Origin of the sequence: Streptomyces sp. AM6-12, assembly GCF_044327085.1 — a bacterium.
GTDB lineage: Bacteria > Actinomycetota > Actinomycetes > Streptomycetales > Streptomycetaceae > Streptomyces.
Window position 1 is genome coordinate 2,775,001 of record NZ_JBIQWN010000001.1, and the last position, 109,811, is coordinate 2,884,811.

At 71.8% G+C, this 109,811-nt stretch carries 109 protein-coding genes and 2 pseudogenes (2 of these 111 only partly in view); 58 read left to right on the plus strand and 53 right to left on the minus strand.

The features are described 5' to 3' along the window. Together ACE4Q9_RS12330 and ACE4Q9_RS12335 are read right to left on the minus strand one after the other, a co-directional pair. Positions 1 to 576: the 5' portion of an IclR family transcriptional regulator gene (locus ACE4Q9_RS12330; protein WP_397984288.1), read on the minus strand. Its footprint begins 186 nt before the window's first position; 576 of the gene's 762 nt are visible here — the first part of the coding sequence; its start codon is at positions 574 to 576; the stop codon falls past the left edge of the window. Continuing rightward, the gene (locus ACE4Q9_RS12335; RefSeq protein WP_397987192.1) at positions 573 to 1,622 is read right to left on the minus strand and encodes a sugar kinase; all 1,050 of its coding nucleotides are present in this window, start codon (positions 1,620 to 1,622) and stop codon (positions 573 to 575) included. Before ACE4Q9_RS12335 ends, ACE4Q9_RS12330 begins: the two co-directional genes overlap by 4 nt. 164 nt (positions 1,623 to 1,786) lie before the next feature. Between ACE4Q9_RS12335 and ACE4Q9_RS12340 the strand changes: the two genes are divergently transcribed. Next, on the plus strand, positions 1,787 to 3,058 hold the full coding sequence (locus tag ACE4Q9_RS12340; RefSeq protein ID WP_397984289.1) for an amino acid deaminase: 1,272 nt from the start codon (positions 1,787 to 1,789) through the stop codon (positions 3,056 to 3,058). Between the two features lie 72 nt (positions 3,059 to 3,130). Further along, positions 3,131 to 4,768 (plus strand): amidohydrolase family protein, encoded by a 1,638-nt coding sequence (locus tag ACE4Q9_RS12345; RefSeq protein WP_397984290.1) that lies wholly within the window; start codon positions 3,131 to 3,133, stop codon positions 4,766 to 4,768. A gap of 18 nt (positions 4,769 to 4,786) precedes the next feature. Here ACE4Q9_RS12345 and ACE4Q9_RS12350 read toward each other — a convergent pair whose 3' ends face one another. Further along, positions 4,787 to 5,659: a trypsin-like serine peptidase gene (locus ACE4Q9_RS12350; RefSeq protein WP_397984291.1), complete on the minus strand. Its 873-nt coding sequence runs from the start codon at positions 5,657 to 5,659 to the stop codon at positions 4,787 to 4,789. Positions 5,660 to 5,980: 321 nt separating this feature from the next. Between ACE4Q9_RS12350 and ACE4Q9_RS12355 the strand changes: the two genes are divergently transcribed. The 3 genes from ACE4Q9_RS12355 (at position 5,981) to ACE4Q9_RS12365 (ending at position 9,361) form a co-directional block, all read left to right on the plus strand. Next, entirely contained in the window at positions 5,981 to 7,192 is a 1,212-nt protein-coding gene (locus tag ACE4Q9_RS12355) for a pyridoxal phosphate-dependent aminotransferase (RefSeq protein WP_397984292.1), read from the plus strand. Between the two features lie 153 nt (positions 7,193 to 7,345). After that, positions 7,346 to 7,771 (plus strand): hypothetical protein, encoded by a 426-nt coding sequence (locus tag ACE4Q9_RS12360; protein ID WP_397984293.1) that lies wholly within the window; start codon positions 7,346 to 7,348, stop codon positions 7,769 to 7,771. A 372-nt stretch (positions 7,772 to 8,143) separates the two neighbouring features. Beyond that, positions 8,144 to 9,361 carry an IS110 family transposase gene (locus ACE4Q9_RS12365; RefSeq protein ID WP_397984294.1) on the plus strand — a complete coding sequence of 406 codons (1,218 nt, stop codon included), beginning with the start codon at positions 8,144 to 8,146 and terminating at the stop codon, positions 9,359 to 9,361. A 353-nt stretch (positions 9,362 to 9,714) separates the two neighbouring features. Here ACE4Q9_RS12365 and ACE4Q9_RS12370 read toward each other — a convergent pair whose 3' ends face one another. Then, entirely contained in the window at positions 9,715 to 11,535 is a 1,821-nt protein-coding gene (locus tag ACE4Q9_RS12370) for a phosphoenolpyruvate carboxykinase (GTP) (protein WP_397984295.1), read from the minus strand. Between the two features lie 300 nt (positions 11,536 to 11,835). On the opposite strand from ACE4Q9_RS12370, the gene ACE4Q9_RS12375 reads away from it, so the two are divergent. The 5 genes from ACE4Q9_RS12375 (at position 11,836) to ACE4Q9_RS12395 (ending at position 14,671) form a co-directional block, all read left to right on the plus strand. Then, positions 11,836 to 12,549 (plus strand): hemolysin III family protein, encoded by a 714-nt coding sequence (locus ACE4Q9_RS12375; RefSeq protein WP_397984296.1) that lies wholly within the window; start codon positions 11,836 to 11,838, stop codon positions 12,547 to 12,549. 157 nt (positions 12,550 to 12,706) lie between these two features. Continuing rightward, the gene (locus ACE4Q9_RS12380) at positions 12,707 to 12,832 is read left to right on the plus strand and encodes a hypothetical protein (protein WP_397984297.1); all 126 of its coding nucleotides are present in this window, start codon (positions 12,707 to 12,709) and stop codon (positions 12,830 to 12,832) included. Positions 12,833 to 12,837: 5 nt separating this feature from the next. Continuing rightward, complete coding sequence (locus tag ACE4Q9_RS12385; protein WP_397984298.1) at positions 12,838 to 13,488, plus strand: TetR/AcrR family transcriptional regulator; 651 nt, start codon at positions 12,838 to 12,840, stop codon at positions 13,486 to 13,488. A gap of 33 nt (positions 13,489 to 13,521) precedes the next feature. Next, on the plus strand, positions 13,522 to 14,277 hold the full coding sequence (locus ACE4Q9_RS12390) for a Mut7-C RNAse domain-containing protein (protein ID WP_397984299.1): 756 nt from the start codon (positions 13,522 to 13,524) through the stop codon (positions 14,275 to 14,277). A 49-nt stretch (positions 14,278 to 14,326) separates the two neighbouring features. Continuing rightward, entirely contained in the window at positions 14,327 to 14,671 is a 345-nt protein-coding gene (locus tag ACE4Q9_RS12395) for a hypothetical protein (RefSeq protein WP_397984300.1), read from the plus strand. 16 nt (positions 14,672 to 14,687) lie between these two features. On the opposite strand, the gene ACE4Q9_RS12400 is transcribed toward ACE4Q9_RS12395, so the two are convergent. Further along, positions 14,688 to 16,721 carry a thioredoxin domain-containing protein gene (locus ACE4Q9_RS12400; RefSeq protein WP_397984301.1) on the minus strand — a complete coding sequence of 678 codons (2,034 nt, stop codon included), beginning with the start codon at positions 16,719 to 16,721 and terminating at the stop codon, positions 14,688 to 14,690. A 155-nt stretch (positions 16,722 to 16,876) separates the two neighbouring features. Between ACE4Q9_RS12400 and ACE4Q9_RS12405 the strand changes: the two genes are divergently transcribed. The 3 genes from ACE4Q9_RS12405 to ACE4Q9_RS12415 all read left to right on the plus strand — a co-directional run bounded on the left by ACE4Q9_RS12405 (position 16,877) and on the right by ACE4Q9_RS12415 (position 18,096). Further along, positions 16,877 to 17,059, plus strand: coding sequence for a hypothetical protein (locus ACE4Q9_RS12405; RefSeq protein ID WP_397984302.1), 183 nt, complete (start codon positions 16,877 to 16,879; stop codon positions 17,057 to 17,059). Between the two features lie 360 nt (positions 17,060 to 17,419). After that, a complete protein-coding gene (locus tag ACE4Q9_RS12410; protein WP_397984303.1) occupies positions 17,420 to 17,692 on the plus strand; it encodes a hypothetical protein in 273 nt (90 codons plus the stop codon). Then, positions 17,689 to 18,096 (plus strand): type II toxin-antitoxin system VapC family toxin, encoded by a 408-nt coding sequence (locus ACE4Q9_RS12415; RefSeq protein WP_397984304.1) that lies wholly within the window; start codon positions 17,689 to 17,691, stop codon positions 18,094 to 18,096. Before ACE4Q9_RS12410 ends, ACE4Q9_RS12415 begins: the two co-directional genes overlap by 4 nt. 32 nt (positions 18,097 to 18,128) lie before the next feature. Here ACE4Q9_RS12415 and ACE4Q9_RS12420 read toward each other — a convergent pair. After that, positions 18,129 to 18,284: pseudogene (locus ACE4Q9_RS12420) on the minus strand (DUF255 domain-containing protein); the annotation flags it as partial. An 88-nt stretch (positions 18,285 to 18,372) separates the two neighbouring features. Continuing rightward, entirely contained in the window at positions 18,373 to 18,963 is a 591-nt protein-coding gene (locus ACE4Q9_RS12425) for an ArsR/SmtB family transcription factor (RefSeq protein WP_397984305.1), read from the minus strand. 152 nt (positions 18,964 to 19,115) lie between these two features. Here ACE4Q9_RS12425 and ACE4Q9_RS12430 point away from each other — a divergent pair, with 152 nt between their 5' ends. After that, entirely contained in the window at positions 19,116 to 19,508 is a 393-nt protein-coding gene (locus tag ACE4Q9_RS12430; RefSeq protein WP_397984306.1) for a hypothetical protein, read from the plus strand. A gap of 569 nt (positions 19,509 to 20,077) precedes the next feature. Here ACE4Q9_RS12430 and ACE4Q9_RS12435 read toward each other — a convergent pair. Further along, positions 20,078 to 20,317: a hypothetical protein gene (locus tag ACE4Q9_RS12435; protein ID WP_397984307.1), complete on the minus strand. Its 240-nt coding sequence runs from the start codon at positions 20,315 to 20,317 to the stop codon at positions 20,078 to 20,080. After that, entirely contained in the window at positions 20,310 to 21,191 is an 882-nt protein-coding gene (gene mca, locus ACE4Q9_RS12440) for a mycothiol conjugate amidase Mca (protein ID WP_397984308.1), read from the minus strand. Before mca ends, ACE4Q9_RS12435 begins: the two co-directional genes overlap by 8 nt. A gap of 103 nt (positions 21,192 to 21,294) precedes the next feature. Between mca and ACE4Q9_RS12445 the strand changes: the two genes are divergently transcribed. Further along, the gene (locus ACE4Q9_RS12445) at positions 21,295 to 21,693 is read left to right on the plus strand and encodes a DUF4307 domain-containing protein (protein ID WP_397984309.1); all 399 of its coding nucleotides are present in this window, start codon (positions 21,295 to 21,297) and stop codon (positions 21,691 to 21,693) included. A gap of 245 nt (positions 21,694 to 21,938) precedes the next feature. Further along, positions 21,939 to 22,439, plus strand: coding sequence for a transcription elongation factor GreA (greA, locus tag ACE4Q9_RS12450; protein WP_397984310.1), 501 nt, complete (start codon positions 21,939 to 21,941; stop codon positions 22,437 to 22,439). Between the two features lie 151 nt (positions 22,440 to 22,590). On the opposite strand, the gene ilvA is transcribed toward greA, so the two are convergent. Then, the gene (ilvA, locus tag ACE4Q9_RS12455; protein ID WP_397984311.1) at positions 22,591 to 23,820 is read right to left on the minus strand and encodes a threonine ammonia-lyase; all 1,230 of its coding nucleotides are present in this window, start codon (positions 23,818 to 23,820) and stop codon (positions 22,591 to 22,593) included. Between the two features lie 144 nt (positions 23,821 to 23,964). On the opposite strand from ilvA, the gene ACE4Q9_RS12460 reads away from it, so the two are divergent. From ACE4Q9_RS12460 to ACE4Q9_RS12470, 3 genes are all read left to right on the plus strand, one after another. Next, positions 23,965 to 24,468, plus strand: coding sequence for a MarR family winged helix-turn-helix transcriptional regulator (locus tag ACE4Q9_RS12460; RefSeq protein ID WP_397984312.1), 504 nt, complete (start codon positions 23,965 to 23,967; stop codon positions 24,466 to 24,468). Between the two features lie 100 nt (positions 24,469 to 24,568). Continuing rightward, positions 24,569 to 25,048, plus strand: a complete 480-nt coding sequence (locus ACE4Q9_RS12465) for an RNA polymerase subunit sigma-70 (RefSeq protein WP_397984313.1) — start codon at positions 24,569 to 24,571, stop codon at positions 25,046 to 25,048. Beyond that, positions 25,045 to 25,293, plus strand: coding sequence for a hypothetical protein (locus tag ACE4Q9_RS12470; RefSeq protein WP_397984314.1), 249 nt, complete (start codon positions 25,045 to 25,047; stop codon positions 25,291 to 25,293). The genes ACE4Q9_RS12465 and ACE4Q9_RS12470 overlap by 4 nt, the downstream gene beginning before the upstream one ends. Positions 25,294 to 25,544: 251 nt before the next feature. Here the strand turns inward: ACE4Q9_RS12470 and ACE4Q9_RS12475 are convergent, their stop codons facing one another. Next, complete coding sequence (locus ACE4Q9_RS12475; protein WP_397984315.1) at positions 25,545 to 26,699, minus strand: cystathionine gamma-synthase; 1,155 nt, start codon at positions 26,697 to 26,699, stop codon at positions 25,545 to 25,547. A 149-nt stretch (positions 26,700 to 26,848) separates the two neighbouring features. On the opposite strand from ACE4Q9_RS12475, the gene ACE4Q9_RS12480 reads away from it, so the two are divergent. After that, complete coding sequence (locus ACE4Q9_RS12480; protein WP_397984316.1) at positions 26,849 to 27,967, plus strand: hypothetical protein; 1,119 nt, start codon at positions 26,849 to 26,851, stop codon at positions 27,965 to 27,967. Positions 27,968 to 28,154: 187 nt separating this feature from the next. Here the strand turns inward: ACE4Q9_RS12480 and ACE4Q9_RS12485 are convergent, their stop codons facing one another. Beyond that, the gene (locus ACE4Q9_RS12485) at positions 28,155 to 29,195 is read right to left on the minus strand and encodes an NAD(P)-dependent alcohol dehydrogenase (RefSeq protein WP_397984317.1); all 1,041 of its coding nucleotides are present in this window, start codon (positions 29,193 to 29,195) and stop codon (positions 28,155 to 28,157) included. Positions 29,196 to 29,378: 183 nt separating this feature from the next. Here ACE4Q9_RS12485 and ACE4Q9_RS12490 point away from each other — a divergent pair, with 183 nt between their 5' ends. Further along, the gene (locus ACE4Q9_RS12490; RefSeq protein ID WP_397984318.1) at positions 29,379 to 30,278 is read left to right on the plus strand and encodes a helix-turn-helix domain-containing protein; all 900 of its coding nucleotides are present in this window, start codon (positions 29,379 to 29,381) and stop codon (positions 30,276 to 30,278) included. An 18-nt stretch (positions 30,279 to 30,296) separates the two neighbouring features. Here ACE4Q9_RS12490 and ACE4Q9_RS12495 read toward each other — a convergent pair whose 3' ends face one another. From ACE4Q9_RS12495 to ACE4Q9_RS12510, 4 genes are all read right to left on the minus strand, one after another. Then, the gene (locus ACE4Q9_RS12495; protein WP_397984319.1) at positions 30,297 to 30,980 is read right to left on the minus strand and encodes an ABC transporter ATP-binding protein; all 684 of its coding nucleotides are present in this window, start codon (positions 30,978 to 30,980) and stop codon (positions 30,297 to 30,299) included. Between the two features lie 48 nt (positions 30,981 to 31,028). Further along, a complete protein-coding gene (locus tag ACE4Q9_RS12500; RefSeq protein WP_397984320.1) occupies positions 31,029 to 32,507 on the minus strand; it encodes an ABC transporter permease in 1,479 nt (492 codons plus the stop codon). 124 nt (positions 32,508 to 32,631) lie between these two features. Further along, positions 32,632 to 33,879 (minus strand): Ig-like domain-containing protein, encoded by a 1,248-nt coding sequence (locus ACE4Q9_RS12505; protein WP_397984321.1) that lies wholly within the window; start codon positions 33,877 to 33,879, stop codon positions 32,632 to 32,634. Between the two features lie 273 nt (positions 33,880 to 34,152). After that, the gene (locus ACE4Q9_RS12510) at positions 34,153 to 34,494 is read right to left on the minus strand and encodes a hypothetical protein (RefSeq protein WP_397984322.1); all 342 of its coding nucleotides are present in this window, start codon (positions 34,492 to 34,494) and stop codon (positions 34,153 to 34,155) included. A gap of 109 nt (positions 34,495 to 34,603) precedes the next feature. On the opposite strand from ACE4Q9_RS12510, the gene ACE4Q9_RS12515 reads away from it, so the two are divergent. Then, the gene (locus ACE4Q9_RS12515; protein ID WP_397984323.1) at positions 34,604 to 34,939 is read left to right on the plus strand and encodes an LAETG motif-containing sortase-dependent surface protein; all 336 of its coding nucleotides are present in this window, start codon (positions 34,604 to 34,606) and stop codon (positions 34,937 to 34,939) included. Positions 34,940 to 34,982: 43 nt separating this feature from the next. Then, positions 34,983 to 35,768, plus strand: a complete 786-nt coding sequence (locus ACE4Q9_RS12520; protein ID WP_397984324.1) for a hypothetical protein — start codon at positions 34,983 to 34,985, stop codon at positions 35,766 to 35,768. Between the two features lie 97 nt (positions 35,769 to 35,865). Here ACE4Q9_RS12520 and hutH read toward each other — a convergent pair whose 3' ends face one another. The 3 genes from hutH to ACE4Q9_RS12535 form a co-directional block, all read right to left on the minus strand. Then, positions 35,866 to 37,434, minus strand: a complete 1,569-nt coding sequence (hutH, locus tag ACE4Q9_RS12525) for a histidine ammonia-lyase (RefSeq protein ID WP_397987193.1) — start codon at positions 37,432 to 37,434, stop codon at positions 35,866 to 35,868. Between the two features lie 95 nt (positions 37,435 to 37,529). Continuing rightward, complete coding sequence (locus ACE4Q9_RS12530; RefSeq protein WP_397984325.1) at positions 37,530 to 38,669, minus strand: diguanylate cyclase domain-containing protein; 1,140 nt, start codon at positions 38,667 to 38,669, stop codon at positions 37,530 to 37,532. A gap of 252 nt (positions 38,670 to 38,921) precedes the next feature. Beyond that, entirely contained in the window at positions 38,922 to 39,716 is a 795-nt protein-coding gene (locus ACE4Q9_RS12535; RefSeq protein ID WP_397984326.1) for an enoyl-CoA hydratase/isomerase family protein, read from the minus strand. Positions 39,717 to 39,942: 226 nt separating this feature from the next. Between ACE4Q9_RS12535 and ACE4Q9_RS12540 the strand changes: the two genes are divergently transcribed. Next, positions 39,943 to 40,611 carry a hypothetical protein gene (locus tag ACE4Q9_RS12540; RefSeq protein ID WP_397984327.1) on the plus strand — a complete coding sequence of 223 codons (669 nt, stop codon included), beginning with the start codon at positions 39,943 to 39,945 and terminating at the stop codon, positions 40,609 to 40,611. Between the two features lie 16 nt (positions 40,612 to 40,627). Here ACE4Q9_RS12540 and ACE4Q9_RS12545 read toward each other — a convergent pair whose 3' ends face one another. Both ACE4Q9_RS12545 and ACE4Q9_RS12550 read right to left on the minus strand, forming a co-directional pair. Continuing rightward, positions 40,628 to 41,749, minus strand: coding sequence for an adenylate/guanylate cyclase domain-containing protein (locus ACE4Q9_RS12545; protein WP_397984328.1), 1,122 nt, complete (start codon positions 41,747 to 41,749; stop codon positions 40,628 to 40,630). Positions 41,750 to 41,993: 244 nt separating this feature from the next. Next, positions 41,994 to 42,860 carry a biotin--[acetyl-CoA-carboxylase] ligase gene (locus ACE4Q9_RS12550; protein ID WP_397984329.1) on the minus strand — a complete coding sequence of 289 codons (867 nt, stop codon included), beginning with the start codon at positions 42,858 to 42,860 and terminating at the stop codon, positions 41,994 to 41,996. Between the two features lie 110 nt (positions 42,861 to 42,970). Here ACE4Q9_RS12550 and ACE4Q9_RS12555 point away from each other — a divergent pair, with 110 nt between their 5' ends. The 4 genes from ACE4Q9_RS12555 to ACE4Q9_RS12570 all read left to right on the plus strand — a co-directional run bounded on the left by ACE4Q9_RS12555 (position 42,971) and on the right by ACE4Q9_RS12570 (position 45,739). After that, positions 42,971 to 44,584 carry an acyl-CoA carboxylase subunit beta gene (locus ACE4Q9_RS12555; RefSeq protein ID WP_397984330.1) on the plus strand — a complete coding sequence of 538 codons (1,614 nt, stop codon included), beginning with the start codon at positions 42,971 to 42,973 and terminating at the stop codon, positions 44,582 to 44,584. Between the two features lie 25 nt (positions 44,585 to 44,609). Further along, a complete protein-coding gene (locus ACE4Q9_RS12560; protein WP_397984331.1) occupies positions 44,610 to 44,819 on the plus strand; it encodes an acyl-CoA carboxylase epsilon subunit in 210 nt (69 codons plus the stop codon). A 111-nt stretch (positions 44,820 to 44,930) separates the two neighbouring features. Next, positions 44,931 to 45,068, plus strand: a complete 138-nt coding sequence (mmpB, locus tag ACE4Q9_RS12565; RefSeq protein WP_397984332.1) for a morphogenic membrane protein MmpB — start codon at positions 44,931 to 44,933, stop codon at positions 45,066 to 45,068. A gap of 53 nt (positions 45,069 to 45,121) precedes the next feature. After that, positions 45,122 to 45,739: a Maf family protein gene (locus ACE4Q9_RS12570; protein ID WP_397984333.1), complete on the plus strand. Its 618-nt coding sequence runs from the start codon at positions 45,122 to 45,124 to the stop codon at positions 45,737 to 45,739. Here ACE4Q9_RS12570 and ACE4Q9_RS12575 read toward each other — a convergent pair. Then, positions 45,711 to 46,286 carry a hypothetical protein gene (locus tag ACE4Q9_RS12575; protein ID WP_397987194.1) on the minus strand — a complete coding sequence of 192 codons (576 nt, stop codon included), beginning with the start codon at positions 46,284 to 46,286 and terminating at the stop codon, positions 45,711 to 45,713. The two genes, ACE4Q9_RS12570 and ACE4Q9_RS12575, sit on opposite strands and share 29 nt — an antisense overlap. A 366-nt stretch (positions 46,287 to 46,652) precedes the next feature. Here ACE4Q9_RS12575 and ACE4Q9_RS12580 point away from each other — a divergent pair, with 366 nt between their 5' ends. After that, on the plus strand, positions 46,653 to 48,425 hold the full coding sequence (locus ACE4Q9_RS12580; protein WP_397984334.1) for an acetyl/propionyl/methylcrotonyl-CoA carboxylase subunit alpha: 1,773 nt from the start codon (positions 46,653 to 46,655) through the stop codon (positions 48,423 to 48,425). 466 nt (positions 48,426 to 48,891) lie between these two features. Here the strand turns inward: ACE4Q9_RS12580 and ACE4Q9_RS12585 are convergent, their stop codons facing one another. Then, complete coding sequence (locus ACE4Q9_RS12585; protein ID WP_397984335.1) at positions 48,892 to 49,824, minus strand: DeoR/GlpR family DNA-binding transcription regulator; 933 nt, start codon at positions 49,822 to 49,824, stop codon at positions 48,892 to 48,894. 177 nt (positions 49,825 to 50,001) lie between these two features. Beyond that, positions 50,002 to 51,450, minus strand: a complete 1,449-nt coding sequence (locus tag ACE4Q9_RS12590) for an NAD(P)H-quinone dehydrogenase (protein ID WP_397984336.1) — start codon at positions 51,448 to 51,450, stop codon at positions 50,002 to 50,004. 215 nt (positions 51,451 to 51,665) lie between these two features. Between ACE4Q9_RS12590 and ACE4Q9_RS12595 the strand changes: the two genes are divergently transcribed. The 3 genes from ACE4Q9_RS12595 to ACE4Q9_RS12605 all read left to right on the plus strand — a co-directional run bounded on the left by ACE4Q9_RS12595 (position 51,666) and on the right by ACE4Q9_RS12605 (position 55,469). Continuing rightward, positions 51,666 to 52,103 (plus strand): gamma-glutamylcyclotransferase, encoded by a 438-nt coding sequence (locus tag ACE4Q9_RS12595; RefSeq protein ID WP_397984337.1) that lies wholly within the window; start codon positions 51,666 to 51,668, stop codon positions 52,101 to 52,103. Between the two features lie 139 nt (positions 52,104 to 52,242). Continuing rightward, the gene (locus tag ACE4Q9_RS12600; protein ID WP_397984338.1) at positions 52,243 to 53,067 is read left to right on the plus strand and encodes a purine-nucleoside phosphorylase; all 825 of its coding nucleotides are present in this window, start codon (positions 52,243 to 52,245) and stop codon (positions 53,065 to 53,067) included. Positions 53,068 to 53,825: 758 nt separating this feature from the next. Next, positions 53,826 to 55,469: a phospho-sugar mutase gene (locus ACE4Q9_RS12605; RefSeq protein WP_397984339.1), complete on the plus strand. Its 1,644-nt coding sequence runs from the start codon at positions 53,826 to 53,828 to the stop codon at positions 55,467 to 55,469. Positions 55,470 to 55,894: 425 nt separating this feature from the next. Here the strand turns inward: ACE4Q9_RS12605 and ACE4Q9_RS12610 are convergent, their stop codons facing one another. Continuing rightward, a complete protein-coding gene (locus tag ACE4Q9_RS12610; protein WP_397984340.1) occupies positions 55,895 to 56,587 on the minus strand; it encodes a PH domain-containing protein in 693 nt (230 codons plus the stop codon). Positions 56,588 to 56,743: 156 nt separating this feature from the next. Between ACE4Q9_RS12610 and deoC the strand changes: the two genes are divergently transcribed. Genes deoC through ACE4Q9_RS12625 form a run of 3 tightly spaced genes read left to right on the plus strand, consistent with a single transcriptional unit; the run spans position 56,744 to position 60,031 of the window. Further along, the gene (deoC, locus tag ACE4Q9_RS12615; RefSeq protein ID WP_397987195.1) at positions 56,744 to 57,703 is read left to right on the plus strand and encodes a deoxyribose-phosphate aldolase; all 960 of its coding nucleotides are present in this window, start codon (positions 56,744 to 56,746) and stop codon (positions 57,701 to 57,703) included. A 5-nt stretch (positions 57,704 to 57,708) separates the two neighbouring features. Continuing rightward, positions 57,709 to 59,151 carry an aldehyde dehydrogenase family protein gene (locus tag ACE4Q9_RS12620; protein ID WP_397984341.1) on the plus strand — a complete coding sequence of 481 codons (1,443 nt, stop codon included), beginning with the start codon at positions 57,709 to 57,711 and terminating at the stop codon, positions 59,149 to 59,151. Continuing rightward, positions 59,144 to 60,031 carry an aldehyde dehydrogenase family protein gene (locus ACE4Q9_RS12625; protein WP_397984342.1) on the plus strand — a complete coding sequence of 296 codons (888 nt, stop codon included), beginning with the start codon at positions 59,144 to 59,146 and terminating at the stop codon, positions 60,029 to 60,031. The genes ACE4Q9_RS12620 and ACE4Q9_RS12625 overlap by 8 nt, the downstream gene beginning before the upstream one ends. A gap of 135 nt (positions 60,032 to 60,166) precedes the next feature. Here ACE4Q9_RS12625 and ACE4Q9_RS12630 read toward each other — a convergent pair whose 3' ends face one another. After that, positions 60,167 to 60,805: a hypothetical protein gene (locus ACE4Q9_RS12630; protein ID WP_397984343.1), complete on the minus strand. Its 639-nt coding sequence runs from the start codon at positions 60,803 to 60,805 to the stop codon at positions 60,167 to 60,169. Between the two features lie 127 nt (positions 60,806 to 60,932). Then, on the minus strand, positions 60,933 to 61,337 hold the full coding sequence (locus tag ACE4Q9_RS12635) for a hypothetical protein (RefSeq protein ID WP_397984344.1): 405 nt from the start codon (positions 61,335 to 61,337) through the stop codon (positions 60,933 to 60,935). A 127-nt stretch (positions 61,338 to 61,464) separates the two neighbouring features. Between ACE4Q9_RS12635 and ACE4Q9_RS12640 the strand changes: the two genes are divergently transcribed. Beyond that, the gene (locus ACE4Q9_RS12640) at positions 61,465 to 62,091 is read left to right on the plus strand and encodes a uridine kinase (RefSeq protein WP_397984345.1); all 627 of its coding nucleotides are present in this window, start codon (positions 61,465 to 61,467) and stop codon (positions 62,089 to 62,091) included. Between the two features lie 226 nt (positions 62,092 to 62,317). On the opposite strand, the gene ACE4Q9_RS12645 is transcribed toward ACE4Q9_RS12640, so the two are convergent. Next, complete coding sequence (locus tag ACE4Q9_RS12645) at positions 62,318 to 63,115, minus strand: SigE family RNA polymerase sigma factor (protein ID WP_397984346.1); 798 nt, start codon at positions 63,113 to 63,115, stop codon at positions 62,318 to 62,320. 308 nt (positions 63,116 to 63,423) lie between these two features. On the opposite strand from ACE4Q9_RS12645, the gene afsQ1 reads away from it, so the two are divergent. The 5 genes from afsQ1 (at position 63,424) to ACE4Q9_RS12670 (ending at position 67,543) form a co-directional block, all read left to right on the plus strand. Continuing rightward, on the plus strand, positions 63,424 to 64,101 hold the full coding sequence (afsQ1, locus tag ACE4Q9_RS12650) for a two-component system response regulator AfsQ1 (protein ID WP_190012869.1): 678 nt from the start codon (positions 63,424 to 63,426) through the stop codon (positions 64,099 to 64,101). Next, positions 64,098 to 65,693: a sensor histidine kinase gene (locus ACE4Q9_RS12655; RefSeq protein ID WP_397984347.1), complete on the plus strand. Its 1,596-nt coding sequence runs from the start codon at positions 64,098 to 64,100 to the stop codon at positions 65,691 to 65,693. Before afsQ1 ends, ACE4Q9_RS12655 begins: the two co-directional genes overlap by 4 nt. Then, positions 65,690 to 66,316: a hypothetical protein gene (locus ACE4Q9_RS12660; protein WP_397984348.1), complete on the plus strand. Its 627-nt coding sequence runs from the start codon at positions 65,690 to 65,692 to the stop codon at positions 66,314 to 66,316. The genes ACE4Q9_RS12655 and ACE4Q9_RS12660 overlap by 4 nt, the downstream gene beginning before the upstream one ends. A 372-nt stretch (positions 66,317 to 66,688) precedes the next feature. Next, complete coding sequence (locus ACE4Q9_RS12665; protein WP_397984349.1) at positions 66,689 to 67,252, plus strand: VanZ family protein; 564 nt, start codon at positions 66,689 to 66,691, stop codon at positions 67,250 to 67,252. Between the two features lie 87 nt (positions 67,253 to 67,339). Beyond that, entirely contained in the window at positions 67,340 to 67,543 is a 204-nt protein-coding gene (locus ACE4Q9_RS12670) for a PspC domain-containing protein (RefSeq protein ID WP_397984350.1), read from the plus strand. A 103-nt stretch (positions 67,544 to 67,646) separates the two neighbouring features. On the opposite strand, the gene ACE4Q9_RS12675 is transcribed toward ACE4Q9_RS12670, so the two are convergent. Continuing rightward, the gene (locus ACE4Q9_RS12675) at positions 67,647 to 67,955 is read right to left on the minus strand and encodes an ATP-binding protein (protein WP_397984351.1); all 309 of its coding nucleotides are present in this window, start codon (positions 67,953 to 67,955) and stop codon (positions 67,647 to 67,649) included. A 143-nt stretch (positions 67,956 to 68,098) separates the two neighbouring features. Continuing rightward, on the minus strand, positions 68,099 to 69,286 hold the full coding sequence (locus ACE4Q9_RS12680; RefSeq protein ID WP_397984352.1) for an adenosine deaminase: 1,188 nt from the start codon (positions 69,284 to 69,286) through the stop codon (positions 68,099 to 68,101). 156 nt (positions 69,287 to 69,442) lie between these two features. Between ACE4Q9_RS12680 and ACE4Q9_RS12685 the strand changes: the two genes are divergently transcribed. Further along, a complete protein-coding gene (locus ACE4Q9_RS12685) occupies positions 69,443 to 70,207 on the plus strand; it encodes an alpha/beta hydrolase (protein ID WP_397984353.1) in 765 nt (254 codons plus the stop codon). 23 nt (positions 70,208 to 70,230) lie between these two features. Here ACE4Q9_RS12685 and ACE4Q9_RS12690 read toward each other — a convergent pair whose 3' ends face one another. After that, entirely contained in the window at positions 70,231 to 71,184 is a 954-nt protein-coding gene (locus ACE4Q9_RS12690; protein WP_397984354.1) for a LysR substrate-binding domain-containing protein, read from the minus strand. 62 nt (positions 71,185 to 71,246) lie between these two features. On the opposite strand from ACE4Q9_RS12690, the gene ACE4Q9_RS12695 reads away from it, so the two are divergent. The 3 genes from ACE4Q9_RS12695 (at position 71,247) to ACE4Q9_RS12705 (ending at position 73,821) form a co-directional block, all read left to right on the plus strand. Next, positions 71,247 to 72,512 carry an MFS transporter gene (locus tag ACE4Q9_RS12695; RefSeq protein WP_397984355.1) on the plus strand — a complete coding sequence of 422 codons (1,266 nt, stop codon included), beginning with the start codon at positions 71,247 to 71,249 and terminating at the stop codon, positions 72,510 to 72,512. 48 nt (positions 72,513 to 72,560) lie between these two features. Continuing rightward, entirely contained in the window at positions 72,561 to 72,695 is a 135-nt protein-coding gene (locus ACE4Q9_RS12700; protein ID WP_397984356.1) for a hypothetical protein, read from the plus strand. 106 nt (positions 72,696 to 72,801) lie between these two features. Next, a complete protein-coding gene (locus ACE4Q9_RS12705) occupies positions 72,802 to 73,821 on the plus strand; it encodes a sigma-70 family RNA polymerase sigma factor (protein ID WP_397984357.1) in 1,020 nt (339 codons plus the stop codon). Here the strand turns inward: ACE4Q9_RS12705 and ACE4Q9_RS12710 are convergent. Further along, on the minus strand, positions 73,705 to 74,091 hold the full coding sequence (locus ACE4Q9_RS12710; protein ID WP_397984358.1) for an STAS domain-containing protein: 387 nt from the start codon (positions 74,089 to 74,091) through the stop codon (positions 73,705 to 73,707). The two genes, ACE4Q9_RS12705 and ACE4Q9_RS12710, sit on opposite strands and share 117 nt — an antisense overlap. Before the next feature lie 74 nt (positions 74,092 to 74,165). Between ACE4Q9_RS12710 and ACE4Q9_RS12715 the strand changes: the two genes are divergently transcribed. Then, complete coding sequence (locus ACE4Q9_RS12715) at positions 74,166 to 75,086, plus strand: AEC family transporter (protein ID WP_397984359.1); 921 nt, start codon at positions 74,166 to 74,168, stop codon at positions 75,084 to 75,086. 171 nt (positions 75,087 to 75,257) lie between these two features. On the opposite strand, the gene ACE4Q9_RS12720 is transcribed toward ACE4Q9_RS12715, so the two are convergent. The 7 genes from ACE4Q9_RS12720 to ACE4Q9_RS12750 form a co-directional block, all read right to left on the minus strand. Next, entirely contained in the window at positions 75,258 to 76,541 is a 1,284-nt protein-coding gene (locus tag ACE4Q9_RS12720) for a thymidine phosphorylase (protein ID WP_397984360.1), read from the minus strand. 77 nt (positions 76,542 to 76,618) lie between these two features. Next, complete coding sequence (locus ACE4Q9_RS12725) at positions 76,619 to 77,023, minus strand: cytidine deaminase (protein ID WP_397984361.1); 405 nt, start codon at positions 77,021 to 77,023, stop codon at positions 76,619 to 76,621. Next, positions 77,020 to 78,312 (minus strand): ABC transporter permease, encoded by a 1,293-nt coding sequence (locus tag ACE4Q9_RS12730; protein ID WP_397984362.1) that lies wholly within the window; start codon positions 78,310 to 78,312, stop codon positions 77,020 to 77,022. Before ACE4Q9_RS12730 ends, ACE4Q9_RS12725 begins: the two co-directional genes overlap by 4 nt. Then, positions 78,312 to 79,442 (minus strand): ABC transporter permease, encoded by a 1,131-nt coding sequence (locus ACE4Q9_RS12735; RefSeq protein ID WP_397984363.1) that lies wholly within the window; start codon positions 79,440 to 79,442, stop codon positions 78,312 to 78,314. Before ACE4Q9_RS12735 ends, ACE4Q9_RS12730 begins: the two co-directional genes overlap by 1 nt. Next, on the minus strand, positions 79,439 to 80,998 hold the full coding sequence (locus ACE4Q9_RS12740) for an ABC transporter ATP-binding protein (protein WP_397987196.1): 1,560 nt from the start codon (positions 80,996 to 80,998) through the stop codon (positions 79,439 to 79,441). The genes ACE4Q9_RS12735 and ACE4Q9_RS12740 overlap by 4 nt, the downstream gene beginning before the upstream one ends. Positions 80,999 to 81,191: 193 nt before the next feature. Continuing rightward, positions 81,192 to 82,247: a BMP family protein gene (locus tag ACE4Q9_RS12745; protein WP_397984364.1), complete on the minus strand. Its 1,056-nt coding sequence runs from the start codon at positions 82,245 to 82,247 to the stop codon at positions 81,192 to 81,194. 397 nt (positions 82,248 to 82,644) lie between these two features. Beyond that, positions 82,645 to 83,874: an amidohydrolase gene (locus ACE4Q9_RS12750; protein WP_397984365.1), complete on the minus strand. Its 1,230-nt coding sequence runs from the start codon at positions 83,872 to 83,874 to the stop codon at positions 82,645 to 82,647. A gap of 376 nt (positions 83,875 to 84,250) precedes the next feature. On the opposite strand from ACE4Q9_RS12750, the gene ACE4Q9_RS12755 reads away from it, so the two are divergent. Next, positions 84,251 to 84,667 carry an SRPBCC family protein gene (locus tag ACE4Q9_RS12755; RefSeq protein ID WP_397984366.1) on the plus strand — a complete coding sequence of 139 codons (417 nt, stop codon included), beginning with the start codon at positions 84,251 to 84,253 and terminating at the stop codon, positions 84,665 to 84,667. After that, complete coding sequence (locus ACE4Q9_RS12760) at positions 84,667 to 85,095, plus strand: MarR family winged helix-turn-helix transcriptional regulator (protein WP_397984367.1); 429 nt, start codon at positions 84,667 to 84,669, stop codon at positions 85,093 to 85,095. The genes ACE4Q9_RS12755 and ACE4Q9_RS12760 overlap by 1 nt, the downstream gene beginning before the upstream one ends. A gap of 47 nt (positions 85,096 to 85,142) precedes the next feature. Here the strand turns inward: ACE4Q9_RS12760 and ACE4Q9_RS12765 are convergent, their stop codons facing one another. The 4 genes from ACE4Q9_RS12765 to ACE4Q9_RS12780 are packed head-to-tail and all read right to left on the minus strand — an operon-like array spanning position 85,143 to position 89,973. Continuing rightward, positions 85,143 to 86,414, minus strand: a complete 1,272-nt coding sequence (locus ACE4Q9_RS12765) for a hypothetical protein (protein WP_397984368.1) — start codon at positions 86,412 to 86,414, stop codon at positions 85,143 to 85,145. Positions 86,415 to 86,449: 35 nt separating this feature from the next. Next, a complete protein-coding gene (locus tag ACE4Q9_RS12770; protein ID WP_397984369.1) occupies positions 86,450 to 87,388 on the minus strand; it encodes an N-acetylneuraminate synthase family protein in 939 nt (312 codons plus the stop codon). A gap of 9 nt (positions 87,389 to 87,397) precedes the next feature. Beyond that, positions 87,398 to 88,645 (minus strand): cytidylyltransferase domain-containing protein, encoded by a 1,248-nt coding sequence (locus ACE4Q9_RS12775; protein WP_397984370.1) that lies wholly within the window; start codon positions 88,643 to 88,645, stop codon positions 87,398 to 87,400. A 17-nt stretch (positions 88,646 to 88,662) separates the two neighbouring features. Continuing rightward, positions 88,663 to 89,973 (minus strand): DUF6716 putative glycosyltransferase, encoded by a 1,311-nt coding sequence (locus tag ACE4Q9_RS12780; RefSeq protein ID WP_397984371.1) that lies wholly within the window; start codon positions 89,971 to 89,973, stop codon positions 88,663 to 88,665. 199 nt (positions 89,974 to 90,172) lie between these two features. Between ACE4Q9_RS12780 and ACE4Q9_RS12785 the strand changes: the two genes are divergently transcribed. From ACE4Q9_RS12785 to ACE4Q9_RS12795, 3 genes are read left to right on the plus strand one after another with little or no spacing between them, the layout of a single operon-like run. Then, complete coding sequence (locus ACE4Q9_RS12785; RefSeq protein WP_397987197.1) at positions 90,173 to 91,150, plus strand: glycosyltransferase family 2 protein; 978 nt, start codon at positions 90,173 to 90,175, stop codon at positions 91,148 to 91,150. Continuing rightward, positions 91,147 to 92,481, plus strand: a complete 1,335-nt coding sequence (locus tag ACE4Q9_RS12790; protein WP_397984372.1) for a polysialyltransferase family glycosyltransferase — start codon at positions 91,147 to 91,149, stop codon at positions 92,479 to 92,481. The genes ACE4Q9_RS12785 and ACE4Q9_RS12790 overlap by 4 nt, the downstream gene beginning before the upstream one ends. A 4-nt stretch (positions 92,482 to 92,485) precedes the next feature. After that, positions 92,486 to 93,628: an acyltransferase family protein gene (locus ACE4Q9_RS12795; protein ID WP_397984373.1), complete on the plus strand. Its 1,143-nt coding sequence runs from the start codon at positions 92,486 to 92,488 to the stop codon at positions 93,626 to 93,628. Positions 93,629 to 93,643: 15 nt separating this feature from the next. On the opposite strand, the gene ACE4Q9_RS12800 is transcribed toward ACE4Q9_RS12795, so the two are convergent. Then, positions 93,644 to 94,297: a TetR/AcrR family transcriptional regulator C-terminal domain-containing protein gene (locus tag ACE4Q9_RS12800; RefSeq protein ID WP_397984374.1), complete on the minus strand. Its 654-nt coding sequence runs from the start codon at positions 94,295 to 94,297 to the stop codon at positions 93,644 to 93,646. 72 nt (positions 94,298 to 94,369) lie between these two features. On the opposite strand from ACE4Q9_RS12800, the gene ACE4Q9_RS12805 reads away from it, so the two are divergent. Then, positions 94,370 to 95,755, plus strand: a complete 1,386-nt coding sequence (locus ACE4Q9_RS12805) for an FAD-dependent monooxygenase (RefSeq protein WP_397984375.1) — start codon at positions 94,370 to 94,372, stop codon at positions 95,753 to 95,755. Positions 95,756 to 95,794: 39 nt separating this feature from the next. Here ACE4Q9_RS12805 and ACE4Q9_RS12810 read toward each other — a convergent pair. Together ACE4Q9_RS12810 and ACE4Q9_RS12815 are read right to left on the minus strand one after the other, a co-directional pair. Then, positions 95,795 to 96,066 (minus strand): annotated as a pseudogene (locus tag ACE4Q9_RS12810) (leucine efflux protein LeuE); the annotation flags it as partial. Between the two features lie 24 nt (positions 96,067 to 96,090). Continuing rightward, complete coding sequence (locus ACE4Q9_RS12815; protein WP_397984376.1) at positions 96,091 to 97,671, minus strand: methylmalonyl-CoA mutase; 1,581 nt, start codon at positions 97,669 to 97,671, stop codon at positions 96,091 to 96,093. An 82-nt stretch (positions 97,672 to 97,753) separates the two neighbouring features. On the opposite strand from ACE4Q9_RS12815, the gene ACE4Q9_RS12820 reads away from it, so the two are divergent. After that, positions 97,754 to 98,530, plus strand: coding sequence for a L,D-transpeptidase family protein (locus ACE4Q9_RS12820; protein WP_397984377.1), 777 nt, complete (start codon positions 97,754 to 97,756; stop codon positions 98,528 to 98,530). Between the two features lie 260 nt (positions 98,531 to 98,790). Here ACE4Q9_RS12820 and ACE4Q9_RS12825 read toward each other — a convergent pair whose 3' ends face one another. Beyond that, positions 98,791 to 100,083: a hypothetical protein gene (locus ACE4Q9_RS12825; RefSeq protein ID WP_397984378.1), complete on the minus strand. Its 1,293-nt coding sequence runs from the start codon at positions 100,081 to 100,083 to the stop codon at positions 98,791 to 98,793. Beyond that, positions 100,083 to 100,805, minus strand: coding sequence for an RNA polymerase sigma factor (locus tag ACE4Q9_RS12830; RefSeq protein WP_397984379.1), 723 nt, complete (start codon positions 100,803 to 100,805; stop codon positions 100,083 to 100,085). The genes ACE4Q9_RS12825 and ACE4Q9_RS12830 overlap by 1 nt, the downstream gene beginning before the upstream one ends. A gap of 355 nt (positions 100,806 to 101,160) precedes the next feature. On the opposite strand from ACE4Q9_RS12830, the gene ACE4Q9_RS12835 reads away from it, so the two are divergent. Further along, on the plus strand, positions 101,161 to 101,814 hold the full coding sequence (locus ACE4Q9_RS12835; protein WP_397984380.1) for a hypothetical protein: 654 nt from the start codon (positions 101,161 to 101,163) through the stop codon (positions 101,812 to 101,814). A 49-nt stretch (positions 101,815 to 101,863) separates the two neighbouring features. On the opposite strand, the gene ACE4Q9_RS12840 is transcribed toward ACE4Q9_RS12835, so the two are convergent. The 5 genes from ACE4Q9_RS12840 to ACE4Q9_RS12860 form a co-directional block, all read right to left on the minus strand. Beyond that, a complete protein-coding gene (locus tag ACE4Q9_RS12840; protein ID WP_397984381.1) occupies positions 101,864 to 102,439 on the minus strand; it encodes an RNA polymerase sigma factor in 576 nt (191 codons plus the stop codon). A gap of 152 nt (positions 102,440 to 102,591) precedes the next feature. Then, the gene (locus ACE4Q9_RS12845) at positions 102,592 to 102,981 is read right to left on the minus strand and encodes a hypothetical protein (RefSeq protein ID WP_397987198.1); all 390 of its coding nucleotides are present in this window, start codon (positions 102,979 to 102,981) and stop codon (positions 102,592 to 102,594) included. Between the two features lie 231 nt (positions 102,982 to 103,212). After that, positions 103,213 to 103,788, minus strand: coding sequence for a hypothetical protein (locus ACE4Q9_RS12850; RefSeq protein ID WP_397984382.1), 576 nt, complete (start codon positions 103,786 to 103,788; stop codon positions 103,213 to 103,215). 92 nt (positions 103,789 to 103,880) lie between these two features. After that, positions 103,881 to 104,594 carry a DUF4328 domain-containing protein gene (locus ACE4Q9_RS12855; protein WP_397984383.1) on the minus strand — a complete coding sequence of 238 codons (714 nt, stop codon included), beginning with the start codon at positions 104,592 to 104,594 and terminating at the stop codon, positions 103,881 to 103,883. A gap of 144 nt (positions 104,595 to 104,738) precedes the next feature. Continuing rightward, the gene (locus ACE4Q9_RS12860) at positions 104,739 to 106,364 is read right to left on the minus strand and encodes a glycoside hydrolase family 20 protein (RefSeq protein ID WP_397984384.1); all 1,626 of its coding nucleotides are present in this window, start codon (positions 106,362 to 106,364) and stop codon (positions 104,739 to 104,741) included. A gap of 157 nt (positions 106,365 to 106,521) precedes the next feature. On the opposite strand from ACE4Q9_RS12860, the gene ACE4Q9_RS12865 reads away from it, so the two are divergent. From ACE4Q9_RS12865 to sdhA, 4 genes are all read left to right on the plus strand, one after another. After that, the gene (locus tag ACE4Q9_RS12865) at positions 106,522 to 107,070 is read left to right on the plus strand and encodes a 2-oxo-4-hydroxy-4-carboxy-5-ureidoimidazoline decarboxylase (RefSeq protein ID WP_397984385.1); all 549 of its coding nucleotides are present in this window, start codon (positions 106,522 to 106,524) and stop codon (positions 107,068 to 107,070) included. Positions 107,071 to 107,261: 191 nt separating this feature from the next. Beyond that, entirely contained in the window at positions 107,262 to 107,642 is a 381-nt protein-coding gene (gene sdhC / locus ACE4Q9_RS12870) for a succinate dehydrogenase, cytochrome b556 subunit (RefSeq protein WP_145483083.1), read from the plus strand. 5 nt (positions 107,643 to 107,647) lie between these two features. After that, positions 107,648 to 108,130 carry a succinate dehydrogenase hydrophobic membrane anchor subunit gene (locus tag ACE4Q9_RS12875; RefSeq protein ID WP_180329749.1) on the plus strand — a complete coding sequence of 161 codons (483 nt, stop codon included), beginning with the start codon at positions 107,648 to 107,650 and terminating at the stop codon, positions 108,128 to 108,130. A gap of 19 nt (positions 108,131 to 108,149) precedes the next feature. Next, positions 108,150 to 109,811 carry the 5' portion of a succinate dehydrogenase flavoprotein subunit gene (gene sdhA / locus ACE4Q9_RS12880; RefSeq protein WP_397984386.1) on the plus strand. It continues 93 nt past the right edge of the window, so only the first 1,662 of its 1,755 coding nucleotides appear in the window; its start codon is at positions 108,150 to 108,152; its stop codon lies beyond the right edge, outside the window.

Consider the following 109,811-nt stretch of genomic DNA (forward strand, 5'->3'; position numbering starts at 1 on the left):
GGACTCCTCGTGGCCGCCGAGGTCGCTGGCCCAGCCCTGTTCGCGGACCCTGGCCAGTTCCTGGAGGAAGGCGTCGGCGTTCGGGGTCGAACGGGGTGTGTACGCGGGGTAGTCGAGCTTCTCCGCGAGGGCGCGGCGTTCGGGCTCGGGGAGGTCGGCGAGGAGGAGTTTCGCCACGGCGGCCACGGTGAGGGCGACCGGCCGGCCGATCCGCGAGTACATGCGGACCGGGTAGCGGCTGTCGACCTTGTCGATGTAGAGGACCTCGTTGTCGTCGTGCACCGCGAGGTGGACGGTGTGGCCGCACTGTTCGTTCAGCCGTACGAGGTGGGGGTGGGCGATCTCGCGGACGTCCAGGTTCTCCATCGCCTCCTGGGCGAGGGCGAAGAGGCGGGCGCCGAGGCGGTAGCGGTGGTCGGACTGGCGGTAGACCAGGCCGTGTTCGTGCAGGGTGCGCAGGAGGCGCAGGGCGGTGGACTTGTGGACGCCGAGGCGGTCGGCGACCCGGCCGAGGTCGGCGGGGCCCTCGGCGAGCAGAGGCAGGATGCTCAGGGCGCGGTCGACGGTCTGGCTCATGGGGTGTTCGCCTCCTCGGGGGCCCGCGCGGCCTGCGTCCAGCCGGGGGCGAGTCGCAGTCTTCCCCATGCGGCGTCGTCCAGGGCGGCGAGGTGGTCTGCGTGGGCGCGGGTGGGGGGTGGGGCGAGGTCGGTGGGGGTGGTGAGGGTGGCGGCGGCGAGGAGGTGGCCGTGGCGGAGGCGTTGGCGCAGGGGGAGGCCGCGGAGGGTGGCGGAGAGGTAGCCGGCGGCGAAGGAGTCTCCGGCGCCGGTGGGTGATACGGCGGTGACGGTGGGGGCGGGCTCGAAAGTGCGGTGCGCTACGGCGTTCACGGGGGCGGTCGGCTCATGGACGCGATGCGCCGGTCCGACGGCGGGACCGCCCGTGGTCCGGTAAAGCGCTGTTGCGCCCGATGCCCCCTGTTTCACCACCAGCACTCCCGGCTCCGGCAGCACCCCCCTGATCGCCTCCGGTCCCCCCGTCACTCCCCACACTTCCTCCGCCTCGTCCTCCCCCACGAACACGATGTCCGCCCGGCGGGCCAGCTCCAGCAGGGGTCGGGCGGCGTCCGTTCCCCGCCACAGCGCCGGTCGGTAGTTGACGTCGAAGGAGATCAGGGGGCGCCCGGTGTCCGGGGCCGTCAGCCGCCACAGGAGTTCGCGGCACTCCTGCGAGAGCGCCGCCGTGATCCCCGACAGATGCAGCACCCGGCACTCCCGTACCGCCTTCATGTCCACGTTCGCCGCGGACATCGCCGACGCCGCCGACCCGGCCCGGTAGTACGCCACCTCGTGCGCCCCCGTCCCCCGGTCCGCCGCCGTGCGGAAGTAGACGCCGGTCGGGCGGGAGGGGTCGCGCTGGACCGTGGAGACGTCCACCCCGTAGCCGGCGATCCCCGCGAGCACGCACTCTCCGAAGCTGTCCGCCCCCACCCTGCTCACCCAGCGTGCCGAGTGGCCGAGCGCGGCCATCGCGCAGGCCACGTTGGACTCCGCGCCGCCGATCGCGCGGGAGAAGGAGGGGACGTCGGCCAGCGGGCCGGGGCGGGTGGGGATGAAGGTGACCATGGATTCGCCCAGCGCGACGATGTCCACTCCCGAACCTCCAAGCGCCGACGACACCGCTCCGTTGACCCGGTGTCGGCGAGATGCTAGACAGCAGTGAGCACCACCTGCAATGGGCGTTGCACAGAACGCAACAGCGACCGCGCGCCGGACGAAGAAGGGCTCCCATGGACACCGAAGCGCTCGACCGGCTGGCCCGGGAACGGGTCGACCACCGCTTCAAGGGCCTCCCGCCGGACGCCCACGGGCTCACCGTCGGGGAACTGGCCGCCCAGCGGCGCAACCTGTTCGACGCGGACGGCGGGTTCACCACACCGCTCCTCGTCCTGTCCGCCGAGCGCCTGGCGCACAACCTCGCGCTCATGGAGACGTACACCACCCGGCACGGCCTCGCGTTCGCCCCGCACGGCAAGACCTCCATGGCGCCGGAGCTGTTCCGGCGCCAGATCGAGCACGGCGCGTGGGGGATCACCCTGGCCATGCCCCATCAGGTGCGGGTCGCCAGGGAGTTCGGGGTCCAGCGGGTCTTCCTCGCCAACGAGCTGGTCGACGGCGCGGCCCTGCGCTGGCTCGCCGGTGAGCTGGCCGCCGACCCCGGTTTCCGCTTCGTCTGTTACGTCGACTCGGTGCGCGGTGTGGAGCTGATGGACGCGGCCCTCGCGGGGGCCGCCCGGCCGGTGGACGTGGTCGTGGAGCTGGGCGCGGGCGAGAAGGCCCGTACCGGTGTCCGTACGGCGGCGGACGCGCGGTCCGTCGCCGGGGCCGTCGGGCGGGCGCGGGCGCTGCGGCTCGTCGGCGTGGCGGGGTACGAGGCGCAGGTGCCGGGCGCCGATCCGGTGCGGGTGCGCGCATGGCTGGAACAACTCGTCGGTCTTGCGGCCGAGTTCGACCGGGACGGGCTGTTCGAGGGGGCCGAGGAGATCGTCGTCAGCGCCGGCGGCAGCGAGTGGTTCGATGTCGTCGCCGATGTCTTCGGCAAGGTTCCCGCGCTGTCCCGGCCCGTGCTCAAGCTGCTGCGCTCCGGCGCGTACGTCTCGCACGACGATGTGCACTACAGCGCGCTCACCCCGTTCAACCGGGTGCCCGAGGAGGGTGCGCTGGAGCCCGCGTTCCGGCTGTGGGCGCAGGTGGTCTCGCGGCCCTCGGCAACGGAGGCGTTCGTGAACGCGGGGAAGCGGGATGTCTCGTACGACCTCGATCTGCCGGTGGCGCGGGTGGTGCGCCGGGACGGCGGTGAGCGGCCGGCGGTGGGGATCGAGGTGACCGCGCTGTCCGACCAGCATCTGTGGCTGCGCACCGGCGCCGAGGCGGATCTCCAGGTGGGCGACTGGGTCGGCTTCGGGCTCTCCCATCCGTGCACGGTCTTCGAGAAGTGGCAGCTCATCCCGGTGGCGGAGGCCGACGGGACGGTGGTCGACTACATCCGCACCTACTTCTAGAGCGGGCGAGCGGCGCACTTCTGGAGCAGGTGAGCAGCGCAGGTGAGCTTTCGGAGCGGTCGGGAGGCCGGCATGGAGGACCTGGTCGTCCGGGACGCCGAGGTGGTCGACGGCAGCGGTGAGCCGTCGTACCGGGCCGATGTGGTGGTCGACGGCGGGCGGATCGTCTCCATCGTCAAGGAGGCCGCGGCGGCGGGGTGCCAACGGCCGCGAGCGATGCGGGAGCTGGACGCCGAAGGGCTCGTCCTCTCCCCCGGCTTCATCGACATGCACGCCCACTCCGATCTCGCGCTGCTCCGCGATCCCGACCACAGCGCGAAGGCCGCGCAGGGGGTCACCCTGGAGGTGATCGGTCAGGACGGGCTGTCGTACGCGCCGGTGGACGAGCCGACGCTGGAGGAGGTGCGCCGGGCGATCGCCGGGTGGAACGGGTACGGCGAGGACGTCGACTTCGGCTGGCACACGGTCGGGGAGTATCTCGACCGGCTGGACTTCGGGTTCGGGGGGCGCGGGATCGCGGTGAACGCCGCGTACCTGATCCCGCAGGGCACCGTGCGGGCGCTCGTCATGGGGTGGGAGGACCGGCCCGCGACCGCCGAAGAGACGTGCCGTATGCGGGAGTTGGTGGCGCGGGGGATGGAGCAGGGAGCCGTCGGGCTGTCCTCCGGTCTCACCTACACCCCCGGCATGTACGCCGACGACGCCGAACTGACGGAGCTGTGCCGGGTGGTGGCGTCGTACGGCGGCTACTACTGCCCGCACCACCGTTCCTACGGCGCCGGCGCGCTGGAGGCCTACGCGGAGATGATCGCGCTGACGCGGGAGGCGGGCTGTCCGCTGCATCTGGCGCACGCCACCCTGAACTTCGGCGTGAACGAGGGGCGCGCCGGTGAGCTGCTGGCCCTGCTCGACCGTGCCCTGGACGCGGGCGCGGACATCACCTTCGACACGTACCCCTACACCCCCGGCTGCACCACCCTGGCGGCGCTGCTGCCGAGTTGGGCGGGCGAGGGCGGTCCGGCGCGGGTGCCGGACCGGCTCGCGGACCCGGTGACGGCCGAGCGTATCCGGTACGAGCTGGAGGTGACCGGCTCGGACGGCTGCCACGGTGTGCCGGTGGACTGGGGCACGGTCGAGGTGTCCGGGGTGGCCGACCCGGCGCTCGGCGCGTATGTGGGGCGCACCATCGGCGAGTTGGCGGCTGAGCGGGCCCGCTCGCCGTGGGAGGTCGTCCGGCGGCTGCTGATCGAGGACCGGCTCGGTACGACCGTCCTCCAGCACGTCGGTCACGAGGACAACGTCCGCGCCCTGATGCGCCACCGCGCGCACACCGCTGGCTCCGACGGCATCCTGCGGGGCGCGAAGCCGCACCCGCGGGCGTACGGCACCTTCCCGCGCTATCTCGGCCACTACGTACGGGAGTCGGGCGTGCTGTCGCTGGAGGAGTGCGTCGCCCGGCTCACCGGGCGGCCCGCGGCCCGGCTGCGGTTGCCGGACCGGGGCCTGGTGCGCGAGGGGTACCGGGCGGACCTGGTGCTGTTCGACCCGGAGACGGTCGCGTCCGGCGCCACCTTCGAGGCGCCCCGGACGCCCCCGACGGGCATCCCGTACGTCCTCGTCGACGGCCGCTTCGTCATCGAGGACGGGCGGCGGACGGACGTGCTCGCGGGTCGGTCCGTCCGCCGGACGCCGGCGCCGGCGCCGGGGTGAGCGTCGTACCCCCGCGGCTTACGGCTTGGGCAGGGTGCAGCCGGACGCGCTCAGGTTCAGCTTGTTGCCGGTGGTGAAGCAGGCCGGGATCTGGTACGTCTCCTCGGCGTAGTTGGTGCCCTGGTGGACGGTGACGTTGCCGTTCGCGTCCACCTCGCACGGGTTGTCGACGGTGCAGCGCTCGCCGTCCTCGTTGCCCGTGTTGTTGACGGCGACGACCTTGCCGGTGCTGGTGTCGATGACCGGGGAGCCGGAGGTGCCGCCGATGGTGTCGCAGCTGGAGGTGTAGCGGACCGAGTCCTTCCAGGTCCAGTCGCCTTCCTTCAGCTGGTTCACGAAGCCGTCGATGTTGCAGCTGTAGGTCTTCTTCCAGTACCCGGAGACGACCTTGATGGCGCTGCCCGCGGTGGGGTGGGTGTCGTTGAGGGTGAGCGGGCTGATGCCGTAGGAGCTCTTGATCTGCGCGTAGGTGGTGGTGAGGCGGTAGATCGTGACGTCCGTGTCGGTCATCGTGGAGTAGACGACCTGGTTGGCGCGCAGGGTGGCTATCTTGCCGCCGCTGGCGTTCAGCAGGCCGAAGGTGCGGCTGGAGGACTGGCCGGTGATGACCTCGCCGGGGTCGGGGAAGCCGGTCTCCAGGCAGTGGCCGTTGGTCAGCACCAACGCCGGATCGGTGTCGGCGGAGTTGGGGAAGCGGATGACCGAGCCGGAGCAGTCGCTGAGCGAGACGGTCCCGGCGAAGCTGACGGTGACGGCGGGGGTCTTCGCCTTGGGTGCCGGGGCGGCGGAGTGCGGGGCGGGCGCCGCGGTGAGTGGGGCGGCGACCGCGGGGGCCGCGCCCAGCCCGGCCAGGGCCAGGGCACAGAGCGCGGCGAGGAGAGGCTTGTTCATGTGGGGGTCCCCTCTTACGACGGGGGCGACCGGAGGGATTTCCGGTCGCCCACAGTGTTGTCATGCGCATTCTCGATGCGGCGAGGGGCGGGAACAAGAAGGCGGATCGGGCCGTAGGGGTTTCCCTGTGCGGTGCCTGTGATCAACGGCGGGCAGGCCGCGCATCCCCGACTCGCACGCACGGTTGCTGCGACAGGGCGGCGGATTCCGGTGGGGCACGGAGGGCGCCGGGCCGTCGCGGGGGCGATACGGGGCGAAACGCCGTCTCGCGTGGTGGAAAACACCACCCATGAGCGGCCGCGGCGCCCTAAGCTCGCGCGTATGCAGGTGATCCAGTCGACCAAGCTCGCCAACGTCTGTTACGAGATCCGGGGCCCGGTTCTCGAGGAGGCCATGCGGCTGGAGGCGGCGGGTCACCGCATCCTCAAGCTCAATACCGGCAACCCCGCGGCATTCGGCTTCGAGTGCCCGCCGGAGATCCTGGAGGACATCCTCCGCAACGTCTCCACGGCCCACGGGTACGGCGACGCCAAGGGCCTGCTGGCCGCCCGGCGCGCGGTCGTCATGCACAACCAGACCCTCGGCATCGACACCGACGTCGAGCACGTCTTCATCGGCAACGGCGTCTCCGAGCTGATCGTGATGGCGATGCAGGGCCTGCTGGACGACGGCGACGAGGTCCTCGTACCGGCGCCGGACTACCCGCTGTGGACGGCCGCGGTCTCGCTGTCCGGGGGTACGGCGGTGCACTACCGCTGCGACGAGCAGTCCGACTGGATGCCCGACCTCGCCGACATCGAGCGCAAGGTCAGCGACCGCACCAAGGCGATCGTCATCATCAACCCGAACAACCCCACCGGCGCGGTCTACGACGAGGCCGTGCTCAAGGGGCTGACGGACATCGCGCGCCGGCACAACCTGCTGGTCTGCTCGGACGAGATCTACGACAAGATCCTCTACGACGGCGCCACGCACACGCCGACCGCGAAGGTCGCCCCCGATCTGCTGACGCTGACCTTCAACGGCATGTCGAAGGCGTACCGGGTGGCCGGCTACCGGGTGGGCTGGATGTCCATCTCCGGGCCGCGCGCCCACGCCGACTCCTACATCGAGGGCCTGACGATCCTGGCGAACATGCGGCTGTGCGCCAACATGCCGGGGCAGCACGGCGTGGTCGCCGCGCTGAGCGGGCGCCAGACGATCCAGGACCTGGTGCTGCCGGGCGGCCGGCTGAAGGAGCAGATGGACACGGCGTACGAGCTGCTGACGCAGATTCCGGGCGTGAGCTGTGTCCGCCCGAAGGGCGCGCTGTACCTCTTCCCGCGGCTCGACCCGCAGGTGTTCAAGATCCGGGACGACCGGCAGATGGTCCTCGATCTGCTGCGCCAGGAGAAGATCATGGTGGTTCAGGGCACGGGCTTCAACTGGCCCGAGCCGGACCACTTCCGCGTGGTCACCCTGCCGAGCGTCGGCGATCTGAAGGACGCGGTGACGCGGATCGGGACCTTCCTGGACGGTTACGGGCAGCCGTAGACCGGGAGCCGGCGCTGGTACGGCCGACCGCAGACCGGGGGGCCGCCATGGTACGGCGGTCCGTAGTCGACGGGCTTCAATCCGTGACCCGACTCAACTTTAGACGAAATCCAAGCTAGGGTGGTTTCCTGTCAGCGCACAGGAGGCCGTCCCATGTACGAACCGATCCGCACCAAGTCGGTCCACAGCACGATGGCCGGCACCACCTCCGACTTCCCCCACCGGTCGCGCGAGGAGGAGCTGGACATCCAGCTCGCCGGGCATCTGTCCGCGCTGCTCGCGGTCACCGACGAGCTGCGCGCGCAGGCACCCTCGGCCGACCTGGACGCGGCCGCGGAACGGCTGGTCGCGCAGGTGTGCCGGCTGCGCGGAGGCGAGCCGCTGCGGACGGCGCCGGGCGCCGCCGGAGATCCCGTGGCCCTGCACCGCCGCGCCCACGCGCTGGCCGGCCGGGCCCTGGTGGTCGCCGCCTCCCGCGCGGACACCGCGGTGGCGATCCTCGCCGCCGAGCGCATGGACGCCCACACCGCCGCCCTGGCTGACCTCGCCGATCCGAGGGAACTCACCGCCGCCGGCTGATCCTGCTGAGTCGATGTCCGACCCCCGGCCCGTCCCCCGGGTGGGCCCCCAATGGCCAACTCCGTTCCGCCCCCGGTGGGCCCATGGGCAGTCCCGTTCCGCCCCCCCCGTTATCTTTTTCGCGGTCCTGCAAGAGGGCCGCTGGCCTCCGGGCCCGGTATGACTGTGTCCCCCTGTCGAAGGCATGACCTGGGGGGTGGTGTCACCGGGCCCGGGAGGTGTCCGTCGGAGACGCTGATCAGAGGTCCGGCCACCGTCCGGTCCGGCGCAACGCCGGGCAGTTCGCGGGCGGCAGGTCTGCATAACGTGGATGCGCGAGCACGACACCCGAGCCGAGGCCGGCACCGTCAACACCCCTTGGGAAGGGGCACGATGTTCGAGATCGAAGACGTTGGCGTGTTCCTGGGCCTGGACGTCGGCAAGAGCGCCCATCACGGCCACGGACGCACCCCGGCCGGGAAGAAGGTCTTCGACAAACCGCTGCCCAACAGCGAACCCAGGCTGCGGGCCGTCTTCGACAAGCTGCGCGACAAGTTCGGCACCGTCCTGGTGGTCGTCGATCAGCCCGCCTCGATCGGCGCCCTTCCGCTGACCGTCGCCCGCGACGCGGGCTGCCAAGTGGCCTACCTGCCCGGACTGGCCATGCGCCGGATCGCCGATCTCTACCCGGGCGAGGCCAAGACCGATGCGAAGGACGCCGCGGTGATCGCGGACGCGGCCCGCACCATGCCGCACACCCTGCGCTCGCTGGAACTGACCGACGAGATCACCGCCGAACTCACGGTCCTGGTGGGCTTCGACCAAGACCTCGCCGCCGAGTCCACCCGCACGTCCAACCGGATACGCGGCCTGCTCACCCAGTTCCACCCCAGCCTGGAACGTGTCCTGGGACCGCGTCTGGACCACCAGGCCGTCACCTGGCTGCTGGAGCGTTACGGTTCTCCGGCCGCCCTGCGCAAGGCCGGCCGCCGCAGACTCGTCGAGCTGATCCGCCCGAAAGCTCCCCGCATGGCCCAGCGGCTGATCGACGATGTCTTCGACGCACTCGACGAGCAGACCGTCACCGTCCCCGGCACCGGCACCCTCGACATCGTCATCCCCTCCCTGGCCGCATCCCTGGCCGCCGTCCACACCCAGCGCCGGGCGATGGAAGCGCAGATCAACACGCTGCTGGAGGCCCACCCTCTTTCCCCGGTCCTGACGTCGATGCCCGGCGTCGGCGTCAGGACCGCCGCCGTCCTGCTGGTCACCGTCGGCGACGGCACCGGCTTCCCCACCACCGCCCACCTCGCCTCCTACGCCGGACTCGCCCCGACCACGAAGTCGTCCGGCACCTCGATCCACGGCGAACACGCACCCCGAGGCGGCAACCGGCAGCTCAAACGCGCGATGTTTCTGTCCGCCTTCGCCTGCATGAACGCCGATCCGGCCTCCCGCACCTACTACGACCGCCAGCGAGCCCGCGGCAAAACCCACACCCAGGCCCTCCTCCGACTCGCCCGCCAACGCATCAGCGTCCTGTTCGCCATGCTCCGCGACGGCACCTTCTACGAATCCCGGACGCGCACGGACATCGAGCTCGCCGCATAACCCAGCAACCCCGGACCACCCCAAACCCGACAAGGGTGCCTTGACGAAAGACATAGAGGCACCCCCCCCCGGTGGGCTTGTGACCGCCCCTGGTCCGACCATCGGTGGCCCTCATGACCGGCCCCGGTCCGCGCGCATCCGCAGCGACGCGCGGACCGGGTGCCTCACAGCCGGTTCCCGCCCGGACCGGGTCGATCAGGGTGCGGACATGCGCGCGCACCGGGTCGGGGCCGCCGCCGTACGCCGTTGTACGGTGCGGACCCCGACCCGGTGCGATGCGCTACCGCGGCCGGCCTTCGTGACGACTATTGCTGGTCAGGGCTAGTCGGACCGGCCGCGGAGTTCTCGGGGGCTCAGCCCAGGCGCTCGACCAGCGCGCGGTACTGCTCCCACAGCTCCTTCGGGGTGTGCTCGCCGAAGGTGTTGAGGTGCTCGGGCACCAGCGCGGCCTCCTCGCGCCAGACCTCCTTGTCGACCGTGAGCAGGAAGTCGAGGTCGGCGTCGGACAGTTCGAGGCCGTCGGTGTCCAGCGCGTCCTTGGTCGGCAGCACGCCGATCGGGGTCTCGACGCCCTCGGCCTTGCCGTCCAGGCGCTCCACGATCCACTTCAGGACGCGGGAGTTCTCGCCGAAGCCGGGCCAGACGAACTTGCCCTCGTCGTTCTTGCGGAACCAGTTGACGTAGTAGATCTTCGGCAGCTTGGACTGGTCCTTGTCCTTGGCCACGTTGATCCAGTGCGCCATGTAGTCGCCCATGTTGTAGCCGCAGAACGGCAGCATGGCGAAGGGGTCGCGGCGCAGCTCGCCGACCTTGCCCTCGGCCGCCGCGGTCTTCTCGGAGGCCACGTTGGCGCCGAGGAAGACGCCGTGGTCCCAGTCGAAGGACTCGGTCACCAGCGGCACCGCGCTGGCGCGCCGGCCACCGAAGAGGATCGCGGAGATCGGCACGCCCTTGGGGTCCTCCCACTCGGGCGCGATGATCGGGCACTGCGAAGCGGGCACGGTGAAGCGGGCGTTGGGGTGAGCGGCCGGGGTCCCGGACTCCGGCGTCCAGGCGTTGCCCTTCCAGTCGGTCAGGTGCGCCGGGGTCTCCTCGGTCATGCCCTCCCACCAGACGTCGCCGTCCTCGGTGAGCGCCACGTTGGTGAAGACCGCGTTGCCCCACAGGGTCTTCATCGCGTTGGCGTTGGTGTGCTCGCCGGTGCCGGGCGCGACGCCGAAGAAGCCGGCCTCGGGGTTGATCGCGTACAGGCGGCCGTCCTCGCCGAAGCGCATCCAGGCGATGTCGTCGCCGATGGTCTCCACGGTCCAGCCGGAGACGGTGGGCTCCAGCATGGCGAGGTTGGTCTTGCCGCAGGCGCTCGGGAACGCGGCGGCCACGTACTTGGACTCGCCCTGCGGCGGGGTGAGCTTGAGGATCAGCATGTGCTCGGCGAGCCAGCCCTCGTCGCGCGCCATGACGGAGGCGATGCGCAGCGCGTAGCACTTCTTGCCGAGCAGGGCGTTGCCGCCGTAGCCGGAGCCGTACGACCAGATCTCGCGCGCCTCGGGGAAGTGGGAGATGAACTTGGTCTGGCTGCACGGCCACGGCACGTCCGCCTGGCCTGGCTCCAGCGGGGCGCCCACGGAGTGGACGGCCTTGACGAAGAAGCCGTCCTCGCCCAGCTCGTCCAGGACGGCCTGGCCCATGCGCGTCATGGTGCGCATGGAGACGGCGACGTAGGCGGAGTCGGTGATCTCGACGCCGAGCGCGGAGAGCGGGGAGCCGAGCGGGCCCATGCAGAACGGGACGACGTACATGGTGCGGCCGCGCATGGAGCCGCGGAACAGGCCCTTGTCGCCGGTGAAGATCTCCCGCATCTCGGCGGGGGCCTTCCAGTTGTTGGTCGGGCCCGCGTCCTCCTCCTTCTCGGAGCAGATGAAGGTGCGGTCCTCGACGCGGGCAACGTCGGTCGGGTCGGAGGCGGCGAGGTAGGAGTGCGGGCGCTTGACCGGGTCGAGCTTCTTGAAGGTGCCCTTGGCCACGAGCTCCTCGCACAGGCGCTCGTACTCGGCCTCGGATCCGTCACACCAGACCACGCTGTCCGGCTGCGTCAGTTCGGCGATCTCGTTGACCCACGAGATCAGTTCCTGGTGGCGGGTGGGAACGCTGGTAGCCGAGTTGTCGCGCGCCACGGTTGCTCCTAAGTGAGGGATTTTGTCCTTGTTCGCCCCGTGGGGGCTGCGACCCGGACGCGTCGCTGTCGCTCATCCGGTGCCGACTGCACTCATTTGATCATCCGCCTGGTCCGCCCATCTGTCCAGGGGGTCTCACAGGTGAGCGAAGTGAGGTGAGCCACGCTTCCAGGGGCGTTTGCGTTTTCTTTGCGTGTGTCTGGATTTCAGCTGAACGTCTTTTTGCTGCCACCCGACCAAGGAGGCGCCGGGACACGCCCCTCACATGCGGTTTACGGGGGCGTCGGTACCATGCGGCACATGACTGCGTCCGTCCCCGACGCGCCCGACGACACGCCGGCCGGCGGCCGCGGTCCCGTGGCGCTCTCCCTGCCGCACCCGATCAAGCCGAGGCTGCGCGGCTGGCTGCACCTCGGCATGTTCCCGGCCGTACTCATCGCGGGACTTGTGCTCACCGCCCTCGCCGACTCGACCAGAGGGCGCATCGCCTGCGGGATCTATGTCCTCACGGCCTGCCTGTTGTTCGGCGTCAGCGCGCTGTACCACCGGGGCAACTGGGGCCCGCGGATGGGCGGTCTGCTGCGCCGCCTCGACCACGCCAACATCTTCCTGATCATCGCGGGCACTTACACCCCGCTGACCATGCTGCTGCTGCCCGGCGCGAAGGGGCAGTGGCTGCTGTGGGGCATCTGGGCCGCGGCGGCGGCCGGGATCGTCTTCCGGGTCTTCTGGGTCGGCGCCCCGCGCTGGCTCTACACGCCCTGCTACATCGCGATGGGCTGGGCGGCCGTCTTCTTCCTGCCCGACTTCCTGCGCACCGGCGGCATCGCCGTCCTGGTCCTGGTGGTCGCCGGCGGACTGCTCTACAGCGCGGGCGGCGTCGTCTACGGCTTCAAGCGACCGAACCCGTCCCCGCGCTGGTTCGGCTTCCACGAGGTGTTCCACTCCTTCACGCTGGCGGCGTTCGTCGTGCACTACGTGGGGATCTCACTGGTGGCGTACCAGCACGCGTAGCGCTTCTCCGCCCCTCGGGCCACGGCTCATCGGAGCCGTGGCCTTTTCCGTGCGTTGAGCGCGTGTGCCGATTGACAGTGTCTCCATTTCGAGAGTTGCTTTCGTCTCTGCTCTGCGGTCGGTTCCGGCGACCGGGACAGCGACCCTGCTCGAGTCGGTGGCCGCGCGGATCGCCTCCGTGGTGGCGGCCCTGCTGCTGCCGGGCGCCCCGGTCGTGCGGCGCGGCGGCGGGTCCGCGGAGGATTCGGCCATGGCCGCCCCGGCCACCGATGCCGGACAATGACGTGCATGACGGCCGCACGTCCCACCAGCACCTCTCCCACCCGCGCCCGCTCCGAGGGCCCGCGCCTCGGACTGCGGGAGCGCAAGAAGATCAAGACGCGGGAGGCGATCCGCGGGGCGACGTACGCCCTGATCGAGGAGCAGGGGTACGACGCGACGACGATCGACCAGATCGCCGACCGCGCGGAGGTGTCGCCGTCCACGGTCTTCCGGTACTTCCCGACCAAGGAGGACATCGTCCTCACCGACGAGTTCGACGCGGTGATGCTGGAGGAGATCAGGCGGCGGCCCGCCGAGGAGCCCTGGGCCGACACCATCCGGTACGTGCTGCGGCGCGCCGTCCAGGCCGGGATGGAGGACGAACCGGAGGTCTCCCGGCTGCGCACCCGGCTGATGGTCGAGGTGCCGGCGGTGCGCTCGCGGATGACGCAGAGCATGTCGGTGACCGGCCGCACGCTCTGCCAGGCCATCGCCGAGCGCACCGGCCGCGATCCCGGCGACCTGGAGGTGCGGGTCTACGCCATGTCGCTGATCGGCGGTCTGCTGGAGACCACCATGTACTGGGCCGAGCACGGCCACCGGGACGATCTGCCGGACCTGATCGGCCGCACCCTGGACGTCCTGGACGGTGGTCTGCCGGGCCCCGGAAACCGCTGAGCTGCCACCGCCCCGCCGTGCCATGCTGACGGGGTGAACGCAACGGAGATCCGCGTCGAAGTCGCCCCCGAGCTGCACCTGTTCGTCCCGTCGGCCCGCCGTGCGGGCGCCACCGCGCTCGGCACCGACGGCGTCTCGACGCTCGGCCATGTCATCGAGTCCCTCGGCGTGCCGCTGACCGAGGTCGGCGCGCTGGTCGTGGACGGCCGCGAGGTGCCGGTCTCGCACATCCCGCGCGCGGGCGAGAGCGTGCGGGTACGGGCGGTGACGCGCCCCCAGCGGGTCCCCGGCGCCCCGCTCCGCTTCCTCCTCGACGTCCATCTCGGCACCCTGGCCCGCCGGCTGCGGCTGCTCGGCGTCGACACGGCGTACGAGTCCACGGACATCGGCGACCCGGCACTGGCCGCGCGCTCGGCGGCCGAGCAGCGGGTCATGCTCAGCCGGGACCGGGGGCTGCTGCGCCGCCGCGAGCTGTGGGCCGGCGCGTACGTCTACAGCACCCAGCCCGAAGAGCAACTCCGGGACGTCCTGGGCCGGTTCGCCCCCGAGCTGAACCCCTGGACGCGGTGCACCGCCTGCAACGGGCTGCTGCGGACCGCCACCAAGGAGGAGGTCGCCGACCAGCTCAAGGGCGGCACCCAGCGGTCGTACGACGTCTTCGCGCAGTGCACGTCCTGCGGGCGCGCGTACTGGAAGGGCGCGCACCATGACCAGTTGGAGGCGGTCGTGGAGCGGGCGCTGAGCATGCGTACTCAGGGGAGTACGCAGGGCGGTACCCATGGCGGTTGAGTAGGCGGGCCGCTCCGGCGGGCCGGGGCCGCGCGGTGGGATGGGAGCCATGAACACCACCACCGAGCGGCCGGTGACCCCCGCCCCGCGGCAGCAGGACCGCCTCATCACCGGCTGGGCCGTCGCCGGACTGGTTCTGCTGCTGCCGACCGTCGTCCTGTCCTGGGCGGTCGTCCTCTCCGGCGAACGCGGCACCAGGTGCCTGATGTACGGCGAGGGCTGCTCGGACATCCCCGGTTGGGCGCTCTACGCCGCCTTCGCCCTGGCCCTCCTCGCGGGCATCGTGGCGCTGGCCTGGCCCAGGGGCCGGGGGACGTACTCCCGGTCCTGGACCGTGTTCGTGCAGTGGGGCGCGCAGCTCACGCTGGGGGCGATGATCCTCAGCGGCGCGTGACGCGTTCGGTTCCGCTTCAGGGGGCTTCGAGGGCCGTGCGGAGCCGGTCCGGGTCGGTTGTCGGGGCGTCGCAGGTGAAGTTGCGGCAGACGTAGGCGGCCGCCTGCCCGGAGACGAGCGGGCGGCCCGCGAGAAGCGGGAACTCCTCGCTGTCCGGGGTGCCGACGGCGACGACCGCGCCGGGGGCGGTGCCCAGGAGTGCCGTACGGTGCAGGGCGGTCGTGGCCGCGTCGGTGAGGGACGGGCCGACGACCGCGATCTCCCGTGGCCCGTCGAGCAGCGCCTCCGCGACGGCGAGCCCCCAGCCGATGAACCGGGGCACGCGCGGACCGAGGACCTGGACGACGCCCAACGCCCGTTCGGCGGCGGTCCGGTGGGCCTCGGAGCCGGTGTGCGCGGCGTACCCGAGGAGCGCGCCCGCGGCGGCCGACCAGCCGGAGGGGGTGGCGTTGTCGGTGGGGTCCTGGGGACGCCGGATGAGCTGTTCGGCGTCGGCGGCGGTGTCGTAGAGCGCGCCGGTTCCGGGGTCGGTGAAGCGGGCGATCACGTGGTCCACGAGCAGTCCGGCGAAGTCCAGCCAGACGCCCTCGCCGGTCACGGAGGCGAGCGCGAGGAAGCCCTCGGCGACGTCCGCGTAGTCCTCCAGTACACCGGAGTTGGCGCCGGCCCGGCCGTCCTTACTGGTGCGGGCGAGCCGGGCGTGCTCGTCGAGATGCACCCGGACCAGCAGGTCGGCGGCGCCGAGCGCGGCCTCGGTCAGGTCGGGGCGGTCGAAGTAGGCGCCGGTCTCGGCGAGCGCGGCGATGGCGAGCCCGTTCCAGGCGGCGACGACCTTGTCGTCCCGGCCGGGTGCGGGGCGTTGGGCGCGGGTGTCGAGAAGCCGCCGCTTGACGGAGGCGATCTTGTCGGCGTCGAACACCCCCTCGTCCTGCGGGAGTTGGAGGACGGACTGGCCGTGCTCGAAGGTGCCCTCCTCGGTGACGCCGAAGAACTGGGCGGCGATCCGGGCATCGGCCTCACCGAGTACGCCGGTCAGCTGCTCCGGCGTCCAGACGTAGTACGCCCCCTCGACATGCCGTCCGCTCCCGTCGTCACTGTCGGCATCGAGCGCCGACGCGAACCCGCCCTGCTCCGTCCGCAGTTCACGGACCATGAAGTCGGCGGTCTCCAGGGCGACCCGGCGGGCGAGGGCGGAGCCGGTGACCCGCCACAGATGCGCGTACACCCGGCACAAAAGGGCGTTGTCGTACAGCATCTTCTCGAAATGCGGCACTTGCCAGTCGCGGTCGACCGAGTAACGGGCGAATCCGCCGCCGAGTTGGTCGTAGATACCGCCGCGGGCCATGCGCTCGCAGGTGTCCTGGGCCATCTGGAGCGCGCCCTCGGCGCCGGTGCGCGCGTGGTGGCGCAGCAGGAACTCCAGCACCATGGACGGCGGGAACTTGGGCGCGCCGCCGAATCCGCCGCGCTGCGCGTCGTACTCGCGGGTCAGCCCGAGGAGCGCCTGGGCGAGTTCCTGCTCGCCGGGCGGCCGGGTCCCCTGGTGGCCGATCTCCCGCTGGGCCAGATCCCGCACGATCTTCCCGGCGACCTCCCCGACCTCGTCCCGCCGGGTCCGCCACGCCTGCTGGACCCCTTCCAGCACCTGCCGGAAGGACGGCATCCCGTGCCGGGGCGCGGGCGGGAAGTAGGTGCCGAAGTAGAAGGGCTCGGCGTCCGGAGTGAGGAACACGGTCATCGGCCAGCCACCCTGCCCGGTGGCCGCCTGCACGGCCTCCATGTACACGGCGTCCACGTCCGGCCGCTCCTCGCGGTCGACCTTGACGCTGACGAAGTGCTCGTTGAGGTAGTCGGCGGTCTCCTGGTCCTCGAAGGATTCGTGGGCCATGACGTGGCACCAGTGGCAACTGCTGTACCCCACGCTCAGCAGCACCGGCGCCCCCCGGCGCCGAGCCTCCTCAAACGCCTCCGGACACCACGGCCACCAGTCGACCGGGTTGTCCGCGTGCTGGAGGAGGTAGGGCGAGGTCACGCCAGCCAACCGGTTCATACGGACCAGCCTCTCACAACGCCCGATAACCCTCGCGGAGCCCACGAGCCCCCGCTCTCCTTGGCGGGATCTCACCCATGGGCCTGGACGTGGTGATGCCGGACCTATCATGATCGATTCCGCCTTGAGCTCCCCGTCTGTCAGCCGCTCCCTAGGTGTCAGTGCCGCTCCCTAGGATTCACATCGGCGCACTGCACGGCGGCACCGGCTCCTGGGAGATCGCCTACGGCCTGGAAGAGGAGCGCTTCTTCCAGCGCACCCTGGAGAGCCCGGCCGGACCGCACATCATTCCCATGTGGAAACTGGCAACAGCGGCACGCTGTGTAGCCAACCGATAGCAGGAGGGCTGCAGGGCGGGCAACGGCACGGCTGTCGAGACGACGGCCCGATGCGTCCGAGTGTCGGCGGTGCCGTCGGCAGGCTTTCCCCTGGGGTACCGCCAGCCAGGACACCGCCTACCGGCCGATTCCGGGCTTCACGGCATCCACGGCTCCCGCCGGCCGTGCGTTCGCAGTGTGCTCGAATGCCCGGAACCCGTTCCCGAGGTAACCGCCGATCACGAGCACGGAGGCCCAGACACTGCGCCCGCCCGCCCCGAACCGAAGAGGCTTCTCGGCAGAAGGCGCCTCCATGATGCGGACAGGCGTGGGGCACATAAAGCCTCCCTTCTGTATTAAAAAGTGTCATACACTGCGACCATGAAGCCGACCCGAGCCGGGAACACCGAGAACATCTCGGTGTCCATGCCCACCGAGCTGGTCAGCGAGCTCCGCTCTCGGACCGGCCGCCGCGGCCTGTCCAGCTACATCACCGAGGCTGTCAGGCACCAGCTCGCCATGGACGGGCTCGCCGAGATCGTCGCGGCCCACGAGGCAGAGCACGGCGCGCTCACGGAGCAGGAGATCGAAGCGGCTCGTCGCGAGTTGTTCGGAGACGTGAACGCCGAGGGTGTCGAGCGGGGCGCCGCGTGAAGGAGCAGTCAGCCCGCTCGCTGGTGCTCGACTCCGAGGCGCTCTCTCTGCTTCTGCGCAACGACCGCGGTATGGCGGCTCGCATCGAGGCATCCCGGCAGGCTGGGGTTCCCGTCCTCGTGTCCGCGCTGACCATTGTTGAAGCCGTGCACGGGAAGACCGATCCAGCGCGCTTGAAGTGGGTGCTCTCCCGACTGCGAGTGGAACCGGTCAGCCAGGAGGACTCCCTGACTGCCGTGGAGCTTCTTCAGGACGCAGGCGGGCTGCACGGGCACAAGTACGCGATCGACGCCCTCGTCGCCGCACTCGCGCTCCGCGTCCCGGCTCCCGTGATCGTTCTGACCTCCGACCGGGACGACTGGTCGAAGCTCTGCGGGAAGCGCGTGGTCATCAGGGACGTCTGACACCGCCGACTACTGGGTTCGCGAGTTCACTGGCACCAGTGGCAACTGCTGTACCCCACGCTCAGCAGCACCGGTCTGCCGCTCCTGCGCGCCTCCTCGAACGCCTCCGTCGACCAGGGCCACCAGTCGACGGGGTTGGCGGCGTGCTGGAGCAGGTACGGCGACGTCTCATGGGCCAGTCGGTTCACCGTTCCACTCTCCCATGGGGGAAGGGGTGGCGGGGTGACGGACGGGGGCCGGGCTGCCCTGGTCGCGGGGGCGGGGGGCGAACTGGGCTCAGGGGTTGGTCGGCTCGGGGTCGCGGGTCTCCGTGGGTTCCGGGATCGCGTAGTAGCGCATCTGTACGTGGCGCGCGCCCTCCGGGGCCTCCTCGCGGGGATGGCCGTAGCGGTCGAGCAGGGCGTGGTAGTCACGCATGAAGGCGAGCAGTTCGTCGCGGGTCATCCAGGTGCCGTGGCGCTGGACCTGGGCCCATCCCTCGGGGCCGCGGTACTCCTGGTGGGCGCGGTGGTAGAGCGCGGTGTCGATCTCGATCTTGAGGTGGGCGAGCCGGGAGGCGGCCGCGTACTCCTCGTCGGTCATCGTGGCCGGGTCCGGCGTGGTGTGCCGGAACGGCAGCGCCCGCCACCAGCGCTCACGGCCGCCGGACTTCTCCGGGACCTCCTCGATGAGCCGCTGCTCGGCGAGTTTGCGCAGGTGGTAGCTGGTGGTGCCGGAGCTTTCGCCGAGTTCTCGGGCCAGCACCGTGGAGTTCGCCTCGCCGTGCCGGCCGAGGTACTCGAGGATCCGCCGGCGCAGGGGGTTGCCCAGGGATTTATAGAGCGCGGTGCGCTCCAGGCTGGTCATCTCGGGCAGGCCGTCGGTCATGCGGAAACCGTAACCCTGAGGACCCTGAGACGTCCCTGAGGTTTGCCGAAGATTGCCGAATTTCCTTTGCAGAATTTTCTCTGCGGTCTACGGTGGAGGAGCCGGATCGAGGACGACTGCGTGCTCCGGGAGGGGCTGGGAGGGGGACGGACGTGTCGGCGAAGAAGAAGTGGACGCTGATCGGGCTGGGCGCGGCGGCGGTCCTGCTGGTGCCGTGGATGGCGGTGCTCGCGGTGACACTGCCCGGCCGCACCACGGTGGACCACTGGCCGGTGGCCTGGATCGGCCTGGACGTCCTGATGGCGGCGGGCTGCGCGGCCACGGCCCTGCTCGGCCTCCGCGCCGACCCCCGCGCTCGCCTCACCGCCTCCGCCACGGCGTCCACGGCGGTCCTCGACGCCTGGTTCGACATAACCACGGCGGGCACGGGCACACCGCTGCTCCAGGCGGTGGGCTGCGCGGTGGCGGAGGGCGCGCTGGCGGGGGCGTGCGTGTATCTGGCGCTGGGGAAGGGGCGGTGCGGGGCGCGGGTGCGGTCGTCGTAGGCGGGCCGGTTTCGGAGAGCGCGTTCATAGCGGGGGGCGCTCATAGCGGGCACATAGCGGGGGCGCGCTCAAAGGCCGGCCTGCGGCCCCGGCAACCGCGCATGGCTGCGGACCGCCGCGCCCGGTGGGGAGACGGGAACGACGGTTTTCGGCGGACGGCCGACTTCCGGGGCGCAGGGTCCCCGGCGGCCGCAGTCCCGGAGACCTGGGCCCACGGGCCGGACCCACGGGAGCCGGACCCACGGGCCGGGCCCACGGGCCGGGCCCACAGGGATCGGACTCGCGGGGGCTGCGGTCGCCAAGGACCGACTCTCGCCCGCAGGGCGGCTGCGGTCCGCGGAGACCGAGTCCGCCCCGCAGGCAGGCCCCGGCCCCTCAGAGGTCGAGTCTCGCCCGCAGGAAGGCAACGGCCCGCCGAGACCGATACCCACCCGCAGGAAGGCCGCGGGCGGCAAGGACCGAGGCCCTGCCCCCGAGGAGCAGGACCAGCGGGGCCGAGGTGTCCCGAGGCCGGGCTCGCCCGCCGCGACGCGGCCTGGGGCCAGGTTGCCGGGGCCGGCCCCCTGGGTTCAGCTCCGCTGGGCCGGGGTGTCGGCCGGGTGGGTGTCCGTGCCGGGGTCGGCGGGCTCCTTGAAGTCGACCTTCCGCATGTGCTTGTTCATCGACTTCATGAGGCCCCACACCGCCACCGCCATCACCGCGAACACGATGAAGCCGAGGACACCGGGGGTGACCTTGTTCTGGTCGAGATCGGCGAGGGAGACGAGGTCCGTCGCTGCCAGGCTCACGCTTGCGCTCATGTCAGGCATTGTCCCGGATGCCCGCGAAGAGGTCGTCCTCGGGGAGGGAGGTGTCCACGAGCGACTTCGCCAGCTCGTACTCCTCCGTCGGCCAGACCTCCTTCTGGAGCTCCATCGGCACGCGGAACCAGCCGCCGTCCGGATCGATCTGCGTGGCGTGCGCGATCAGCGCCTTGTCGCGGATCTCGAAGAAGTCCGCGCACGGAACATGCGTGGTCAGGGTGCGCTCGGCCCGCTCGATCTCGTTCCAGCGCTTGAGCCACTCCCCGTACGGCGACTCCAGGCCGCGGTCCAGCATCGCCTGGTGCAGGGCCTCGGTGCGGGGGCGGTTGAAGCCCTGGTTGTAGTAGAGCTTCAGCGGCTGGTAGGCCGGGCCGAACTCGTCCTCGGGGTACTTCTCGGTGTCCGCCGCGCCCTCGAAGGCCACCATGGAGATCTTGTGGGTCATGATGTGGTCGGGGTGGGGGTAGCCGCCGTTCTCGTCGTAGGTGGTGATCACCTGCGGGCGGAAGGAGCGGATCCGGCGCACCAGTTCGCCGGCCGCCTTGTCGACGTCCTCCAGGGCGAAGCAGCCCTCGGGCAGCGGCGGCAGCGGGTCGCCCTCGGGCAGCCCGGAGTCCACGAAGCCCAGCCAATCCTGCTTGACGCCCAGGATCTCCCGGGCCTCGTCCATCTCCTTGCGACGCACCTCGTGGATGTTCGCCTCGATGTAGGGGTCGCCCTGGAGCTTGGGGTTGAGGATGGAGCCGCGTTCACCGCCGGTGCAGGTCACCACCAGCACCTCCACCCCCTCGGACACGTACTTCGCCATGGTGGCCGCGCCCTTGCTCGACTCGTCGTCGGGGTGCGCGTGAACGGCCATCAGTCGCAGCTGGTCAGTCAAGACTCAATCCTCGGTAGGTCGGCGCCCCCAAGGCTCAGGGCGCAATCGAAGGCTTCTATAGTGACCGAATCGGGGGGCGAATAATTCCGCGGAGAGGACGATCATGAGTACGGCGAGCACGGGGCTGCCCGCGGGCCGCTACGGCCGCTCCTCCGACGAGCGCGCCGACCGCAAACTCAAGGTCGCCGCCATGGTCCTCGGCGCCGCTCTGCTGGCCCTGGTCGGCTACTTCGCGTACCACTATCTCGTGCAGACGAAGATCAGCGCCCAGGTGATCACCTTCGACGCCACGGACAACACGGTCAAGGCGCACCTGGAGGTCCACAAGGACGCCGGGAGCGACGGCTACTGCACCCTGCGTTCCCAGTCGGCGAACGGTACGGAGGTCGGCCGCGCCGACTTCCACTTCACCGGTCCGGCCACGCGCATCGACAAGGTCGTCACACTCCGTACGACGGCCCGTGGCACCACCGCCGAACTGCTGGGCTGCCACAACGGCTGATACGCCGGGCGCCCCCTCGTCCGGGCGCTGCCTTGGCCAGTGGTTCACCGTGCCGGACGGGCCGCCCCGCCGCTCGTTCACCCGGAATGCGGACGGTCCGACCTGCGTTGATGCGATTCTGATGGCTTATGTCCTCCCCCTTCCGCGGATGAATTGTTAGGCTCGTGGTTTCGCCCATCCAAGAGGGAACATTCTTCTGGGTAGGGCGATGCTTTGTATTTCCCAGTACCGACGAGGAGCACCCTGTGACCCAGACCAGCGAGAACGTCACCTGGCTGACCCAGGAGGCGTACAACAAGCTCAAGGACGAGCTTGAGTACCTTACTGGTCCTGCGCGCACGGAGATCGCCGCCAAGATCGCGGCCGCGCGCGAGGAGGGAGACCTGCGCGAGAACGGCGGGTACCACGCGGCCAAGGAGGAGCAGGGCAAGCAGGAGCTGCGCGTGCGGCAGCTGACCCAGCTTCTCGAGAGCGCCAAGGTGGGCGAGGCCCCGGCCTCCGCCGACGGTGCCGTCGCGCCGGGCATGGTCGTCACGATCGCCTTCGACGGTGACGAGGACGACACGATGACGTTCCTGCTCGCCTCCCGCGAGTACGCGAGCTCGGACGTGGAGACGTACTCACCGCAGTCGCCGCTGGGCTCCGGTGTCATCGGCCACAAGGTCGGCGAGGACGCGGAGTACGAGCTGCCGAACGGCAAGAAGGCCTCCGTCCGCATCCTCAAGGCCGAGCCCTACAACGGCTGAGCCCCCGAGCTGTCACTCCGAGACCCCCGGCATCCCGAGCGGACGCCGGGGGTCTCGTCGTACCCGCCTCGCCGTACGCTCGTACGGCGGTCTTCGCAGTCCTACGGCATTGTCGGTAAGCGGGCTCGGGCGGGGTCTTCGTCCGGCCGGCTCAGGAGATGACCGTGTAGCCAGCGTCCCGCAGGCACTGGCCGACCTCGGCGCAGTGAGCCGGGCCCTTGGTCTCCAGGTGGACTTCGACCTCCACCTCGCTGAGGCCGAGCCGGGGGTCGGTGCGGACGTGGCTGACGTCGAGGACGTTGGCGTCCGCCCCCGACAGCACCCCGAGCAGGGTGGCGAGGGCGCCGGGGCGGTCGGTGAGCCGCAGGCGTACGGCCAGATAGCGGCCCTGTGCGGACATGCCGTGCCGCAGCACCCGCTGGAGCAGCACCGGATCGACGTTGCCACCGGACAGCACGCAGACGACCGGGCCCTCGAAGGTGTCCGGGGACGCGAGCAGGGCCGCGACCGGGCTCGCCCCGGCCGGTTCCACGACCAGCTTGGCGCGCTCCAGGCACAGCAGCAGCGCGGCGGAGAGCTGGTCCTCGGTGACCGTGCGCATCTCGTCCACCAGCTCGCGGACGATCGTGAACGGCACCACGCCCGGCTTGCCCACCTTGATGCCGTCGGCCATCGTGACCGGGCTCGCCACTGCCACCGGGTGCCCGACGGCCAGCGAGGGCGGGTAGGCCGCGGCGCCCTCGGCCTGGACGCCGATGATCCGCACGTCCGGCCGGATCGCCTTCACCGCGACCGCGATCCCGGCCGCCAGTCCCCCGCCGCCGACCCCGACGAGGATGGTGCGCACCTCCGGGCACTGCTCCAGGATCTCCAGGCCGACCGTGCCCTGGCCGGCGATGATGTCCGGGTGGTCGAAGGGGTGGATGAACACGGCGCCGGTGCGGGCCGCGTAGTCCTGGGCGGCGGCCAGCGTCTCGTCCACCACCTGGCCGGTCAGGCGTACCTCGGCGCCGTACTCCCTGGTCGCGGCGACCTTGGGCAGCGGGGCGCCCTGCGGCATGAACACGGTGGCGTGCACGCCCAGCAGCGAGGAGGCCAGGGCGACGCCCTGCGCGTGGTTGCCGGCACTCGCGGCCACCACCCCGGCGGCCCGTTCCTCCGGCAGCAGCCCGGCGATGCGCACATAGGCACCGCGCAGCTTGAAGGAGCCGGTGCGCTGGAGGTTCTCGCACTTCAGCTGCACCGGCGCGCCGACCAGCTGGGACAGGTGCCGGCTGCCCTCCATCGCGGTCGCCCGTGCCACGCCCGAGAGCATCTTCTGGGCTCCGCGTACGTCGTCCAGGGTGACGGAACGCAAGGGGTGGGCGGTGCGGTAGTTCATGACTCCAGCATCGCAGCTCGCGGTGGGGCGCGACCGGGGTGACCAAGCTCCAAGACGGGTTTGCGCAGCGCCGGTACGGCCCGGCGCCGGGCCGCGTACCCTGTCCCCCAACCTTGCAGCCCTTCATGAAGCGAGCCTCCGGCCATGCCCACAACACCTGAAATGTCGATGGACATGACGACCGTCGGTGATCCCGGTCTTCTCGACTCCCTCCAGCACGAGGTGGCGGTGTTCGCCCGCCGCGCCGAACAGACGCGGCTCGGCGGTGTCGGGCAGGCGCGCAACTCCATGGACCGCGCCGCCTATCTGCTGCTCAACCGCCTCGACAAGGAGGGCCCGATGGGCGTCAAGGCGCTCGCCGCGGGCATGGGCATCGACTCCTCCACGGTCACCCGGCAGGTGGCGCCGCTGGTCGACACCGGCCTGGTCAAGCGCACCTCGCACCCGGAGGACGGCCGTGCGGTGGTGCTCCAGCTGTCCCCGCGCGGCGCGGCCCGGCTCGCGGAGGTGCGTTCCTCGCGGCGCCGGCTGATGGCGGAGCTGACCGAGGACTGGTCCCCGCAGGAGCGCGAGCAGTTCTGCGCCCTGCTGACCCGCTTCAACCACGGCCTGTCGGCCCGCACCCAGGGGAAGCACCCCGAGTCTTGACCCGCGACCCCGGCGGGCCTCATATGAGACCCCAGGGTCCTGCGCCGTACGCGACTCCCCTGTCCCGTACCGGACAGGACCCCGCGAGGGGGGAGGCGTCTTGCATGGTCGGCGGGTGACCCAAGAGGCGGGCCGGGCTGCGGAGTTCGAGGCGTTCGTCGCGGGCGCGGCCGGGCGGCTGCTGCACGCCGCCACGCTGCTCACCGCGGAGGCACCGGACGCCAACCCCCGTGCGCGGCGCCTGCTGACGCTGGCGCTCGGCCACACCTATGCCCGTTGGCACCGGCTGCGCGACGGGGATCCGTACGACTGCGCGCGCCGGTACCTCGCCGTCCGCTTCGCACACTCGCTCCGGCACCGCCTACCCGGCCGCGCGCGGCCGGGGCCGTGCGGCCCGCTGGCCGGGCTGGGCGCGCAGGAGCGGCTGATCCTGGTGCTGCGGTTGTACGAGGGGATCGCGGAGGAGCAGACTGCGGCGCTGCTCGGGCTGACCGTGGAACACGTGCACACCGTCTGCGAGGGGGCGGCGTCCCTGGTGCTGCACCCGGTCGGGGCGGCCGGCGCGGGGCGGCCGGGGTGATCCGGGCCGAGCGGGAGGCCGCCGTACGGCGGCTGATGGGCGAACGGCCGCTCCCGGTGCCGACGGAGCTGTACCAGGAGGCGGTGCGGCACGGCGAGCGGCTGCTGCGGCGCGGGCGGCTGGCGCGCCGGGTGATGTGGGTGCTGGTGTGCGTGGCGGCGGTGGTGTTCGGAGTGTGGGCGGCGTACGCCCACCCGTGGGCGGATCCGCCCTCGCGGACGACTCCGCCGACGGGCGGCTGGTGACCCGGGCCGCCGGTGGGACAGCGGGTGATCCGGGCCGCCGATGGACGGCCAGGGACCCGAACCGCCCGCGGACGGCCAGGAACCCGACCCACCGGTGGACGGCCGGGGACCCGAACCAGGCGGACGGCCGGGGACCCGACCCACCGGCGCACAGCCGGGGACCCGAACCGCCGGTGGACGGCCGGGGGTCCGGGCCGCCGGTGGACGGCCGGGGTCCGGGCCGTGAGCGGCCCGGATCAGCGCTGCGGCGGCTAGCCCAGGGCCTGGCGCAGGTCCTCCAGCAGGTCGTCGGCGTTCTCGATGCCGACGGAGAGGCGGACGAGGTCGGCGGGGACCTCCAGGGCCGAGCCGGCCGCGGAGGCGTGGGTCATCCGGCCGGGGTGCTCGATCAGGGACTCGACGCCGCCGAGCGACTCGCCGAGGGTGAACACCTTGGCGCGGTTGCACACCTCGACGGCCGCCTCCTCGCCGCCCTCGACGCGGAAGGAGATCATGCCGCCGAAGGCCCGCATCTGCTTGGCGGCGACCTCGTGACCGGGGTGCTCGGGCAGGCCCGGGTAGAGCACGCTGGTGACGCGGGCGTGCCGGCTGAGCATGTCGGCGACCTTGGTGGCGTTCTCGCTGTGCCGGTCCATGCGCACCGCGAGGGTCTTGGTGCCGCGCAGCACCAGCCAGGAGTCGAAGGGGCCGGCGACGGCGCCCATCGCGTTCTGGTGGTAGGCCAGTTCCTCGCCGAGCGCCTGGTCGGAGACGATCAGGGCGCCGCCGACCACGTCGGAGTGGCCGCCCATGTACTTGGTCAGGGAGTGCACGACGACGTCCGCACCGAGCGACAGCGGCTGCTGGAGGTACGGCGTGGCGAAGGTGTTGTCGACGACGAGGCGCGCGCCCGCGTCGTGGGCGACCTGGGCGACGGCGGCGATGTCGGTGATGCCGAGCAGCGGGTTGGAGGGGGTCTCCACCCAGACGGCCTTGGTCCGCGGGGTGATCGCGGCCCGTACGGCGGCCGGGTCGCTGGTGTCGGCGACGGACCACTCCACGCCCCAGCGGGTGGCCACCTTGGAGAAGAGGCGGAAGGTGCCGCCGTAGGCGTCGTTCGGGATCACCACGTGGTCACCGGGGGTGAGCAGCGTGCGCAGCAGGGTGTCCTCGGCCGCGAGGCCGGAGGCGAACGCGAGGCCGCGGCTGCCGCCCTCCAGCGCGGCGAGGTTCTCCTCGAGGGCGGTACGGGTCGGGTTGGCGCTGCGGCTGTACTCGTAGCCGCCGCGCAGCCCGCCGACGCCGTCCTGCTTGTAGGTCGAGACCTGGTAGATCGGCGGGACGACCGCGCCGGTGAGGGGATCCGCGGTGTTGCCCGCGTGGATCGCAAGGGTCTCGAAGTGCTGACTGATGTGCCTGTCGCTCATGGGCACCGAGCGTAGTGTGCCCGGCGGGATTCCGGCGCGTCCGGTGTCATGCCCCGGACGGAAGTTGTCCACAGGTTGGACGGCGAGGTTGTCCACAGGCCCGCGGCGGGGTTGGTCATTTGCCGGCGGGGTCTGGAACCCTTGGGGGCATGGTGATTCTCTGGCTGCTCCTGGCACTGCTCATGGTGAGCTTCGTGCTGCTCCCGCTCGTACGGCGCAGGCGCGGGCTGATCGAGCAGGTGCACCCGGACCACCCGGACGCCGCCGACCCCGCGGCCTACGGCTTCCTGCGCCAGGAGGAGCTGGACATACGGCTGCCCGGCCCGGACCAGGATCTGCTGGACGCGCTGGAGCTGGTGCAGCGCACCGGCGACTACACGGCGGCGGCCCAGTTGCTGGCCGGCACCGAGACGGCGGGCGAGCTGCGCTGGCAGCGGGTGCAGGCCCTCGGCGGCGCGGCCGCGCTGGAGCTGGAGCAGCGTCCCGGCGGGGTGCACGAGACGCCGGGCGGCCAGTGGCTGCGGGTGTGGCGGGCGGAGCGGCCCGAGGACGCGGGCGGTGCCGCCGTGCACGCGGAGTTCCTGGTGCAGCGGGCCTGGCGGGCGTCGGCGGCCGGCACGGAGGACTTCCGGCTGCTGCTGGAGGAGGCCCGCGAGGTGTGCGCGCAGGCGGCCGGGCTCGCCCCCGCCGACCCGGTGCCGCACATCATCGAGCTGGCCGTCGCCCGTGGACTGGGCGCCTCCCGCGAGGAGTTCGAGCGGCTGTGGCTGAAGGTCCTCGACCGCGCCCCGCACCACATGGGCGCGCATCTGGCCGCGCTCCCCTACTGGTGCGAGAAGTGGCACGGCTCGCGCGAGCAGGCGTACGCCTTCGCCGAGGCGGCCGCGGCCCGCGCCCCGCGCGGCTCGCTGCTGGCCGCGCTGCCGCTGTTCGCGGTGTTCGAACACCTCCCCGAGGTGAACCTGGTGCTGAGCCTGTACCGCAGCGAGATCGTCGCCAGGGCGATCCAGGGCGCACAGCACGCGGCGCACGAAGCCGAGGCCACCGACCCGACGCTGCCGCACGTCCGCCATCTGCTGGTCTTCTTCCTGGTGCGCGCCGAGCGCTGGGCGGAGGCGATGCACGAGCTGATACACGTCGACGGCCATGTCGGCGCCCTGCCCTGGACGCTGGCGGCCGACCCGGCGGCCGAGTTCGCCGTCTACCGCGCCCTGGCGGTAGGGGGGTTCGAGGCCAACGGGGGCAGCCCGGCGAGCCTGCCCGGCTGAGTCGGCCGCCCCCTCCCACAGGGCGGGCACCGAGGACTACCTGGCCGCCGTCTCCGACACCCGACCGACCCTGACCACCAAGGCGATCAAGGAGTTCGGCGAGGACATCGACACGTACAGCCGGCTGTGACCCGAGCGCACCGGCCACTCACCGCGCCTCCGGCGGCGAGTGGCCGGACGCCGGACGTCAGATGGTCGCGGTGTCGATCACGAAGCGGTACCGCACATCGCTGGCGAGCACCCGCTCGTACGCGTCGTTGATCTCCGACGCGGTGATCAGCTCGATCTCCGCGCCCAGGCCGTGCTCCGCGCAGAAGTCCAGCATCTCCTGGGTCTCCGGGATGCCGCCGATGCCGGAGCTGCTGAGGCTGCGGCGGTTGCCGAAGAGGGACTGGAGGACGATCTGCACCGGCTCCTCGGGCAGGCCCACGTTGACCATGGCGCCGTCCGTGCGCAGCAGGGAGAGGTAGGCGCCGAAGTCCAGCGGGGCGGAGACCGTGTTGAGGATGAGGTCGAAGGTGCCCTTGAGGTCCTCGAAGGTCTTCGGGTCGCTGGTGGCGTAGTAGTGGTCGGCGCCCAGCTTCAGGCCGTCGTCCTTCTTGCGCAGGGACTGGGAGAGGACGGTGACCTCCGCGCCCAGCGCGTGCGCGATCTTGACGCCCATGTGGCCGAGGCCGCCGAGGCCGACGACGGCGACCTTCTTTCCGGGGCCGGCGTTCCAGTGCTTCAGCGGGGAGTACGTGGTGATGCCGGCGCACAGCAGCGGCGCGGCCACGTCGAGGGAGAGGCCCTCGGGGATGCGGACGACGTAGTTCTCGTCCACGACGACCTTCTGGGAGTAGCCGCCGTACGTCGGCGTGCCGTCCCGGCCGGTGTCGTTGTACGTCCAGGTGGGGCCCTGCTCGCAGTACTGCTGGAGGCCGGCCTTGCAGTTGTCGCACTCCCGGCAGGAGTCGACCATGCAGCCGACGCCCACGCGGTCGCCGACGGCGTACTTCGTCACGCCGGAGCCGACCTCCGTGACGATGCCCGCGATCTCGTGGCCCGGCACCATCGGGAAGGACGCCTTGCCCCAGCCCTCGCGGACCTGGTGGATGTCGGAGTGGCAGATACCGGCGAACTTGATGTCGATCAGGACGTCGAACTCGCCCACCGCCCGTCGCTCGATCTCGGTCCGCTCCAGGGGGGCCTTGGCGGCGGGTGCGGCGTACGCGGCAACTGTGGTCATGGCGGGGTTCTCCCTCACAAGGTCTGACGTGTGCCCGGCTGCATGTCCACCGGGCACACCTCAAGGGTGCCCCCAGTCCCGCGAACCACCCAGGCCACGCCTTTGCGTACGACCGCTGTGCCTACCACTGGCGGGGTCAGGCTGGCAGGCCTACGACCAGGGGGGGCGGCGGATACTTGCGGTATGGAAGAACAGCAGGACACCGCGGTGACCGGCCCGCCCCTGGACCGGCGGGCCGAGCTGAGCGAGTTTCTGCGCAGCCGGCGGGCCCGGCTCAAGCCCGAGGACGTGGGGCTGCCCGACTTCGGCCGGCACCGCCGGGTGCCGGGGCTGCGCCGGGAGGAGCTGGCGCAGCTGGCCGGGGTGTCGGTGGCGTACTACACGCGCCTGGAGCAGGGCAACGGCCGCAATGTGTCGGCGGAGGTCCTGGACTCGATCGCCCGCGCCCTGCGCCTCACGGACGCCGAGCACGCGCATCTGACCCATCTGGCCAGGCCGAAGGCGCACAAGAAGAAGCCGGCCGCCCGGCAGCAGCAGGTGCGGCCGGCGCTGCGGCAGCTGCTGGACACGCTGGAGGGCGTGCCCGCGTACATCGTGGGCCGGCGCTCGGAGATCCTCGCCTGGAACCGGATGGCGGCGACGGTGTTCGGCGACTGGGCGGAGCTGCCGGCGGCCGAGCGGAACTGGGCGCGCCTGGTGTTCCTCAGGCCCGAGTACCGGGACCTGTTCGTCGACTGGGAACAGAAGGCGATCGACATCGTCTGCGCGCTGCGCATGGACGCGGGCTGCTATCCGGACGATCCCCGGCTGTCCGCGCTGGTGGGGGAACTCTCCGTCAAGAGCGAGGAGTTCCGTCGGCTGTGGGCCACGCACGACGTCAAGGAGAAGAGTTACGGCGTCAAGCGGCTGCACCATCCGCTGGTGGGCGACCTCGCCCTGAGCTACGAGTCGTTCCGCATGTCGGACGGCACCGACCAGTGCCTGCTCACCTACCACGCGGAACCCGGCTCGCCGTCCGCCGAGTCCCTGCGGCTGCTGGCCAGCTGGGGAACCGACGCGACCCGCGCGGGGACCTCCGCATAGCCCCCGCGCGGCCGGGCGTCAGGTGCCCGCGTTCTCCTTCACCGTGATCTTGCCCTTGCGGATGGTGACGAGCCGCGGTGCCTTCTTGGCGAGCGAGGAGTCGTGGGTGACCATGACGAAGGTCAGCCCGTGCTCCTTCCACAGCCGTTCGAGTACGTCCATGATCTCGTCGCGGGTGCTCTCGTCGAGGTTGCCGGTCGGCTCGTCGGCGAGCAGCACCTTGGGCTTCTTCACCAGCGCGCGGGCGATGGCGACGCGCTGCTGCTGGCCGCCGGACATCTCGCCGGGCAGGTGCCCCAGGCGTTCGCCGAGGCCGACGGACTCCAGCGCCTCGGCGGCGAGTTCGCGCCGCTGCTTCGTCTTGATGCCGAGCGGTACGAGGGCGGTCTCCACGTTCTCCTGGGCGGTGAGCGTGGGGATGAGGTTGAAGGACTGGAAGACGAAGCCGATGTTCTCGCTGCGCACCCGCGTCAGCCGGGCCTCGCTCAGCCTGGCCAGGTCGGTGCCGTCCAGGACCACCTCGCCGGAGGTGGGCCGGTCGAGGCCGCCGAGCATCTGGAGCAGGGTGGACTTGCCGCCGCCGGTGGGGCCCTGGATGACGAGGCGGTCGCCGTCGCCGATGGTCAGGTCGACGCCGTCGAGGGCGTGGATGCTGTCTTTGCCGCGGGTGTAGCGCTTGGTGACGTTCTTGAGTTCATACATGGTGGCTCCTGGGAGGGAATTCGGGGAGGGCGGTCGCGCGCGGCACGGCTACTCCACCCGTCGCAGCGCGTCCGCCGGGCGCAGCCGGGAGGCGCGCCAGCCGCCGAAGGCTCCCGCGATGAGGCCGCCCGCCACCGCGAGGCCGACCGCCAGCAGGATGGTCGTCAGGCTCACCGGGGCCGTCAGGGCCACCTCCAGGGACTTCGCGGCCTGCCGGCCGGCACCGCCGAACCCGGCGCCGCCACCGCCCCCGCCGAAGCCGCCACCACCGGGGCGCTCGCCGAAGCCGCTTCCGCCGGCACCCAGTTGAGCCTGGAGGGTCGGGCTGATCGCGGTGACGACATAGGCGCCCGCGAGGCCCAGGGCGATGCCGAGGACGCCGCCCACCAAGCCGTTGACGATGGCCTCGCCGACCACCTGCCGGGTGACCCGGCCCGACTTCCAGCCCAGCGCCTTCAGGGTGCCGAACTCGCGCACCCGGCGGGAGACCGCGGAGGAGGTGAGCAGGCCGGCGACCAGGAACGCGGCCACGAGCACCGCGATCGACAGCCACTTGCCGACGTTGGTGGCGAGCGAGGAGGCGGTGGACAGGGAGCCCGAGACCGTCTTGGCGAGGTCGGAGGAGGTGGTGACCGTCGTACCGGAGACGTTCTTCTGGATGGTGCTCTTGACGGCGTCGATCTTCTGGGAGTCGGTCGCCCGCACGTAGATCGTGGTGACCTTGTCCTTCTCGCCCGCGAGGGTCTGCGCCTGCTCCAGCGGGATGTACAGGTTGGCCGCCGAGTCGCCGCTGTCCGCGGTGGCGATGCCGATCACCTTGTACGTGGTGCCCTTGATGGTGACGGTGGAGCCGACCTTGTACTTCTTCTCCTTGGCGTACGCCGAGTCGGCCACGGCCACCTTGGCGTTCGTCTCGGTGGACTTGAAGCCGCGCCCACTGGTGATCTTGGAGGAGGTCAGCGGGCCCAGTCCGGTCTGGGTGACATCGGTGCCGTAGACCGTGTACTGGTTGATGTTGAAGTCGGCGCCGCCGCCCTTGACCTCGCCCTGCGGCTGGCCGCTGCTGCCGCGCCGGAAGCCGTAGCCGCCACCGCCGCCGCTCTGCTGGAACTGGCCGCGGGTGAAGGTGCCGCTGACCTTGACCACCGAGAGGTTGAGACCGCCGACGGCCGCCGCGACGCCCTGCTGGCCGGAGACCTTGGAGACGGTGGAGGAGGCGAGGGTGCTGAAGCCCTGTACCCGGACCCGGTCGCTGCTCTGCGTCGTCTTGTCGCCCTCGCCGTGCGCGCCGAACTGGAAGCGGGGCTGCTGGGAGCCCGCGGCGGTGGGCGTGGCCGCCTTGGTGACCGTCATGTCCGTACCGAGGCCGTAGAGCGACTGGAGGACCTTGTCCTGGGCCTTGCCCATGCCGCTGGCCACGGAGTTGACCACGATGACCAGCGCGATGCCCAGCGCGAGGCCGGAGGCGATGACGAGCGCCGCCTTCCGACGGCGGCGCAGCTCGCGCCTCAGGTAGGTGAAGAACATGCGCCGCACGTTAGGAACGCACCGTGACGGCATGCTGAGTCCACTGTGAGAGCTGGATAAGAAACCCCGGAAACAGCGGTGCCGCCCCCGGAGGGGCGGCACTCGAGGGGCTGTCGGGGGCGGCTCAGACGGCCGAACCGGCCTTCCACTGGGCCCAGTCCATGTTCCAGCCGTTGAGGCCGTTGTCCGGGGCGACGGTCTTGTCGCCGGTGTGCTGGATCACCACGACGTCACCGATCAGCGAGTGGTTGTAGAACCAGGCGGCCGGGGTGTTCGGGTCGCCCGCGCCCTTGACGTCCTGGAGGCCGACGCAGCCGTGGCTGGTGTTGACGCTGCCGAACACCGAGGGGGCGCCCCAGTAGTTGCCGTGGATGAAGGTGCCGGAGGTGGTCAGGCGCATGGCGTGCGGCACGTCCTTGATGTCGTACTCGCCCTTGCCGTCGTCGTCCGTGAAGCCGACGGTCGCGCCGTTCATGCGGGTCTGCTTGAACTTCTCGGAGATCACCATCTGGCCCTCGTACGTGGTGTGGTCGGGGGCGCCGGCGGAGATCGGGATGGTCTTGACGACCTTGCCGTCCTGCGTGACCTTCATCTGGTGGGTCTGCGCGTCGACGTAGGAGACCTGGTTGCGGCCGATGTGGAAGGTGACCGTCTTCTGCTGGACGCCGTAGACGCCGTTCGCGCCCTGGACGCCGTCGAGGGCGAGCTTCAGGGTGACGGTGGAGCCTTCCTTCCAGTAGTCCTGGGGGCGGCAGTCCATGCGGTTGGCGTTGAACCAGTGGCAGGCGACCTCCTGGCCGCTGCTGGAGCTGACCGTGATGCCCTTCTGCACGGCCGCCTTGTTGGTGATCGCCTTGTCGAAGTTGATCGAGACCGGCATGCCCACGCCGACGGTCGAGCCGTTGTCGGGGGTGTAGGTGCCGATGAAGCTGTTCGCCGGGGACACGGTGGTGAAGGACGCGTTCTCGTGGGCTATGCGGCCCTGGGAGTCCTTGGCCGTCGCGGCGATCTTGTAGGTGGTGGAGCGCTCCAGCTGGACGGCCGGCTTCCAGCTCAGCTTGTCCGCGGACAGCCGGCCGGCGACGGTCTTGCCGTCCTCGGTGGTCATGGTGACGCCGGTGAGCGTGCCCTTGCTGACGGCGACGGTGCCGGAGTTGTTGATCGACGCGTTGTCCGAGCCGTCCTTCGGGGTGACCGCGATCTGCGCCTCGGACGACTTCTTGGCGGCCGCCGCATCGGCCTGGGCCTGCGATGACTCACCGCTGCCGTGGGCCGCGGCCTTGTCTCCTCCGGAACAGGCCGAGAGCATCAGCACACCGCCGAGCAGCGCGGACGCGGCCACCAGGCCCTTGCGCCGCTTACCGTCCGTCATCACAAGCTTCTCCATCGTTGCCGAGTCGCAGATAACCCCGAGAGTCCCCCGCAAGAACCTTCAACGCTACGGCCGGTTCGTCCCGTTCCGGAACCACTGGATCTGTGGGGCACGCCACGTCCGCCGGCTTGTGCCACGGTGCGTCGCCGGGCGGATGGCCCTGCCGCGGTACGCCGCCGGGCGGGTGGTGGTGTGCGATCGGTCCGTGCGCCCCCCGCACGACAAAACCCCGGACGGCCCTCGGCGTCCGGGGTTTGACCCGCCCCTGAGCGCTCAGCCGACGGCGTCCTCTTCTTCGTCCTCCTCATCATCGCCGTCGAGGTCCCATTCGGGCGAGTCCGGGTCGTAGTCGATCCGCTCACTCGACCAGGAAGCCTGCTGGAGCTCCACGCCGGGCACCGCGCTGACCAGGTCGAACGGATCCACGAGATAGGCGAGGGCCTCCGCGGTGTCCTCCGTCACAGCGCCCTCGGCCTGGTCCCGCTCGGCCTCCGGCAGTTCCGGGTCGGCGGCGAGCCGGCGCAGCGCGGCCCTGGTCACCTCGTCGTCGTCCTGGACCTCGACCACCAGCTCCACCCGAAGCCGTACATACCGTGATGTCTCTTCATCGCTCATGGCGGGAGCGTACGACCGAAACCTCCCGTGACTTTCCCGTGACCCGCGACTTTCACTAACATCGGTTCACCCGGCCAATTCGCCAGCGTCACAAGGGGATCGATATTCCGTGTCATCCGCTCGCCGTCCGCTGCTGACCGCCACCGCCGCGGGCACTCTGCTGTGCGCCCTGTGGTTCGTCCCGTCCGCGCACGCGTCCCAGGAGGAACCGGCGCGCAACGTGGCGGCCGGCTCCGTCACGACCTTCTCCCAGCCCGCCACCGAGCAGGCGAGCGCGGTGACGACGGCGGCCACCAGAACCGATTCGGCGACGGCGGACGGCGCCCGGCTCGCCGACACCGGAAGCCCGGACACCACGCCGTACGTCGTCGGCGGGAGCCTCTTCCTCGCCCTGGGCGCCGGATTCGTGGTGTATTCGGTGCGCCGCGAACGCCTGGGTTTTTAATCTCCCTTGACTGATCTTTCACAGGGATTACATAGTTCGCCCTATGGAGAGATCATCGGGCGCCCGGCTGTGCGCCGCCGTCGCCGTGAGCGCGCTGTCGATCACCCTCGTCACGGGCTGTTCTGACGGGGGGTCGAAGAACGCCCCGGCTCCGGAGACGGCGCGGAAGGCGCTGAGCGCCGCCGAGTTGCGGAAGCTGATCGTCGCTCAGGACGCGCTGCCCGGCTACCAGGTCGGGGCGGTGCCCGAGAGCCGCGCCAAGCGGATCACCACCGACAAGACGGCCTGCGAGCCGCTGACACGGGTGATGAGCGGGCTCCCGCCCACCGCCGCGCCGGCGAGCACCGACCGCCTGGTCACCGAGAACGCGAAGAAGCGGCCCTCGGGCAAGCCGACGTCCCTGGACGACATGGACGAGGGCGAGTTCGAGGAGACGATGCAGAAGTCCCTCGACCGGGACGTCACCACGGTGACGCTCGCCTCGTACGACGGGGACGGCGCCGAGCGGGCCCTGACGTCGCTGTCCGCCGCCCTGAAGGCGTGCGCGGGCGGCTTCACCGGTCGGCAGGCCGGTACCTCGGTGAAGTTCACCAAGGTGGCCGGGGAGAAGCCCGCGGGCGGCGGGGACGCGTCGGTCGCGTTCGCCGCGACGATGGAAGAGGGCGGCGGCGGGGACGGCGAGGGTACGGCACCGGTGCACGCCGAGGTGGACCGGCACGGCTCCACCCTGTCCGTCTACTTCACGTCGAACCTGGGCGCGATGATGGCCAGGAAGGCGTACACGGTGACGCCGGCGGTCGTACGGGCGCAGGAGACCAGGCTGACGTGACGGCGCGGAGGCCCTGGGCATCACCAGGGCCCCCGCGCTTGCCGGTTGCCGAAGCCGACCGGCCACTGGCGCGGACCGGCTACTGAAGCGGACCGGCCTACTGGAGCGGACCGGTGACCTTCTCCACGGCCGCGACCAGGTGGCCGCCGCGCACGAAGGCGTCGGCCGCGGCCAGGTCGGGCGCCAGGAAACGGTCCGGTCCGGGGCCCTGGACACCGGCGGCGCGGACGGCCTCGATCACGGCACGGGAGGCGGGCGCCGGGCTCAGACCCTCGCGCAGTTCGAGGGCGCGGGTGGCCGCGTACAGCTCGACGGCGATGATCCGGGTGAGGTTGTCCACGGCGGTGCGCAGCTTGCGCGCGGCCGACCAGCCCATGGAGACGTGGTCCTCCTGCATGGCGGAGGACGGGATGGAGTCCGCGGAGGCCGGTACGGCGAGCCGCTTCATCTCGCTGACCAGGGCGGCCTGCGTGTACTGGGCGATCATCAGACCGGAGTCCACGCCGGCGTCGTCGGCGAGGAACGGCGGCAGGCCGTGGCTGCGGTTCTTGTCGAGCAGCCGGTCGGTGCGGCGCTCGGCGATGGAGCCGAGGTCGGCGGCGGCGACGGCGAGGAAGTCCAGCACGTAGGCCACGGGCGCGCCGTGGAAGTTGCCGTTGGACTCCACCCGCCCTCCCCCAGAGCCGAAAGCCTGGGAGGTGCCCCCAGGCAGCACCACCGGGTTGTCGACCGCCGAGGCCAGCTCGCGCTCGGCGACCAGGCGGGCGTGCGCCATGGTGTCCCGGCCGGCGCCCGCGACCTGCGGGGCGCAGCGCACCGAGTAGGCGTCCTGGACGCGCGGGGCGTCGTCCTGGTGGTGCCCGGTGAGCTGGGAACCCTCCAGCACCGCCAGCATGTTGGCGGCCGCGGCGCCCTGACCGGGGTGCGGGCGGATGGCGTGCAGCTCGGGCGCGAGCACCTTGTCGGTGCCGAGCAGCGCCTCCAGGCTGAGGGCGGCGGTGATGTCGGCGGACTTGTAGAGGGTGTCGAGGTCGGCGAGGGCCATGACCAGCATGCCGAGCATGCCGTCGGTGCCGTTGAGCAGGGCCAGGCCCTCCTTCTCGCGCAGCTCGACGGGTTGGATGCCGTGCTCGGCGAGGAGTTCGCCGGCGGGCCGTACGACGCCGTCGGGGCCCTCGGCGTCGCCCTCGCCCATCAGGGTCAGGGCGCAGTGGGACAGCGGGGCGAGGTCGCCGGAGCAGCCGAGGGAGCCGTACTCGTGCACGACCGGGGTGATCCCGGCGTTGAGCACGTCGGCCATGGTCTGCGCGACCTCGGGGCGTACGCCGGTGTGTCCGGAGCAGACGGTCTTCAGGCGCAGGAACATCAGGGCCCGTACGACTTCCCGCTCCACCCGCGGGCCCATGCCGGCGGCGTGCGAGCGGACGATGTTGCGCTGTAGCTGGGCGCGGAGTTCCGGGCTGATGTGCCGGGTCGCCAGGGCGCCGAAACCGGTGGAGACGCCGTAGACCGGATCCGGCTTGGCCGCCAGCGCGTCCACGATCTCGCGGGCCGCGGCCAGCGCGGCCAGGGCCTCCTCCGACAGCTCGATGCGGGCAGCGCCGCGCGCCACGGCGAGAACGTCGGACGCCGAGACACCGGACGTCCCCACCACCACAGTGTGCATATCCATATTCAGGAGCGTACGCATTGAATGCGGCGCTGTCACTAGTGGGGACGGGGTGCGCCCCTTACCCGGCGATGTGGGCTTCGTCGCAGCCCTCAGGGGTTGCGGCCGCGGAAGCGGCGGCGCTCGCGGGGCGGCGGCGGCGCGTCGGCGAGGCGGACGACGGGATCGTCGGGGCCCTCACGCCCGGCGACTACGGGGCGGTCGGCGCGCATCGCCTTGGCACGGTACTGCGCGGCGTCCGCGAGGCGGAACAGCCGCCGGCCGTCGGCCACCGGGCCGATCGGATCCTCGGTCGAGGCGACCCCGCAGGCCACCCCCTCCCCCAGCTCCAACTCGCCCGCGCGGCGGCACAGTTCGTCCGCCGCCTTCACCACCGCGTCGGCGGGCGGCCCGACCGCGAGGAGGCAGAACTCGTCCCCGCCGAGCCGAGCGACCAGCGCGCCCGGCACCATCGCGCCGCACAGCGACAGCACCGAGCCGAAGCGTTCGAGGAGCCGGTCGCCGACGGAGTGGCCCTGGGTGTCGTTGACCCGCTTGAGCCCGTTCAGGTCGCACACCACGAGGCTGACGACGACGCCGTCCGCGCGGTGCCGTTCGAGCGCCTCGTCGAGGTGCACATCGACGGCGCGGCGGTTGGCGAGGCCGGTCAGGGCGTCGGTGTAGGCGAGTCGGCGGGCCTCCTCCAGGCGCTCGGTCTGCGCGAGCCCCGCGGCGACGACGGCGGCGAGCACGGTCGCGAAGTCGGCGTCCGGACGGCCGAACACCGGGGCTCCGACGGCACGGGCGACGTAGACCTCGCCCCAGGCCCTGCCGTGCAGCACGACGGGGGCGACGACACAGCAGCCACGGCCGCGGCGGCGCAGGGCGGCGACGCGCTGGTGGAAGTAGCCGGGGACGCCGGCGGCGGTGCCCTCGGCGGTCTCCACCCAGGCGTTGGGACCGCCGCCGCCGGCCCAGCGTTCGTGCAGGAACTCGGTGATCTCCGGGAACTGGTGCACCGGGTACGACTCGGCCTCGGGGAACTCCTCCTCGTCCGGGCACCGGTCCCCCACGTTCACCAGGACCCGCAGCCGGCCCAGCTCGCGCTCCCACACCGACAGCGCGGCGAAGTTGCCTGCCAGCGCGTGACAGGCGCCGAGCGCGGCGGCGTGCCACGAGTCCTCAGGGGTGCGTGCCGCGGCCATTCCCTGCGCCAACGCCACCACTGCGGCAAGCCGCTCGTCGTCGCCCATTACTCCAGGCTAGGGAGGATTTTGTCATATAGGTACATGGATGCGGCGAACAGGGGGTTTGTTCGGGGCGCTCCGGCATCGACGGGCACAGCGGCCTTCGGAGTACAGGACCCACCCGACTCGCGCCGCGGTCTCGCCGCGGACGATGACGAAGGCAGCAAAGGCGGCCACACAGAAAAGCGCCGCCGAACCCCACACGTCATCGGAGACCATCTGCTCGGGAGTCTTCTTGAGGATCGTGCTCAGGGGCCCCTACTCCCCCGGCCACTGCGGCTTCCGCTTGTCGTTGAAGGCGGCGACGCCCTCCGCGCGGTCTCCGGAGAAGGCCACCGACCGCCATGCCGCGTCCTCGACCTCCAGACCGGCCCGCAGGTCGAGGCCCTGCCCCAGCCGCAGTGCCCGCTTCGCCGCGCGCAGGCCCACCGGGGAGTTCGCGGCGATGCGCGCCGCCAGCTCCAGCGCCTCCTCCCGGTCCCGGCCCTCCTCGACCACGTGGTCCACGAGCCCCATCTCGCCGGCCTCGGTCGCCTCCAGACGCCGTGCCGAGAAGATCAGCTCGGCCGCCCGCGCCGCGCCGACCCGCCGGGGCAGCAGCTGCGTGCCGCCGCCGCCCGGAATCACGCCCACGGACACCTCGGGCAGCCCCACCACGGCCGTACGGTCGGCCACGATCAGGTCGCAGGACAGCGCCAGCTCGAAGCCGCCGCCCAGCGCGAACCCGTGCACCGCCGCGATCGTCGGCATCGGCAGTTCCAGTACGCCGGTGTACGCCCCCCGCGCCACCGGCCGCTGCCGCACCAGGTCCGCGTCGCTGAAGGAGTTGCGCTCCTTGAGGTCCGCGCCGACGCAGAACGCCCGCTCGTGCGACGAGGTGAGGACGACCACCCGTGCGTCCCGGTCCGCCCCCAGCGCCGTACAGGCGGCCGCGATCGAGCGGGCCATCCCGGTGGAGACGGCGTTCATCGCCTTGGGCCGGTCCAGGACCAGCTCCGCGACGTACCCGTGCCGCCGTACCAGCACGAACTCCCCGAACCGCGCCTCGCTCATCGCTTCCTCCGGTACACGTGTTAACGCGGGTTAACCCCTGTCCGACCGATCATCGCAGCCGCACCCGATCACAGGGAACCCCGTACCGCTACGCCCGTTCGAGTGACATCCCGGCCGTCTCGCCCCACATCACCCACACGAGCGCATAGCGTGCGCTGCGCGGTGGGGGCGCGAGGGGCGCGGGGAGCCGCGGGCACTCGTGGGGAGCTGTGGGGGGAGAACGGGCATGGCGCAGACACGTACTCGGATAGACAGGGCAGGGGCGGTGGAGCCGGGCGGCCGGTTCCGCGGCCTTCGTCGCGGACGGCACCGTAAACCCCGCCCCCGCAGGGCCCTGCTCGCCGCGGGCGGACTCGTCCTCGCGGCCGGGGTGCTCAGCCTGGTCCGCATGGCCCCGCAGTCCGGCGTCGGCGCCCCCGGCACCGCGGCGGCCGAACCCCGGCTCGGCCCCGGTGGCGTCGCAAGCGGCGGCCCGAGGACCGGCACGTCCCCGAGCGGCGGCCCTACGACGACCACCACCGGCACCCTGGCCACCGGCCCGCACGCGCCGTCCCCGGCGGCCACCGGCCCGGACGGACGGGCCCCGGCGCCGGCACCCACCGGGACCGGCGCGAAGGGCTCGGCCGACCCGGACGGATCAGGAGGCTCAAGGAGTTCGGGCGGTTCGGGTCGCGGGATGCCACCAGCGCCCGGAACGAGCACCGCGCCGAGCGCCCCGCCCCGCCCCACGGCCACCGCACCGGCACCGCCCGCGCCGACCTCGCACCCGGCACCGCCGACGGCACCGGCGCCCACGCCGACCCACGTCACTCCCGCGCCCGCTCCGGGCGGCCTGTGCCTGCCGATCATCGCCCTCTGCGTGGACGTGGACGTGCTCGGCGGTCACGGAGGCTGACGGGCGGCCAGGCGGCCTACTGCTGCTGCCCGTCCCTGCGGGTGAGCAGCCACGGCTCGACCACGCCGAGGCCGCGCACCGGACGCTGCCACATCGGCTGGAGCGCGAAGCGGTACGACGGCGGCTCCTCGCCCTCCTTCTCGGCGGCCGCCGCGGCCTCGGCCGCCGCCGCCTCCGAGGCGGGCGCCTCGCCGGTGCGGATCAGTTCCTGGGCGAACGCGCTGTCCATCAGGACGGCGTCACGCGGGGCTATGGAGGTCAGCCGGGAGGCCAGGTTCACCGTGGTGCCGAACACATCGCCCATGCGGGTGGTCACGGTGCCGAACGCCATGCCGACGCGCAGTTCGGGCATCGTCTCGTCGTTCGCCAGCGTCTCCACCAGACGTAGCGCGATGTCCGCGGCCGTGCCCGCGTCGTCCGCGGCGAACAGGACCTCGTCGCCGAGGGTCTTGATGAGCCGGCCGCCGCGCGCGGCCACCAGGTCGGCGGCGGTGGTCTCGAAGGCCTCGACGAGTTCGCCGAGTTCCTCCTCCTCCATGCGGCGGGTCAGGCGGGTGAACCCGACGAGGTCGGCGAAGCCGACGGCGAGGCGCCGGTCCACCATCTCCTCGTCGTCCCCGGCCTGGACGACGCGCCCGGTCGCGGCGGCGAGCTGCCGCCGCCACACGTAGACCAGGAACTCCTCGAGCTCCGGCAGCAGCAGCTCGACCAGGGGGTACGTCACCTCGGTGCGGGTCATGCCGGGCTCGGGGGGCTCGGTCAGGCCCTCCAGGAAGGAATCGATCTGCCACTCGGCCAGCCGGGCGGTGGTCTGCCCGGTGGAGCGGGCCACCTGCACGGCCATGGCCTCGCTGAGCAGCCCCGCCTCCACGAGACCGGCGAGCCGGCGCAGCGCGAGGACGTCGGCCTCGGTGAGGGCCTTGGCCTGGCCTATGTCCGCGAAGCCCATCGCCCGCCAGAAGCGGGACGCCAGTTCCATGGAGACGCCGGCGCTGCGGGCGGCCTGGAAAGGGGTGTAGCGGCGCTCGGCGCCCAGGATGAGCTGTTCGAGACGGAGCGCGAGCGGGTCCTCGCCGGAGTCGGCGGCGCTGGGGTCCGTCCGGTCCTGCTCGCCGGGGCCCGTGTCGTCGACGGTCACGCCTGCTGCCCTTCCGATCTGCCGCGGTCAGGTACGACCGGCCTCAACTCTACGGCAGGTGTGCGCCAGCTCACTCCGTCGGGTTCGGCCGAGGTCTGCTTGTCCGGTGCCGGGTCGTGTGGCGGGGTTCGAGCCGACGCCTTCTCTGGTGGCCTGCGGCCTCCAGGTCCCCGCCCTCAGCATGGGGGGCCCGTGCGACGTGCGCATCCGCGGGGCCGTCGTGGTCGATCGCGCCCCCGCCCCCTCACGCCAGGCGCAGGTGCACGATGTCGCCCGCTCCCACCGGAGCCTGGACGCCCTCCGCAGTCGCGATGATCAGGCGGCCGTCGCCGTCCACGGCCACCGCCTCGCCGACCAGGTCGCGGTCGCCCGGCAGCTGCGCGCGTACCGTGCGCCCGAGCGTCGCGCAGCCGGCCGCGTAGGCCTCCTGGAGGCCGGAGACCGAGGGGTCGCCGCCCGCCGCGCGCCAGCGGCCGTACCAGTCCTCCAGGGAGCGCAGTACCGCCCGCAGCAGCGTGTCGCGGTCCGTGCTCACCGCGCCGGCCAGCAGCAGCGAACCCGCCCGCGCCACCGGCAGCTCCTCGGCGCGCAGCGAGACATTGAGACCGAAGCCGATGACGACACCGTCCTCGCCGGCCCGCTCCAGCAGGATGCCGCCCGCCTTGCGCTCCTCCCCGTCGACCGTCACCAGCAGGTCGTTCGGCCACTTCAGCGCCGTGTCCACGCCCGCCGCCCGCGCCAGCCCGGTCGCCACCGCGACGCCGGTGAGCAACGGCAGCCACCCCCAGCGGTCCACCGGCACTTCCGCGGGCCGCAGCAGCACCGAGACGAAGAGTCCGGAGCGCGGCGGCGCCGACCAGCGGCGGTCCAGGCGGCCCTTCCCGGCGATCTGCTCCTCCGCGACCAGCACCGTGCCCTCGGCCACCGGGCCGGCCGCGGCGCGGGCAGCGAGGTCGTCGTTGGTGGAGCCGGTGCGCTGCACCACCTCCAGCGCGGACCACAGCCCGCCCTCGCGCACCAGCGCGCGGCGCAGGGCGGTCTCGTTCAGCGGCGGGCGGTCCAGATCGGACCAGCGGCCGGGGTTGTCGTCTGCTGCATCTCGGGGCGTCATGCAAGCCACCCTAGGTGTGGCAAACGACGCAGTGCTGATCGGTAGCCCCAGCACTACTCTACGAACGAGTAACCGTCCCCCCTTTTGAGCAGGCAGGGAGCCGCATCCCGATGTCCGAGCCGGAAGAGCGTCAAGAGATCCAAGGGATCGACATTCACACGACCGCGGGCAAGCTCGCGGATCTCAAGCGGCGCATCCACGAGGCGACGCACGCCGGCTCGGAGCGCGCCGTCGAGAAGCAGCACGCCAAGGGCAAGCTGACCGCCCGTGAGCGGATCGAACTGCTCCTGGACGAGGGGTCGTTCGTCGAACTGGACGAGTTCGCCCAGCACCGCTCCACCAACTTCGGCCTGGAGCGGAACCGGCCCTACGGCGACGGTGTCGTCACCGGCTACGGAACGGTCGACGGCCGCCCGGTCGCCGTGTTCTCCCAGGACTTCACCGTCTTCGGCGGCGCCCTCGGCGAGGTGTACGGCCAGAAGATCGTCAAAGTCATGGACTTCGCCCTGAAGACCGGCTGCCCGGTCATCGGGATCAACGACTCGGGCGGTGCCCGCATCCAGGAGGGTGTCGCCTCGCTCGGCGCCTATGGCGAGATCTTCCGCCGAAACACCCACGCCTCCGGTGTCATCCCGCAGATCTCCCTGGTCGTCGGCCCCTGCGCGGGCGGCGCGGTGTACTCCCCGGCCATCACCGACTTCACGGTCATGGTCGACCAGACCTCGCACATGTTCATCACCGGACCCGACGTGATCAAGACCGTCACCGGTGAGGACGTGGGCTTCGAGGAGCTGGGCGGCGCCCGTACCCACAACGCCGTCTCCGGCGTGGCCCACCACATGGCCGGGGACGAGAAGGACGCCATCGAGTACATCAAGCAGCTGCTGTCGTACCTGCCGTCCAACAACCTCTCCGAGCCCCCGGTCTTCCCGGAGGAGGCGGACCTCGCCGTCAGCGACGAGGACCGCGAGCTGGACACCCTGGTCCCGGACAGCGCCAACCAGCCGTACGACATCCGCACGGTGGTCGAACACGTGGTGGACGACGGCGAGTTCTTCGAGACGCAGGCCCTGTTCGCGCCGAACATCGTCACCGGGTTCGGCCGGGTCGAGGGGCACCCGGTGGGCGTCGTCGCCAACCAGCCGATGCAGTTCGCCGGCTGCCTGGACATCGACGCCTCCGAGAAGGCCGCCCGCTTCGTGCGCACCTGCGACGCGTTCAACCTGCCGGTGCTCACCTTCGTGGACGTGCCCGGCTTCCTGCCGGGCGTCGGCCAGGAGCACGAGGGCATCATCCGGCGCGGCGCCAAGCTGATCTACGCCTACGCCGAGGCCACCGTCCCGCTGATCACCGTGATCACCCGCAAGGCCTTCGGCGGCGCCTACGACGTGATGGGCTCCAAGCACCTGGGCGCCGACCTCAACCTCGCCTGGCCGACCGCCCAGATCGCCGTCATGGGCGCCCAGGGCGCGGTCAACATCCTGCACCGGCGCACCCTCGCCGAGGCGGCCGCGAGCGGCGAGGACGTGGAGGCCGTACGGGCCCGGCTGATCCAGGAGTACGAGGACACCCTCCTCAACCCCTACGTGGCGGCCGAGCGGGGCTACGTCGACGCGGTGATCATGCCGTCCGACACCCGCGCCCACATCGTCCGGGGCCTGCGTCAGCTGCGCACCAAGCGGGAATCACTGCCTCCGAAGAAGCACGGCAACATCCCCCTCTAGGCCAGGCCGACCGACAGGAGCCGACATGACGATCAAGGTCGTACGAGGCAACCCGACCCCCGAGGAGCTGGCCGCCGCCCTGGCGGTGGTCCGCGCCCGCGCCGCGGCGGCGACGGCCGCGCCGTCCGGCGCGCGGGGCCCGAAGGACGCGTGGTCCGACCCGGCCCGCATCGCCGCCGCCCGCCTCCCCCGCGCGGGCGCGGCGGCCTGGACCCGCACGTACTGGCCGAGCTAGGGCGGACCCCCCGGGGGGCGCGGGAAACCGCGCACAGTGGCGGGAGTCCGGGCGCCTATTTGAGTACGGCTACTCAGGCGCCCGGCGGCCCGCCACCCGCACGCTGGACGAGTGCTGTGGTCAGACCCGGAAGACGAACCGCCGAAAGAGCTGCGCGACGCGCAGGACATGCTGCGGCGGCTCGGCGTCCTCATGGCCGTGGCGGTGACCGCGGCCATGGTCGTGGCCGCGCTGATGGGCCTGCGCTGAGCCGGCCGCCGGTGCTTCGCGCGGGCCCGCAACCGGGTGACTAACCTGACCGCATGACCGCAACACACCGCAGGCGACTCGTGCTCGCCTCCCAGTCCCCCGCCCGCCTCGGCCTGCTCCGGCAGGCGGGCCTCACGCCCGAGGTCATCGTGAGCGGGGTCGACGAGGACGCCGTCACGGCCCCCACCCCGGCCGAACTGGCGCTCGCCCTCGCCGAGGCCAAGGCGTCCGTCGTGGCGGCGCTGCCGGACGTGCAGGGCGCCCTCGTGATCGGCTGCGACTCCGTGCTGGAGCTGGACGGGCAGGCGCTCGGCAAACCTGCGGACGCCGAGGAGGCCACCGCCCGCTGGAAGTCGATGCGCGGCCGGGCCGGTGTCCTCCAGACGGGGCATTGTGTCTGGGACACGGCGGCCAAGCGCTATGTCTCGGCGACCGCCTCCACCGTCGTACGCTTCGGCGAGCCCAGCGACGAGGAGGTCGCCGCCTATGTGGCCTCCGGCGAGCCCCTCAATGTCGCCGGGGCGTTCACCCTGGACGGCCGTTCCGCGCCGTTCATCGAGGGCATCGACGGCGACCACGGCAATGTGATCGGCATCAGCCTGCCCCTGGTGCGCAAGCTGCTGGCCGAACTGGGCGTCGGCATCACGGAGTTGTGGGCACCGGCCGGCTGAGCCGCTCGGGGACGGCGTCCTGCGGCTCGTCGTCCCCGTCCCGCGGTCGCGCCGGGTGCCCGGCGGCCGGCCCGCCCGGCGCGGCGGCGGGCGCGTCCACCGGCTCGTCCACGGCCCTCGGGTCGCCGCCCGTCCCGCCGCCCCCGCCGGACGCGGCCCGGGCGGGACCGCCGTCGCGGTCGTACGACACCAGGAGCAGCACCAGGAGCGCCAGCACCACGACCATCACCAGGAAGGCCGTCGCGTTCACCAGGCCCCAGGCGAAGGCGCCCAGCAGACCGTGCACGACCGCCGCGCTGATCAGCACGACACGCCCGAAGCCGGCCGGAGCGCGGTCGCGGACCGCGACCAGCAGGGCGACCAGGGCGCACAGCAGGAAGTAGAGGCCGAAGACGACGCCGCCGATCTTCGAGGACGTGGACATCAGATGCGGGTCCAGGCCGGCCATCGACATCTTCTGCCGCTCCACGACGACGCCGAGGAACCAGTTCAGCGCCCCGATGCCGAGCGCCTCCACGAGGAGGACGACGGTCACCGCCCACGCCACGATTCTGCGCACCACCCGACCCACCGACCCCTCGGTTACCCGCAGTACGTCCGGACAGGGCGAACGCTACTAACGGGTAAACCAGGGGACAAGGGTTCGTGCGCCAGCAAAGAATCATTGGGCCATTCGTAGGGACTCGACAAAGAAACCGAGTGGGCCGCAGCACGCCCTTACAGAGACCTTGGCCACATGGCAGGGCTAGGGTTTTCCGGAGGAGTCCTGCGTAGCAAGGTGCCACGGGGACTTTCGCGGGTCGGGCGAGCCCCGCATCACGCTCCGTGTGGGCAAGCTCACCATTGGGGACGGGTCGAAGAGGCGTGTCGGCAGTCCCTAAACTCGGCTTGTTTCAAGGAGGGAGCCTCAATCGTGCGCAAGGTGCTCATCGCCAACCGTGGCGAAATCGCTGTCCGGGTGGCTCGGGCCTGCCGGGACGCGGGGATCGCGAGCGTTGCCGTCTACGCGGACCCGGACCGGGACGCTCTGCATGTCCGCGCTGCGGATGAGGCGTTCGCCCTGGGCGGTGACACACCGGCAACCAGCTACCTGGACATCGAGAAGGTCCTGAACGCGGCCCGTGAGTCCGGCGCGGACGCCATCCACCCGGGCTACGGCTTCCTCTCGGAGAACGCCGAGTTCGCGCAGGCCGTCATCGACGCCGGTCTGAACTGGATCGGCCCGCCGCCGCAGGCCATCCGCGACCTGGGCGACAAGGTGGCCGCCCGGCACATCGCCCAGCGCGCCGGCGCGCCCCTGGTGGCCGGCACGTCCGACCCGGTCTCGGGCGCCGACGAGGTCGTCGCCTTCGCCGAGGAGCATGGTCTGCCGATCGCCATCAAGGCGGCGTTCGGCGGCGGCGGCCGCGGCCTGAAGGTCGCCCGCACCCTCGAAGAGGTGCCGGAGCTGTACGACTCGGCGGTGCGCGAGGCGGTCGCCGCCTTCGGGCGCGGCGAGTGCTTCGTGGAGCGCTACCTGGACCGTCCGCGGCACGTGGAGACCCAGTGCCTGGCGGACAAGCACGGCAATGTGGTCGTCGTGTCCACCCGCGACTGCTCGCTCCAGCGCCGCCACCAGAAGCTCGTGGAGGAGGCCCCGGCGCCGTTCCTCTCCGAGGAGCAGGTCGCCGAGCTGTACCGCGCCTCCAAGGCCATCCTCAAGGAGGCCCGCTACGAGGGCGCGGGCACCTGTGAGTTCCTGGTCGGCCAGGACGGCACAATCTCCTTCCTGGAGGTCAACACCCGCCTCCAGGTCGAGCACCCGGTGACCGAGGAGGTCGCCGGCATCGACCTGGTCCGCGAGATGTTCCGCATCGCCGACGGCGAGGAGCTCGGGTACGGCGACCCGGAGCTGCGCGGTCACTCCTTCGAGTTCCGCATCAACGGCGAGGACCCGGGCCGCAACTTCCTGCCCGCGCCCGGTACGGTCACCACGTTCGACCCGCCGTCCGGTCCGGGTGTCCGGCTGGACGCCGGTGTGGAGTCGGGCTCGGTCATCGGCCCGGCGTGGGACTCTCTCCTCGCCAAGCTGGTCGTGACCGGCCGCACCCGCAAGGAGGCCCTGGAGCGGGCCGCGCGGGCGCTGGACGAGTTCCAGGTCGAGGGCATGGCGACGGCGATCCCCTTCCACCGCGTGGTGGTCCGGGACCCCGCCTTCGCCCCCGAACTCACCGGTTCCACGGACCCGTTCAAGGTGCACACCCGCTGGATCGAGACGGAGTTCGTCAACGAGATCAAGCCGTTCGCGGCGCCGGCCGACGCCGAGGCGGAGGAGGACGCGGGCCGCGAGACCGTGGTGGTCGAGGTCGGCGGCAAGCGCCTGGAGGTCTCCCTGCCGTCGTCGCTGGGCATGTCGCTGGCCCGTACCGGCCTCGCGGCGGGCGCCAAGCCCAAGCGCCGCGCCGCCAAGAAGTCCGGCCCCGTGGCCTCCGGCGACACCCTCGCCTCCCCGATGCAGGGCACCATCGTCAAGGTGGCCGTCGAGGAGGGCCAGGAGGTCAAGGAGGGCGACCTGGTCGTCGTCCTGGAGGCCATGAAGATGGAACAGCCCCTGAACGCCCACAAGGCCGGCACGATCAAGGGCCTGGTCGCGGAGATCGGCGCGTCCATCACTTCGGGCGCCGCGATCTGCGAGATCAAGGACTGACGCCCACCTGTACGACACCGAACCGGCTCCTGGCGCCTTGTGCACCGGGGGCCGGTTCGTTGTCGGGGGGTGTGGGAGCGCTGCGCGTTGCGGACGGCTCAGGGACGCGCGGCGCACTCCGGCGCGATTCGGGGGTGCGCGGGCGCGCTGACAGGGCGAGGGCCCGGGGCGTGGGCTCCGCGACGGCGGGAGGGCGGGGCTTCGACGCCGAGACGGCGGGGGCTCGGCGGCGGGACGGCGGGTGCCCGGCGGCGGGGCGGCACCCACGGCTGCGGTGACCGCAGGCTGACGCCGAGTACCGGCCCCCGACTCCCAGCCGACTTCGTGACCCAGCCCCGCCGGTCACGTCTGTACGGCTACCAGCGTCGTAAACCCACCGCCGGGTCACCCCGCACGGCGCGTTGCCTCTCGGACCAGCCCGACCGTACGACCCACCGCCCCCGCCCCGCCCACGAGCGGGCGCAGCTCACCTGCGGCGGAGGTCGGCGACGCGGGAGCGTTCCGGGGGCGGGGGCTGGTCGGAGAGGACCGAGGTGGAGCGGAGGGGGTTGCCCCGGCGTGGTCCCGGCAGCTGGGGGCGGCGGGCCGGCGGGACCTGGTCACCCCCCGAGCTGCCGTTCGCCCCGGTCACGGCGATCTGCACCCCCTGGTCGGCGAGGGCCTGCAACTCGGTGGCGGCCCGGTCGTCGTGCGCGGGCGGTTCGTCGGTGACGAGACGGGTGATGAGATCCGTCGGCACGGTCTGGAACATCGTGTCCGTGCCCAGCTTGGTGTGATCGGCGAGGATCACCACCTCGGAGGCGGCCTGCACGAGCGCCCGGTCCACCGATGCCGAGAGCATGTTGGAGGTGGACAGCCCGCGTTCTGCCGTGAGGCCGCTCCCGGACAGGAACGCCTTCGACACCCGCAGCCCTTGGAGGGACTGCTCGGCGCCGGAGCCGACGAGCGCGTAGTTGGAACCGCGCAGGGTGCCACCGGTCATCACGACCTCCACCCGGTTCGCATGGGCCAACGCCTGTGCGACCAGGAGGGAGTTGGTGACCACCGTGAGACCCGGCACGCGGGCGAGCCGGCGGGCCAGCTCCTGCGTGGTCGTACCCGCACCGACCACGATCGCCTCGCCCTCTTCGACGAGGCCGGCCGCGAGATCGGCGATCGCCGTCTTCTCGGCGGTCGCGAGATGCGACTTCTGCGGGAAGCCGGACTCGCGGGTGAACCCACCCGGCAGTACGGCACCGCCGTGCCGGCGGTCGAGGAGTCCTTCCGCCTCCAGTGCCCGCACGTCCCGCCGTACGGTCACTTCGGAGGTCTGGACGACGCGGGCGAGCTCACGGAGCGACACGGCACCGTTCGCTCGCACCATTTCGAGGATCAATTGGCGACGTTCAGCAGCGAACACGAAACTGACAGTAACCCCAGCGACCGTCTGGTTTCAGCAGTTTGCGCCGATTAACAGAAGTTGTTCGCATGGCAGAACCGGAAGTGGTATAGGACCTTCCCGCGACCTATCCATTCCGACTATGCCAGCCGCACGTACGGCAACTCGTCGCGACCAGCCGGGAGTCGCCGCAGGTCATCAGCCCTCGGCGCTCGCCTTGCGGGTGTGCAGCTGCCGCGCGACCTCCGCGATCGACCCCGAAAGAGACGGGTACACCGTGAAGGCGTTCGCGATCTGTTCGACTGTCAGATTGTTGTCGACGGCGATCGAGATGGGGTGGATGAGTTCCGAGGCGCGCGGCGCGACGACCACACCGCCGACGACGATCCCCGTGCCCGGCCGCGAGAAGATCTTCACGAAGCCGTCCCGGATGCCCTGCATCTTGGCGCGCGGGTTGCGCAGCAGCGGCAGCTTGACGACCTTCGCGTCGATCTTGCCCGCGTCCACGTCCGCCTGCGTGTAGCCGACGGTGGCGATCTCGGGGTCGGTGAAGACGTTGGAGGAGACCGTCTTCAGGTTCAGCGGGGCCACCGCGTCGCCCAGGAAGTGGTACATCGCGATGCGGCCCTGCATGGCGGCGACGGACGCGAGCGCGAAGACCCCGGTCACGTCACCGGCCGCGTAGACGCCGGGCGCGGTGGTGCGGGAGACCCTGTCGGTCCAGATGTGCCCGGAGTCGCGCAGCTTGACGCCGGCCTCCTCCAGGCCGAGGCCCGCGCTGTTCGGGATGGCGCCGACGGCCATGAGGCAGTGGGTGCCGGTGATGACGCGGCCGTCGGCGAGCGTGACCTCGACCCGGTCGCCGACGCGCTTGGCGGACTGCGCGCGGGAACGGGCCATCACGTTCATGCCGCGGCGGCGGAAGACGTCCTCCAGGACGGCGGCGGCGTCCGGGTCCTCGCCGGGCAGCACCCGGTCGCGGGAGGAGACGAGGGTGACCTTGGAACCGAGGGCCTGGTAGGCGCCGGCGAACTCGGCGCCGGTCACACCGGAGCCGACCACGATCAGTTCTTCGGGCAGCTCGTCGAGGTCGTAGACCTGGGTCCAGTTGAGGATGCGCTCGCCGTCGGGCTGGGCGTCGGCCAGCTCGCGCGGGTGACCGCCGGTCGCGATCAGGACGGCGTCGGCGGTGAGGGTCTCCTCGGTGCCGTCGGCGACGGTGACGACGACCTTCCTCGACCCGTCGAGGGCCTGCATGCCCTCCAGGCGTCCGCGCCCGCGCATGACCCGCGCGCCGGCGCGCGTCACGGAGGCGGTGATGTCGTGCGACTGCGCCAGCGCGAGCCGCTTGACCCGTCGGTTGACCTTGCCCAGGTCCACGCCGACGACGCGCGCGGCCCGCTCCAGCGGCGGGGTGTCGTCGGCGACGATGATGCCGAGCTCCTCGTACGACGAGTCGAAGGTCGTCATGACCTCGGCCGTCGCGATGAGGGTCTTGGACGGCACGCAGTCGGTGAGCACCGACGCGCCGCCCAGACCGTCGCAGTCGACGACGGTCACCTCCGCGCCGAGCTGCGCGGCCACCAGCGCCGCTTCATATCCGCCAGGTCCGCCACCGATGATCACGATCCGAGTCACGTACCCCATTGTCCCGCACGCTTCAAGATGCCACTGCCCAGGGGGGCGCCGGGCCCCTTCCGGCACCGCGTCGGCACCCGCCGGCACCCGCCGACGTGCGCCGACGCGCCTTCCCGGCGCGCGTTCCCGGGGTGCCGTACCCCAGGGATGCCCCCGGGGGCGCCCCTGGGGCTCGCTTCCGGGGCGCGCGAGCCGGTCGGGAGCGCTGCCGTACCCTCTCCCCCATGTCGCTCTATGCCGCCTACGCCGGCAACCTCGACGCCCGGCTGATGTCCCGCCGCGCCCCGCACTCCCCGTTGCGCGCCACGGGCTGGCTGAACGACTGGCGGCTGACCTTCGGCGGGGAGCAGCTCGGCTGGGAGGGCGCGCTGGCGACGATCGTCGAGGAACCGCTGGCCCAGGTGTTCGTCGGCCTGTACGACATCGCGCCCATGGACGAGGAGTCGCTGGACCGCTGGGAGGGCGTGGACCTCGGCACCTACCGCCGCATGCGCGTGCGCGTGCACACCCTGGACGGCGAGAAAGCGGCCTGGACGTACGTCCTCGACGACTACGAGGGTGGCCTCCCCTCGGCCCGCTACCTGGGCGAGGTCGCCGACGCCGCGGAGTCCGCCGGCGCGCCCCACGACTACGTGATGGAGCTGCGCAAGCGCCCCTGCTGAGCCGGGCGCGCGCGGCGGCCGCTGCGTACCCGCGGTAAGCCGTCGCCGAAGCCATCGTCGGAAACGACAAGACAACGATCGCAATCCCGTGAGGTCTGTCATCTACGCGCGTAGGCGAGAAGCGGCTACCCTCGTCCACGTGAACGCATCTCTTCTTCCGGACGACATCCAGGGCGACCCGTACGCCGCCGCCGACGCCGCCGCCGCGCGCCTGCGCGAACTGACCGGCGCCGAGACCCACGACGTTGCCCTCGTGATGGGCTCCGGCTGGGCTCCGGCCGTCGACGCCCTCGGTGCCCCCGACGCGGAGTTCCAGGTCACGGAGCTGCCCGGCTTCCCGCCGCCGGCTGTCGAGGGGCACGGCGGCAAGGTCCGCTCGTACTCCTTCGGCGACAAGCGCGCGCTCGTCTTCCTGGGCCGCACCCACTACTACGAGGGCCGTGGCGTCGCCGCCGTCTCGCACGGCGTCCGCACGGCCGTCGCCGCCGGCTGCAAGACCATCGTGCTCACCAACGGGTGCGGCGGTCTGCGCGAGGGCATGCGGCCGGGCCAGCCGGTGCTGATCAGCGACCACATCAACCTCACGGCCACCTCGCCGATCGTGGGCGCGAACTTCGTGGACCTGACCGACCTGTACTCGCCGCGGCTGCGCGCCCTGTGCAAGGAGGTCGACCCCACCCTCGAGGAGGGTGTCTACGCGCAGTTCCCCGGCCCGCACTACGAGACCCCGGCCGAGATCCGCATGGCCCGCGTCATCGGCGCGGACCTCGTCGGCATGTCCACGGTCCTGGAGGCCATCGCCGCGCGCGAGGCCGGTGCCGAGGTCCTGGGCATCTCGCTGGTCACCAACCTCGCCGCGGGCATGACCGGCGAGCCCCTCAACCACGAGGAAGTCCTCCAGGCCGGCCGCGACTCGGCCGCCCGCATGGGGACGCTGCTCGCGCAGGTGCTGCGGAAACTGTAGCCCTCGGCGGGGGCCGGGGCATCGGCATCGGCATCGGGTGACCTTGGACGCCGGGGGATCCGGCTGAAGCACCGGGGCGCGGGGGCCTCAAGGCTGCGGCGGAGGCGGGGCGTGGGTGTCCCTGACGGTGAGGCGTGCGGGTCCCCGGCGGTGCGGGATGCGCGTCCCTGGCGGTGCCGGGTCCCGCACGGGTCCTGACCGGCGCCGGGGCGCGTACGCCCGCTCCCGGTGGTGTGGGCGGTGTGCGTGATGCGGGCGGGCGCCAGGGTCCAGGGGGTGCGGGCCGTCCGACCGGGCGCTGGGCGGGACACGCGTGAGCGGTCCGGTTCGGTACCGGGTGGCGAAGACCGTCGGGCGGGCCGCGACTGCGACGACGACCGACCGGACACCACCGGAGCCTGGCGCTCGACCGGTGCGCGCCCCGGCGTACGACCGGGAGCACCCGGCGGCGCCGCGCTCCCCGAGCCGGTACGAGCAGGCCGAGCGAGCCGCCCGCCACGGCAAGGGGTACGCGGATACGCCGACCCGCTACCGCGTCCGCGGGGGGACGACGGGCGGCACCCACCCCGCCGCGGCCACGCCTGCACAGCGCCCGCCCCCACCGCCACGAGAAACAATTGCGGCCCAAGCCGCCGCCCCCAGCCGACCAGAGCCACCCCCACCCGCCCCGCCCCGCCCGTTCACCTCCCGGCCGACCGACCGAGCCGGGAGGCTGGGAGGGCAGGGCATCGGCAAACACAGGAGAGGTTGATCCCAAGGTGCACGATCTGATCGCGCGGGCCAGCGCCTGGCTCGCCGAGGACCCCGACCCGGACACCCGTGCCGAACTCGCCGAGCTGATCGAGGCCGGTGACGAGAAGGAGCTGGCGGCGCGTTTCGCCGGCACCCTCCAGTTCGGCACCGCCGGCCTGCGCGGCGAACTCGGTGCCGGCCCGATGCGCATGAACCGGAGCGTCGTCATCCGCGCCGCCGCCGGCCTCGCCGCGTACCTGAAGAAGAACGGCACCCCCCACGGGGGCCCCGGCGCCGGCCTCGTCGTCATCGGCTACGACGCCCGCCACAAGTCCGCCGACTTCGCCCGCGACACCGCCGCCGTGATGACCGGCGCCGGGCTGCGTGCCGCCGTGCTCCCCCGTCCGCTGCCCACCCCCGTGCTCGCCTTCGCGATCCGGCACCTGGGCGCGGTCGCGGGCGTGGAGGTCACCGCCAGCCACAACCCGCCGCGCGACAACGGCTACAAGGTGTACCTGGGCGACGGCTCCCAGATCGTGCCCCCGGCCGACGCGGGCATCGCCGCCGAGATCGACGCGATCGCCTCGCTGGCCGACGTGCCCCGCCCGGAGTCCGGCTGGGAGACCCTGGACGACGCGGTCCTGGACGCCTATCTGGCCCGTACCGACGCCGTGCTGGCCGCCGGCTCCCCGCGCACCGCCCGCACCGTCTACACCGCCATGCACGGCGTCGGCAAGGACGTCCTCCTCGCCGCCTTCGCCCGCGCCGGCTTCCCGGAGCCGGTGCTGGTCGCCGAACAGGCCGAGCCGGACCCGGACTTCCCCACCGTCGCCTTCCCCAACCCGGAGGAGCCGGGCGCGATGGACCTGGCGTTCGGCCGGGCCCGCGCGACCGACCCCGACCTGGTGATCGCCAACGACCCGGACGCCGACCGCTGCGCCGTGGCCGTCAAGGACGGCGCCGACTGGCGGATGCTGCGCGGTGACGAGGTCGGCGCGCTGCTCGCCGCCCACCTGGTGCGCCGGGGCGCGCGGGGCACCTTCGCGGAGTCGATCGTCTCCTCCTCCCTGCTCGGCCGGATCGCCGGCAAGGCGGGGCTGCCGTACGAGGAGACGCTCACCGGCTTCAAGTGGATCGCCCGCGTCGACGGCCTGCGCTACGGCTACGAGGAGGCCCTCGGCTACTGCGTGGACCCCGAGGGTGTGCGCGACAAGGACGGCATCACCGCGGCCCTCCTGATCACCGAGCTGGCGTCCGGGCTGAAGGAGGAGGGCCGTACCCTTCTCGACCTGCTGGACGACCTCGCCGTCGAGCACGGTCTGCACGCCACCGACCAGCTGTCCGTGCGCGTCCAGGACCTCTCCCTGATCGCCGACGCGATGCGCCGGCTGCGCGAGCAGCCCCCGGCGCGGCTCGCGGGCCTGGCCATCACCCGCGCGGAGGACCTGACCAAGGGTACGGAGACGCTGCCGCCGACGGACGGCCTGCGCTACACCCTCGACGGCGCCCGCGTCATCGTCCGGCCCAGCGGCACCGAGCCGAAGCTGAAGTGCTACCTGGAGGTCGTCGTGCCGGTTCCGGCACGCGACGGCCTTCCGGCCGCCCACGCCCGCGCGAAGGAGCTTTTGGCGGCCATCAAGCGCGACCTCTCCGCGGCCGCCGGCATCTGAAACCACCGGAGCCACCGGAACACACCGGAAAAAACCAGGGGCACCCCCCGGATCCCGACTCCAGGGGTGCCCCTGGTACGTCCCGGTGCGGTGCGGGCCGTACGGCTGCGGTAGGCGGCGCCGTGCACGACCGCGTACCGCGCCGCCGACCGCTGCGCGTCACCTCGCCCATGGCGGCGTGCCGCGCCGACCACCGCTGCGTACCGCGGCCCGCCTACCACTGCGAGTCGCCTCGCCCACGGCTGCGCGCCACGCCGAGCACGACCGCGTGCCGCGCCGTCCAAGACCGCGTGCCGCGCCTTCACGACTGCGTGTCGCGCCGTCCATGGCTGCGTGTCGCGCCGTCCATGGCTGCGTGCCGCGCCGACCACGGCCGTGTACCGCCGCCTACGGCTGCGTCCCGCCGCGCCCCGGCCCGTTCCGACTCAGCCGCCGGTCGCCAGCAGGACCGCCAGCAGGACGGCCCCCGCCAGCACCGGTGCCGCCACCTCGTAGGCCCAGCGGATCGTCGTAGCGCCCTGGGCGGACTCTTCCTTGCCGCACCGGTCGAGCAGGTCGCGCAGGTCGTCCATGGCCTTGTCGCCCTCCGCCCGCGTCGGCCCGGTGTCGGCGCCGCGCGCGGTGACCCCGCCGTAGCCGAGGCCCCTGGCACCGAGCCCGGAGCCGAGCCCGCCGCCCGCCGCCCGCCGCGCCGCGCTCGCCGTCCGCCGCTCGGCCTTCTTGCGGGCGCGCAGCGACACGGGCACCGCCCACAGCTGGTACGTGGCGCCCGACGTGGTGCGCACCTCGTTGGTGAGGCTGGAGCGCAGGGCCTCGATCTCGCCCCACGGCACGGTGATCACCCGGAACGGGTTGCGGATCCGCAGCCGTTCCTCGCTGGCGAACACCGCCGGACGCAGCGTGAAGGCGATCACCAGCGGAACGGCCAGGATCATCGTGGCCAGCGCGAGCCACGGGGTGCGGCCGTGGCCGCTGACCAGCGCGTCGAAGCCCAGCCAGGCGACGACCGCGAGCAGCAGCACGCCGCCCGCGAGCCCCATGGGCGAGCGGTAGATCCGGTCCTTCACGGCAGGCACCGGAGGCTGCGACGCGGGGGGCTTGTTGTCCGGGGTCGTCATGGCCCGATTGTGCACGACGCCGGATCGGGCGCCGCCATGTACCCCGAGACCCGTATGCATCCGTGATCCCCGGCGGCCCGCGCGCGGCGGAAGGACCCGGAATCCGAACCGGGGGTGTACAGCCGCTACGCGCGTAGATATGCTCGTGTGGTGACCATGCCCACCACTGCACCCCCAGCACACGCGCTCGCCGACGTCACCGCGTCCGACAGCACACTGCGCCGCTTCCTGCACGGGCTGCCCGGCGTCGACGCGGTCGGCCTGGAGGCGCGCGCCGCGTCGCTCGGCACCCGTTCCATCAAGACCACCGCGAAGGCGTACGCCATCGACCTCGCCATCTCGATGGTCGACCTGACGACGCTGGAAGGCGCGGACACCCCGGGCAAGGTCCGGGCGCTCGGCGCCAAGGCCGTCCACCCCGACCCGACCGACCGCACCGCACCGACCACGGCCGCGGTCTGCGTCTACCCGGACATGGTGGCCGTCGCCAAGGAGGCCGTCGCCGGTTCCGGTGTCAAGGTCGCCTCGGTCGCCACCGCCTTCCCGGCCGGCCGTGCCGCGCTCGACGTGAAGCTGGCCGACGTGCGCGACGCCGTCGCCGCGGGCGCCGACGAGATCGACATGGTCATCGACCGCGGCGCGTTCCTCGCGGGCAAGTACCTGAAGGTGTACGACGAGATCGTCGCCGTCAAGGAGGCCTGCGGGACGAGCGCCCGGCTGAAGGTCATCTTCGAGACCGGCGAGCTGTCGACGTACGACAACATCCGCCGCGCCTCCTGGCTCGGCATGCTCGCGGGTGCCGACTTCATCAAGACCTCGACGGGCAAGGTCGCCGTCAACGCGACGCCCGCCAACACCCTGCTGATGCTGGAGGCGGTGCGCGACTTCCGCGCCCAGACCGGCGTCCAGGTCGGCGTGAAGCCGGCCGGTGGCATCCGCACCAGCAAGGACGCCGTCAAGTTCCTCGTCCTGGTCAACGAGACGGCGGGCCAGGACTGGCTGGACAACCACTGGTTCCGCTTCGGCGCCTCCTCGCTCCTCAACGACCTGCTGATGCAGCGTCAGAAGCTGGCCACCGGCCGTTACTCCGGCCCCGACTACGTGACGGTGGACTGATCACCATGGCATCCGCATCCGCATTCGAGTACGCACCGGCGCCCGAGTCCCGCTCCGTCGTCGACATCGCGCCGTCCTACGGCCTGTTCATCGACGGTGAGTTCACCGAGGCGACCGGCGGCAAGGTCTTCAAGACCGTCTCGCCGTCCACCGAAGAGGTGCTGTCGGAGGTCGCCGAGGCCTCCGAGGAGGACGTCGACCGCGCGGTGAAGGCCGCCCGCAAGGCCTTCGAGAAGTGGTCCGCGCTGCCCGGCGCCGAGCGCGCCAAGTACCTGTTCCGCATCGCCCGGATCATCCAGGAGCGCAGCCGGGAACTGGCCGTCCTGGAGACGCTGGACAACGGCAAGCCGATCAAGGAGACCCGCGACGCGGACCTCCCCCTGGTCGCCGCCCACTTCTTCTACTACGCGGGCTGGGCCGACAAGCTCGACCACGCCGGCTTCGGCGCGAACCCGCGGCCGCTGGGCGTGGCCGGCCAGGTCATCCCGTGGAACTTCCCGCTGCTGATGCTGGCCTGGAAGATCGCCCCGGCGCTCGCGACCGGCAACACGGTCGTCCTGAAGCCGGCGGAGACCACCCCCCTCTCGGCCCTGTTCTTCGCGGACATCTGCCGCCAGGCGGGCCTGCCCAAGGGCGTCGTCAACATCGTGACCGGTGACGGCCGTACCGGGGCCGCGCTGGTCGCGCACCCGGACGTGAACAAGGTCGCGTTCACCGGCTCGACGGCGGTCGGCAAGGCGATCGCGCGGACCGTGGCCGGCACGCGCAAGAAGCTCACCCTCGAACTCGGCGGCAAGGGCGCGAACATCGTCTTCGACGACGCCCCGATCGACCAGGCCGTCGAGGGCATCGTGAACGGCATCTTCTTCAACCAGGGCCAGGTCTGCTGCGCCGGTTCGCGGCTGCTGGTCCAGGAGTCGATCCAGGACGAGCTGCTGGACGCGCTCAAGCGCCGTCTGTCCACCCTGCGCCTGGGCGACCCGCTGGACAAGAACACCGACATCGGTGCGATCAACTCCGCGGAGCAGCTGGCCCGGATCACCGCGCTGGCCGAGGCGGGCGAGGCGGAGGGCGCCGAGCGCTGGTCCCCCGCCTGTGAACTGCCGGGCGCCGGCTACTGGTTCGCGCCGACGCTGTTCACCAACGTCACCCAGGCCCACACCATCGCCCGCGAGGAGATCTTCGGCCCGGTGCTGTCGGTCCTCTCCTTCCGCACCCCGGACGAGGCGGTCGCCAAGGCGAACAACACGCAGTACGGCCTGTCGGCGGGCATCTGGTCCGAGAAGGGCTCCCGCATCCTGGCCGTCGCGGGCAAGCTGCGCGCCGGTGTCGTCTGGTCCAACACGTTCAACAAGTTCGACCCCACCTCGCCGTTCGGCGGGTACAAGGAGTCGGGCTTCGGCCGCGAGGGCGGCCGCCACGGCCTGGAGGCGTACCTCGATGTCTGACGCACGACTTTCCGTCTTCAAGACCTACAAGCTGTACGTGGGCGGCAAGTTCCCGCGTTCCGAGAGCGGCCGGGTGTACGAGGTGACGGACCCGAAGAACAACTGGCTGGCCAACGCTCCCCTGTCCTCCCGCAAGGACGCGCGGGACGCGGTGGTCGCGGCCCGCAAGGCGTTCGGCGGCTGGTCCGGCGCGACCGCCTACAACCGCGGTCAGGTCCTGTACCGGGTCGCGGAGATGCTGGAGGGCCGCCGCGAGCAGTTCGTGCGCGAGGTGGCCGAGGCGGAGGGCCTGTCCAAGTCCAAGGCCGCGGCCGTCGTGGACACGGCGATCGACCGCTGGGTCTGGTACGCCGGATGGACCGACAAGATCGCCCAGGTGGTCGGCGGCGCGAACCCGGTCGCGGGTCCGTTCTTCAACCTGTCCACGCCGGAGCCGACGGGCGTGGTCGCCGTACTGGCCCCCCAGGACTCCTCCTTCCTGGGCCTGGTCTCGGTGCTCGCCCCGGTGATCGCCACCGGCAACACGGCGGTCGTCATCGCCTCCGAGAAGGCCCCGCTCCCGGCGCTCTCCCTCGCCGAGGTGCTGGCCACGTCGGACGTGCCGGGCGGCGTGGTGAACATCCTCTCCGGCCGTGCGGCCGAGATCGCCCCGTCACTGGCCGCGCACCAGGACGTCAACGCGATCGATCTCGCGGGCGCGGACGCCGAGTTGGCGAAGGAGCTGGAGATCGCGGCGGCCGACAACCTGAAGCGTGTGCTGCGCCCCCGGGACACCGACTTCACGCAGACGCCCGGCACCGAGCGCCTGACGGCCTTCCTGGAAACCAAGACGGTCTGGCACACGACGGGCGCCCTGGGCGCCACGGGTTCCTCCTACTGACCCACCCGGCCCGGCCCGAGAGCCGCGCTTCCCCGCACCGGGGGAGGCGCGGCTCTCCGCGTTTGGGCAACTTGTCACTCGGAGTCTCGCGCACACGCACTGCCCAGGGGCTCCGCTACCAGTTCGCACTCTCCTTCACAGCAGATCAGTCAGGTTCGGACCACGTCCATCCGTAACCTCCGGCTCGCCGACTCCGTATCCTTCGGCCCTGCCGAAACATGTCGGCTGGCCGGGCTCAGCCGACACACCGAGCAGCCCGTCCAGGTCCTTGAGCGCGGCCGCGAGCCGCGGAGCATTCTGTTGACATACCTCTGGATGCGGTGTGCCGCGGAAGTCGAATGGGCCCCAGATATCGTGATGGACAGCGACATCGGCCGACAGCCCGAGAGGCTCTGCGGAGATCGTCAATTCCACCAGGCCGTATTCTTGGCGCTGCACACTGCCTTTATCGAGCCACACACCCGGCCCGGTGACGAGAAATCCGCTGACCTCGGCCTGCGGAAAAGCCACAGGACGCAACTCTTCAACCTTCACCGCCAGTTGCTCGTCATCAAGTGACCTCGGTAGCGGCAGACGGGTCTTCGCGATCGAACCTTTGCCAGGCACGACCCAGTGCCACTCGAGGGCACTCGGCCTCAGTAGGTCGTACTTCCGCAAGACAGCCGACATCCGAGCGGCGGCGTTCAGCGCCGACTGCAATCCAGGGGAAGCGTAATCTTCCAAGTCCCAGAACCAGGAAGCGCATGCGCGCGGCGCGCGCACGAGCATGGACATCGATTATTCCTCACGGATACGTAGGGCCATCGGCGACGCCTACCGGCGAGTTCGCGCCGGGGCGCCCGGCCGCCATGTCGAGGGTGCGGCAGGGATCGGAGGGCTGCGGGCGCTCCAATCGGCCGCGTCAGTGAGTCAACGCCGTCAGTACCTGGCCCACCACCGGTACCGAGCCCAGGGACTGTGCCTCCGCGATCGGGGTGGTCAGCATTTGGGAGCCCACCGGCTTGAAGTCGGCGACCTGGGTGCCCACTCCGTTGTCGAGGGGGTCGACGCCGGTGCCCGCCAAGGGGTTGGGCTTGAGGCCGGCGATCGGACCGGTGACGTAGCCGACCGTGCCGGTGAGGACCGTGAGCCCCGCCTGGGGGTCGATCTTGCCCAGGGACGTCGGCCGCCACGGCACGTCCACGAGCGGAGCGTCCGTGTCGGCATGGGCCGCCGCCGCCCCCGCGCCCAGCGCCGCACCGGCGGTCACGAGGGCGAACAGGGCACGGCGCGCGGTGAGGGGCTGGGGCTTGCTGTGTCGGGCCATCGCTGGTGCCACCTTCTGGTGCGCAGGGTAATGATGTCGGCACACAGGGTAGTTGAGAGGCGGTCCGCGCTTCAAAAGCGAACCGCGGGGTCGGCAGGCGCCACGCCATGCGTCAAACTGGTGTTCCGTGAGCATTCATCCCCCGTCCCCCGCCCGAGTCGTGCTGCTGTGCGGCCCCTCGGGTTCGGGCAAGTCCCTGGTCGCGGCCCGTTCCGGGCTGCCCGTCCTGCGCCTGGACGACTTCTACAAGGAGGCCGACGACCCGACTCTGCCCCTGGTGGAGGGGAGTTCGGACATCGACTGGGACCACCCCGGTTCCTGGGACGCCCAGGTCGCGCTCGACGCCATCACCCGGTTGTGTGCCACGGGTTCGACGCCGGTTCCGGTGTACGACATCGCGCTCAGCGCCCGTACCGGCGAGGAGACGCTGCGGCTGGACCGTACGCCCGTGTTCATCGCGGAGGGCATCTTCGCCGCGGAGATCGTCGAACGCTGCCGGGAACTCGGTGTCCTCGCCGACGCGCTCTGCCTGAACCGCGGGGCGGTCACCACCTTCCGGCGGCGCTTCGTGCGCGATCTGAAGGAGGGCCGTAAGTCCGTGCCGTTCCTGCTGCGCCGCGGCTGGCGGCTGATGCGCGCGGAGCGCACGATCGTCGCCCGCCAGGTGGCCCTGGGCGCGCACCCGTGCGACCGGGACGAGGCCCTGCGCCGGCTCGCGGTGGCGCAGCGGGCCGACACGTACACCACGGCGTAGGTGAGGGCGCCGGAGCGGGGGACAGGACAGCGGAGAAGGGCCGGCCGGACCCCCCGGTCCGACCAGCCCCTCTCCGGTACCTCCCCCGTGCCCCCGGTATCCCCCGTTGCTCCTCCCCCACGGGCCACCACCCCCACAGCGGTTACCCCGTGCCCCCGTTGGGCCCCCTCGTCCCCCGTGCTCACCGGACCGCCCCCCAGCGGTCCGGCCCCCGTCCCCCCGTACCTCAGGCGACCAGCTCGCCGAAGGCGCTCTCCTCGTCACGGCCGAAGCTGAGGACCTCGTCCTCGCGCAGCCGGCGCAGCGAGCGCCAGATGCTGGACTTCACCGTGCCGACACTGATGTTGAGTATGTCCGCGATCTCCGGGTCCGTACGGCCCTCGTAGTAGCGCAGGACCAGCATGGTGCGCTGCAGTTCGGGCAGCCGGGCCAGCGCCTGCCACAGGACCGCGCGCAGCTCGGTGCCGCGCATCGCGTCCGTCTCGCCGGGCGTCTCGGGCAGTTCCTCGGTCGGGTACTCGTTGAGCTTGCGGCGCCGCCAGGCGCTGATGTGCAGGTTCGTCATCGTGCGGCGGAGGTAGCCGCCGACGGCCGCCTTGTCGCTGATCCGGTCCCACGCCCGGTAGGTCGAGAACAGCGCGCTCTGGAGCAGGTCCTCGGCCTCGAAACGGTCGCCGGTCAGGTGGTAGGCGGTGGCGTACAGGGAGGCGCGGCGCTCCTGGACGTAGGCGGTGAACTCCGCCTCCGTCAGCGAGCGACGCTCCCCCGTGTCCTCCTTGTACGCGCTTCCCCCGTGCGTATCCCCCGTGTCCCCCGTACGCGCGTCAACGACCGACATGTAGGGCTGCTGCCCGTACCCGCCGTGCTGACGCCCGGCACCGCGAGCGCACCCCCGCCCGCCCCCGCGCTCGAACACGCTCGTGCGGGAGGCACCCCCGTCACCGCCGGACTTCTCCGAACCCCGGTGCACGTCGTGCAGACGCGTGACCACTGCGCTGGTGCTGATGCTGTGCAGCGTGTTCATCTCGCGCTCCCCGTCGTGGACTTCCGGTGCTTCTGTCCTGCTCCGGGCCTGGCCCGGTCGTACTCCGGGCCTTTCCGGCCAGTTCGGCCGGATCCGGCTGCTCGCCGTGCCCGTGACCAAAAGCCTGCCGGGATCACTTCATCGCCATGTCCGCCGACTGTCACAGACCTGTCACAGGGCCTCCGCCCGTCGGCGCCGTCACAGCCCGTACTCAGCCGGTGCCGCTAACGCGGAGCGGCTCGTGGGGATACTGCGAGGCTCTGCCCGACCGGTCGTACGACACCCCGTCCATGGGCCAGAATGAGCGGGTGCCTTCCCTGTTGCTGATCGAGGACGACGACGCCATCCGTACGGCCCTGGAGCTCTCACTGACGCGCCAGGGACACCGTGTGGCCACCGCTGCCAGCGGCGAGGACGGTCTGAAGCTGCTGCGCGAACAGCGGCCGGACCTGATCGTGCTGGACGTGATGCTGCCCGGTATCGACGGGTTCGAGGTGTGCCGGCGCATCCGGCGCACGGACCAGTTGCCGATCATCCTGCTGACCGCGCGCAGCGACGACATCGACGTGGTGGTCGGGCTGGAGTCCGGCGCCGACGACTATGTGGTCAAGCCGGTCCAGGGCCGGGTCCTGGACGCCCGTATCCGTGCCGTGCTGCGCCGCGGCGAGCGCGAGTCCAGCGACTCGGCGACCTTCGGCAGCCTGGTCATCGACCGCTCGGCGATGACCGTGACGAAGAACGGCGAGGACCTCCAGCTCACCCCGACCGAGCTGCGGCTGCTCCTGGAGCTGAGCCGGCGGCCCGGCCAGGCGCTGTCCCGCCAGCAGCTGCTGCGGCTGGTGTGGGAGCACGACTACCTGGGCGACTCCCGCCTGGTCGACGCGTGCGTGCAGCGGCTGCGCGCCAAGGTGGAGGACGTCCCCTCGTCCCCGACCCTGATCCGTACGGTCCGTGGTGTCGGCTACCGCCTGGACACTCCTCAGTGAGCGATACACGAGGGGGGCTGCGCGGCTGGTCCGCGGGCCGCAGGGGAGGTCTGTCCCGGCTCAGGCTCACCAGCCTCAGGCTGCGGCTCGTCGTCGTCTTCGGGCTGGTCGCCCTCACCGCCGCGGTGTCGGCATCGGGCATCGCCTACTGGCTCAACCGCGAGGCGGTGCTCACCCGCGCCCAGGACGCGGTGCTGCGCGACTTCCGCCAGGAGATGCAGAACCGCGCGGGCGCGCTGCCGGCCCATCCCACCCAGGACGAACTCCAGCGCACCGCCGGGCAGATGGCGGCCAGCAGCGAGAGCTTCAGCGTGCTCCTGGTCGGCCAGGACGCGCGGGGCAAGACGGTGTACGGCAACTCGGGCGGCATCAACGGGTTCTCCCTGGAGGACGTGCCCGCGTCGCTGCGGACGGCGGTGGGCCGGAAGCAGGAGATCAGCGACAGCAACAAGCAGCCGTACCACCTGTACTGGCAGCGGGTGGTGGACCACGGCACGCCGTATCTGGTCGCCGGTACGCGGGTGATCGGCGGTGGTCCGACCGGCTACATGGAGAAGTCCCTCGAGCCGGAGGCGAAGGATCTCGACTCGCTGGCCTGGTCGCTGGGCATCGCCACCGGTCTCGCGCTGATCGGCGCCGCGCTGCTGGCGCAGGCCGCCGCCACGACCGTGCTGAAGCCGGTGCACCGCCTCGGCGTCGCCGCCCGGCGGCTCGGCGAGGGCAGGCTGGACACCCGGCTGCGGGTGTCGGGGACGGACGAACTCGCCGATCTGTCCCGGACGTTCAACAACGCGGCGGAGGCGCTGGAGAAGCGTGTCGCGGAGATGGCCGCGCGGGACGACGCCTCCCGGCGCTTCGTTGCCGACATGAGCCACGAGCTGCGTACGCCGCTGACCGCCATCACCGCCGTCACGGAGGTGCTGGAGGAGGAACTGGACTCGGACGCGGGCAGCATGGACCCGATGATCGAGCCCGCGGTCCGGCTGGTCGTCAGCGAGACGCGCCGGCTGAACAACCTGGTCGAGAACCTCATGGAGGTCACCCGCTTCGACGCGGGCACCGCCCGGCTGGTCCTGGACGACGTCGACGTCGCCGACCAGATCACCGCCTGCATCGACGCCCGCGCCTGGCTGGACGCGGTGGAGCTGGACGCCGAGCGCGGCATCCACGCCCGCCTCGACCCGCGCCGCCTCGACGTGATCCTCGCCAACCTGATCGGCAACGCCCTCAAGCACGGCGGCTCGCCGGTACGGGTCTCGGTGCGCGAGGCGTCCGACTCGGTGGTCATCCAGGTCCGCGACCACGGCCCCGGCATCCCCGAGGACGTCCTCCCGCACGTCTTCGACCGCTTCTACAAGGCCAGCGCCTCCCGCCCCCGCTCGGAGGGCAGCGGCCTCGGCCTCTCCATCGCGATGGAGAACGCGCACATCCACGGCGGCGAGATCACGGCGGCCAACTCCCCCGAGGGGGGCGCGGTGTTCACCCTCCGATTGCCACGGGACGCGTCCGAACTGACGGAGGAACCGGACGAGAACGGCGGAAGCGCAGAGAACAAGACCGGCGGCACGGCGCAGGGGAAGGAGGGGCGATGACGACGACGGTACGACGACCACGGCACGGGCGCCGCTGGCTGGCCCTGCCCCTCCTGGGCGCCCTGCTCACCGGCTGCGGGATCCGCGCCACGCAGGTACCGACCGACTTCGGGCCGGCGCCTTCGCGGGTGCCCTGCTCGCTGACGGGCCCGGACCGGGCGGCGCAGCAGGGCGTGCCCGTGCAGGTCTTCCTGCTGTGCGGGGCGTCCCTGGTGACCGTGGACCGCGCGGTACGGGTCCCCGAGGGCACGCCCGACGCCCGCCGCCGGGTGATGGTGGCCCAGGGCCTGCTGGACCAGTTGGCCACGGCCCCCTCGTCGGCGGAGCGGTCCGCGGGCTACACCACGTACGTGCCGGGCGGCCTGAGCGTCTCCGGGCCCGCCCCGCACGATCCCGAGGACACGCTCCGGCTGAGCACCGCCCCCTCCCGCCTTCCCGCCGCCGGGCTGGCCCAGGTGGTCTGCACCCTCTCCGACTCCGCTGCGACGGAGGGCGACGGCTCGGTCATCCTGGGCGGCCCCTCCCCCTCGCCCCTGCGCCGCTACGCCTGCACGGACGACGTCCGCAACCACCCGGTCACGACGGCACCACCGGCGAGCGAGGTACCGGAGGAGACGGAGTAGCGGAGCGCCGGGGAGCCGTACCGCCCCCGAGGAGCCGTACGCCCCTGCCGTGGGCTCGGTGGTCGCGCCGGCGATGAGCGCCTGGGCGACCGCGGTGCCGGTGTCGAGCAGTGCGTGCGGGACCGGGGCCGGGCACCCGGCGCTCAGGCTCCTCCGGCCCCGACGACCCTGCGGTCTCCGCCCTGCGGCACCCGGGACGCGCCTGCCGGTCCGGGGCACGTCCGCCGGCCCGAGGGGGGCCGTGTCGAACCGGTCGTCCCACCCGGTGAACGGGGGCGCCGCCCGTTTCTTCGGGCCGGTCGTCCGGACGTTCGAGGGCCGCCTCGTGCCCGATGCGGAACCGATCGTGCGCGCCCGCGCGTCTTGGGGGGCGTGCAGGGTCAAGGGGACTTCGGCGGCATCGCCGCCATCCGCGTCCGGACGGCAGGAGGCATCCTCCTCCTCGCCCACCTCATCTTCGTCGCCTGGCTGATGCTGCGGCCGCTGGACGTCCCCTGGGTGACGCCACCGAACCTGCGCCCGCTGGCCGGTATCCGCGCCGACCTGGCGCTGGGGTGGCCGGGCGCGGTGAAGCCGCTCGGTGAGGGGCTCGCGCTGCTCGCGCCGCTCGGGGTGCTGCTGCCGATGGCCCACGGGCGGCTGACCGTCTCCCCGCTCGCCTCGCTGCTGCGCACCGCCGCCGCGGCCAGCCTGATCTCGCTCGGCATCGCCCTGCTCCAGACCGGGGTGCCCGGCCGGGTGGTGGACGTCGACTCGCTGCTGCTGAACACGGCCGGGGTGATCCTGGCCCATCTGCTGGTCGTGCCCGCGGCCCGTGCACGTCTGCGCAGGTGGGAACGGTTGCGTGAGCGGCTGGAGGCGGAGCCGGCCCCCTTCCAGGAGGGGCTTTCTCAGGGACGCACCCCGACGATTCCCAGGGTCGGAATCGCTCCTTAGAGTGACGCTTCGTCCCCTTCGTGTCCGTATCGTCGTAGACAGCTGATCGCGTCGACCGACGACCACGACGACCACGGAGGATGCGTCATGACCGCCCTTGCCCGACCCACCCACGGCCGCATGATCGGCGGAGTGTGCGCGGGGCTGGCCCGCCGCTTCGGCACCTCCGCGACCACGATGCGCGTGATCTTCGTGCTGTCCTGCCTGCTGCCGGGCCCCCAGTTCCTGCTCTACATAGCCCTGTGGATCCTGCTGCCGTCCGAGGACAAGGCCCGCGCCACCGGCTGGTGACCCCGGTGGCCCCGGCGACGCAGCACGCCGCCGGGGCGCCCCGGTCGGGCCCGGAACGCCCCGGCGGTCCGGGTCCGAGGACGGCGCCTGCCGGAGGGCCGCGTCAGCCGAGCGGGATCCCGTTGACGCCCATGCCGTGCGTGGGCAGGCCCGTGCTGCCGAGCGGCAGTCCGCCGAGCAGCCCGGTCGGCCCCTGCGCGAGCACCCGCTGTACGGCGGGCTTCGCGGCGCTCACTCCGGAGGCGACGGCGCCCTGCCCCTGGGTGAGCGCCCCGACGGCCCCCGGCAGTGCCTTGGTGACCTGCGTGGCGTCGGGCGCGGCGGGGGCCGCGTTGGCGGCGCCGGCGCCGACGGCGGCGAAGGCGGCACCGAGGGCGGCGACACCGAGGGTCTTGACGGCAGACTGCTTCATGGTGAATGCGTCCTTGAATGCGGAGACGGAAAACTTCAGGAGCGGTCCATGACCGTAAACGCGCCGCGCCCCGGCCCGCAAACTCCGAAATGCGGACACCTCGTGAAAGCGCGTCCGCATTCCGTATCGAGAGCGACGGCGACCTACCCCTCGGCTTCCGCAGAACCGCTGGTGGGAGCGGTGGACCTAAACAGCCATTCGGATTTCAGTTCGGCATATCCGGGCTTGATGACGTCATTGATCAACGCAAGTCGTTCATCGAAAGGAATGAACGCTGATTTCATCCCATTGACAGAGAACCATTGGAGGTCGTCGAGCGTGTACCCGAACGCGTCGACAAGATGCTCGAACTCCTGGCTCATGCTGGTGTGCGACATAAGCCGATTGTCGGTATTAACCGTGGCCCGGAACAGAAGCTTGCGCAGCAGGCCGATCGGATGCTCGGCGTAGGAGGTCGCGGCCCCCGTCTGGAGGTTGGAGCTGGGGCACAGCTCCAGCGGGATCCGCTTGTCCCGGACGTACGACGCGAGCCGCCCGAGCCGTACCGACCCATCGGGGCGTACCTCGATGTCGTCGATGATCCGCACCCCGTGCCCGAGCCGGTCGGCGCCGCACCACTGCAACGCCTGCCAGATGGAGGGCAGTCCGAAGGCTTCTCCGGCGTGGATGGTGAAGTGGTTGTTCTCGCGCTTGAGGTACTCGAAGGCGTCCAGGTGCCGGGTGGGCGGGTGCCCGGCCTCGGCGCCGGCGATGTCGAAGCCGACGACGCCGGAGTCCCGGTAGCGGTTGGCGAGTTCGGCGATCTCCAGGGAGCGGGCCGCGTGCCGCATCGCGGTGAGCAGGGCGCCGACCCGGATCCGGTGGCCGTTCTCCCGAGCGAGCCGCTCGCCCTGCCGGAAGCCCTCGTCGACGGCCTCGACGACCTCCTCCAGGGTCAGCCCCTGCTCCAGGTGCTGCTCGGGGGCGTACCGCACCTCGGCGTAGACCACCCCGTCCCCGGCGAGGTCCTCGGCGCACTCGCGGGCGACCCGGACCAGCGCCTCGCGGGTCTGCATCACGCCGACGGTGTGCCGGAAAGTCTCCAGATAGCGCTCCAGCGACCCGGAGTCGGCGGCTTCGCGGAACCAGATCCCGAGCTTGCCGGGGTCGGATTCGGGAAGCTCCGCATATCCGGACTCACGGGCGAGTTCGACGACGGTGCCGGGCCGGAGCCCGCCGTCGAGGTGATCGTGCAGCAGAACCTTGGGCGCCCGGCGGATCTGGTCCGGCGTCGGCACCTGCCCCGGCACGTTCGCCGGGACGGGCCCCTTCGGTGCAGTCTGGCTCGTCATTTCCGCACTGTAACGCCTACGCGCGTAGAGATCGCCGAGTCCGTACCCGGACATGGCGGGACGTTTTCCGTCCGCTTTCCGTCTCCTTTGCGCCGAGACCCAACGGTGACCGCCAGTACGGGTTTCGTACACCGCCGCTTCTGACACTGTTCTGTCATGGGACAGCAAGCGACGCCGGTCCGGACGGCCGGGCTGGGCAGGGTGGTCGGGCCGGGGCCGGAATCGGTGTGCGGGGCGGTGCTGTTGCTCCCCGGCGGGCAGGAGGTCTCCGCGCGCAGGCCGTCCCCGGTGGGGCCGGCGGTGTTCGTGCGCTCGCTGGGCCGGCGGCTCGTCCGTGCGGCGAAGGGCGAGGGGCTGGCCGTACACACCGTCCGCTACCGCTACCGCGGGTGGAACGGCAGCGAGGCGCATCTGGCCGCCGACGCCGAGTGGGCGGCCGACGAGATCGTGCGGCGGTACGGAGATGTGCCGGTGTGCCTGGTCGGCGTCGGGATGGGCGGCCGGGCGGCGCTGCGGGCGGGCGGGCACGAGGCCGTCAACTCGGTGGTGTCGCTGGCGCCTTGGCTGCCGGAGGAGGATGTGGCCGCGCCCGTCGAGCCGGTGAAGCAGTTGGTGGGGCGGCGGGTGCTGATCGTGCACGGCACGAACGACGAGCGCAGTGATCCGGAGCTGTCGTTCCGGCTCGCGGCGCGGGCGAAGAAGGTGAACCGGGAGGTGTGCCGGTTCGAGGTGCACTCGGACGGGCACCGGCTGGGCGGCCACCGGGACGAAGTGGAGTGCCTGGCCGCCGACTTCGTGCGGGGCGCGCTGTTCGGGCACCCGTTCTCCCGGCCGGTCGAGGACGCGCTGGCGGCGCCGCCCCCGATCGGGCTGCGGATGCCGCTGGCGGTGGGGTTCGGCAAGTCGCTGCGGCGGCGCTGAACCACCGGGCCCGGCAAGGGTGTTCAGGAAGGAAGCAGGTTTCCCCGCCTCGACAGCAGGAACTTCTTGAAGGCGGCGACCGGCGGGGTGTCCGGGCGGCCGGCCGGCCAGGCGACGCCGATCTCGCGGACGGCGCGCGGCGCGGTGACGGTCAGTTCCACCACCCCCGGCCTCGGCACCGTCGGCGGCGGCAGCAGCGCGACCCCGAGACCGGCCGCGACCAGGCCCCGCAGTGTCTCGGCCTCCTCCCCCTCGAAGGCGATCCGGGGCGCGAACCCGGCCTCGCGGCACAGGGCGTCGGTGATGCGCCGCAGGCCGTAACCGGGCTCCAGCGTCACGAAGTTCTCCTCGGCCGCCTCGGCCAGCCGGATCCGGCGGCGGGCCGCGAGCCGGTGGTCGGCGGGGACGACGAGACGGAGCTTCTGCTCGTCCAGGCGGCGGGCGACGAGGTCGGGGGCGTCCGGGACGGGCGAGGTCAGGCAGAGGTCGAGGCGGCCGGCGCGCATGCCCTCCAGCATGGCCTCGCCGTAGTTCTGGACCAGGCTGAAGCGGATGCGCGGGTGCTCGGCGCGGAAGGCCCCGAGCAGTCCGGGCACGGTCTCGGCGCCCATGGTGTGCAGGAAGCCGAAGGCGACCTTGCCCGTGGCGGGGTCGGCGTCGGCGCGGACCTCCTCGGCGGCGCGTTCCACCTCGCCGAGGGCGCGTTCGACGGAGGCGAGGAAGGTGCGGCCGGCGGTGGTGAGGACGAGGGTGCGGCCGCGGCGGGCGAACAGCTCGACACCGAGGTCATGCTCGAGGCGGGCCATCGCGCGGGAAAGGGTGGACTGCGGGACGTTCAGCTCCCCGGCGGCGCGGGTGACGTGCTCGTTGCGGGCCACCCCGGCGAAGTAGGCGAGGCGGGGCGCGAGCAACAGCGCCATGTCTTCTCTGTCACTGGATGGTGACAGCCGCTTCTGTGACCTCTGCTGATGCTCCATGGAAACGATTATGGCGATTCCATGCATTGGACGGATGAGAAGGGCGTCCTTAGGGTCGAAGCATGTCTCCCGCCAGTACCGGGGCGTCCACCACCCTGGACGCCGCGTCCCCCGTCATCACCTCCTCCGACTCCCGGCTGACCCCTGGCGGCCCCGGCTACCGCCGGATGAGCTTCGCCCTCTTCCTCGCCGGGGTCGCGACCTTCGCCCTGCTCTACTCCACCCAGGCCCTGCTGCCGCTGATCTCCGACGACTTCGGGGTCGCGGCGAGCGAGGCGAGCTGGACGGTGGCGGCCGCGACCGGCGGGCTCGCGCTGTTCGTGCTGCCGATGAGCGCCCTGTCGGAGCGCTTCGGGCGGCGTACGGTGATGACGGCCTCGCTCGCGGTCGCGGTGGCCGTCGGCCTGCTGGTGCCCTTCGCGCCGTCGATCGGCGCGCTGGTCGCGCTGCGCGCGGTGCAGGGCGCGGCCCTCGCCGGGCTGCCCGCCTCGGCGCAGGCGTACCTGGCCGAGGAGGTGCGCCCGCGGGCGCTGGTCACGGCGATCGGCCTGTTCGTCGCGGGCAACAGCGTCGGCGGGATGAGCGGCCGGGTGATCACCGGCTGGGTGGCGCAGATGTGGGGCTGGCGGGTGTCGGTCGGCGTGATCGGGGTGATCGCGGTCGGGTGCGCGGTGGCGTTCCGGCTGCTGCTCCCCGCGCCCCGGCACTTCACGGCGGGCTCGCTGCGCCCGCGCGTGCTGCTGGGCACGGTCCGCACCCACCTCTCCGACCCGCTGCTGCGCCGCCTGTACGCGATCGGCGCGCTCTTCATGACGGTGTTCGGCGGCGTGTACACGGTGATCGGCTACCGGCTGACCGGCGCGCCGTTCGGGCTGCCGCAGGGCATCGTGGGCTCGATCTTCCTGGTCTACCTGGTGGGCACGGTCTCGGCGTCCACGGCGGGCCGCCTGGTGGGCCGGCTCGGTCGCCGCGGCGCGCTGTACCTGGCGGGCGGCACGACGACGGCGGGCCTGCTCCTCTCCCTCGCCTCCTCCCTCCCCCTCGTCCTGCTCGGCCTGGTGCTGATCACCGCGGGCTTCTTCGCGGGCCACGCGGTCGCCTCCTCGGCGGTCAGCAAGACCGCCACCCACGGCCGCGCCCAGGCCTCCGCGCTCTACCAGTCCGCCTACTACATCGGCTCCAGCATCGGCTCCACGGTCGGCGCCCTCGCCTTCCACGCGAACGGCTGGCCGGGCACCGTGACCGTCGGCCTCCTCGCCGTCCTGGGCGTCGTCACCATCACACTCCTGGGCTCCCGCGCGGCCCGCCGGGAGCCGGTCACGGCCTAGCACCTCGCCGCGGATCAGCGCGTCCCCCCTGGCCGGGGCCGGTTGTCAGTGGACGCGGTGGCCTCCTTCGGCTGTTCCCGGCTGCGGTTCGAGATGATCGGCGCGGAGCAGCGGGTGCTGCTGAGTGGTGTCGGTGCGGCGGATCATCCGTGTCTGCTCATGTCCGTGAAGCAACTGGTCTGATCCGGTCGCTTTCTTGCTCCGGCGGTCGTTGTCAGTGGGCTGCGGTAGCTTGCGGAGTGCCGGGGCGCGAAGGCGCGCACAGGACGGCCACAGGGGTGGGTGGGCGATGGGTGACGCGAGGGCGGCGGCGGGGATCGACGCCGCGCTGGAGGAACACCGGACCGAGCTGACCGGGTACTGCTACCGGATGCTCGGCTCGTCCTTCGAGGCGGAGGACGCGGTGCAGGACACCCTGGTGCGGGCCTGGCGCGGGCACCAGCGGTTCGAGGGGCGCTCCTCGTTGCGCTCGTGGCTGTACCGGATCGCGACGAACGTGTGCCTGGACATGCTGGCCGCGGGCAGCAGACGGGCCCGGCCGATGGATCTGACCGACGCGACCCCGCTCGCGCGGGCGGCGCTGTCCCCGCGCCCGGATCACACCTGGCTGGAGCCGGTGCCGGACGCGCGGGTGCTGCCCGCGGTGGCGGATCCGGCGGAGGCGGCGGTGGCCAAGGAGTCGATCCGGCTGGCGTTCATGGCGGCGCTCCAGCGGCTGCCGCCCAAGCAGCGGGCGGTGCTGATCCTGCGCGAGGTGCTGGCCTGGAAGGCGAGCGAGGTCGCGGAGCTGCTGGACACCTCGGTCGCCTCGGTCAACAGCGCGTTGCAGCGGGCGCGGTCCACCCTCGCCGAGCGGGCGGCGGCGGACGCGGGGGCCGGGGGCGAGGTGTCCGATCCGCTGGACGCGGAGCAGCAAAAGCTCCTGGAGCGCTATGTGCGGGCGTTCGAGGGGTACGACATGGCGGCGCTGACGGCGTTGCTGCACGAGGACGCGGTCATGACGATGCCGCCGTTCGACCTGTGGCTTCGCGGCCCGGCCGACATCACCGGTTTCATGAGCACCATCGGTGCCTCCTGCGCCGGTTCCCGGCTGGTGCCGGTGCGGGCCAACGGGCTGCCCGCCTTCGCGCACTACAAGCCGGACCCGGAGAACGGCGGCTTCGGCCCGTGGGCGGTGCAGGTGCTGGAGCTGTCAGAGGGCCGGATCACCGGCTTCCACTGCTTCCTCGACACCCGGCGCTGGTTCCCCCTCTTCGGGCTGCCCCTCCACCGGGAAGCGGAGTCCGGCGAGGGTGAGGAGCGCGAGTAGCCCGGGGGCGGGGGCGCGCAGCCGGATCCGGCCGCCACCACGGCGGGCGGCCAGTTCGAGGCGGGCCAGCAGGTCCACGTGGACGAGCCCCGGCGGCCCGAACGCGCCCGTGTCACAGAGGACGACACGGGCGCCCGCGCCGGTGTGCGCCAGTGCGGACCGCACGGCGTCGCAGAGCGCCGGTATCCCGTCGCGCTCGACGGCTCCGGGCAGCACCAGCACAGGGGGTTCCTCGGCGTCCACGGAAAGGTAGACGGCCGCCGCGAGCACAACTCATCGCACCGCCACCGGTATCACACGCGTCACATTGACCAACTCCTCCCCCACCCTGGAGGGTTGAGGCCGTGACGGGGGTACTGAGCGGGTTCGCGGTGATCGCGATCGTCATCGGGGTGGGCTACGTACTGGGGCGGCGCGGAACGCTCGGGGCGCAGGGCATGGAGGTGCTGACCCGGCTGGCGTTCATGGTGGCCGGTCCCGCGCTGCTGTTCACCACCCTGGCCAGGGCCGACCTGTCGGTGCTGTTCTCCGCCCGCCTGCTGGTGACGGCGCTGAGCACGGCGGCGGTCTCGGCGGTCTTCGTGGCGGCGGGGGTGGTACGCCGGTGGGGTGTGGGCCGTACGACGATCGGCGCGCTGTGCTCCGGTTACGTCAACTCGGGCAACCTCGGCATCCCCATCGCGGCGTACGTGCTGGGCGACGCGTCCCTCGTGGCGCCGGTGCTCCTCTTCCAGGTCGTCCTGGTCACGCCGGTCGCGCTCACCGTCCTCGACCTGTCCGGCACGGACGAGAAGGGCACGCTCGGGCAGCGGCTGCTGACCCCACTGCGCAATCCGATCGCGGTGGGCTCGCTGTCCGGGGTGGTGGTCGCGGCGGCGGGCTGGAAGCTGCCCGGCCCGGTGCTGGACCCGCTCACCCTGATCGGCGACATGTCCGTCCCCGCGGCGCTGCTGGCCTTCGGCATGTCCCTGCACGGCAGCGCGGCGCCCTGGCGCGGCCAGGACCGTCAACTCGTGCTGCTCTCGGTGGCGTTGAAGTCCCTGGGCCAGCCGCTGATCGCCTGGGCCCTCGCCACCTGCGTCTTCGGCCTGCACGGCGCCCCCCTCCTCGACGTCGTCGTCACCTCCGCCCTCCCCGCCGCCCAGAACCTCTTCACCTACGCCAGCCGCTACCACGTCGCCCAGTCCCTGGCCCGCGAGTCGATCCTCCTGTCGACGGTGGTGTCGGTGCCGGTACTGGTGGGGGTGGCCGCGCTCCTGGGGTGATCCGCCCGGCCGGCGGACACGGCGGGCGGGAACGGGAAGCGGGCGGGCACCCCCGGACCCGTCCATGAGCCTGAGCCAGACCATGAAGCGGTGCATGAGCCCGTCGCACACGCCGAACGGGACCGGCTGTGTTCCGCCGGTCCCGTTCAATCCGTACGAGGAAACCGCAGGTCAGGCGATGCGCTCCAGCACGACCGGCGTCGCCGTGAAGGACGTGCCCTCGGGGGCGATGTCGTAGGAGCCGGACACCGCCTCCAGGGCGTAGTCGAAGCGCTCGGGGGTGTCCGTGTGGAGGGTCAGCAGGGGCTGGCCCGCGGTGACCGTGTCGCCCGGCTTGGCGTGCAGTTCGATGCCCGCGGCGGCCTGCACCGGGTCCTCCTTGCGGGCGCGGCCGGCGCCGAGGCGCCAGGCGCCGATGCCGATGTCGTAGGCGTCCAGACGGGTCAGGACACCCGAGGACGGGGCGGTGATCACGTGCTGCTCGCGGGAGGTGGGCAGCGGCGCGTCCGGGTCGCCGCCCTGGGCCGCGATCATCCGGCGCCAGGCGTCCATCGCCGAGCCGTCGGCCAGCGCCTTAGCCGGGTCCGCGTCCTTCAGGCCCGCCGCGTCCAGCATCTCCCGCGCCAGCGCGAGGGTCAGCTCGACCACGTCCGCCGGGCCGCCGCCCGCGAGGACCTCCACCGACTCGCGGACCTCCAGCGCGTTGCCCGCGGTGCGGCCGAGCGGGGTGGACATGTCGGTGAGCAGGGCGACCGTACGCACACCGTGGTCCGTGCCCAGGCCGACCATCGTGGAGGCCAGCTCGCGGGCGTCGTCCAGGTTCTTCATGAACGCGCCGGTGCCGACCTTCACGTCCAGCACCAGCGAGCCCGTGCCCTCGGCGATCTTCTTGGACATGATCGAGGAGGCGATCAGCGGGATCGCCTCGACCGTGGCGGTGACATCGCGCAGGGCGTACAGCTTCTTGTCCGCGGGGGCGAGGCCGTCGCCCGCCGCGCAGATCACCGCGCCGACGCCGTCGAGCACGCTCAGCATCTCCTCGTTGGAGAGCAGCGCGCGCCAGCCGGGGATGGACTCCAGCTTGTCCAGGGTGCCGCCGGTGTGGCCGAGACCCCGGCCGGACAGCTGCGGCACGGCCGCGCCGCAGGCCGCGACCAGCGGGGCCAGCGGCAGGGTGATCTTGTCGCCGACGCCGCCGGTGGAGTGCTTGTCGGCGGTCGGGCGGGACAGGGTGGAGAAGTCCATGCGCTCGCCGGAGGCGATCATGGCCGCCGTCCAGCGGGCGATCTCGCGCCGGTTCATGCCGTTGAGCAGGATCGCCATGGCGAGCGCGGACATCTGCTCGTCGGCGACCTCGCCACGGGTGTAGGCGTCGATGACCCAGTCGATCTGCGCGTCGGTCAGCTCGCCGCGGTCCCGCTTGGTGCGGATGACGGAGATGGCGTCCATGGCCATGGCTGGTGGCTTCCTTCCGGGAGGTGCAAGGAGTACGGCCCCCCTGCGCGCGGCGCGGCAGGAGGGCCGTACGGGAGTTACTTGGTGAGATGGTCCGGGCCGAAGGCCTGGGGCAGCATCTCGGACAGCGGCAGGACGCCCGCGGGGGTGTCCAGGAGGAGCTCCGGGCCGCCGAACTCGTACAAAAGCTGACGGCAGCGCCCGCACGGCACGAGCAGCGCGCCCTCGCCGTCCACGCAGGTGAAGTGCGTCAGGCGACCGCCGCCGGTGCGCTGGAGCTGCGACACCAGGCCGCACTCGGCGCACAGGCCCAGGCCGTACGAGGCGTTCTCGACATTGCAGCCGGTGACGGTGCGGCCGTCGTCGACCAGGGCCGCCACGCCGACCGGGTAGCCGGAGTAGGGGGCGTAGGCGTGCGCCATCGCCTCCCGCGCCTCGGCGCGCAGCGCCTCCCAGTCGAAACCGGCCGCGTTCTCGGTCACTTGCCCTGGCCCTTCCGGTACCGCATGCCGTCCGCCTTCGGCATCCGCAGGCGCTGCGCGGACAGCGACAGCACCAGCAGCGTGACGACGTACGGCGTGGCGCCCACGAAGTCGCTCGGCACCTCGTCGGTGAACAGGTACCAGACCATGACGACCGCCGCCACGACCAGGCTGATCGCGCCGTGCCACGCGGCCTTGCGGTACACCTTCCAGGCGGCCAGGGCGACGAGCAGCACGACCAGCAGGAGCAGCAGCGCGTGCACGGTCGTACCGCCGTTGCGCAGCTGGAGGGCGTCGGAGTAGCCGAACAGGCCCGCGCCCATGGCGAGGCCGCCGGGACGCCAGTTGCCGAAGATCATCGCGGCGAGGCCGATGTAGCCGCGGCCGCCGGTCTGGTCCTCCAGGTAGGTGTGCGAGGTGACCAGCGCGAGGAAGGCGCCGCCGAGGCCGGCCAGACCGCCGGAGACGGCCACGGCCGCGTACTTGTACGTGTAGACGTTGACGCCGAGCGACTCCGCCGCGACCGGGTTCTCGCCGCAGGAGCGCAGCCGCAGCCCGAAGGGGGTGCGCCACAGCAGCCACCAGCTGCCCACGAACAGCACCGCGGCCAGCACGGTCACCACGGACAGGTGGGTGACCAGGCCGCCGAGGATGCCGGCCAGGTCGGAGACCAGGAACCAGTGGTGCTGCTCCAGCGACTGGAGGCCGTCGGACAGACCCGGAACGGTGACGTCCGGCAGGGCGTTCACGGGCGGGGACTGCTTGGGGTTGCCGCCCGCGTTGGAGGCGGCGCCGCTGGTGAAGCTCAGCTTGGCGAGGTACTGGGTGGCACCGAGCGCGAGCAGGTTGAGCGCGACACCGGAGACGATGTGGTCGACGCCGAAGGTGATGGTGGCGACCGCGTGCACCAGGCCGCCGAGGACGCCGAAGCCGATGCCGCACAGCAGGCCGAGCCAGGGGCTGGTCTGCCAGCCGGCCCAGCCGGCGCCGAAGGTGCCGAGGATCATCATGCCCTCGAGGCCGATGTTGACCACGCCGGCCCGCTCCGACCACAGACCGGCGAGACCGGCGAGGCCGATCGGCACGGCGAGCCCGAGGGCGGCGCTGACCTGGCCCGCGGAGTCCAGGTCCTGCGAGCCGGTGATCATCCGGACCGCGGCCAGGAGCAGCAGCGCGCCCGCGACGAGCACCAGGATCTGGCCGAGCGAGCGGCTCGAACCCTTGGGCGCGGCGGCGCCCGGAGCCTTGGGCGCAGCCGGCGGCGGCGCGTCGGTCATCGTGGCAGTCATCACGCCACCTCCAGCTTCTTCTTCGGGGCGGCGGCGGCCTGGGCGGCGAGTTCGGCGCCGACCTTCTGCTGCTGGCGCTTGAGGCCGTAGCGGCGTACGACCTCGTAGGCGATCACGACGCACAGGACGATGACGCCCTGGATCACGCCGAGGATCTCCTTGTCGTAGCCCTGGAACTCCAGGTGGTTGGTGGTGCGCTCCAGGAAGCCCCACAGCAGGGCGCCGAGCGCGATGCCGATCGGGTTGTTGCGGCCGAGCAGGGCGATGGCGATGCCGGTGAAGGCGATGCCGGTCGGGAAGTCGCTGCTGTACTGGTAGCTCTCGTTGAGCAGGGTCGGCATGCCGATCAGACCGGCCGCGGCACCCGAGATGATCATGCTGGTGACGACCATCTTCTTCACCGAGACACCGCTCGCGGTGGCCGCGCTCTCGGACTGGCCGACGGTGCGCAGGTCGTAGCCGAAGCGGGTGCGGCCGAGGACGAACCAGTAGGCGACGCCGACGATCGCGGCGACGACGATGAAGCCGTCCAGATCGCCGCCCGGACCGGTGTTGATCAGGAAGAAGTGCGAGGCCGACGGGAGCGGCTTGGTGGCGACGACGGTGCCGCCCTGGTAGAGCTGCGCCAGCTTTCCGGGCTGGAGCAGGTAGCCGATGATCGCGGTGGCGATCGAGTTCAGCATGATCGTGGAGATGACCTCGCTGACGCCGCGGGTCACCTTGAGCACACCGGCGATGGCCGCCCACACCGCACCGGTCGCCATCGCGCAGATGAGGATGAGCAGCATGGAGAGCCAGCCCGGCAGCGTCAGCGCCCCGCCGAGGACGGCGGCGAAGAACGCGGCGAGCCGGTACTGGCCGTCGACGCCGATGTTGAACAGGTTCATCCGGAAGCCGATGGCCACCGAGATGCCCGCGAGGTAGTACGTGGACGCCTTGTTGAGGATGTAGACCTGGCTGTCGCTGGCGAAGCCGTAGGTCATCATGTCGCTGAAGGCGGGGCCGGGGTTCTTGCCGGTCGCGAGGATCACCAGGGCGGTGATGACGAGCGCGGCGACGATCGCGAGCAGCGGCGCCGCGATCCCGAGGAGCAGCCGCTCCTTGTCGATCCGTGAGGTCAGCTTGTTCATCGGGCGTCGTCCTCTGCGTGCTCCAGGTGGCCGGTGGCCGCACCCGTCATGGCGGAGCCCAGCTCCTCGGGGGTGATGGTGGCGGGGTCGGCGTCGGCGACCAGGCGGCCGCGGTACATCACCCGCAGGGTGTCGGACAGGCCGATCAGCTCGTCCAGGTCGGCGGAGATCAGCAGCACGGCCAGGCCCTCGCGGCGGGCCTCGCGGATGTGGTCCCAGATGGCCGCCTGCGCGCCGACGTCCACACCGCGCGTGGGGTGGGCGGCGATCAGCAGCTTGGGGGCGTGGCTCATCTCGCGGCCGACGATCAGTTTCTGCTGGTTGCCGCCGGACAGCGAGGCCGCGGTGACGTCGATGCCGGGGGTGCGGACGTCGTACGACGCCACGATCCGCTCGGTGTCGGCGCGGGCGCCCTTGGTGTCCAGCAGGCCGCCGCGGGAGTTGGGCTTCTCCGTGACGTGGCCGAGGATGCGGTTCTCCCACAGCGGGGCTTCCAGCAGGAGGCCGTGGCGGTGGCGGTCCTCGGGGATGTACCCGATGCCTGCCTCGCGGCGCTGCCGGGTGGCGCGCTGCGAGATGTCGGCGCCGTCGAGGGTGATCGTCCCGGCGTCCGGGGTGCGCATCCCCATGATGGCCTCGACCAGCTCGGACTGGCCGTTGCCCTCCACGCCGGCGATGCCGAGGATCTCCCCCTTGTGGATGGTCAGGGCGATCTGGTCGAGGATGACGCGCTCGACGCCGTCGAGGTCGGTCTGGCTCAGGTGCAGCCCCTCGATGGTGAGCATCGGGATGTCGGTGACCGTGGACTCCTCGGTCACCGGGGTGGGCAGTTCGCTGCCGACCATCATCTCGGCGAGCTGGCGGGGGGTGGTGGAGGCCGGCTCGGCGGTGCCGACCGTCGTACCGCGCCGGATGACGGTGATCTCGTCGGCGACGGACAGCACCTCGCCCAGCTTGTGGGAGATGAAGATGACCGTGAGGCCCTCGGCCTTCAGCTCGCGCAGGTTGTCGAAGAGGGCGTCGACCTCCTGGGGCACGAGCACGGCGGTCGGCTCGTCCAGGATGAGCGTCCTGGCGCCGCGGTAGAGGACCTTGAGGATCTCCACGCGCTGGCGGTCGGCGACGCCCAGCTCCTCGACGAGGACGTCGGGGCGCACGTTCAGGCCGTACGCGTCGGAGATCTCCTTGATCTTCGCGCGGGCCTTGCCGCCGATGCCGTGGAGCTTCTCCGCGCCGAGGACGACGTTCTCCAGGACGGTGAGGTTGTCGGCGAGCATGAAGTGCTGGTGCACCATGCCGATGCCGCGGGCGATCGCGTCGGCGGGGTTGTGCAGGACGACCTGCTCGCCGTCGATCGTGATGGTGCCCTCGTCCGGCTGCTGCATGCCGTAGAGGATCTTCATCAGGGTGGACTTGCCGGCGCCGTTCTCACCGCACAGGGCGTGGACGGTGCCCTTGGCGACGGTGATGTCGATGTCGCGGTTGGCGACGACGCCGGGGAAGCGCTTGGTGATGCCGCGCAGTTCGACGGCAGCGGGAGGGCTGGACGCGTTGATGGCGCACTCTCCTCGGGGAAAGGGGCTGCGTAAGGGGAGGGAGGGCAGGCGTCGGCGACGCTAGCGCGGCAACTCGTAGCTACACGCGTAGAGTTGACACATTGTTATGGCTCGGCGAAGGGAGCGCGAACGGCCCCCCCGCGCCGAGCCGGGGTCCGGACGGGCCGGACCCTTACCTGTCACTCAGGTGGGATCAAGGGGTGGTCTTGACCTTGATCTTGCCGTCGACGATCTTCTGCTTCGCGGCGTCCAGCTTGGGCTGGATGTCCTTCAGGTAGCCACCGCTGGTGGCCAGGGAGACACCGCCCTTGGCGAGGGAGTACACGTTGTTGCCCGCGAGCGGCTTGCCGTTCTTGACGGACTGGATGAAGTCGAAGACACCGACGTCGACGTTCTTGACCATGGAGGTCAGGATCGAGCTCTTGTACTTCGCCATGCCCGGAATGTTGTACTGGTCCGAGTCCACGCCGATCGCCCAGGCGCCCTTGACGCCGTTCACGGCCTCGATCGCGCCGGTGCCGGAGGAGCCGGCCGCGGTGTAGATGACGTCGGTGCCGTTGTCGAGCATGCCCTGCGCGGCCTGCTGGCCCTTGTCCGGGCTGGAGAAGCCGGAGGTGTCCTGGCCGTGGGTCAGGTACTGGACGTCGACCTTCACCTTGGGGTTGGTGTCGTGCACGCCCTGCACGTAACCGGCCTCGAACTTCTTGATCAGCGGGGTGTCGACACCGCCGATGAAGCCGACGTGGTTCTTCTTGGTCTTCATCGCGGCGGCGACACCGGCGAGGTAGGAGCCCTGCTCCTCGGTGAACGTGATGCTGTTGACGTTCTTGCCGTCCACGACCGAGTCGACGATGCCGAAGGAGGTCTTCGGGAACTGCTTGGCGACCTGCTGCACGGCGGGCGCGTAGGTGTAACCCACGGCGATGATCGGGCTGTAGCCGGCCTGGGCCAGGTCGGTGAGGCGCTGCACCCGGTCGGCGGGGGTGTCCGACGTCTTCGCGGTCAGCTCCTTGATGGAGCCGCCGAACTGCTTCTCGGCCTTGTCGGCACCGCGCGCGGCGGAGTCGTTGAAGGACCGGTCACCACGGCCGCCGACGTCGTAGGCGAGACCGATCTTGATGCCGCCCTTGGCGCTGCCCGAGGGGGTCGAGCCGGCGTCTTCGGAGGACGTCTTGCCACACGCGGTGGCGGAAAGGGCGAGGGCTGCGGTGGCAAGACACGCAGCGGAAAGCTTGGCTACCCGGCGCACGGGAAGGCTCCTTCACCTGACCTGAGCGCCATGTCGGCGCTTGAGCCGAACACCCCGGCGGCGACGGCTTCGCGGCATCGTAACGCGCGTAGATGTCGCAAAAAACCCTCTCTCGAAGCCGTTATCGATTCGAGGCAAACAGTGTCTGAACACGTTCTCCGAGTCCTCCCACCGGGCTGTTGCGCCCAGCGAACGATTGGCTTGCGGGGGTGTTGCGCGAGGGAGAGGGAGAGGCTAAGGGGCGGCGCCGGGGGGAGGGGGAGAGGCTAGGGGGCAGCGCCGATGGGAGGGGGTGGCGCGGGTACGGCGCCGGGGGGTGCGGTGGGGCGGGTACGGCGGGGTGGCGGGCGTCACCGGGAGAAGCCCCCGAGCCCCCGCCCCCGCCCTCCGGGCGCCGTCAGCCGTCGTTCTCCTCCAGGAACGCCGCGGCCGTGAACATCTCCACGCCGACCGTGATGGCGTCCTCGTCGGCGTCGAAGTCGCCCTGGTGCAGGTCGCGCGCGGTGCGCTCGCCGGGGCGGCGCACGCCGAGCCGGGCCATGGCGCCGGGCACGTGCTCCAGGTACCAGGAGAAGTCCTCGCCGCCGAGGCTCTGCTCGGTGCTCTCGACGGCGTCCCGGCCCCGGCGGGCGGCCATCGCGCGGCGCAGCAGATCGGCGGAGCCCTTGTCGTTGACGACGGGGGGCACCCCTCGTACGTAGTTGATCTCGGACTTGGCCCGGTGCATGGTGGCGACCTCGTCGATGGCCGCGTGCACGATGTCGGGCGCCTGCCGCCAGGCCTCCAGGTCCAGGCAGCGCACGGTGCCGGCCAGCTCGGCGTGCTGCGGTACGACGTTCGGGGCGTGGCCGGACTCGATACGGCCCCAGGTGAGGGCGAGGCCGACACGGGTGTCGACGCGGCGGGCGATCAGCGCGGGGACGTCGACGGCGACGCGGGCGGCGGCGGTGACCAGGTCGGTGGTCAGGTGCGGGCGCGCGGTGTGGCCGCCGGGTCCGTCCAGGAGGACCTCAAGCCGGTCGCAGGCGCTGGTGATGGGGCCGTGCCGCAGTCCGATGCGGCCGGCGTCGACGCGGGGGTCGCAGTGCAAGGCGAGGATCCGCCCGACCCCGTTGAGGACGCCGTCCTCGATGGCGCTGAGGGCACCGCCGGGCAGTACCTCCTCCGCGGGCTGGAAGATCAGCCGTACCGGGCGGCCGAGCAGCCCCTTCGCGTGCAGGTCGGCGAGGACCAGGCCGGTGCCGAGCACGACGGTGGTGTGCATGTCGTGTCCGCAGGCGTGCGCGCGGTCGGGCACGGTGGAGCGGTACGGGCAGTCACTCTTCGTGTCCGGGATCGGCAGCGCGTCGATGTCGGCGCGCAGCGCGAGCAGCGGTACACCGGGCCGCTCCCCCTCTTTCAGGCCGATGTCGCACACGAGTCCGGTTCCGGTGGCGAGGACGCGGGGGCGCAGCCCGGCCTTCTCCAGCCGCTCCTTGATCGCGGCGGTGGTACGGAACTCCTGGTTGCCCAGCTCGGGGTGCATGTGCAAGTCGCGCCGGAACGCGACCAGTTCGGCGTGCAGGGACTCGCTCAGCACGCCGGGGAGCGCATCCCCCGCGAGGCCGGACTCGGACTCTAGGGACATCAATTGCTTCACCCTCTGAAGGGTAGGACGCCCGGCGGGCCAACTGCCCCTGGATCAACAAAAGTTCAGCCCGTTAGGGGAAGAAAATCTGACCGCTGGACGCATGACTGTGGACTGTGATGGGTAAAACCACTTTTCTCTTCTTCCACGCATACCACGCCTCGGTCGAGTCACGCTCGTCATGTCCACGAACCGGACCTCCACTCGGCCCGCAGCCACTAGGGTCGCCTCCGCGCCGCCCACCCCGAAGTCACCCTTCCCGGCACTCTCCTTCAGCTCCTCGTCCAGCTCACGCAGCGCACCGCTGGACGGATAGTCTCCGCACAGATAATCTGCTTATAGATCATCTGAGATCATCTAACCGAGGAGATCACCCATGTGGGAGTACGAGCACAGCATCGAGACCAGCGCCACCCCCGAGGCGATCTGGCGGCTCTGGGCCGACGTCGAGAACTGGGGCACCTGGAACGCCGAGATCGAGAAGATCGAGATAAGCGGCCCGTTCACGGCGGGCACGCAGATCACGATGACACCGCCCGGGGACGACCCGGTACTGCTGCGCATCGCCGAGGCAGTCGAAGGCGAACTGTTCGTCGACGAGGCCGACTTCGACGGCCTGCTGCTGCGCACCACCCACCGGATCGACCGGATCGGCCAAGACCGGATCCGGGTGGTGTACCGGATGGAGATCACCGGTACCGGCGCCGACGAGGCCGGACCGCGGATCGGCCCGGCCGTCACCGCCGACTGGCCCGACACGATGGCCGCGCTGGTCAAGCTGGCTCAGAGCTGATGCCCCTCAGCCCCGGCGACAGCCCCGGATTCCTGCTGTGGCATGCCACCCTGCGCTGGCAGCGCGACATCTCCACGGCTCTGGCCCCACTCGATCTCACCCATGTGCAGTTCGTGCTGCTCGCCTGCGCCTGGTGGCTCAACGCCCAGGGCGAGCATCCCAACCAGCTGACTCTCGCCCGCCAAGCCGGCACCGACGTCAAGATGACCTCCCAGGTACTACGCACCCTGGAACACAAAGGACTCATCGAGCGTGAAGTCGACCCGGCCGACACCCGCGCCAAACGACTGCGCGTCACCGACGCCGGCGCCGACCTGGCCCCACGCGCGATTGCCGCCGTCGAGCGCGCCGACGCGCGATTCTTCCAGCCGGTGCCCCTCGACGAGGCCGTCTCCCTGCTCGGCCGCCTGGCTCGTCCCGAATCCTGAAGCACCCTCACAGACAACCGGGCCATCCCCGCGACAGGTCCGCGGTTCTACGCCAGGCTCACCGAGGGCAGGCGGTGGACGTCGCGGGCGGTTCCTGTCACGCCAGACAGGAAGCCCTGGGCGCGGGGGGAGGCGGTTTCGGTGAGCCAGGTCGGGTCGATGTCGCACACCGCGACGCGGACGCCGGTGCCGGCCAGGGCCAGCGGGAGGGTGTGGACGACGGTGGAGGGGAAGCTGAGGATCGTACGGCCGATGGGGCCGCGGCGGGCGATCAGTTCCAGCGGGAGGTCGGGGCGGACGATCTCCAGGCCCGTCTCCTTGGCCAGCCGGTGGAGTTTCTCGGTGCTCTCGCGGCGGTGGGCGAAGTAGCGGGTGGTGCCGTGGGCCTTGGCCAGGGTGCGGACGGCGTCCAGGTAGGAGTCGCCGTCGACCACACCCGTCTCCACCAGGGACGTGCCCACCATGTCGGCGCCCTTGGTGATGCGCGGCGGCCCGAAACGGGTCCGGGTCCAGGAGAAGTCGTTGGCGGTGACCGTGACGCCCTCGGGGGTCTCGTGCACCGGCATGGAGGAGAAGACCTCCACCCGGCGGTGCGCGCTGGGGGTCAGCCGGCGGCGCGCGGAGGAGGAGACCGGCGCGAAGACCAGGTCGCGGGGGCCGCGGCGGCCGCCCTTGCGGTGCCAGCGCACCAGGCGTTCCCCGCGGGCGAGTTGGGCGACGAACTCCATCGTGGCGGTGCCGTCGTCCACCACCACCAGGTCCCGCGCCCGTGTGATGGTCAGCAAGAGCTGGACGTAGCGGGAGAAGGGGTCGCCCATCACCACGCGGTCGGCGCGGCGCAGCAGTCCCGTGAGGCCGCCGATGGTGGCGAAGGGCGCGGCCGGGCCGCCGCGGGCCTCCTCCCAGCGCACCCGGTGGCCCTCGTCCCGCGCCAGGTCGGCCATCCGGCGCAGCTGGCCCCGGGTCATGGGGTCGGTCGGGGCGAGGACGACGAGCGTGAGGTCCGCGCCCGCCGGGGACGGTGCCTGGCCGGCCACCGTCCGCCGTACCTGCGCGGGTACGGAGGGGAGCGGGCCCGGCTCCGGAGCCGGGCGCGGCTCCGGGGTCCCGCCCGGCGGCACGGCCGCGCCCCCCGGCTCCCCGCTCCCCGGCCGGGAGCCGTCCGCCCGCCGGGAGCCGCCGCCCGGTCCCGGGTCGGGGTCCGCGCCGCGCAGCCCGTGCAGATGTGCCCACTCCAGGACGTTGAGCAGCTGGACCGGGCTCTCCACGAAGGCGAGCGTGCGGGTGGGGTGGCCGGTGCGGCCGGTGCGGGGGCTCATCGGGGTGCGACCGTCCCGTCGTCAGTGACCTGGATTCACACCGTGACCGGCTCGCCGGCCGCGGCCGCGATCTCCGCCTCGGCGACGACACCGGCGACGCGGCGCAGCTTCTTCATCGGGCCCAGCTCGGAGTCGTAGACCTTCTTGACGCCGTCGCCGAGGGAGGCCTCGATGGTGCGGATGTCGCGCACCAGGCGGGTGAGGCCCCCCGGCTCGACGGAGGCGGCCTGGTCGGAGCCCCACATGGCGCGGTCGAGGGTGATGTGGCGCTCGACGAAGGTGGCGCCGAGGGCGACGGCGGCCAGCGTGGTCTGCAGGCCCGTCTCGTGGCCGGAGTAGCCGATCGGGACGTTCGGAAACTCCTTCTCCAGCGTGTTGATCACACGGAGGTTCAGCTCCTCGGCCTTCGCCGGGTAGGTCGAGGTGGCGTGGCACATCAGGATGTTGTCCGAGCCGAGGACCTCGACCGCGTGGCGGATCTGCTTCGGGGTGGACATGCCGGTGGAGAGGATCACGGAGCGGCCGGTGGCGCGCAGGGCGCGCAGCAGCTCGTCGTCGGTCAGGGAGGCGCTCGCCACCTTGTGGGCGGGCACGTCGAACTTCTCCAGGAAGGCGACGGCCTCGGTGTCCCACGGGGAGGCGAACCAGTCGATCCCCTTCTCCTTGCAGTACTCGTCGATCCGGCGGTACTCGTCCTCGCCGAACTCCACGCGGTGGCGGTAGTCGATGTAGGTCATCCGGCCCCAGGGAGTGTCGCGCTCGATGTCCCACTGGTCGCGCGGGGTGCAGATCTCGGGGGTGCGCTTCTGGAACTTGACGGCGTCGCAGCCGGCCTCGGCGGCGACGTCGATCAGCTTGAACGCGTTCTCCAGCTCACCGTTGTGGTTGATGCCGATCTCGCCGCAGATGTAGACGGGACGGCCGGGGCCGACCTCGCGCGAACCGAACGTACGCAGACGGGAGTTGGTGCTCATCAGGGTTCCTTACTTGGGGAGGGAATCGAGAGAAGGGCCGAGGATCCAGCTGGCGATCTCTCGGATCGCGCCGTCACCGCCGGGGAGCGTGGTGACCGCGCGTGCGGCGCCGCGTACGACGTCGTGAGCGCTCGCGACCGCCACCGGCCAGCCCACGAGGGCGAAGCACGGGAGGTCGTTGACGTCGTTGCCGACGTAGAGCACGCGCTCCGGCGCGATGCCCTGCTCCTCGCACCACTGCTTGAGGGCGAGGTCCTTGCGGTCGATGCCGTGCAGCACGGGGAGCCTCAGCTTCCGGGCGCGGGCGGCGACCACAGGGTTCTGTTCCGTGGACAGGATCAGCATCCGCAGGCCGCTCCTGCGCAGCGCGGCGATGCCGAGTCCGTCCCCGCGGTGCACGGAGACGAGTTCCCGTCCTTCGGAGTCGATCAGCACCCGGTCGTCGGTCTGGGTGCCGTCGAAGTCGAGTACGACCGCGTCGATGTCGTCGGCCGTGGGGAGTGCGCCGGGGCGGTCGGCGTCGAAGAGGGGGGCGAGGGCGCGGGCCCGCGCGAGGTCGTGCGGGTCGTCGATCTCCAGGACCCGCGCGGGGTCGGTGCGCACGAGTTCGGTGCGGCCGAAGAAGCGGTGCCCGTGCTCGCGGAAACCGGCCGCGTCCATGGCGTAGGCGGTGCCGGTCTCCAGGAAGTCCTGGGGGCGGTCCTGACGGCGCGGGCGGTACGACTTGTCGTGGTTCACCCCCACGCCACCCCCGCCCTCGGTGTCGCTCTCGATGTCGCTCCCGGCCTCACGCCAGACGAAGCCGTGGAAGGGCGCCACGGTCACCGCGGTGTCCGCGCCGTTTTCCGCCACCGCGCCGGCCACCCCGTCCACGTCCTCGCGGGCGATGAAGGGGCTGGTGCACTGCACGAGCAGGACCACGTCCACGGCCGCGCCGTGCAGCGCCTCGTGCGCGTCCATGGCGTGCAGCACGGCGGCCTCGGAGGTGGCGGTGTCCCCGGCGATGGCGGCCGGGCGGAGCACCACCTCGGCGCCGGCCTCGCGGGCGGCGGCGGCGATGGCCTGGTCGTCGGTGGAGACCACGACATCGGTCACCAGGCGGGCGGCGCGGCACTCGCGCACCGCGCGGGCCACCAGCGGGACGCCGCCGACCGGGGCGAGGTTCTTCGCGGGCACGCCCTTGGAGCCGCCGCGGGCGGGGATCACCGCGAGCACCCGGCGCACCGTCGCGCCCTGGCTCGCTTCCGGGTGGGACATCCGATCTCCTTGAGAGGTCACAGCTCCCCCATCCGCCGGATCACCGGGGCGACCCGCTGGACGCCGTGCCGGTAGGCGCCGCGCGCGGCCCGGCGCACGATCTGGCGCACGGGACCGGGGGACTTGTCGGCGGTGGGCGCGCCGGGCAGCGGGGCGCCGTCGGGGCCGAGGTGGTGGCGGGCGAGGATGCCGGGCAGATAGCCGGGCGCGGTCTCGGGGGTGTAGTAGGGGGCCAGGGGCGGCAGGCCGCCGGGGCGGTCGAGCAGCTTGGCGATGCGCTCGCGGGCCGTGTCGAAGGCGGTCCCGTACCCTCCGTCGGCCGCGACCCCCTGCCGGGCCACCCACTCCTCGTCGGGGGCGGGCCGGTGGCCGGCGTCGAGCTGGTCCCAGGAAGCGAGGCAGCCGGAGCCGGTGAAGTGGTGGTTGCCGAGCGCCTCGCGCACCCCGAGGTCGGTCAGTACGACCGTGGGGATCCGGCGGTGCAGGGCCTCCAGGGCGGCCGTGGAGCTGATGGTGACCAGCAGGTCGGTGCGGTCGAGGACCTCGCCCATGTGGCCGTACACCAGACGGAAGTTGGCGGGTACGTCCCTGCCCTGGACCAGCTTCTGGTAGGGCAGCTCCTCGATGTGGGTGGTGTGTTCGCCGGGCTTGGAGCGCAGCTTGAGCAGTACCTCCCGCTCGGGGTGAGCGCGGGCGTGCCGGATGAGGCGGTCGAGGAGGTAGGTACGGTCACGGCGGTTGTCCGGGACGGACGGCTGGGCCGCGAACACCACGGTGCAGGGCTCGTGTTCACCGGTGTAGGGCGCCCCGCCGAGGAAGGGCAGCGCGACCTCGGTGACCGCGCAGGCGTCCGCGCCGACCCCCTCGTACACGGCACGGAACCGGTCCGCGTCGTGGCGGGAGTTGGCGAGGACCAGGTCCGCGCCGTGCCTCAGCAGCAGGCCGTCGGCGAGCTTCTCGAAGACGACGCCGACGTAGCCGGTGACGACGACGGGCCGGGGGCCGGTGCCCCACGCGTTGCGCAGGCCGTGCAGCATGGCCTGCACCCCGCCGCCGACGAGCGCCAGCACCAGGATGTCGTACGCCTCTTGGCGCATCGTGTGCAGGAACTCGACGCCGGTGACCTCGCTGAGGGAGTCGGCGCGGACGCCGATCTCCTGGAGCTGGCGGGCGGTCGGGGTGGCTCGTCCGCGCAGCAGGTAGCCGTCGAGCCGGACCTCGGCAGCCGCCGGAGTGAGTCGCCGCGCGGTGAGCGCGCCCCACTTCCACCGGGTGTCGGAGTCCGCGAGGACGGCGACCCGCAGGGACTTCTTGGCACTTGCTGGCACGTCCAAGACGCTAGGAAGCGATTCCGCCGTTCCGCCCAACCGGAATGCAACAAACGGTTAACAGCACATCGCCGAATGACGAATCGGCTCGCGACGGGCCCCGGAAACAGCCCGGTTCACAGCTTCGCCACGTGCCATTCACCCGGTATCAAGCAAGGCGTCAAGACGAATGACGGGCATCCCCCCTAACGTCCCTGACGTGGTCAAGCTCTCCGTCATCGTGCCGTTCTACAACGTGCAGTCATACGCGCCCGACACGCTCAGGAGCCTGAAGGCGAACACGCGTGAGGACTTCGAATTCATTCTCGTCGACGATTGTTCCCGCGACGGGACGCCCGAAATTCTCGCGCGCGCGGAGCGCGAGCTGCCCGGAGCGGTCCTGGTCCGGCACGAGCAGAACGGAGGTCTGGCGACCGCGCGCAACACCGGCATCGACCGGGCGCGCGGCGAATATCTGACGTTCCTGGACGGCGACGACTGGCTCGCCCCCGGCTACTACTCGCAACTGGTCAGTGCTATCGAGGAGTTGGGCGTCGACTTCATCCGCACCGACCATGTGCAGTGCACCGCGCGGGCCCGTCAGGTGCAGCGCGTGCCGGTCGGCAGGCGCGGTCAGGTGCTCAGCCCGCGGGAGGCGATCCTGCCCGCGGACCGCTCCACCTCGGTGGACTACGCGTTCGCCTGGGCCGGCGCCTATCACCGCAGGCTGGTCGACAAGGGCCTGCTGCACTTCACCGACGGGCTGCGCACGGCCGAGGACCGGCCGTGGATCTGGAAACTGCACCGGGAGGCGGAATCCTTCGCCGCGGTGAGCCTGCTCGGCGTGTTCTACCGGCGCGGGGTCGCCTCCTCGCTCACCCAGATCGGTGATGTGCGTCAGCTCGATTTCATCCGCGCATTCGACCAGGTGATCGCGGAAACCGCGAAGGACCGGGACGCGGACGCGCTGCTGCCGAAGGCGGTGCGCACCTATTGCGCCATCATTTCCCATCATCTGGGATCCATCGAAAGGTTCGAGCCCGCGGTGGCGAAAAAGCTGAAATCCCTGAGTGCCGCCGCGCTGCGCCGCATGCCGCAGGACGTGCTGGACGACGCGCTGGACTCCATGGACCTCCTGCGCGCCACCAAGCTGCGCCGGCTGCGCCGCCGCCCCGTCACCGCGGGAGCCGCCGCGTGACCACCCAGATCTTCCAGGCGTCGACCCTGTACGGCATCGCCACGCTCGCCGCCGCCCTGGACTCCGGCTGCTTCGACCCCGCCGACCGGCGGATCCTGCTGGTCTGCAACAACGCGATGACGCCCGAGACCACGCCGGGGCCGGACGAAATGCCCGGTTTCGAGCGGCTGCGCGACCGGTTCGACGAGGTGATCTCGTACAACGAGACGATCTTCCCCTTCCATCCGGGCGGCTGGGCCCCCCGCGTGGACGACATGCCGCTGTGGGAACGCTTCCTGCGCCACGAGTGGGAACTCGGCTCCGACGACGTGGAGTTGGTTGTCGAGTCGATCCAGGTCAACCCGGCGCTGGCGCTCGGGCAGATCTTCAACGGCGCGCCGGTCACGGTCTACGCCGACGGCCTGATGTCGTACGGCCCCACGCGCAACAAGATCGACCCGCTGGTCGGCACCCGCGTCGACCGGCTGCTCCACCTGGACCTGGTGCCGGGCCTCACCCCGCTGCTGCTGACCGAGTTCGGGGTGCCCGGCGAGCTGGTGCCGACCTCCGCCTTCACCAAGGTGCTCGCGGAACTCGCGCCGCTCGCCGAGGAGTTGCCCGAGGTGGAGGAGCCCGCGCTGCTGCTCGGGCAGTACCTGTCGGCGCTGGACATCCTCACCGCCGAGCAGGAGGAGGACCTGCATGTGCGGATGCTGAAGGGCGTGGCCGGACTGGGCCACACCACGGTCGTGTTCAAGCCGCACCCCACCGCCCCGGCCCGCTACACCCGCTCGCTGGAGCAGACGGCGGAGCGGCTCGGCGTGGCGCTGACCGTCGTGGACACGCCCGTGCTCGCCGAGGTGCTGTACCAGCGGATGCGTCCCGCGCTGGTCGTGGGCTGCTTCTCCACGGCCCTGCTGACGGCTTCCGCGCTCTACGGCCTGCCGGTCGCCCGCGTGGGCACCGAACTGCTGCTGGAGCGGCTGACGCCGTACGAGAACAGCAACCGGATCCCGGTCACCGTGGTGGACGCCCTGCTGCCCGACCTGGCGGACGCGGACGCGGTCACCGGGCGGCGCCCGGGCATGGACGTGGAGCGGCTGGGCGCGCTGGTGCGGGCGGTGGGCTTCGCGATGCAGCCGAAGATCCTGCCGGGGCTGCGCGCGGAGGCGGAGGCATGGCTCGTGGCCAACTTCGGCCCGCGGACGTCCCGCTACTTCAAGCGCCGCCGGCTCACCTCGCTGGCCCTGCCCGGCGGGATCCCCGCACAGCTGGCGTTCATCCCGCGCAACGCGACCGTGCGCAGGGTGGCGAAGAAGGCGCGCAGCCTGCGCAGGACCGTACGGAGCTGAGCCGATGACCTCGCCCTCCCCCGCCCTCGACGACGTCCCGATACCCGCCCCGCAGGGGACCTCGGCGCCCGCGCCCACCGGGCGCCGCGGCCGTCTCCTCGCCCTCGACGGGCTGCGGCTGGTCGCCGCGCTGATGGTCTGCCTGTACCACTACACCGGGCGCGGCGGCACGATCTCCGCGTCCTGGCACCAGAGCCCGTCCGTGGTCTTCCCGACCCTGAGCCGGGTGGCCGTCTACGGCTGTCTGGGCGTGCAGCTGTTCTTCGTGATCAGCGGCTTCGTGATCTGCATGAGCAGCTGGGGCCGCACCCTGGGCGACTTCTTCCGCTCCCGCGTCTCCCGCCTCTACCCCGCCTACTGGGTCGCGCTGGTCCTGGTCACCGCGGCGTCCCTGGTCCTGCCCGCCGTCGTCAAGCCGGTCCGGCTGGACGAGTTCCTGGTCAACCTGACGATGCTCCAGCAGCCGATGGGCGCGACACGGGTGCTCGGGGTGTGCTGGACGCTGTGGGCCGAGGTCCGCTTCTACGCGCTGTTCGCGCTGTTCGTCGTGGTGCGCGGGGTCACCTACCGGCGCGTGGTCCTCTTCTGCTCCGTGTGGACCCTGGCCCTGGTGCTCTGCCGCACCACCGGCAACGCGCTGACCGATCAGGTCCTCATGCCCGAGTACGCGCCCTACTTCATCGGCGGTCTCGCCCTCTACCTGATCCACCGCTTCGGCAGCGACCTGCTGCTGTGGGGCATCGTCGCGGTGTCCTGGCTGCTCGGCCAGAGCGAGGCGACCCGCGGCCTGTGGCACTCCACCGGCCACTCCGGCCTGCACCGCGACCCCTACGTGGTGGTCCTGGACGTCACCCTCTCCTTCGCCGTCGTCGCGGCGGTGGCGCTGGGCTGGACCCGCTGGGCCTCCTGGCGCTGGCTGACCACGGCCGGCGCGCTGACGTACCCCTTCTACCTGGTCCACGAGCACCTGGGCTGGTTCGTCATCCGGGTCCTGCACCGGCTGCTCGGGCTGCCCTCGGCGGTGACCCTGGGGGCGACCGTCCTGATCATGCTGGCCCTGGCCTGGCTCATGCACCGCTTCGTGGAGAAACCGTTCGGCCCGCGGCTGAGACGGGCGCTGAAGACACGGAACCCCGCCGGGGCTTAGGGCGCCGCCCCGCGCTCAGCGGGCCAGCCCGTACCGCGCCCCGATTCCCGCGATCACGACCGCCAGCCCTTCCTCGAACTGGCGGTCGTAGTCGTCGAAGAGGAGTTCGCCGGCCGCCGCGGCGAGGGGGTACTCGGACAGACGACGGGCGCGGTCGGCGATGTCGGTGCGGGCCTGCCCGTCGCCCGGTCCGGGGCGCATGCCCTGTTCCTCGGTGACGAAGCCGATGGTGTAGGCGGTGGCCGTGCGGCCCGCGTCGACGGCCTGGGCCAGGGTCAGCCCGGCGCCGGTCAGCAAACGGAGGTTCGCCTCCAGGGCGGGGGCATGGTCGGTGCCGGTGAAGCGCGAGCCACTGAAGACCTTGGCGCCGTCGCGGTAGCCGAGCAGCGCGGTGCGCAGGCCGCGGTTGACCTTCAGCAGGCGTTCCCGCCAGGTGTCGGCGGGGTCGAGCGCGGTGCCGGCGACCATCCGCCGGTACATCTGCGTCGCCATCTCGTCCAGCAGCGCCTGCTTGTCCTTGAAGTGCCAGTACAGGGCGGGCGCCTTGACGTCCAGTTCCTTCGCGATGGCGCGCAGGGTCAGCCCGTCGAGGCCGACCTCGTTCAGCAGCCGCAGCGCCGTGTCGGCGACCCGCACACGGTCCAGGGGCGATCGTCGTTCCGCACTCACGCTTGACAGCTTAACAGCGTTAAGGGCACGCTCGTACCCAACGGTACTTAACGGCGTTAAGGAGATGTGGCCATGGATACGACGGATGTCCTGATCGTGGGCGCGGGCCCCACCGGACTCGCCCTCGGCATCGACCTCGCCCGGCGCGGGGTCGCGGCCCAGCTCGTGGAGCGCGCCGACGCCCTGTTTCCGGGCTCGCGCGGCAAGGGGATCCAGCCCCGCACCCAGGAGGTCTTCGACGACCTGGGCGTCATCGACGCGGTCCTCGCGGCGAGCGGGCCCTACCCGGACCGGATGGTGTGGCGGGACGGCGAGCGGGTCGGCGAGGAGTCGATGTTCGAGCGGTTCGAGCCGGACGCGGGCACGCCGTACCCGGCGCCCCGGATGATCCCGCAGTGGCGCACCCAGGAGATCCTGTACGCGCGGCTCGCGGAACTGGGCGGCAAGGTCGCCTTCGGGCGCGAGGTCACGGGTCTGACGCAGGACGCGGAGGGCGTGGACGTGGTGTTCGCCGACGGTACGGCGGTCCGCGCGCGCTATGTGGTGGCGGCCGACGGCGGACGCTCGGGGATCCGGCGGGCGCTCGGCGTCGGCATGACCGGACAGAGCGTCGACCCGGCGCCGTTCGTGGTGGCGGACCTGCGGGTGCGGGGCCTGGACCGGGAGTACTGGCACGCCTTCCCGGCGGCCGACGGCAGCGTCCTCGGGCTCTGCCCGCTGGCCGGCACCGAGGAGTTCCAGCTGGCCGCGCGGCTGCCGGAGGGCTCGGAGCCGGACGTGAGCGCGGACGGCGTGCGCGAACTGGTCGCCCGGCACACCCACCTGGCCGCCGAGGACGTGACCGAGGTGCGCTGGGCCTCGGAGTTCCGGCCGCGGGCGGCGCTCGCGGACCGCTTCCGGGTGGGCCGGGTGTTCCTCGCGGGCGACGCCGCGCATGTGCACTCGCCGGCCGGCGGACAGGGCCTGAACACCAGCGTGCAGGACGCCTACAACCTCGGCTGGAAGCTGGACGCGGTGCTGCGGGGCGCCCCCGAGTCGCTGCTGGAGACGTACGAGGAGGAGCGGCGGGCGAACGCCGCGGCCATGCTGGAGCTGTCCACCGGCGTGCACCGCGGCGAGGTCCGGCGGGGCCGGGCCACCGTCCAACTCGGCGTCGGCTACCGGGAGTCGTCGCTCAGCGCCGAGACGCGGACCGGGCCGGGGCCGGTCCGCGCGGGTGACCGCGCACCGGACGCCGAGCTGCCCGGCGGACGCCTGTTCGACCTCCTGCGGGGCCCGCACTGGACCCTGCTGGGCGCCACCACCGCCCCGCGCGCGGGCATCCGGACCCTGCCGTCGGCCCCCGCGTCCTACGGCCCCGGCGTCTTCCTGATCCGCCCGGACGGCTACGTCGGCTGGGCCGGCGAGACGGCGACGGAGGAGCTGGCGGCCTACCTCGACGGCGTCGGCATCCGCTGAGCCCCGGCTCGCGGCGGCCGGTTCACGAGGCCAGCGACACTTCACCGCGAACCCGAGGAACAGCGCACCGGCCGCCGTCGTGGCCGTCGCCGACAGGCGCTCGCGGCGGCGAGACGGGTACCGCCGAATACGAGGGCGAAGGCGCGCCGGTACGGGCGTTCCCCGGCGGCGCCCGCCCGCTCCGCCGCCGTGTGAGCGGGCGCCTGCTCCCGCCGGGTCCGCCACAACCGCAGGGCGGAGCGCAGCATGCCGAGCGCCAGCCAGGTCAGATAGCCGGCACCGGCGTACTTCACGATCCCGGACAGGACGCTTGGCCGAGGCCCGCGGACGGTTGCTCAGAAGGCGTCCGCCGGGACGTACGTCCCCCACACCTCCCGCAGCGCTCCGCACACCTCGCCCACCGTGGCCCGCGCCCGCAGCGCCTCCTTCATGGGGTAGAGGACGTTGTCGTCGCCCTCCGCGGCCTTCTTCAGGGCGGTCAGGGCGGTGTCGACGGCGCGCCGGTCGCGCCCGGCGCGCAGCGCGGCGAGCCGCTCGCACTGGCGGGCCTCGATGGCGGGGTCCACCCGCAGCGGCTCGTACGGCTCCTCCTCGTCCAGCCGGAAGCGGTTGACGCCGACGACCACCCGCTCCCCGGAGTCGGTCTCCTGGGCGATGCGGTAGGCGTTGCGCTCGATCTCGGCCTTCTGGAAGCCCTGTTCGATCGCCGCCTCCGCGCCGCCCAGCTCCTCGACCCGGTCCATCAGCGCGACGGCCGCCGCCTCCACGTCGTCGGTCATCCGCTCCACCGCGTACGACCCGGCGAAGGGGTCCACGGTCGCGGTCACGTCCGTCTCGTAGGCCAGCACCTGCTGGGTGCGCAGGGCGAGCCGCGCGGAGGTGGCGGTGGGCAGCGCGATCGCCTCGTCGAAGGAGTTGGTGTGCAGGGACTGGGTGCCGCCGAGGACCGCGCCGAGGGCCTGGACGGCGACCCGGACCAGGTTCACCTGCGGCTGCTGCGCGGTGAGCTGGACCCCGGCGGTCTGTGTGTGGAAGCGCAGCATCAGCGACTTGGGGTTCTTCGCGCCGAACCCCTCCCGCATCACCCGCGCCCAGATCCGGCGCGCGGCACGGAACTTGGCGACCTCCTCCAGGAGCGTCGTACGGGCCACGAAGAAGAAGGACAGGCGCGGCGCGAAGTCGTCCACGTCCATCCCGGCCGCCACCGCCGTGCGCACGTACTCGATGCCGTCGGCGAGCGTGAAGGCGATCTCCTGCACGGGAGACGCGCCCGCCTCGGCCATGTGGTAGCCGGAGATCGAGATCGTGTTCCACCTGGGGATCTCCGCGGTGCAGTACCGGAAGATGTCCGCCGTCAGCCGCAGCGAGGGCTTCGGCGGGAAGATGTAGGTGCCGCGGGCGATGTACTCCTTGAGCACGTCGTTCTGGATCGTGCCGGTCAGCCGGTCGGCCGGGACGCCCTGTTCCTCCGCCACGAGCTGGTACAGGAGCAGCAGCAGGGCGGCCGGGGCGTTGATCGTCATGGACGTGGAGACCTGGTCCAGCGGGATGCCGTCGAACAGCACCCGCATGTCCTCGACCGAGTCGACCGCCACACCGACCTTGCCGACCTCGCCGTGCGCGAGGGGCGCGTCGGAGTCGTGGCCCATCTGGGTGGGCAGGTCGAAGGCGACGGACAGACCGGTGGTGCCGTGGGCGATCAGCTCCCGGTAGCGGGCGTTGGACTCCGCCGCCGTGCCGAATCCGGCGTACTGGCGCATCGTCCAGGGGCGGCCGGTGTACATGCTCGGGTAGACCCCGCGGGTGAAGGGGTACGACCCCGGTTCCCCGAGTCGCCCGGCCGGGTCCCAGCCGGTCAGCGCGTCCGGCCCGTAGACCGGCTCGATCGGCAGGCCCGACTCCGACTCACGCGCCATGACGCCTCCGCGGTACGCACCTCTGGTACCTCCTCACCATGCCTCGTCGTTCGGCGGCGGTCACGTGGGGAAGCATCCGGGGATGAGGACCAGGGGCAGGACCCTCGCCGCGCTCACCGTGCTCGCCGCCCTCGCCGCGCTCTGCGGGTGCACCGTCCGGCCGCTGGGCGCCGACGGCCGGCCATGGGGCGGGGACCCGCTGTCCGCCGGGGCGCCGGGGACGATGCCGGGGGTGCTGTGGCGGCCGGGTGACAGCGGACCGGGTGTACGGGAACTCCAGGCGCGGCTGCGGCAACTGGACTGGCTGTTCGACGGGCCCACGGGGTCGTACGACGATCTCACCGAACGGGCCGTACGGGGCTTCCAGGGCAAGCGCGGGCTGCCGGTCACCGGCGTCACGGACGGCGTGACCTGGCGGCGGCTGGTGGCGATGACCCGTGCGCCGGGCAGGTGGGAGCTGTATCTGATGGGCGGCCAGCCCGCCGCCGCGCCCGATCCGCGCTGTCTGACCGGGCGGGTGCTGTGTATCAGCAAGCCGGGCCGGACGCTGCGCTGGATCGTCGACGGGCGGACCGTGTCCGAGATGGCCGTGCGCTTCGGCACCCGCCGCAGCCCGACCCGCGAGGGCGTCTTCCGCGTCTACTGGAAGTCCCGGCACCATGTGTCGACCCTGTACGACTCGCCGATGCCGTACGCGATGTTCTTCAGCGGCGGCCAAGCGGTGCACTACTCGTACGACTTCGCCGCCCGCGGTTATGCCGGGGGCTCGCACGGGTGCGTGAACGTACGGGACGAGGCGGCGATCGCGCGGGTGTTCGCCGAGGTGCGGGTGGGCGACAAGGTCGTCGTGTACCGGTGACGCGGTGAGTCCGGCGCTTCCGGCGGGTGGCCGAGCGGCCGGGCTTTTGGGGCGCGGGCGGGACCGGGGGAACATGTCCCGCCCGCGCCATGTGCACGAGCCGCGGGTACGGGGGGAACCCCGGCTCAGTGCTACGGCCGATGACCAGTCGGCTCACTCAGTACTGCGTCGGGGGAGCCAAAAGTGTCACACCCTGCGCGGAAAAACTTTCGCGCGCTCTGAAAGTGGCAGGTCAGAGGCGTGTGGGCGATCAAAATCGGTCAACGGGCGGGAGCGGGGACGGGCCCGGTGCGACCCGGCCGCGGGTTGCCGGAGGTCGCGGAGCCGCCGTGACCGCGCGGGGCGGGTGCCGGGTTGGGCGCCGAGTGGTGTTTCGGGTTGTGCGCGGGGTTGTGCTCCGGCGCGGGCGCGGTGGGACCGCGGTGGCGGATGCGCACCTTGCCGACGGGGTCGCCGCCGTGCCCACGGCCGCCGCCCGCCTTCCCGCCGCCCTTTCCGTCCCCGCCGCCTCGGCCGTGCCGCGGGCCCGTGCCGTGGCCCCTGCCGGGGTGGCTTTCGTCGTCACCGCCCTGGCCGCCGCCCTGCCCCTTGCCGCCCTGGCCCGAGCCACGGCCGCGGCCCTGCCCCTGGCCCTGTTCCGAGCCCCGGCCGCCGTGCTCGCGGCCCTTGCCCTGGGCGGGGTTGCCGGCGATCTGGTCGCCGGCGGCCAGGATGAGCTTGCAGTACTGGGCGAGCCGGGCGGAGCCGCCCGCGAGGTTCTCCAGGGCGCGTCTGCGGTCGGCGTTCAGCCCGGTGCCGGAACGCAGATCACGGCAGGCGCCGACGCCACCGTCCGGGAGGCCGCCGCCCGGCGGGGAAGAGGGGCCGGAGCCGGAATCCGTACCCGTACGGCCGTCCGTCGTACCGGCGCGGTCCGGACCTCCGGAGCCGCCGGAAGCGCCGGAGCCGGCGGACGGGCCGGAGTCCGCGCCGCCGCCGGTGACGCCGATGCCGCCGGACGCCCGCGGGGTGGCCGGGGCGGACGGCCGGCTGGAGGCGTCCGCGGTGGCGGTGACCGCGGGGCCGGGCTTCTCCACGTCGAACGGCGTGGGCAGCACCCCGCTGCCTGCGGCCACGGCGACCCCGCCGAGCGTCCCGGCGGCCACCACGGCGGCCAGCGCGAGCCGCACCGGACGGCCCCAGCGGGGGCGGCGGGCAGCAGCTCCGGTCCGGGTCGGGGCGCCGATGCGGACGAGACCCCCGTCATGGCCGCGGGTGCCCGCGGCGCCCGCGCGCGTGTCCGTACGGGTACGGCGACCGGGGCCGCTCGCGGCGAGCGCGGCGGTGCGCTCGTCCGCCGCGGCCTCGCGGGCCTTTCGGAACGCGGCCAGGGCGGCCTGTTCGCCGGGGAGTTCACCGGTGGCCGGGGCCGCTTCCGCGGCCAGCGCGCCGAGCACCCGGCCCAGGCGTTCTGCCTGGTCACGGGCGGAGGGGTCGACGGATTCCAGGGGCTCCCCGTGCAACAGGCGTTCCGCCGTCCTCGGGTTGAGCCACTTGTCCTGCTCGTCGGCCATCACATGTCCTTCTGCGTCCGCGCGCGCGTATGCGTCACAGTTGCGGACGTCACCGCGCGTGCACGCGGTTCTCGCTCGGGGTCCTGCCGGGTCGCTCGCTTCGATGCTGGCCGGGGTGTCTGCTCGGGGTCCCGCTGGGGTGGCAGCGCGTCCAGGACGCCGGCCGTCTCCGGGTCGTCGCCGAGCAGTTCGGCGAGCCGTTTCAAGCCGCGGTGCGCGGCGGTGCGGACGGCGCCGGCGCGTTTGCCGAGGGTCTCGGCGGCGGTCTTGGCGTCGAGGCCGACGACCACGCGCAGGACGACCGCCTCGGCCTGGTCCTGCGGGAGCCGGGCGATCAGGGAGAGGGTGCTGCCGGTGGTGAGCGCCTCGATGGCCTCGCCGGCGGTGTCGGACTCGGCGGCGCGGCCGGTCAGCTCGGTCTCGTCGCCGCCTATCGCGGGGCGGCGGCCGCGCATCCGGATGTGGTCCAGGGCACGGTTGCGGGCGATCCGGGCGGCCCAGCCGCGGAACCGGTCGGCGTCGCCGCTGAACCGGTCGAGGTCGCGGGCGATCTGCAGCCAGGCCTCGGAGGCCACGTCCTCGGCGTCGGGGTCGCCGACGAGCGTGCGCACGTATCCGAGCAGCCGTGGATGCACGGCACGGTACACCGCACGGAACGCGCTCTCGTCTCCGTCCTGTGCCGCACGCACCGCGGCGGTCAGCTCCGCGTCGTCCCCCAGCACCGCACTCCCTTTACGCCTGTCTTCTGGTCGGCGCGAATGGCACGTTACGGCCTGAAACCTCGCTCCGTCCACGTCTGTAGAAGATGCAACTAACTCGTGACCGGATGCGGGTATGCGCAGGGTGAGGACGGAACACGCCCGAGGTGTGACAGAAAACGCACTTACGACGCTGTAGAGAGTACGGGTCGCCCAACGGCCCTCAGAGCGACGGCCGGGGCCTCTCCTGTGGGGGGTGGCGGCCCCGGCCGTCGTTCGGTCACAGAGGCCGGCCGGACACTCCGGCAGTTCGGCGACGGTTGCTATAGCTCGGGTCAAATCCGCGGGGAGCGGCTGTCCGCGGTGCCACGATCGGCCGATGTCAGAGAAGACGGATTCTTCGGATGTGCCGATCAGGGTCAGAGCCGACAACAAGGTTTACAAGGCTCCGCTGCTCGGCGGAGCCTTGCCCATCGGCCTGGGGACGGTACGCATCGCGCTCCGGCTGGCCAATGGCCGCGGCAACTCGCCGGGGGCGGGCTGGCCGGGTCTGATCGTCGCCATACTCGCGGTGGTCGTCCCCCTGGTGTGGTTCGCCGGAGGGCTGGCGCTGCGTCGGGTGAAAGCCGCCATCACCCTGGAAGACGGTGTGCTGAGCGTCCGCAACCTGTGGGGACGGGTCGTACTGCTCACCCTGGAGTCCGACGTCACCGGCCTCCACTACGTGCGGATACCCGTGGACGGCCACAAGCACCGCCTGGTGATCACCTCGCTGGAGGACACACCCTTGGTGCTCGACACCCGCTTGTGGGAAGAGGAGCCTTTGCAGCGCCTGTTGGGCCGGCTGACCGCCTCACCGGCGCAGGCACCCGTCAGGCAACAGGGAACGCTGACCTGGCCCCAGTTCCGCGCCCGCTTCCCCGGCGCCAGGGTGCCGTGGCGCCAGGTGCACTTCTGGTGGTTCACCATCCTCGTGGTGATCCTCGCCATCGCCTACATCGCCTTCTTCGTGAACCTGTCCTACTTCCTCTGACGGCTCGCCCTCGGCCGTGCGGCTCGCGGCGTCCGTCACGTCCGGCGTCTCAGTCCCCTGTCAGAGTGCGGGCCAGGCGTCGCAGGCCGCGGTGGGTGGCGGTGCGGACGGCGCCGGGGCGTTTGCCGAGGACGCGGGCGGCGGCCGGGGCGTCGAGGCCGACGATCACGCGCAGCAGCACGGCCTCCGCCTGGTCCCGCGGCAGGGAACGCACCAGTTCGAGGGCGCGCGCCGTGGACAGCGACTCCAGGGCCTGCTCGTGGGTGCTGTGCGGAGCCGCACGGTCCAGCGCGTCCTGGTCGAGCGCGGTGGTACGGGGCCGGGCGCGGCGGCGGCGCAGCTGGTCCAGGGCGCGATGGCGGGCGATGGCCGCCGTCCAGCCGCGAAAGCCCGCGCCGTCGCCGGTGAACCGGCCGAGGTCCCGCGCTATCTCCAGCCAGGCGTCGGCGGCCACGTCCTCCGCGTCCTCGCCGACCAGACCGCGCAGATAGCCGAGGAGACCGGGCTGCACGATCCGGTAGGCCAGCGCGAAGGCGCCCTCGTCGCCGTCTTGGGCGCGCGCGACGGCGGCGCCCAGCTCCGCGTCCCGCGGCCGCCGGCTGCGGGGCTGCCCTCCCTGGCCCAAGACCGTCCTCGTCGTGCCGCGTTCATGGCCACCGCGTGGCGCGTCCCGCACGGTGCGACACGCTCCGGCCGTGTCGGTCGCCTCCACGGTCATCAGCGTCCGCGCCGACGGAAGTGTCACAGCGGACGGCCCGTCAGAGGCCCCCGGCCCGTTCAGGCACCCGCCGTCGCGTCCCGGCACAACAGGCGCAGCGAGCCATGGCCCAGGAAGCAGCGCCGGGCCTCCTCGACGGGGTCCCAGAGCCGGCCGTCGGGCGTGCGCACCCAGTGCTCGCCGCCGGTCGCCCACCACTCGGCGCCGGTGCGGCGGACGACCACCTCACCGGCGTAGGCGCCGAAGCCGCGCAGCACGCTCGCGACCGCCTCGATGGGCGCCCCCTCGCGCCGTATCTCCTCGATCACCCGGTCCACGCGCCACAGGCTCTGCGCCGAGTAGTCGAGCCGGACCCGCGCGCCCTCGCGCATCGTGGCCACCGCGTCCGCCGCCCAGCGCACGGGCTTCGCGGCGGCGTGGGGCCTGGTGTCCCGCGGGGCACTCGCCACGGCGGCCGCGGCGGCGGTCGCGGAGGTCGGCGCACAGGTCGTCGTACCGGCGTTCAGATGGGTGTACGCATGAGCGTTCAGATGGGCGTTCACATAAGGGAAAGCGAGCGGGGCCGAGCTTTCGTCACCCTCTGAGGAAGCGTTTCACCAACCGTCGCAGGACCACCCCACCGCCCCCGCACGACCGGCACAGGACTCGCCCACCCGGCGGGTTCGCCCCCGCCCCGGCCCTCACGCCTCGCTTCTCTCCGCGCTCCCCCGCGCCCGCCGCGACACCACCGCGCGCAGCACCCGGCGCCCCTCGCCCGACACGTCCAGGGCGCGGCGCAGGCCCTGTCTGCCGTGGCCTTCGAGGAGTTCGAGGACGGTGATCTGGCGGCGCAGCTCGGCGGCGACGAGCGGCGGCAGCTCCTCGGTCCCGGCGGTGTCCGGGGCGCCCTCGGCCGCCGGGTCGAGCAGCCGGTGGACGCGCAGGGAGACGGCAGAGCAGGACTCGGCCCAGGGTCGTACGGCCTCGGCGGTGCGCTCCGCCGGGGCCGTGTCCAGCATGTGGGTGACGAGCCGCACCGCCTCCGCGTGCGCGCCCCCGCCGTCCCCCGCCTCCTCTTCCTCTCCGAGACCGAGGAGCGCGTCCCGCGCCTTCGCCAGCGGGCCGCCCCAGTCCGACCCGTCGGCGAGGCTCCCCCACAGCGGGCGCAGCAGTTCCCCGTCGCCGTCGAGCAACGGCAGGCACCGATCCAAACAGGCCAACCCGCTGGCGGCCAGCCCCCGTTCGTCGGCCCGCGCGATCCGTTCCCCAAGGCTCATGGAAGCCTCCCTGATCTGGGCGCCGACCGGTACGGAGCCCGCACTTCCCCTTACTGCGTGCCACCGGACGGAAGTGTCACAGCGGTCGAGTTTCAGCCAAAGGCGGGCAGGGCGCCGGGGCCCGCGAGGATCCGGCGCTGCTGCATCCGGGTCAGGTGGACGACGACCAGCACGGCGAGGATCGCGGCCGCGGCGTCCAGCGCGTCGGAGAACAGCATCAGCCGTGCGGCACTGACGAGTTCACCGGGGTCATGGGCGTCGGCGTACTGCCGGCCGGCGGCCCGGCTCACGAGGAGGCTGAGGATCCACAGCGTCCACCAGGCGTTGACCGGGGTGGTCCGGACGCGGGTGCCCGGCGGGACGCTGGCCGTCCAGGTGTCCAGCACGACCCGGCGCGGGAACCACAGGTTCACGATCGGCACGAACCAGCCCCCGATGGCCCAGCCGCGCTTCATGCGGTGCCCGTACGGCTCGAAGACACCGGCGTTCCGCCGCACCAGCCACAGCCAGCACAGGTAGACCACGGCCGCGGCCACCAGGGTGGCCCCCTGCGTGATGCTCGCCGCGTTGTAGAGCGTGTCGGCGCGGTGGGCCCGGCGGAGCAGGTCCTCGCCGACGCCGCCGCCGAGGAGGTCCTGGGCGGCGCTCGCCTCCATCTGGTCCGCGACGCAGGCGAACAGGTCGGCGGCGGCGACCAGCCCCAGCAGGACGGCCGCGGCCAGGCCGAGCCCGGCGGGCGAGCGCAGCCCGAAGCCGGGCCCGGGCGCGAAGGGCGGTGCGGGCGGTACGGGCGTGGGTGTGGCCATGGTCAGGTTCCCCCGAGGTGGAGACGACGACCGGCGGACCGCGTGCGATCCGCCGGAGATGTGAACAACGGAAGATACGACCGAAGATCACTGCGCGTCCACAGGGTTCACACAGCGCCACCCGCCCCCGGCGTCACCGCCCCCTCAACCCAGCCGGTCCGCCAGGGACTTGAAGTCCGTCCAGGACAAGGCGGGTGTGCCCGGATCCCAGAGCTTCTGGACGGTGGCCCGCAGCGGCATCCGGATGCCGGCCGCGACCTGCTCCGGCGTCTGCGCGCGCGGGAAGTCACCCCATACGGCGAAGGTGCCGCCGAGGATCTGATCGTCGTACTTCGCCGGGACGGCCGTGGTGCCGCGCACCACCCGCGGGTTCCACTGCTCGTAGATCCGCTGTCCGGTCGGGTAGACGAAGGTCTGCGGCTGGCCGAGGACGTAGTAGAGGAACTCGTCGTTGTAGTTGATCAGCTCGCGGCCGGCGCTCAGATAGTCCTGCGGCAGCCGGGCGCCGATCTCCTTGCCGGTCCAGTAGCCGACCTGGAGATCGCCCGCGGGGCGTACGGCGGTGGCGCTGCGGTAGAAGCCGTCGTTCCAGGCGCGCAGGGTCTTGCCGTGGGCGCGGACGGTGGCGGCGCGGTCGTTCAGCCACTGGGTGGTGAGGTCGGCGACGTTGCCGTTCGCGCCGAACTTCCGACGGGCGGCCGTGGCCAGCTGTGGGTAGGCGGTCTGCGGGTCGCCCGCCATCAGCGCCTGGTACTCGTCGCCGCCGAGGTTCCACTGCTTGCCGGTGAACAGCCCCGCGTACTCGTTCAGCAGGTCGTCGATCAGCTTGGCCGAGGCGGGCTTGGAGATGTCGATCGCGCCCTTGGTCACCACGCCGTTGCCGTTGCGCAGCCTGAGGTCGGGGTGGGCGGCGAGTACCGCGCCCAGGTGTCCGGGCGAGTCGAGTTCCGGTACGACGGTGATGTGCCGGCTGTCCGCCAGGTCCACGATCCGCTTGACCTGCGCCTTGGTGAGGTGGTCCGGGGAGACGATCTCCGGGTGGGTGCTGGACTCGATCCGGAAGGCCTGGTCGTCGGAGAAGTGCAGCCCCAGCTCGTTGTACTTCAGGTCCCCCAGCTCCCGTATCCGGTCCTCTATCCAGGACTCGGTGTACGGCTTGCGCGCGATGTCCAGCATGAACCCGCGCACCGGCTTGGCCGGTTCGTCGTGGACGACGCCCTCCGGTGCCGTACCGCCGCCGTGGACCTCCTGCTTCAGGGTCCGGGTGCCGTAGAAGACGCCCGCCCGGCCCGGCCCGCTGATGTCCACCCAGCCGCCCCGGACGGTCATGGTGTACGACTCCTGGTTGCCGCCCCCGACGCCCCCGCCGCCCAGGGACAGCCGCAGGTCGCCCGCCCTGGTGTCGTCCTTCCGGCCCGCGTAGCTCATCCCCAGCTCGCCGGCTATCAGCCTGCCCTCGTCGGCGAGCCCCGCGTCGCTGATCACCACGCGGTCACCGGGCCGCGGGCGCCAGCCGGGACCGCGCGCCGGGGTGTGGGAGCGCACCGCCGGGATCGTCCGCGGCGCCCGGGACATCGGATACGACCGAGCGGGCGAGGGACTCCTCTCGGCGACGGTCGCCTGGCCGGCCGAGCCCTGGTCGCCGCCGCCCGACGAGGCCCACACACCGACGCCCGCCCCGAGCGCGACGGCCCCGGCCACCGCCGCGGCCACCGCCGTCCGCTTCCGTTTGACCTCTCGCGCCGACGCCCGGCGCCTGTGCTGGCTCACTCGCCCAACGTACGGCCACCCGCCGCTCGAACGGTCACTCGAGCGTTCGCAAACTCTCCCGTCCGAGTGAATTTCAGACAGGACGCGGACACAGCGTCACCACTCTCGATAACCTGACGACACACCTTTCACAGCACTCCCCTGCCACACACGGCCTGTGACGCGAGGACCCACGCTGCCCGCACACCGCACCCCGCATCTGCCCCGGCCCCTCGACGCCTTCAACGCGGCGTCCGCCGCCGAGGCGCGGGCCCTTCTGCTGCGCTGCCTGCACAGCCCGCGCTGGTCCCACCGCGTCGCGGCCCACCGCCCCTACCCCGACCTGGACGCCCTCCTGGCCGCGGCGGACGAGGCGGCGTACGACCTGTCCCCGGCGGACCTCGCGGAGGCGCTGTCCCACGAGGCCCTGCCGGGACTGCCGGAGAACACGTACTCGGCGGCACACGTGGCTCTCGACGCCGCCCACGCGGCTTACGAATCCAAATTCGGACACGTGTTCGTCATCTCCCTGGACGGCGTCCCGCCGGCCGAGAGCGCCGACTACGTCCTGGAAGCCATCCAGTCACGATCGGCCAACGATCCCGACAAGGAGCGCGAGATAGTCGCGGACGAACTCCGCCGCCTCGCAAGGGGCCGGTTGGGCACTTGCCTCAGGGGCGCGCGGAACTGCGTGACCAGCCCAAACGCACCCGCACCCGGCAGATAAGGGGCATAACCACCCCGGTAGCCGCCCCGGCTAGCCCAACCGCGTGCCAGTTTGATCACACCGGTAGGCCCCCCGTAAGTCTCACCCCGCCGCACGGATACCATGCTGGGGGCCGGTGGACCGTACCCGGCCGGGCCCGACCGACAGTGAAGCCGGCGCGGCCCTAATCCCCGCTCCCGGAGGGTTCTTCCGTGCCGGCTGGAACGCTGTACCGCGGCCGGGAAGGAATGTGGTCCTGGGTGGCTCACCGAGTCACCGGCGTCCTCATTTTCTTCTTCCTGTTCGTTCACGTGCTGGACACCGCTCTCGTGCGTGTCTCCCCCGAGGCCTACGACAAGGTCGTGGCCACGTACAAGACGCCGATCGTCGCGCTGCTGGAGTACGGCCTCGTCGCCGCAATCCTCTTCCACGCGCTCAACGGTCTGCGCGTCATCGCCGTCGATTTCTGGTCGAAGGGCCCGCGCTACCAGAAGCAGATGTTCTGGACCGTGATGGGTGTCTGGATCGTGCTCATGCTCGGCGCGATCTACCCCGTGCTCGGCCACGCCGCTCGTGTTCTGTTCGGGAGCTGACGCCGATGTCTACCACTGAGACCACCGCCTCCGGGGTCGGCCCCGTCGAGGGTGCCGCCGTCTACAACGTGGACAACCCGGCGCCGCTGATCGAGGCCCCGCGCAAGCGGACCAAGAAGACCCCGAAGTCCACCCGCGGCAACTTCGAGCTGGCGGCGTGGCTGTTCATGCGCCTGTCCGGCATCGTGCTGGTCGTCCTCGTCATCGGCCACCTGGTGATCCAGCTGGTCCTGGACGGCGGCGTCTCCAAGGTCGGCTTCGCCTTCGTCGCCGGCCGCTGGGCCTCCCCGTGGTGGCAGGTCTGGGACCTGGCCATGCTGTGGCTCGCGATGCTGCACGGCGCCAACGGCCTGCGCACGGTCATCAACGACTACGCCGAGCGGCCTGCGTCCCGCATGTGGCTGAAGGCCCTGCTGTACACCGCCACGGTGTGGACCATCCTGCTGGGCACGCTGGTGATCTTCACCTTCGACCCGAACATCCGCTAGGCACGGGGCTGCGAGAATCATGAAGATCCACAAGTACGACACCGTCATCGTCGGCGCCGGCGGCGCGGGCATGCGTGCCGCCATCGAGGCGACGAAGCGCAGCCGCACCGCGGTCCTGACCAAGCTCTACCCCACCCGGTCCCACACGGGCGCCGCGCAGGGCGGCATGGCCGCCGCGCTCGCCAACGTGGAGGAGGACAACTGGGAGTGGCACACCTTCGACACGATCAAGGGCGGTGACTACCTGGTCGACCAGGACGCCGCCGAGATCCTGGCGAAGGAGGCCATCGACGCGGTCCTCGACCTGGAGAAGATGGGCCTGCCGTTCAACCGGACGCCCAACGGCACCATCGACCAGCGCCGCTTCGGCGGTCACTCCCGCAACCACGGCGAGGCCCCGGTCCGCCGCGCGTGCTACGCGGCCGACCGCACCGGTCACATGATCCTCCAGACGCTGTACCAGAACTGCGTCAAGGAGGGCGTGGAGTTCTTCAACGAGTTCTACGTCCTGGACCAGCTGATCAGCGAGGTCGACGGCGTCAAGAAGTCCGCCGGTGTCGTCGCCTACGAGCTGGCGACCGGCGAGATCCACATCTTCCAGGCGAAGTCGGTCATCTACGCCTCCGGCGGCACCGGCAAGTTCTTCAAGGTGACCTCCAACGCGCACACCCTGACCGGTGACGGCCAGGCCGCGTGCTACCGCCGGGGTCTGCCGCTGGAGGACATGGAGTTCTTCCAGTTCCACCCGACCGGCATCTGGCGCATGGGCATCCTGCTCACCGAGGGCGCCCGTGGTGAGGGCGGCATCCTGCGCAACAAGGACGGCGAGCGCTTCATGGAGAAGTACGCTCCCGTCATGAAGGACCTGGCGTCCCGTGACGTCGTGTCCCGCTCCATCTACACGGAGATCCGCGAGGGCCGCGGCTGCGGTCCCGAGGGCGACCACGTGTACCTGGACCTCACCCACCTGCCGCCGGAGCAGCTGGACGCCAAGCTCCCGGACATCACCGAGTTCGCGCGCACCTACCTCGGCATCGAGCCGTACACGGACCCGATCCCGATCCAGCCCACCGCGCACTACGCGATGGGCGGCATCCCGACCAACGTCGAGGGTGAGGTCCTGGCGGACAACACCACCGTCGTGCCGGGTCTGTACGCGGCCGGCGAGGTCGCCTGCGTGTCGGTGCACGGCGCCAACCGACTGGGCACCAACTCGCTGCTGGACATCAACGTCTTCGGCCGCCGCGCCGGCATTGCCGCCGCCGAGTACGCCCACACGGCCGACTTCGTCGAGCTGCCGGAGGACCCGGAGTCGTTCGTCGTCGAGCAGATCGAGCGGCTGCGCAACTCCACCGGCAACGAGCGGGTGGCCACGCTGCGCCGCGAGCTGCAGGAGACCATGGACGCCAACGTCATGGTGTTCCGCACCGAGCAGACGATCAAGACGGCGGTCGAGAAGATCGCCGAGCTGCGCGAGCGCTACAAGAACGTGTCCATCCAGGACAAGGGCAAGCGGTTCAACACGGACCTGCTGGAGGCCATCGAGCTGGGCAACCTGCTCGACCTGGCCGAGGTCATGGCCACGTCGGCGCTGGCCCGCAAGGAGTCCCGCGGCGGTCACTACCGCGAGGACTACCCGAACCGCGACGACGTCAACTTCATGCGCCACACCATGGCGTAC

Bases quoted from the DNA above. Each gene is read 5' to 3' on its own strand.
- ACE4Q9_RS12835 (WP_397984380.1), top strand. From the start codon at position 101,161: ATGTCAGAGAAGACGGATTCTTCGGATGTGCCGATCAGGGTCAGAGCC.
- ACE4Q9_RS12685 (WP_397984353.1), top strand. From the start codon at position 69,443: ATGGGACAGCAAGCGACGCCGGTCCGGACGGCCGGGCTGGGCAGGGTG.
- ACE4Q9_RS12345 (WP_397984290.1), top strand. From the start codon at position 3,131: ATGGAGGACCTGGTCGTCCGGGACGCCGAGGTGGTCGACGGCAGCGGT.
- ACE4Q9_RS12855 (WP_397984383.1), bottom strand. From the start codon at position 104,594: ATGGCCACACCCACGCCCGTACCGCCCGCACCGCCCTTCGCGCCCGGG.
- ACE4Q9_RS12625 (WP_397984342.1), top strand. From the start codon at position 59,144: ATGTCTGACGCACGACTTTCCGTCTTCAAGACCTACAAGCTGTACGTG.
- ACE4Q9_RS12355 (WP_397984292.1), top strand. From the start codon at position 5,981: ATGCAGGTGATCCAGTCGACCAAGCTCGCCAACGTCTGTTACGAGATC.
- ACE4Q9_RS12630 (WP_397984343.1), bottom strand. From the start codon at position 60,805: ATGTCCATGCTCGTGCGCGCGCCGCGCGCATGCGCTTCCTGGTTCTGG.
- ACE4Q9_RS12695 (WP_397984355.1), top strand. From the start codon at position 71,247: ATGTCTCCCGCCAGTACCGGGGCGTCCACCACCCTGGACGCCGCGTCC.
- hutH (WP_397987193.1), bottom strand. From the start codon at position 37,434: ATGCACACTGTGGTGGTGGGGACGTCCGGTGTCTCGGCGTCCGACGTT.
- ACE4Q9_RS12730 (WP_397984362.1), bottom strand. From the start codon at position 78,312: ATGACTGCCACGATGACCGACGCGCCGCCGCCGGCTGCGCCCAAGGCT.
- ACE4Q9_RS12820 (WP_397984377.1), top strand. From the start codon at position 97,754: ATGAGGACCAGGGGCAGGACCCTCGCCGCGCTCACCGTGCTCGCCGCC.
- ACE4Q9_RS12540 (WP_397984327.1), top strand. From the start codon at position 39,943: ATGGCGCAGACACGTACTCGGATAGACAGGGCAGGGGCGGTGGAGCCG.
- ACE4Q9_RS12460 (WP_397984312.1), top strand. From the start codon at position 23,965: ATGCCCACAACACCTGAAATGTCGATGGACATGACGACCGTCGGTGAT.
- ACE4Q9_RS12875 (WP_180329749.1), top strand. From the start codon at position 107,648: ATGTCTACCACTGAGACCACCGCCTCCGGGGTCGGCCCCGTCGAGGGT.
- ACE4Q9_RS12400 (WP_397984301.1), bottom strand. From the start codon at position 16,721: ATGAACCGGTTGGCTGGCGTGACCTCGCCCTACCTCCTCCAGCACGCG.
- ACE4Q9_RS12825 (WP_397984378.1), bottom strand. From the start codon at position 100,083: ATGGCCGACGAGCAGGACAAGTGGCTCAACCCGAGGACGGCGGAACGC.
- ACE4Q9_RS12635 (WP_397984344.1), bottom strand. From the start codon at position 61,337: ATGGCCCGACACAGCAAGCCCCAGCCCCTCACCGCGCGCCGTGCCCTG.
- ACE4Q9_RS12550 (WP_397984329.1), bottom strand. From the start codon at position 42,860: ATGACGCCCCGAGATGCAGCAGACGACAACCCCGGCCGCTGGTCCGAT.
- ACE4Q9_RS12620 (WP_397984341.1), top strand. From the start codon at position 57,709: ATGGCATCCGCATCCGCATTCGAGTACGCACCGGCGCCCGAGTCCCGC.
- ACE4Q9_RS12495 (WP_397984319.1), bottom strand. From the start codon at position 30,980: ATGTATGAACTCAAGAACGTCACCAAGCGCTACACCCGCGGCAAAGAC.
- ACE4Q9_RS12645 (WP_397984346.1), bottom strand. From the start codon at position 63,115: ATGAACACGCTGCACAGCATCAGCACCAGCGCAGTGGTCACGCGTCTG.
- ACE4Q9_RS12505 (WP_397984321.1), bottom strand. From the start codon at position 33,879: ATGACGGACGGTAAGCGGCGCAAGGGCCTGGTGGCCGCGTCCGCGCTG.
- ACE4Q9_RS12395 (WP_397984300.1), top strand. From the start codon at position 14,327: ATGAACACCACCACCGAGCGGCCGGTGACCCCCGCCCCGCGGCAGCAG.
- ACE4Q9_RS12560 (WP_397984331.1), top strand. From the start codon at position 44,610: ATGACGATCAAGGTCGTACGAGGCAACCCGACCCCCGAGGAGCTGGCC.
- ACE4Q9_RS12340 (WP_397984289.1), top strand. From the start codon at position 1,787: ATGGACACCGAAGCGCTCGACCGGCTGGCCCGGGAACGGGTCGACCAC.
- ACE4Q9_RS12675 (WP_397984351.1), bottom strand. From the start codon at position 67,955: ATGAAGCAGTCTGCCGTCAAGACCCTCGGTGTCGCCGCCCTCGGTGCC.
- ACE4Q9_RS12500 (WP_397984320.1), bottom strand. From the start codon at position 32,507: ATGTTCTTCACCTACCTGAGGCGCGAGCTGCGCCGCCGTCGGAAGGCG.
- ACE4Q9_RS12530 (WP_397984325.1), bottom strand. From the start codon at position 38,669: ATGGGCGACGACGAGCGGCTTGCCGCAGTGGTGGCGTTGGCGCAGGGA.
- ACE4Q9_RS12435 (WP_397984307.1), bottom strand. From the start codon at position 20,317: ATGCCTGACATGAGCGCAAGCGTGAGCCTGGCAGCGACGGACCTCGTC.
- ACE4Q9_RS12445 (WP_397984309.1), top strand. From the start codon at position 21,295: ATGAGTACGGCGAGCACGGGGCTGCCCGCGGGCCGCTACGGCCGCTCC.
- ACE4Q9_RS12520 (WP_397984324.1), top strand. From the start codon at position 34,983: ATGGAGAGATCATCGGGCGCCCGGCTGTGCGCCGCCGTCGCCGTGAGC.
- ACE4Q9_RS12425 (WP_397984305.1), bottom strand. From the start codon at position 18,963: ATGACCGACGGCCTGCCCGAGATGACCAGCCTGGAGCGCACCGCGCTC.
- ACE4Q9_RS12385 (WP_397984298.1), top strand. From the start codon at position 12,838: ATGACGGCCGCACGTCCCACCAGCACCTCTCCCACCCGCGCCCGCTCC.
- ilvA (WP_397984311.1), bottom strand. From the start codon at position 23,820: ATGAACTACCGCACCGCCCACCCCTTGCGTTCCGTCACCCTGGACGAC.
- ACE4Q9_RS12360 (WP_397984293.1), top strand. From the start codon at position 7,346: ATGTACGAACCGATCCGCACCAAGTCGGTCCACAGCACGATGGCCGGC.
- ACE4Q9_RS12760 (WP_397984367.1), top strand. From the start codon at position 84,667: ATGCCCCTCAGCCCCGGCGACAGCCCCGGATTCCTGCTGTGGCATGCC.
- ACE4Q9_RS12690 (WP_397984354.1), bottom strand. From the start codon at position 71,184: ATGGAGCATCAGCAGAGGTCACAGAAGCGGCTGTCACCATCCAGTGAC.
- ACE4Q9_RS12610 (WP_397984340.1), bottom strand. From the start codon at position 56,587: ATGACGACCCCGGACAACAAGCCCCCCGCGTCGCAGCCTCCGGTGCCT.
- ACE4Q9_RS12535 (WP_397984326.1), bottom strand. From the start codon at position 39,716: ATGAGCGAGGCGCGGTTCGGGGAGTTCGTGCTGGTACGGCGGCACGGG.
- ACE4Q9_RS12765 (WP_397984368.1), bottom strand. From the start codon at position 86,414: ATGAGCCCCCGCACCGGCCGCACCGGCCACCCCACCCGCACGCTCGCC.
- ACE4Q9_RS12680 (WP_397984352.1), bottom strand. From the start codon at position 69,286: ATGACGAGCCAGACTGCACCGAAGGGGCCCGTCCCGGCGAACGTGCCG.
- ACE4Q9_RS12475 (WP_397984315.1), bottom strand. From the start codon at position 26,699: ATGAGCGACAGGCACATCAGTCAGCACTTCGAGACCCTTGCGATCCAC.
- ACE4Q9_RS12815 (WP_397984376.1), bottom strand. From the start codon at position 97,671: ATGGCGCGTGAGTCGGAGTCGGGCCTGCCGATCGAGCCGGTCTACGGG.
- ACE4Q9_RS12570 (WP_397984333.1), top strand. From the start codon at position 45,122: ATGACCGCAACACACCGCAGGCGACTCGTGCTCGCCTCCCAGTCCCCC.
- ACE4Q9_RS12335 (WP_397987192.1), bottom strand. From the start codon at position 1,622: ATGGTCACCTTCATCCCCACCCGCCCCGGCCCGCTGGCCGACGTCCCC.
- ACE4Q9_RS12750 (WP_397984365.1), bottom strand. From the start codon at position 83,874: ATGTCCCTAGAGTCCGAGTCCGGCCTCGCGGGGGATGCGCTCCCCGGC.
- ACE4Q9_RS12805 (WP_397984375.1), top strand. From the start codon at position 94,370: ATGGATACGACGGATGTCCTGATCGTGGGCGCGGGCCCCACCGGACTC.
- ACE4Q9_RS12720 (WP_397984360.1), bottom strand. From the start codon at position 76,541: ATGGCCATGGACGCCATCTCCGTCATCCGCACCAAGCGGGACCGCGGC.
- ACE4Q9_RS12490 (WP_397984318.1), top strand. From the start codon at position 29,379: ATGGAAGAACAGCAGGACACCGCGGTGACCGGCCCGCCCCTGGACCGG.
- ACE4Q9_RS12775 (WP_397984370.1), bottom strand. From the start codon at position 88,645: ATGTCCCACCCGGAAGCGAGCCAGGGCGCGACGGTGCGCCGGGTGCTC.
- ACE4Q9_RS12705 (WP_397984357.1), top strand. From the start codon at position 72,802: ATGGGTGACGCGAGGGCGGCGGCGGGGATCGACGCCGCGCTGGAGGAA.
- ACE4Q9_RS12485 (WP_397984317.1), bottom strand. From the start codon at position 29,195: ATGACCACAGTTGCCGCGTACGCCGCACCCGCCGCCAAGGCCCCCCTG.
- ACE4Q9_RS12555 (WP_397984330.1), top strand. From the start codon at position 42,971: ATGTCCGAGCCGGAAGAGCGTCAAGAGATCCAAGGGATCGACATTCAC.
- ACE4Q9_RS12375 (WP_397984296.1), top strand. From the start codon at position 11,836: ATGACTGCGTCCGTCCCCGACGCGCCCGACGACACGCCGGCCGGCGGC.
- ACE4Q9_RS12795 (WP_397984373.1), top strand. From the start codon at position 92,486: ATGACCTCGCCCTCCCCCGCCCTCGACGACGTCCCGATACCCGCCCCG.
- ACE4Q9_RS12365 (WP_397984294.1), top strand. From the start codon at position 8,144: ATGTTCGAGATCGAAGACGTTGGCGTGTTCCTGGGCCTGGACGTCGGC.
- ACE4Q9_RS12670 (WP_397984350.1), top strand. From the start codon at position 67,340: ATGACCGCCCTTGCCCGACCCACCCACGGCCGCATGATCGGCGGAGTG.
- ACE4Q9_RS12410 (WP_397984303.1), top strand. From the start codon at position 17,420: ATGAAGCCGACCCGAGCCGGGAACACCGAGAACATCTCGGTGTCCATG.
- ACE4Q9_RS12735 (WP_397984363.1), bottom strand. From the start codon at position 79,442: ATGAACAAGCTGACCTCACGGATCGACAAGGAGCGGCTGCTCCTCGGG.
- ACE4Q9_RS12350 (WP_397984291.1), bottom strand. From the start codon at position 5,659: ATGAACAAGCCTCTCCTCGCCGCGCTCTGTGCCCTGGCCCTGGCCGGG.
- ACE4Q9_RS12755 (WP_397984366.1), top strand. From the start codon at position 84,251: ATGTGGGAGTACGAGCACAGCATCGAGACCAGCGCCACCCCCGAGGCG.
- ACE4Q9_RS12850 (WP_397984382.1), bottom strand. From the start codon at position 103,788: ATGAGCCTTGGGGAACGGATCGCGCGGGCCGACGAACGGGGGCTGGCC.
- ACE4Q9_RS12480 (WP_397984316.1), top strand. From the start codon at position 26,849: ATGGTGATTCTCTGGCTGCTCCTGGCACTGCTCATGGTGAGCTTCGTG.
- ACE4Q9_RS12595 (WP_397984337.1), top strand. From the start codon at position 51,666: ATGTCGCTCTATGCCGCCTACGCCGGCAACCTCGACGCCCGGCTGATG.
- ACE4Q9_RS12590 (WP_397984336.1), bottom strand. From the start codon at position 51,450: ATGGGGTACGTGACTCGGATCGTGATCATCGGTGGCGGACCTGGCGGA.
- ACE4Q9_RS12770 (WP_397984369.1), bottom strand. From the start codon at position 87,388: ATGAGCACCAACTCCCGTCTGCGTACGTTCGGTTCGCGCGAGGTCGGC.
- ACE4Q9_RS12660 (WP_397984348.1), top strand. From the start codon at position 65,690: ATGACGACGACGGTACGACGACCACGGCACGGGCGCCGCTGGCTGGCC.
- ACE4Q9_RS12510 (WP_397984322.1), bottom strand. From the start codon at position 34,494: ATGAGCGATGAAGAGACATCACGGTATGTACGGCTTCGGGTGGAGCTG.
- deoC (WP_397987195.1), top strand. From the start codon at position 56,744: ATGCCCACCACTGCACCCCCAGCACACGCGCTCGCCGACGTCACCGCG.